Origin of the sequence: Methylovorus sp. MM2 (assembly GCF_001648895.1) — a bacterium.
In the GTDB taxonomy this organism is placed as follows: domain Bacteria; phylum Pseudomonadota; class Gammaproteobacteria; order Burkholderiales; family Methylophilaceae; genus MM1.
On record NZ_LXUF01000001.1, the window covers coordinates 749,729 to 865,071 of the forward strand.

Annotated in this window: 119 protein-coding genes (2 of these 119 running past the window's edge); 72 read left to right on the top strand and 47 right to left on the bottom strand. The window is 47.5% G+C overall.

Annotation, left to right across the window (positions count from 1 at the left end; translation table 11 throughout):
- A protein-coding gene (locus tag A7981_RS03435) for an SDR family NAD(P)-dependent oxidoreductase (RefSeq protein WP_067264036.1) crosses the window boundary here: on the bottom strand, window positions 1–315 show its 5' portion. The gene continues 435 nt to the left of window position 1, outside the view; only the first 315 of its 750 coding nucleotides appear in the window; the start codon lies at window positions 313–315; its stop codon lies beyond the left edge, outside the window.
- A 330-nt stretch (window positions 316–645) separates the two neighbouring features.
- Between A7981_RS03435 and A7981_RS03440 the strand changes: the two genes are divergently transcribed.
- Both A7981_RS03440 and A7981_RS12190 read left to right on the top strand, forming a co-directional pair.
- On the top strand, window positions 646–1,395 hold the full coding sequence (locus A7981_RS03440; protein WP_217234050.1) for an AraC family transcriptional regulator: 750 nt from the start codon (window positions 646–648) through the stop codon (window positions 1,393–1,395).
- Complete coding sequence (locus A7981_RS12190; protein WP_217234052.1) at window positions 1,310–1,570, top strand: AraC family transcriptional regulator; 261 nt, start codon at window positions 1,310–1,312, stop codon at window positions 1,568–1,570. Before A7981_RS03440 ends, A7981_RS12190 begins: the two co-directional genes overlap by 86 nt.
- A 31-nt stretch (window positions 1,571–1,601) precedes the next feature.
- Here the strand turns inward: A7981_RS12190 and A7981_RS03445 are convergent, their stop codons facing one another.
- On the bottom strand, window positions 1,602–2,108 hold the full coding sequence (locus A7981_RS03445; protein ID WP_067264039.1) for a DUF1993 family protein: 507 nt from the start codon (window positions 2,106–2,108) through the stop codon (window positions 1,602–1,604).
- Between the two features lie 158 nt (window positions 2,109–2,266).
- Here A7981_RS03445 and A7981_RS03450 point away from each other — a divergent pair, with 158 nt between their 5' ends.
- Window positions 2,267–2,854, top strand: a complete 588-nt coding sequence (locus A7981_RS03450) for a TetR/AcrR family transcriptional regulator (RefSeq protein WP_067264041.1) — start codon at window positions 2,267–2,269, stop codon at window positions 2,852–2,854.
- Between the two features lie 168 nt (window positions 2,855–3,022).
- On the opposite strand, the gene pstB is transcribed toward A7981_RS03450, so the two are convergent.
- The 4 genes from pstB to pstS all read right to left on the bottom strand — a co-directional run bounded on the left by pstB (window position 3,023) and on the right by pstS (window position 6,807).
- A complete protein-coding gene (gene pstB, locus A7981_RS03455) occupies window positions 3,023–3,793 on the bottom strand; it encodes a phosphate ABC transporter ATP-binding protein PstB (RefSeq protein ID WP_067264044.1) in 771 nt (256 codons plus the stop codon).
- A 17-nt stretch (window positions 3,794–3,810) separates the two neighbouring features.
- Window positions 3,811–4,668 carry a phosphate ABC transporter permease PstA gene (gene pstA, locus A7981_RS03460; protein ID WP_067264046.1) on the bottom strand — a complete coding sequence of 286 codons (858 nt, stop codon included), beginning with the start codon at window positions 4,666–4,668 and terminating at the stop codon, window positions 3,811–3,813.
- A complete protein-coding gene (gene pstC / locus A7981_RS03465) occupies window positions 4,665–5,624 on the bottom strand; it encodes a phosphate ABC transporter permease subunit PstC (protein ID WP_067266461.1) in 960 nt (319 codons plus the stop codon). The genes pstA and pstC overlap by 4 nt, the downstream gene beginning before the upstream one ends.
- A 118-nt stretch (window positions 5,625–5,742) precedes the next feature.
- Window positions 5,743–6,807: a phosphate ABC transporter substrate-binding protein PstS gene (gene pstS / locus A7981_RS03470; protein WP_082889197.1), complete on the bottom strand. Its 1,065-nt coding sequence runs from the start codon at window positions 6,805–6,807 to the stop codon at window positions 5,743–5,745.
- Window positions 6,808–7,012: 205 nt separating this feature from the next.
- Here pstS and prfB point away from each other — a divergent pair.
- From prfB to A7981_RS03495, 5 genes are all read left to right on the top strand, one after another.
- Window positions 7,013–8,117, top strand: a protein-coding gene (gene prfB, locus A7981_RS03475; RefSeq protein WP_131800927.1) for a peptide chain release factor 2 whose coding sequence is annotated in 2 segments (ribosomal slippage) — window positions 7,013–7,093 and window positions 7,095–8,117 — 1,104 coding nt in all. Because the reading frame shifts where the segments join, the coding sequence is not laid out codon by codon here.
- Window positions 8,118–8,119: 2 nt separating this feature from the next.
- Entirely contained in the window at window positions 8,120–9,634 is a 1,515-nt protein-coding gene (lysS, locus tag A7981_RS03480; protein WP_067264069.1) for a lysine--tRNA ligase, read from the top strand.
- A gap of 251 nt (window positions 9,635–9,885) precedes the next feature.
- Window positions 9,886–10,503 carry a polymer-forming cytoskeletal protein gene (locus A7981_RS03485; RefSeq protein WP_067264072.1) on the top strand — a complete coding sequence of 206 codons (618 nt, stop codon included), beginning with the start codon at window positions 9,886–9,888 and terminating at the stop codon, window positions 10,501–10,503.
- A gap of 233 nt (window positions 10,504–10,736) precedes the next feature.
- Window positions 10,737–12,191: an OprO/OprP family phosphate-selective porin gene (locus tag A7981_RS03490; RefSeq protein ID WP_067264075.1), complete on the top strand. Its 1,455-nt coding sequence runs from the start codon at window positions 10,737–10,739 to the stop codon at window positions 12,189–12,191.
- Window positions 12,192–12,358: 167 nt separating this feature from the next.
- Complete coding sequence (locus A7981_RS03495) at window positions 12,359–15,718, top strand: EAL domain-containing protein (protein WP_254258489.1); 3,360 nt, start codon at window positions 12,359–12,361, stop codon at window positions 15,716–15,718.
- Between the two features lie 87 nt (window positions 15,719–15,805).
- Here A7981_RS03495 and A7981_RS03500 read toward each other — a convergent pair whose 3' ends face one another.
- The 15 genes from A7981_RS03500 to A7981_RS03570 form a co-directional block, all read right to left on the bottom strand.
- Window positions 15,806–17,197, bottom strand: a complete 1,392-nt coding sequence (locus A7981_RS03500) for an MATE family efflux transporter (protein ID WP_067264083.1) — start codon at window positions 17,195–17,197, stop codon at window positions 15,806–15,808.
- The gene (locus A7981_RS03505) at window positions 17,198–18,556 is read right to left on the bottom strand and encodes an efflux transporter outer membrane subunit (protein ID WP_067264085.1); all 1,359 of its coding nucleotides are present in this window, start codon (window positions 18,554–18,556) and stop codon (window positions 17,198–17,200) included. It lies immediately after the preceding gene.
- Entirely contained in the window at window positions 18,549–21,656 is a 3,108-nt protein-coding gene (locus A7981_RS03510; protein WP_067264088.1) for an efflux RND transporter permease subunit, read from the bottom strand. The genes A7981_RS03505 and A7981_RS03510 overlap by 8 nt, the downstream gene beginning before the upstream one ends.
- Window positions 21,653–22,786 (bottom strand): efflux RND transporter periplasmic adaptor subunit, encoded by a 1,134-nt coding sequence (locus tag A7981_RS03515; protein ID WP_082889200.1) that lies wholly within the window; start codon window positions 22,784–22,786, stop codon window positions 21,653–21,655. Before A7981_RS03515 ends, A7981_RS03510 begins: the two co-directional genes overlap by 4 nt.
- Window positions 22,787–22,929: 143 nt before the next feature.
- Window positions 22,930–23,436 carry a helix-turn-helix domain-containing protein gene (locus A7981_RS03520; protein WP_067264092.1) on the bottom strand — a complete coding sequence of 169 codons (507 nt, stop codon included), beginning with the start codon at window positions 23,434–23,436 and terminating at the stop codon, window positions 22,930–22,932.
- Window positions 23,437–23,598: 162 nt separating this feature from the next.
- Window positions 23,599–23,934, bottom strand: coding sequence for an ISC system 2Fe-2S type ferredoxin (gene fdx, locus A7981_RS03525; RefSeq protein WP_067264094.1), 336 nt, complete (start codon window positions 23,932–23,934; stop codon window positions 23,599–23,601).
- A 15-nt stretch (window positions 23,935–23,949) separates the two neighbouring features.
- Entirely contained in the window at window positions 23,950–25,818 is a 1,869-nt protein-coding gene (hscA, locus tag A7981_RS03530; protein WP_067264096.1) for a Fe-S protein assembly chaperone HscA, read from the bottom strand.
- Between the two features lie 48 nt (window positions 25,819–25,866).
- Window positions 25,867–26,391, bottom strand: a complete 525-nt coding sequence (gene hscB, locus A7981_RS03535) for a Fe-S protein assembly co-chaperone HscB (protein WP_067264098.1) — start codon at window positions 26,389–26,391, stop codon at window positions 25,867–25,869.
- 111 nt (window positions 26,392–26,502) lie between these two features.
- Complete coding sequence (gene iscA / locus A7981_RS03540; RefSeq protein ID WP_067264101.1) at window positions 26,503–26,826, bottom strand: iron-sulfur cluster assembly protein IscA; 324 nt, start codon at window positions 26,824–26,826, stop codon at window positions 26,503–26,505.
- Window positions 26,827–26,834: 8 nt separating this feature from the next.
- Window positions 26,835–27,233 (bottom strand): Fe-S cluster assembly scaffold IscU, encoded by a 399-nt coding sequence (iscU, locus tag A7981_RS03545; RefSeq protein WP_067264103.1) that lies wholly within the window; start codon window positions 27,231–27,233, stop codon window positions 26,835–26,837.
- A gap of 88 nt (window positions 27,234–27,321) precedes the next feature.
- Complete coding sequence (locus tag A7981_RS03550) at window positions 27,322–28,536, bottom strand: IscS subfamily cysteine desulfurase (protein ID WP_067264106.1); 1,215 nt, start codon at window positions 28,534–28,536, stop codon at window positions 27,322–27,324.
- A 10-nt stretch (window positions 28,537–28,546) separates the two neighbouring features.
- Window positions 28,547–29,713: a cysteine desulfurase family protein gene (locus A7981_RS03555; RefSeq protein WP_067264108.1), complete on the bottom strand. Its 1,167-nt coding sequence runs from the start codon at window positions 29,711–29,713 to the stop codon at window positions 28,547–28,549.
- 13 nt (window positions 29,714–29,726) lie between these two features.
- Complete coding sequence (gene iscR, locus A7981_RS03560; RefSeq protein WP_067264110.1) at window positions 29,727–30,209, bottom strand: Fe-S cluster assembly transcriptional regulator IscR; 483 nt, start codon at window positions 30,207–30,209, stop codon at window positions 29,727–29,729.
- A 155-nt stretch (window positions 30,210–30,364) separates the two neighbouring features.
- On the bottom strand, window positions 30,365–31,114 hold the full coding sequence (cysE, locus tag A7981_RS03565; RefSeq protein ID WP_067266468.1) for a serine O-acetyltransferase: 750 nt from the start codon (window positions 31,112–31,114) through the stop codon (window positions 30,365–30,367).
- A 57-nt stretch (window positions 31,115–31,171) separates the two neighbouring features.
- Window positions 31,172–31,921, bottom strand: a complete 750-nt coding sequence (locus A7981_RS03570; protein ID WP_067264112.1) for an RNA methyltransferase — start codon at window positions 31,919–31,921, stop codon at window positions 31,172–31,174.
- An 83-nt stretch (window positions 31,922–32,004) separates the two neighbouring features.
- Here A7981_RS03570 and A7981_RS03575 point away from each other — a divergent pair, with 83 nt between their 5' ends.
- Both A7981_RS03575 and mutS read left to right on the top strand, forming a co-directional pair.
- Entirely contained in the window at window positions 32,005–32,817 is an 813-nt protein-coding gene (locus tag A7981_RS03575) for an inositol monophosphatase family protein (RefSeq protein WP_067264114.1), read from the top strand.
- A gap of 28 nt (window positions 32,818–32,845) precedes the next feature.
- Window positions 32,846–35,401, top strand: coding sequence for a DNA mismatch repair protein MutS (gene mutS / locus A7981_RS03580; RefSeq protein WP_067264116.1), 2,556 nt, complete (start codon window positions 32,846–32,848; stop codon window positions 35,399–35,401).
- 34 nt (window positions 35,402–35,435) lie between these two features.
- On the opposite strand, the gene A7981_RS03585 is transcribed toward mutS, so the two are convergent.
- Window positions 35,436–36,224, bottom strand: coding sequence for an SDR family NAD(P)-dependent oxidoreductase (locus tag A7981_RS03585; RefSeq protein WP_067264119.1), 789 nt, complete (start codon window positions 36,222–36,224; stop codon window positions 35,436–35,438).
- 115 nt (window positions 36,225–36,339) lie between these two features.
- Between A7981_RS03585 and A7981_RS03590 the strand changes: the two genes are divergently transcribed.
- Window positions 36,340–37,227, top strand: a complete 888-nt coding sequence (locus A7981_RS03590) for a LysR family transcriptional regulator (protein WP_067264121.1) — start codon at window positions 36,340–36,342, stop codon at window positions 37,225–37,227.
- Window positions 37,228–37,291: 64 nt separating this feature from the next.
- On the opposite strand, the gene A7981_RS03595 is transcribed toward A7981_RS03590, so the two are convergent.
- On the bottom strand, window positions 37,292–37,771 hold the full coding sequence (locus A7981_RS03595; RefSeq protein ID WP_067264123.1) for a peptidylprolyl isomerase: 480 nt from the start codon (window positions 37,769–37,771) through the stop codon (window positions 37,292–37,294).
- A gap of 58 nt (window positions 37,772–37,829) precedes the next feature.
- A complete protein-coding gene (locus A7981_RS03600; RefSeq protein WP_067264126.1) occupies window positions 37,830–38,294 on the bottom strand; it encodes a peroxiredoxin in 465 nt (154 codons plus the stop codon).
- 78 nt (window positions 38,295–38,372) lie between these two features.
- Here A7981_RS03600 and A7981_RS03605 point away from each other — a divergent pair, with 78 nt between their 5' ends.
- The 4 genes from A7981_RS03605 to A7981_RS03620 all read left to right on the top strand — a co-directional run bounded on the left by A7981_RS03605 (window position 38,373) and on the right by A7981_RS03620 (window position 41,301).
- Window positions 38,373–39,545: a cupin domain-containing protein gene (locus A7981_RS03605; RefSeq protein ID WP_067266471.1), complete on the top strand. Its 1,173-nt coding sequence runs from the start codon at window positions 38,373–38,375 to the stop codon at window positions 39,543–39,545.
- A 28-nt stretch (window positions 39,546–39,573) separates the two neighbouring features.
- Window positions 39,574–40,074 carry a hypothetical protein gene (locus A7981_RS03610; protein WP_067264130.1) on the top strand — a complete coding sequence of 167 codons (501 nt, stop codon included), beginning with the start codon at window positions 39,574–39,576 and terminating at the stop codon, window positions 40,072–40,074.
- Between the two features lie 8 nt (window positions 40,075–40,082).
- Window positions 40,083–40,901, top strand: coding sequence for a secretin N-terminal domain-containing protein (locus A7981_RS03615; protein ID WP_067266474.1), 819 nt, complete (start codon window positions 40,083–40,085; stop codon window positions 40,899–40,901).
- Window positions 40,902–41,082: 181 nt separating this feature from the next.
- Window positions 41,083–41,301 carry a hypothetical protein gene (locus A7981_RS03620; protein WP_067264133.1) on the top strand — a complete coding sequence of 73 codons (219 nt, stop codon included), beginning with the start codon at window positions 41,083–41,085 and terminating at the stop codon, window positions 41,299–41,301.
- 105 nt (window positions 41,302–41,406) lie between these two features.
- Here the strand turns inward: A7981_RS03620 and A7981_RS03625 are convergent, their stop codons facing one another.
- The 3 genes from A7981_RS03625 to dapA are packed head-to-tail and all read right to left on the bottom strand — an operon-like array spanning window position 41,407 to window position 44,420.
- Entirely contained in the window at window positions 41,407–42,180 is a 774-nt protein-coding gene (locus A7981_RS03625; protein ID WP_067266476.1) for an MBL fold metallo-hydrolase, read from the bottom strand.
- A gap of 43 nt (window positions 42,181–42,223) precedes the next feature.
- Window positions 42,224–43,501 (bottom strand): outer membrane protein assembly factor BamC, encoded by a 1,278-nt coding sequence (gene bamC, locus A7981_RS03630; RefSeq protein ID WP_254258490.1) that lies wholly within the window; start codon window positions 43,499–43,501, stop codon window positions 42,224–42,226.
- A gap of 46 nt (window positions 43,502–43,547) precedes the next feature.
- On the bottom strand, window positions 43,548–44,420 hold the full coding sequence (gene dapA / locus A7981_RS03635; protein ID WP_067264139.1) for a 4-hydroxy-tetrahydrodipicolinate synthase: 873 nt from the start codon (window positions 44,418–44,420) through the stop codon (window positions 43,548–43,550).
- Window positions 44,421–44,697: 277 nt separating this feature from the next.
- Between dapA and rsxB the strand changes: the two genes are divergently transcribed.
- From rsxB to A7981_RS03680, 9 genes are all read left to right on the top strand, one after another.
- On the top strand, window positions 44,698–45,417 hold the full coding sequence (gene rsxB / locus A7981_RS03640) for an electron transport complex subunit RsxB (protein WP_082889201.1): 720 nt from the start codon (window positions 44,698–44,700) through the stop codon (window positions 45,415–45,417).
- Complete coding sequence (gene nth / locus A7981_RS03645; RefSeq protein ID WP_067264142.1) at window positions 45,417–46,049, top strand: endonuclease III; 633 nt, start codon at window positions 45,417–45,419, stop codon at window positions 46,047–46,049. The genes rsxB and nth overlap by 1 nt, the downstream gene beginning before the upstream one ends.
- Window positions 46,049–47,125: an FIST C-terminal domain-containing protein gene (locus A7981_RS03650; RefSeq protein WP_067264144.1), complete on the top strand. Its 1,077-nt coding sequence runs from the start codon at window positions 46,049–46,051 to the stop codon at window positions 47,123–47,125. Before nth ends, A7981_RS03650 begins: the two co-directional genes overlap by 1 nt.
- 72 nt (window positions 47,126–47,197) lie before the next feature.
- Window positions 47,198–47,635, top strand: a complete 438-nt coding sequence (locus tag A7981_RS03655; RefSeq protein ID WP_067264148.1) for a DUF1841 family protein — start codon at window positions 47,198–47,200, stop codon at window positions 47,633–47,635.
- Window positions 47,628–48,191: a sigma-70 family RNA polymerase sigma factor gene (locus tag A7981_RS03660; protein ID WP_067264151.1), complete on the top strand. Its 564-nt coding sequence runs from the start codon at window positions 47,628–47,630 to the stop codon at window positions 48,189–48,191. The genes A7981_RS03655 and A7981_RS03660 overlap by 8 nt, the downstream gene beginning before the upstream one ends.
- Window positions 48,192–48,443, top strand: coding sequence for a zf-HC2 domain-containing protein (locus A7981_RS03665; RefSeq protein WP_067264154.1), 252 nt, complete (start codon window positions 48,192–48,194; stop codon window positions 48,441–48,443). It abuts the gene before it with no gap.
- 74 nt (window positions 48,444–48,517) lie between these two features.
- Complete coding sequence (locus A7981_RS03670; protein ID WP_067264158.1) at window positions 48,518–48,832, top strand: hypothetical protein; 315 nt, start codon at window positions 48,518–48,520, stop codon at window positions 48,830–48,832.
- A 47-nt stretch (window positions 48,833–48,879) separates the two neighbouring features.
- Window positions 48,880–49,773 carry a DUF692 domain-containing protein gene (locus A7981_RS03675; RefSeq protein WP_067264161.1) on the top strand — a complete coding sequence of 298 codons (894 nt, stop codon included), beginning with the start codon at window positions 48,880–48,882 and terminating at the stop codon, window positions 49,771–49,773.
- Complete coding sequence (locus A7981_RS03680; RefSeq protein WP_067264164.1) at window positions 49,773–50,534, top strand: DUF2063 domain-containing protein; 762 nt, start codon at window positions 49,773–49,775, stop codon at window positions 50,532–50,534. Before A7981_RS03675 ends, A7981_RS03680 begins: the two co-directional genes overlap by 1 nt.
- A gap of 1 nt (window position 50,535) precedes the next feature.
- Here A7981_RS03680 and A7981_RS03685 read toward each other — a convergent pair whose 3' ends face one another.
- Together A7981_RS03685 and nadB are read right to left on the bottom strand one after the other, a co-directional pair.
- Window positions 50,536–50,877 (bottom strand): hypothetical protein, encoded by a 342-nt coding sequence (locus A7981_RS03685; protein WP_254258491.1) that lies wholly within the window; start codon window positions 50,875–50,877, stop codon window positions 50,536–50,538.
- A gap of 11 nt (window positions 50,878–50,888) precedes the next feature.
- Window positions 50,889–52,502 (bottom strand): L-aspartate oxidase, encoded by a 1,614-nt coding sequence (gene nadB / locus A7981_RS03690; protein WP_067264168.1) that lies wholly within the window; start codon window positions 52,500–52,502, stop codon window positions 50,889–50,891.
- Window positions 52,503–52,671: 169 nt separating this feature from the next.
- On the opposite strand from nadB, the gene rpoE reads away from it, so the two are divergent.
- The 14 genes from rpoE to A7981_RS03760 all read left to right on the top strand — a co-directional run bounded on the left by rpoE (window position 52,672) and on the right by A7981_RS03760 (window position 64,678).
- Window positions 52,672–53,313, top strand: coding sequence for an RNA polymerase sigma factor RpoE (gene rpoE, locus A7981_RS03695; RefSeq protein ID WP_305791265.1), 642 nt, complete (start codon window positions 52,672–52,674; stop codon window positions 53,311–53,313).
- A gap of 33 nt (window positions 53,314–53,346) precedes the next feature.
- Window positions 53,347–53,802 carry a sigma-E factor negative regulatory protein gene (locus tag A7981_RS03700; protein ID WP_067264171.1) on the top strand — a complete coding sequence of 152 codons (456 nt, stop codon included), beginning with the start codon at window positions 53,347–53,349 and terminating at the stop codon, window positions 53,800–53,802.
- Window positions 53,802–54,779, top strand: a complete 978-nt coding sequence (locus A7981_RS03705; protein ID WP_067264174.1) for a MucB/RseB C-terminal domain-containing protein — start codon at window positions 53,802–53,804, stop codon at window positions 54,777–54,779. Before A7981_RS03700 ends, A7981_RS03705 begins: the two co-directional genes overlap by 1 nt.
- A gap of 156 nt (window positions 54,780–54,935) precedes the next feature.
- Window positions 54,936–56,369: a DegQ family serine endoprotease gene (locus tag A7981_RS03710; protein ID WP_067264176.1), complete on the top strand. Its 1,434-nt coding sequence runs from the start codon at window positions 54,936–54,938 to the stop codon at window positions 56,367–56,369.
- Window positions 56,370–56,489: 120 nt separating this feature from the next.
- Window positions 56,490–58,283, top strand: coding sequence for a translation elongation factor 4 (gene lepA / locus A7981_RS03715; protein ID WP_067264178.1), 1,794 nt, complete (start codon window positions 56,490–56,492; stop codon window positions 58,281–58,283).
- Window positions 58,280–59,026 carry a signal peptidase I gene (gene lepB, locus A7981_RS03720; RefSeq protein ID WP_067264179.1) on the top strand — a complete coding sequence of 249 codons (747 nt, stop codon included), beginning with the start codon at window positions 58,280–58,282 and terminating at the stop codon, window positions 59,024–59,026. Before lepA ends, lepB begins: the two co-directional genes overlap by 4 nt.
- 9 nt (window positions 59,027–59,035) lie before the next feature.
- On the top strand, window positions 59,036–59,413 hold the full coding sequence (locus A7981_RS03725) for a DUF4845 domain-containing protein (protein WP_067264181.1): 378 nt from the start codon (window positions 59,036–59,038) through the stop codon (window positions 59,411–59,413).
- A 5-nt stretch (window positions 59,414–59,418) separates the two neighbouring features.
- Window positions 59,419–60,099 (top strand): ribonuclease III, encoded by a 681-nt coding sequence (gene rnc / locus A7981_RS03730; protein WP_067264184.1) that lies wholly within the window; start codon window positions 59,419–59,421, stop codon window positions 60,097–60,099.
- Complete coding sequence (gene era / locus A7981_RS03735; RefSeq protein ID WP_067264186.1) at window positions 60,096–60,986, top strand: GTPase Era; 891 nt, start codon at window positions 60,096–60,098, stop codon at window positions 60,984–60,986. Before rnc ends, era begins: the two co-directional genes overlap by 4 nt.
- Before the next feature lie 109 nt (window positions 60,987–61,095).
- Window positions 61,096–61,815, top strand: coding sequence for a DNA repair protein RecO (gene recO / locus A7981_RS03740; protein WP_082889202.1), 720 nt, complete (start codon window positions 61,096–61,098; stop codon window positions 61,813–61,815).
- Window positions 61,816–61,872: 57 nt separating this feature from the next.
- Window positions 61,873–62,598, top strand: a complete 726-nt coding sequence (pdxJ, locus tag A7981_RS03745) for a pyridoxine 5'-phosphate synthase (RefSeq protein ID WP_067264189.1) — start codon at window positions 61,873–61,875, stop codon at window positions 62,596–62,598.
- A complete protein-coding gene (acpS, locus tag A7981_RS03750; RefSeq protein WP_067264191.1) occupies window positions 62,595–62,978 on the top strand; it encodes a holo-ACP synthase in 384 nt (127 codons plus the stop codon). The genes pdxJ and acpS overlap by 4 nt, the downstream gene beginning before the upstream one ends.
- Window positions 62,979–62,985: 7 nt before the next feature.
- Window positions 62,986–63,927 (top strand): surface-adhesin E family protein, encoded by a 942-nt coding sequence (locus A7981_RS03755; protein ID WP_067264193.1) that lies wholly within the window; start codon window positions 62,986–62,988, stop codon window positions 63,925–63,927.
- Window positions 63,893–64,678, top strand: a complete 786-nt coding sequence (locus A7981_RS03760; protein ID WP_254258492.1) for a ThiF family adenylyltransferase — start codon at window positions 63,893–63,895, stop codon at window positions 64,676–64,678. The genes A7981_RS03755 and A7981_RS03760 overlap by 35 nt, the downstream gene beginning before the upstream one ends.
- Window position 64,679: 1 nt before the next feature.
- Here the strand turns inward: A7981_RS03760 and A7981_RS03765 are convergent, their stop codons facing one another.
- Window positions 64,680–64,952 carry a hypothetical protein gene (locus A7981_RS03765; protein ID WP_067264195.1) on the bottom strand — a complete coding sequence of 91 codons (273 nt, stop codon included), beginning with the start codon at window positions 64,950–64,952 and terminating at the stop codon, window positions 64,680–64,682.
- Between the two features lie 119 nt (window positions 64,953–65,071).
- On the opposite strand from A7981_RS03765, the gene htpG reads away from it, so the two are divergent.
- The 8 genes from htpG (at window position 65,072) to A7981_RS03805 (ending at window position 73,971) form a co-directional block, all read left to right on the top strand.
- Entirely contained in the window at window positions 65,072–66,958 is a 1,887-nt protein-coding gene (htpG, locus tag A7981_RS03770) for a molecular chaperone HtpG (RefSeq protein WP_088178022.1), read from the top strand.
- A gap of 311 nt (window positions 66,959–67,269) precedes the next feature.
- The gene (gene rpsD / locus A7981_RS03775; RefSeq protein WP_067264201.1) at window positions 67,270–67,887 is read left to right on the top strand and encodes a 30S ribosomal protein S4; all 618 of its coding nucleotides are present in this window, start codon (window positions 67,270–67,272) and stop codon (window positions 67,885–67,887) included.
- Window positions 67,888–68,188: 301 nt separating this feature from the next.
- Complete coding sequence (locus A7981_RS03780) at window positions 68,189–68,428, top strand: hypothetical protein (RefSeq protein WP_067264205.1); 240 nt, start codon at window positions 68,189–68,191, stop codon at window positions 68,426–68,428.
- A complete protein-coding gene (locus A7981_RS03785) occupies window positions 68,418–69,218 on the top strand; it encodes a TonB family protein (protein ID WP_067264208.1) in 801 nt (266 codons plus the stop codon). The genes A7981_RS03780 and A7981_RS03785 overlap by 11 nt, the downstream gene beginning before the upstream one ends.
- Window positions 69,219–69,275: 57 nt before the next feature.
- Complete coding sequence (locus A7981_RS03790; RefSeq protein ID WP_067264211.1) at window positions 69,276–70,013, top strand: MotA/TolQ/ExbB proton channel family protein; 738 nt, start codon at window positions 69,276–69,278, stop codon at window positions 70,011–70,013.
- A complete protein-coding gene (locus A7981_RS03795) occupies window positions 70,010–70,432 on the top strand; it encodes a biopolymer transporter ExbD (RefSeq protein WP_067264213.1) in 423 nt (140 codons plus the stop codon). Before A7981_RS03790 ends, A7981_RS03795 begins: the two co-directional genes overlap by 4 nt.
- Before the next feature lie 339 nt (window positions 70,433–70,771).
- On the top strand, window positions 70,772–73,261 hold the full coding sequence (locus A7981_RS03800) for a glycogen/starch/alpha-glucan phosphorylase (protein WP_067264216.1): 2,490 nt from the start codon (window positions 70,772–70,774) through the stop codon (window positions 73,259–73,261).
- A gap of 26 nt (window positions 73,262–73,287) precedes the next feature.
- The gene (locus tag A7981_RS03805; protein ID WP_067264220.1) at window positions 73,288–73,971 is read left to right on the top strand and encodes a DUF4197 domain-containing protein; all 684 of its coding nucleotides are present in this window, start codon (window positions 73,288–73,290) and stop codon (window positions 73,969–73,971) included.
- A 6-nt stretch (window positions 73,972–73,977) separates the two neighbouring features.
- On the opposite strand, the gene A7981_RS03810 is transcribed toward A7981_RS03805, so the two are convergent.
- A complete protein-coding gene (locus A7981_RS03810; RefSeq protein WP_067264223.1) occupies window positions 73,978–75,168 on the bottom strand; it encodes a GGDEF domain-containing protein in 1,191 nt (396 codons plus the stop codon).
- Window positions 75,169–75,317: 149 nt separating this feature from the next.
- Between A7981_RS03810 and purL the strand changes: the two genes are divergently transcribed.
- Genes purL through A7981_RS03850 form a run of 8 tightly spaced genes read left to right on the top strand, consistent with a single transcriptional unit; the run spans window position 75,318 to window position 85,034 of the window.
- Complete coding sequence (purL, locus tag A7981_RS03815) at window positions 75,318–79,232, top strand: phosphoribosylformylglycinamidine synthase (protein ID WP_067264226.1); 3,915 nt, start codon at window positions 75,318–75,320, stop codon at window positions 79,230–79,232.
- A gap of 45 nt (window positions 79,233–79,277) precedes the next feature.
- Complete coding sequence (locus tag A7981_RS03820; RefSeq protein ID WP_254258493.1) at window positions 79,278–79,769, top strand: ankyrin repeat domain-containing protein; 492 nt, start codon at window positions 79,278–79,280, stop codon at window positions 79,767–79,769.
- A 50-nt stretch (window positions 79,770–79,819) separates the two neighbouring features.
- Window positions 79,820–80,206 carry a c-type cytochrome gene (locus tag A7981_RS03825; protein ID WP_254258494.1) on the top strand — a complete coding sequence of 129 codons (387 nt, stop codon included), beginning with the start codon at window positions 79,820–79,822 and terminating at the stop codon, window positions 80,204–80,206.
- Window positions 80,196–81,464, top strand: coding sequence for an FAD/NAD(P)-binding oxidoreductase (locus tag A7981_RS03830; protein WP_067264237.1), 1,269 nt, complete (start codon window positions 80,196–80,198; stop codon window positions 81,462–81,464). Before A7981_RS03825 ends, A7981_RS03830 begins: the two co-directional genes overlap by 11 nt.
- Before the next feature lie 17 nt (window positions 81,465–81,481).
- Window positions 81,482–82,699, top strand: a complete 1,218-nt coding sequence (locus tag A7981_RS03835; protein WP_067264240.1) for a sorbosone dehydrogenase family protein — start codon at window positions 81,482–81,484, stop codon at window positions 82,697–82,699.
- Between the two features lie 31 nt (window positions 82,700–82,730).
- Complete coding sequence (locus A7981_RS03840; RefSeq protein ID WP_067264243.1) at window positions 82,731–83,312, top strand: hypothetical protein; 582 nt, start codon at window positions 82,731–82,733, stop codon at window positions 83,310–83,312.
- 44 nt (window positions 83,313–83,356) lie between these two features.
- Window positions 83,357–84,208: an SMP-30/gluconolactonase/LRE family protein gene (locus A7981_RS03845; protein WP_067264245.1), complete on the top strand. Its 852-nt coding sequence runs from the start codon at window positions 83,357–83,359 to the stop codon at window positions 84,206–84,208.
- A 4-nt stretch (window positions 84,209–84,212) separates the two neighbouring features.
- On the top strand, window positions 84,213–85,034 hold the full coding sequence (locus A7981_RS03850) for a ferritin-like domain-containing protein (protein WP_082889203.1): 822 nt from the start codon (window positions 84,213–84,215) through the stop codon (window positions 85,032–85,034).
- A 1-nt stretch (window position 85,035) separates the two neighbouring features.
- Here A7981_RS03850 and A7981_RS03855 read toward each other — a convergent pair whose 3' ends face one another.
- Entirely contained in the window at window positions 85,036–85,620 is a 585-nt protein-coding gene (locus tag A7981_RS03855; RefSeq protein ID WP_082889204.1) for a peptidylprolyl isomerase, read from the bottom strand.
- A 10-nt stretch (window positions 85,621–85,630) separates the two neighbouring features.
- Window positions 85,631–86,599 carry a phosphoserine phosphatase SerB gene (gene serB / locus A7981_RS03860; protein ID WP_371440338.1) on the bottom strand — a complete coding sequence of 323 codons (969 nt, stop codon included), beginning with the start codon at window positions 86,597–86,599 and terminating at the stop codon, window positions 85,631–85,633.
- Between the two features lie 4 nt (window positions 86,600–86,603).
- Between serB and sucC the strand changes: the two genes are divergently transcribed.
- The 7 genes from sucC (at window position 86,604) to A7981_RS03895 (ending at window position 92,499) form a co-directional block, all read left to right on the top strand.
- Window positions 86,604–87,782, top strand: coding sequence for an ADP-forming succinate--CoA ligase subunit beta (gene sucC / locus A7981_RS03865; RefSeq protein WP_067264248.1), 1,179 nt, complete (start codon window positions 86,604–86,606; stop codon window positions 87,780–87,782).
- Between the two features lies 1 nt (window position 87,783).
- The gene (gene sucD, locus A7981_RS03870) at window positions 87,784–88,662 is read left to right on the top strand and encodes a succinate--CoA ligase subunit alpha (protein ID WP_067264250.1); all 879 of its coding nucleotides are present in this window, start codon (window positions 87,784–87,786) and stop codon (window positions 88,660–88,662) included.
- Window positions 88,663–88,676: 14 nt separating this feature from the next.
- On the top strand, window positions 88,677–89,636 hold the full coding sequence (locus A7981_RS03875; RefSeq protein WP_067264253.1) for an ankyrin repeat domain-containing protein: 960 nt from the start codon (window positions 88,677–88,679) through the stop codon (window positions 89,634–89,636).
- Window positions 89,637–89,735: 99 nt separating this feature from the next.
- The gene (locus A7981_RS03880) at window positions 89,736–91,361 is read left to right on the top strand and encodes an NAD+ synthase (RefSeq protein WP_067264257.1); all 1,626 of its coding nucleotides are present in this window, start codon (window positions 89,736–89,738) and stop codon (window positions 91,359–91,361) included.
- A gap of 32 nt (window positions 91,362–91,393) precedes the next feature.
- On the top strand, window positions 91,394–91,732 hold the full coding sequence (locus A7981_RS03885; protein WP_067264260.1) for a P-II family nitrogen regulator: 339 nt from the start codon (window positions 91,394–91,396) through the stop codon (window positions 91,730–91,732).
- 23 nt (window positions 91,733–91,755) lie between these two features.
- A complete protein-coding gene (locus A7981_RS03890) occupies window positions 91,756–92,103 on the top strand; it encodes a DMT family protein (RefSeq protein WP_067264263.1) in 348 nt (115 codons plus the stop codon).
- Between the two features lie 6 nt (window positions 92,104–92,109).
- Window positions 92,110–92,499 (top strand): VOC family protein, encoded by a 390-nt coding sequence (locus A7981_RS03895; RefSeq protein WP_067264266.1) that lies wholly within the window; start codon window positions 92,110–92,112, stop codon window positions 92,497–92,499.
- 29 nt (window positions 92,500–92,528) lie between these two features.
- Here A7981_RS03895 and A7981_RS03900 read toward each other — a convergent pair whose 3' ends face one another.
- Together A7981_RS03900 and A7981_RS03905 are read right to left on the bottom strand one after the other, a co-directional pair.
- Complete coding sequence (locus A7981_RS03900; protein WP_254258495.1) at window positions 92,529–94,382, bottom strand: cytochrome c/FTR1 family iron permease; 1,854 nt, start codon at window positions 94,380–94,382, stop codon at window positions 92,529–92,531.
- 231 nt (window positions 94,383–94,613) lie between these two features.
- Window positions 94,614–96,371, bottom strand: coding sequence for a M61 family metallopeptidase (locus A7981_RS03905; RefSeq protein ID WP_067264272.1), 1,758 nt, complete (start codon window positions 96,369–96,371; stop codon window positions 94,614–94,616).
- A gap of 29 nt (window positions 96,372–96,400) precedes the next feature.
- Between A7981_RS03905 and A7981_RS03910 the strand changes: the two genes are divergently transcribed.
- Complete coding sequence (locus A7981_RS03910) at window positions 96,401–97,567, top strand: aminotransferase class V-fold PLP-dependent enzyme (RefSeq protein WP_067264275.1); 1,167 nt, start codon at window positions 96,401–96,403, stop codon at window positions 97,565–97,567.
- A gap of 60 nt (window positions 97,568–97,627) precedes the next feature.
- Here the strand turns inward: A7981_RS03910 and A7981_RS03915 are convergent, their stop codons facing one another.
- From A7981_RS03915 to A7981_RS03930, 4 genes are read right to left on the bottom strand one after another with little or no spacing between them, the layout of a single operon-like run.
- Window positions 97,628–98,452 (bottom strand): peptidylprolyl isomerase, encoded by an 825-nt coding sequence (locus A7981_RS03915; protein ID WP_067264278.1) that lies wholly within the window; start codon window positions 98,450–98,452, stop codon window positions 97,628–97,630.
- Window positions 98,453–98,491: 39 nt separating this feature from the next.
- A complete protein-coding gene (locus A7981_RS03920; RefSeq protein ID WP_067264280.1) occupies window positions 98,492–98,761 on the bottom strand; it encodes a BolA family transcriptional regulator in 270 nt (89 codons plus the stop codon).
- A gap of 5 nt (window positions 98,762–98,766) precedes the next feature.
- Entirely contained in the window at window positions 98,767–99,069 is a 303-nt protein-coding gene (locus tag A7981_RS03925) for a YciI family protein (protein WP_067264282.1), read from the bottom strand.
- Window positions 99,069–99,677, bottom strand: a complete 609-nt coding sequence (locus tag A7981_RS03930; RefSeq protein ID WP_067264285.1) for a septation protein A — start codon at window positions 99,675–99,677, stop codon at window positions 99,069–99,071. The genes A7981_RS03925 and A7981_RS03930 overlap by 1 nt, the downstream gene beginning before the upstream one ends.
- Before the next feature lie 158 nt (window positions 99,678–99,835).
- Between A7981_RS03930 and A7981_RS03935 the strand changes: the two genes are divergently transcribed.
- The 8 genes from A7981_RS03935 to A7981_RS03970 all read left to right on the top strand — a co-directional run bounded on the left by A7981_RS03935 (window position 99,836) and on the right by A7981_RS03970 (window position 105,889).
- Window positions 99,836–100,693, top strand: coding sequence for a 3',5'-nucleoside bisphosphate phosphatase (locus tag A7981_RS03935; protein ID WP_067264287.1), 858 nt, complete (start codon window positions 99,836–99,838; stop codon window positions 100,691–100,693).
- A 4-nt stretch (window positions 100,694–100,697) separates the two neighbouring features.
- On the top strand, window positions 100,698–101,330 hold the full coding sequence (locus A7981_RS03940; protein ID WP_067264292.1) for an L-threonylcarbamoyladenylate synthase: 633 nt from the start codon (window positions 100,698–100,700) through the stop codon (window positions 101,328–101,330).
- Window positions 101,331–101,335: 5 nt separating this feature from the next.
- Window positions 101,336–101,974, top strand: coding sequence for a site-2 protease family protein (locus A7981_RS03945; protein WP_067266499.1), 639 nt, complete (start codon window positions 101,336–101,338; stop codon window positions 101,972–101,974).
- Window positions 101,975–101,987: 13 nt separating this feature from the next.
- The gene (locus A7981_RS03950) at window positions 101,988–102,323 is read left to right on the top strand and encodes a multidrug efflux SMR transporter (RefSeq protein ID WP_067266502.1); all 336 of its coding nucleotides are present in this window, start codon (window positions 101,988–101,990) and stop codon (window positions 102,321–102,323) included.
- Between the two features lies 1 nt (window position 102,324).
- Window positions 102,325–103,110, top strand: coding sequence for a ScpA family protein (locus A7981_RS03955; RefSeq protein WP_067264295.1), 786 nt, complete (start codon window positions 102,325–102,327; stop codon window positions 103,108–103,110).
- Window positions 103,100–103,654 carry an SMC-Scp complex subunit ScpB gene (gene scpB, locus A7981_RS03960; protein ID WP_067264298.1) on the top strand — a complete coding sequence of 185 codons (555 nt, stop codon included), beginning with the start codon at window positions 103,100–103,102 and terminating at the stop codon, window positions 103,652–103,654. Before A7981_RS03955 ends, scpB begins: the two co-directional genes overlap by 11 nt.
- Window positions 103,655–103,733: 79 nt before the next feature.
- Window positions 103,734–104,825 carry a 23S rRNA pseudouridine(2605) synthase RluB gene (gene rluB, locus A7981_RS03965; RefSeq protein WP_067264301.1) on the top strand — a complete coding sequence of 364 codons (1,092 nt, stop codon included), beginning with the start codon at window positions 103,734–103,736 and terminating at the stop codon, window positions 104,823–104,825.
- Window positions 104,826–104,905: 80 nt separating this feature from the next.
- The gene (locus A7981_RS03970; protein WP_067264304.1) at window positions 104,906–105,889 is read left to right on the top strand and encodes a tetratricopeptide repeat protein; all 984 of its coding nucleotides are present in this window, start codon (window positions 104,906–104,908) and stop codon (window positions 105,887–105,889) included.
- Window positions 105,890–105,901: 12 nt separating this feature from the next.
- Here the strand turns inward: A7981_RS03970 and prmB are convergent, their stop codons facing one another.
- From prmB to xseA, 8 genes are all read right to left on the bottom strand, one after another.
- Window positions 105,902–106,807 carry a 50S ribosomal protein L3 N(5)-glutamine methyltransferase gene (prmB, locus tag A7981_RS03975; RefSeq protein ID WP_067264307.1) on the bottom strand — a complete coding sequence of 302 codons (906 nt, stop codon included), beginning with the start codon at window positions 106,805–106,807 and terminating at the stop codon, window positions 105,902–105,904.
- Window positions 106,804–107,934 (bottom strand): succinyl-diaminopimelate desuccinylase, encoded by a 1,131-nt coding sequence (gene dapE, locus A7981_RS03980; RefSeq protein ID WP_067264310.1) that lies wholly within the window; start codon window positions 107,932–107,934, stop codon window positions 106,804–106,806. Before dapE ends, prmB begins: the two co-directional genes overlap by 4 nt.
- Window positions 107,931–108,278, bottom strand: coding sequence for an ArsC family reductase (locus A7981_RS03985; RefSeq protein ID WP_067264314.1), 348 nt, complete (start codon window positions 108,276–108,278; stop codon window positions 107,931–107,933). The genes dapE and A7981_RS03985 overlap by 4 nt, the downstream gene beginning before the upstream one ends.
- A gap of 107 nt (window positions 108,279–108,385) precedes the next feature.
- Window positions 108,386–109,213 carry a 2,3,4,5-tetrahydropyridine-2,6-dicarboxylate N-succinyltransferase gene (dapD, locus tag A7981_RS03990; protein WP_067264317.1) on the bottom strand — a complete coding sequence of 276 codons (828 nt, stop codon included), beginning with the start codon at window positions 109,211–109,213 and terminating at the stop codon, window positions 108,386–108,388.
- Between the two features lie 95 nt (window positions 109,214–109,308).
- Window positions 109,309–110,151, bottom strand: a complete 843-nt coding sequence (locus A7981_RS03995) for a M48 family metalloprotease (protein ID WP_067264320.1) — start codon at window positions 110,149–110,151, stop codon at window positions 109,309–109,311.
- A gap of 104 nt (window positions 110,152–110,255) precedes the next feature.
- A complete protein-coding gene (locus A7981_RS04000) occupies window positions 110,256–112,139 on the bottom strand; it encodes a potassium transporter Kup (RefSeq protein WP_067264323.1) in 1,884 nt (627 codons plus the stop codon).
- A 124-nt stretch (window positions 112,140–112,263) separates the two neighbouring features.
- Entirely contained in the window at window positions 112,264–113,292 is a 1,029-nt protein-coding gene (locus A7981_RS04005; RefSeq protein ID WP_067264326.1) for an alpha/beta hydrolase, read from the bottom strand.
- A 117-nt stretch (window positions 113,293–113,409) separates the two neighbouring features.
- Window positions 113,410–114,618, bottom strand: a complete 1,209-nt coding sequence (gene xseA, locus A7981_RS04010; protein WP_067264329.1) for an exodeoxyribonuclease VII large subunit — start codon at window positions 114,616–114,618, stop codon at window positions 113,410–113,412.
- Window positions 114,619–114,673: 55 nt separating this feature from the next.
- Between xseA and A7981_RS04015 the strand changes: the two genes are divergently transcribed.
- Window positions 114,674–115,171 (top strand): disulfide bond formation protein B, encoded by a 498-nt coding sequence (locus tag A7981_RS04015; RefSeq protein WP_067266505.1) that lies wholly within the window; start codon window positions 114,674–114,676, stop codon window positions 115,169–115,171.
- A 16-nt stretch (window positions 115,172–115,187) separates the two neighbouring features.
- Window positions 115,188–115,343, top strand: partial view of a cysteine synthase CysM gene (gene cysM, locus A7981_RS04020; protein ID WP_067264332.1) — the start only. Its footprint extends 732 nt past the window's final position; the window shows 156 of its 888 coding nt (coding positions 1–156); it begins with the start codon at window positions 115,188–115,190; its stop codon lies off the right edge, out of view.

Sequence of the window (115,343 nt, forward strand, 5' to 3'; positions counted from 1 at the left end):
TGCAGGATCGCCTAGTGCGCCTGTCACGAATACACCAGCGTTATTCACCAGAATATCCAAACGACCAAAATGATCGTGTACCGCTTTTACAAGACCTTCAACCTGAACTGGATCAGCCTGGTCAGCTTTGAATGAAGCTGCATTGACCCCATAAGCTAATAGGTCACGTACGACTGCTTCGGCTTTGTCGGCTGAAGCGGAGTAGCTGATCGCCACATTAGCGCCATCTTCTGCCAAGGCACGAGCCGTTGCCGCGCCAATGCCACGTGAACCACCTGTTACCAATGCAACTTTACCTGTCAGTTTTTTAGCCATGATATTGCCCCTATGATTTAATTATGTACTGATTGGTAAATATATAGATGCATATATTGGCTGTCAACTAATTTCTTATCGATTGGTAAAGAAATAATATTTGTAGGGTTATTACCGCGCTTAACGTCCACATCGAGTCATCTCATGCTCGCATATCTTGAACATATATTCGCTTTGTTAACGATTCTATAATGGAGTTTAAGGCAATCATGACGGTAGCCCGATCGTTTGCATTTATTGCCTAATCCTACAAATGTGAGAATCTTGCAAAGATTTAAGGCATCATTGCTTATATCGAAAAGTATCGCAATTTTAAAGTGAGCGTCAAAATTGAATAACGCATATCATATTGAAATATATAAAGAATTATCGACCAATGTTCAGCGGCATATCGATGGTGACGGGATTCACCAAACCACCATCAGTTCGCTGAGCATTATCAAATCCTCAACGCTCACAGTGCCGACCCATGTGTTGTACCAGCCAGCTTTCTGTATCATTCTACAAGGGCGCAAAGAAGCTGTTCTTGCAGATCAGGTCTTATATTACGGTGTTGGAGACTATCTTGTCGCTTCAGTTGATCTACCAGTCAAAGGGCAGGTGATTGAGGCGACAGAGAGTGAACCTTATCTTTGCCTGCGACTGGATATCGACCCCTATGTTCTTTACGAGGTATTGACCGCAAGTGGCCTGTCGCTCACCAATCGCAACAGAATACCAAGAGGTTTATTCGTCGAAAAGATGGATGACGGCCTCATAGATTCCGTTACTCGCCTTATTAAACTTTTAGATAAACCCAATGACATATCGGTACTGGCTGATCTACTCATCCGTGAGATTTATTACCGTTTGCTCAGTGGTCCGCAAGGGCATGCTGTGAGTAATGCTGCGTTGATAGGAACCAAGATGCAACGTATTTCACAAGCTATTCAGCACATCAAGCAGGAAGTTCAACAAACCTGTACGTATCATGACCTTGTGCGAGATCGCCGGAATGAGTGCAGCCTCTTTTCACCAGCATTTCAAAGATGTCACGGCGATGAGTCCCTTGCAGTACCAAAAGAACCTGAAACTGCTTGAAGCCAGAAGGTTAATGGTCATTAATCGAATCGATGCTGCCAATGCTGCTTTTCAGGTTGGTTACGAAAGCCCTTCGCAGTTCAGTCGGGAATATTCTCGCATGTTTGGAGCGCCGCCGATGAGTGATGTAAAGCGTCTGTGGAATGACACAGCAGATGTGAACAGCTACTCCTAACGCTTCGATTGCTCAATAAGCACCCAATACCTTACGGATTACCTAGGTAGTCAGCTTTGCCGAGGTCGACACCATTGTGTCGCAAGATATCGTAGGTCGTCGTGATATGAAAATAGAAGTTCGGTATCGATATATGTAATAGATATGCCTGTCCCGTCAGCGCCAGTTCGTTGCCACGCAACTTAACATTCACTATGCGATCCTCACTGCCTTCGAGCTTTGCCGGATCGATACTCTTTAAGAAATCAATCGTCTTTGTAATCCGTGCCTGTAAATCTGCAAAGGTCGTCTCAGTATCGCTAAAACTTGGTACTTCAAGACCAGCTAATCTGGCGCCTGCACCTTTGGCAGCATCGCTGGCGATCTGTACCTGTCTTGTTAGCGGAAACATATCTGGTGCTAAACGATCATTAAGGAATACGGATGGATCGATCTTCTTCGAAGCAGCGTAAATTTCTGCTTTGTTTAATATCGCACCTAGATGGCCAAGTTGGCGAATAAAGACAGGGATAGAAGCCTGATAGATAGAAAAAGCCATAAATTGAGTCCAATAAAATAATCGGTTAAATGAGGTCTAAAAGGGCAGAAAATCTAGTTAGAACGTATTTGTGTACCAATCGGTCAATATGACATGTATGGACATTCTTCGTCAACAGGTTTATTGTATCGAAAGGTATAGAATTAAGGAGATCAATCATGGTAGCAGGCAGGCCGCGCGCATTTGATATGGAGCAGGCGCTGGATCGCGCATTGCAGGTGTTCTGGCGCAAGGGGTATGAGGGCACATCGCTCCCAGACCTGACGGATGCCATGGGTATTAATCGCCCGAGTTTATATGCTGCTTTTGGTAATAAAGAATCCCTGTTTCGCAAGGCGCTAGATCGCTATTCTGAAAGAAATGCTATTTTCGTTGATGAGGCACTGAGTGCTCCCACTGCGCGTGAAGTGGTAGAGAAGCTATTGCATAGCGTTGCTTATGCGCGTTGTTGTCCAGAAAATCCACCAGGTTGCCTTGCAGTGCAAGCCGCGCTGGTGTGTGGTGATGATGCAGAGTCTATCCGCAAAGAGCTTGTCATGCGACGCGCAGCCAGCGAAAGCCGGATCCGAGAGCGTATGGAGCGGGCAAAAGAAGAGGGCGATTTGCCTACCAACGCTGATCCCACCGTGCTTGCGCGGTATGTCTCCACGGTAATTCAGGGGATGGCGGTGCAAAGTGCCAGTGGTGCTTCACACACAGAACTTGAAACTGTAGTTGAAATGGCTTTGCTGGCTTGGCCGACCTGAGCGGTATCAAGCGCTCAACCTCTAAGAGGGGGAATGTAGATCAGCCAACTCCTCGTCATCTTGCTACGGCATTAGGCTCTTTTTCCAAGGAAGTATCTTGATTGCTGAAATCAACAAAAAAGCCGGGTTTCCCCGGCTTTTTTGTTCGTGCTTAATTACTAAAGAGGCTTAACCGAACTTGCCTGTGATGTAATCTTCTGTTTCCTTGCGGGTCGGGTTGGTGAATATCTTATCTGTATCACCATACTCGATCAGCTCGCCCAGATACATATACGCTGTGTAGTCAGAAACACGCGCAGCTTGCTGCATGTTGTGCGTCACGATCACGATCGTATAGTCAGACTTCAGCTCATTGATCAGTTCTTCAATGCGTGCCGTTGAGATCGGGTCAAGCGCAGAACATGGCTCATCCAACAACAACACGTCTGGTTTTACCGCAATACCGCGGGCAATACATAGACGCTGTTGCTGACCACCAGAAAGACTTGCGCCATTCTGGTTGAGCTTGTCTTTCACTTCATTCCACAAGGCGGCTTTTTTGAGTGCCCATTCGACACGCTGATCCATCTCGAATTTTGGCAGACGCTCGTACAGCTTGATGCCATATGCTACGTTGTCGTAGATTGACATCGGGAATGGTGTTGGTTTTTGGAACACCATGCCGATACGAGCGCGTAGCAAGTTCAAGTCTTGGCTTGGATCAAGGATATTCTGACCATCAAGATGAATCTCACCTTCAGCACGTAGCTTTGGGTAAAGCTCATACATACGGTTGAATGTACGTAACAGCGTAGATTTACCACAGCCGGAAGGGCCGATGAAAGCAGTTACCTTGCCACTTGGAATGGACAAGCTGATGTTTTTCAGTGCATGGAACTTACCGTAGTAAAAGTTCAAGTCATGCGTTGAAAGCTTTGGAGTAAGAGTTTGTGTAGACATGTAAATTTAATCCTGGGTTAGTTTGAAGCCGGGCCGGGACGGAACACGAAACGTGCCAGAATATTCAAACCAAGCACAAATAGAGTAATCAATAGAGCGCCAGCCCATGCAAGGTGCTGCCAATCTTCATAAGGGCTCATCGCGAACTGGAATATGACTACAGCAAGACTTGCCATAGGCCCATTCAGGTCAGCACTGAAGAACTGGTTGTTCAATGCTGTGAATAGTAACGGTGCAGTTTCACCACTGATCCGCGCAACTGCCAGCAGCAGACCTGTCAACATACCTGCACGCGCTGCCCGGTAGACCACCATTGTGACGACTTTCCACTGTGGTGAACCAAGTGCCGATGCCGCTTCACGTAAATTACTTGGCACTAATTGCAGCATGTTTTCAGTCGTACGAACTACCACTGGTAATACGATCAATGAAAGTGCGATTGCGCCAGCCCAGCCTGAAAAGTGACCGATGCGGTGCACCGCGACTTCGTAAACGAATAAACCGATGACGATAGAAGGTGCCGATAACAAAATGTCATTGATGAAGCGGGTTGCAGGTGCCAGCCAGCCATCTTTGCCAAATTCAGCAAGGTAGGTACCAGCCATGATGCCAATCGGTGTGCCAATCAGCGTCGCCACAGTCACCATGTACAGGCTACCCGTGATGGCATTCAGCAGGCCGCCGGAGTTTCCTGGTGGAGGGGTATTCTTTGTGAATACATCCATACTGAGATAGCTAAGGCCGTTACTAAACAATGTCCATAATATCCAGACCAGAAAGGTCAGGGCAAACACAACGGTAACGACAGATAAACCAATAGTAAAGGCATTGGTCAATCGGCGCCCCATGTAACGGCGGTTATTAAAATTACTCATGATTGTTTACCTTCACGTGCAGACAGGCGAATCAGTAGGAGTTTAGCAAACGCCAGCACGATGAACGTGATAACGAACAGCGTCATACCCAGTGTGATCAGGGATGACGTATAAACATCGCCAACAGCTTCTGTGAATTCATTCGCAAGTGCAGAAGAAATTGTGTTGCCTGGCATCAACAGTGATGCCGAGAGCTCGTGTGCATTGCCGATCACGAATGTGACCGCCATCGTTTCACCAAGCGCGCGGCCAAGGCCTAGCATGATGCCACCGACGACACCGATCTTGGTATAGGGCAATACGATGTTGCGTAAAACCTCCCAAGTTGTTGCACCTAAGCCGTATGCAGACTCTTTTAGCATTGGCGGTACCACTTCAAACACATCACGCATCACTGAGGATGTGAATGGGATGACCATGATCGCTAAAATAATCCCTGCCGTCAGCATGCCGATACCCATGGCTGGACCTTCGAATATCACGCCAATGAATGGCAGGCTGCCTAAGTGGTCGTTGATCCAAGGTTGACCGTGGTCTGCAAAAAATGGTGCAAACACGAATAAACCCCACATGCCGTAGATGATGCTTGGAATACCTGCCAGTAATTCAATCGCGATACCTAAAGGGCGTTTGAGCCATGTCGGTGATAATTCAGTGATGAACATCGCGATACCGAAACTGACAGGAATACCGATCAACATGGCGATCGCTGCGGTGACTAATGTACCGAAGATCGGAACAAGTCCACCAAACTGAACGGTGACCGGGTTCCATGCATCACTAAGGAAAAAAGAAGAGCCAAATACTTTGAGTGCAGGCAAGCTGGCGATGAACAGCGTTGCCATAATGGCAAACATGGTACTAAAGACAAGAAATGCGAATAGCATGGTGCTATTCCTGAATATCTTATCTAGAAACGCACCCAGATTAACTTTTCGCTTGTTTGCCATCGACATCGCATGTGACTCTTTAGTGTTTGATTGCAATGAAAAACCCGCGGGGGCTATTACTGCTTCACCCGCCGCGAACTTTTTCTCTAGGTTGTCATTATAGGAGGACATGCTTTAATTTGCATCACTCTGACCAGATTGCAGAACCATCTTTGGCTTTTAGATTGCTTTTCCAAGATGCTTCGATCAACTGGATAACGTTAGCTGGCATTGGTACATAATCTAAACCTTTAGCCATTGTGCCGCCGTTCTTGTAAGCCCAATCAAAGAACTTCAGAACTTCAGTACCGATTTGTGGCTTGTCTTGTGACTTTTGCAGCAGAATGAATGTTGCACCAGCGATAGGCCAAGTAGCTTTACCTGGTTCGTTAGTCAGAATCTCGTAGAAGCCAGGTGCTTTATCCCATGCAGCGTATTGAGCAGCTGATTGGAAGCTTTCGATACTTGGCTTAACGAATTCACCTTCACGGTTTTGCATTGTTACGTATGGCAGGCCATTTTGTTTAGCATAAGCATACTCAACATAACCGATCGAGAACTTAACGCGCTGTGCATAAGAAGCAACACCTTCGTTACCCTTGCCGCCAATACCAGTAGGCCATGCAACTGACGTATCTGCACCTACTTTGTCATTCCACTCTTTGCTTACTTTTGATAAGTAGTTAGCAAAAACGAATGTTGTACCTGAACCGTCAGAGCGATGCACTACAGTGATGTTAGCATCAGGCAATGCAAGGCTAGGGTTAAGTGCCTTAATGGAAGGATCGCTCCATTTAGTGACTTTTTTCAGGAAAATGTTAGCCAATACTTCGCCGCTTAGACGCAGGTCACCATTTTCTACACCAGGAATATTTACAACAGGCACTACACCACCAACAACGGTAGGGAACTGGACCAGATTGCTTGCTTCAAGTTCTGCTACAGTCAAAGGCTTGTCAGAAGCACCGAAATCCACTGTCTTATTCTGGATCTGTTTGATACCACCACCAGAACCGATAGATTGATAGTTAAGTTTAACGCCAGTTTTACCATTGTATGCGTCAGCCCATTTGGCATAAATCGGATACGGGAAAGTGGCGCCAGCGCCAGTGATGTCCACTGCGAATGCGCTTGTTGCCAATACACCTGTTGCCATAGTGAAGCTGATGGTAGCAAGCATGCACTTTAGCGTGCGATTCAAAATTTGCATTTATTTCTCCTGATTATTTCAGCATGAATTGGTCGAGGTTTTTTGCTCAACATGAATTACCTCGAGCATCATAAAATTAAATTATGACAGTATTGTGACGAATATTGCATTAACTATTACCAAACAGATTGAGTAAGTGAGGGTGCGTGCGGGATTAGGCTTTAATGTATAATCGCAGGTCTTGTAATCAGGCTATATTAGTGTAATGGAAGCTGAACAACTTAACCTCATCGCCAACCGTCTTACAGACTTGGCAGAGCGTAACCAAGCCCTTCGGGGGTATCTTTGACTTCGAAACCAAACAACAGCGTTTGGAGGAAGTCTCTCAGCTATTAGAAGACCCAACTATTTGGAACGACAACGAACGTTCACAAAAGCTGGGTAAAGAGCGTCGCGAGCTCGAGCTTGTAGTCAAAGCGTTAAGCGAAGTCGAAAATGGCTTGCGCGATAGCCGCGAATTATTCGATATGGCGCGCGAAGAGAATGACGACGAAACCTTGCTCGGTGTACAAGCCGATGGCGAAGCGATTGAAAAACGTGTAGCTGAGATGGAATTTCGCCGCATGTTTTCCAATCCTATGGACCCGAATAACTGTTTTATCGAGTTTCAATCAGGTAGCGGTGGTACTGAAGCGCAAGACTGGGCGGGTATGTTATTCCGCATGTATCTACGGTACTGTGAGCGCAAAGGCTTCAAGGTCGAAGTGCTGGAAGAGTCTGAGGGTGATATCGCGGGTATCAAGGGCGCTTCTATTAAAGTATCCGGCGATTATGCCTATGGCACATTACGCACAGAGAGTGGTGTGCATCGCCTAGTACGCAAATCACCGTTCGACTCGAATGCCAAGCGCCATACGTCATTTGCCAGCGTCCAGATTTTCCCCGAAGTTGATGATTCGATCGAAATCGAGATCAATCCGGCGGATCTGCGTATCGATACTTATCGTGCCAGTGGTGCTGGTGGTCAGCACATCAATAAGACAGATTCTGCGGTGCGTATCACTCATATCCCGACGAATACAGTAGTGCAGTGTCAGAATGACCGTTCTCAACACCGTAACAGAGCTGAGGCGATGAATATGTTGAAAGCGCAGTTGTATGCACTTGAGTTACGTAAGCGTAACGAAGAGAAGCAGGCGTTGGAAGATTCCAAGACCGATATCGGCTGGGGGCATCAGATCCGCAGTTATGTACTCGATCAGTCGCGCATCAAGGATCTTCGTACCAATGTCGAGATCGGTAATACACAAGGTGTGCTGGATGGTGACCTTGATCCATTTATATCTGAGAGTTTGAAGCAGGGAGTGTAGCAGTGAGCGAACAGCAAAACCCGATTGAAGTGGTTGCACAGGATGAAAACCATGTGATCGCAGAGCGCCGTGAGAAATTAAAGGTGCTGCGTTCGCAAGGCGTTGCCTTCCCGAATGATTTCAAGCCAACCCATCAGGCTAAGCCATTACATGCAGCTTATGGCGAGCAGGATAACGAATCTTTAGACCCACAAGCCATTGAAGTGCGCGTAGCGGGCCGCATGATGCTCAAACGCGTGATGGGTAAAGCGAGCTTTGCAACGATTCAAGATACTTCCGGCAGGATTCAGCTCTTTATCTCCAAAGAGAATATCGGTGAAGATATTTACGAATCTTTCAAAAAATGGGATATGGGCGACATCGTCGCTGCAGTTGGCTTTCTATTCAAGACTAAAACAGGTGAGTTGTCAGTCAAGGTGAATGAATTAAGACTGTTAACCAAGTCTCTACGTCCATTGCCCGAGAAATTCCACGGCTTGAGCGATCAGGAGACCAAGTATCGTCAGCGTTATGTTGATTTGATTGTTTCAGACGATACTCGCCAAACGTTTATCGACCGTAGCAAGATCGTGTCGGCTATTCGTGGATTTATGTTGCAGAACGAGTTTCTTGAGGTAGAGACGCCGATGTTGCATCCGATTCCTGGCGGTGCGTCAGCCAAGCCTTTCAAGACGCACCATAATGCGCTTGATATGGAAATGACTTTGCGCATCGCGCCTGAGCTTTACCTCAAACGTCTGATCGTCGGCGGCTTTGAGCGTGTGTTCGAGATTAATCGTAATTTCCGTAATGAAGGCTTGAGCGTTCGCCATAATCCAGAATTCACGATGATGGAATTCTATGCGGCTTACACAGACTACCAATGGCTGATGGATTTTACAGAAAACTGTATACGTACTGCTGCGATTGCTGCGCGGGGTACTGCGGTACTTACCTATCAAGGGCGTGAACTCGATCTGAGTAAACCATTCCAGCGTCTGACTATCGTAGGTGCGATTCAAAAATATGCGCCTCAATATACTTTGGCGCAATTGAGCGATGCTGCTTACTTGCGTACCGAGCTGTTGAAATTCGGTGTTAAGGCTTTTGAGCATGCAGGTTTGGGCGCGTTGCAATTGGCATTGTTTGAAGAGACCGCTGAAAGCCAGCTTTGGGAGCCGACTTATATCATCGACTACCCTGTGGAAGTGTCGCCCCTTGCCCGTGCTTCAGACAGTAACTCTGAGATCACTGAGCGTTTTGAATTATTTGTGACAGGCCGCGAGATTGCGAATGGTTTCTCAGAGTTGAATGATGCGGAAGATCAGGCCGCGCGGTTCCAAGCGCAAGTTGCCGCGAAAGAGGCGGGTGATGATGAGGCAATGTATTACGACGCTGACTTCATTCGTGCATTGGAGTACGGTATGCCACCGACTGGCGGCTGCGGTATTGGTATCGATCGATTAGTGATGATGTTAACGGATAGCCCGAGCATCCGCGATGTAATCCTCTTCCCGCATATGCGTCCCGAGGCTTGATCGAAGGGCTGATCGCTCTAACTTGTTGGGATAAGGTGACAATAGATTGCCTATGAAATCAAAAGGCTATGCCTAACGCTACAATAAATGTCGTGCGATTGAGACGTTTATTGGTCGTGAAAATAATTGTATTTTTGTAGTTAATTGATTTTATTAACTAATTTCCGTGGGCATGGCGCTTGCTGGTAGGGTTTAGGTGACTGCGTAAGTTTTTACGTAATCTTCATTCACTATCATCATTGAGGTCTCTCATGTTAAACAAACAAGGTCTTTTCAGTCGCGGTCAAGCTGATAACTCATCAGCTGCTGCCCGCCCACCAGTCCACTCATCTCTTTCTTCACTTAATGCGCAAACGACAAATGGCACGCAAAGTAAATCTGCATCTGCACTGATGCCCGGTCATCAGGCTGCGCTTGAGTCTGCGACTTCTGTTTCATCCCCTTCAATAGCGGAGTTCAAGGCCACGACCGATGTCAAAGCGATTACCGGTAGCCGGTTGATCGTAGGGCCGGACGTTAAGTTGAAAGGCGCTGAGATTCAAGATTGCGATACCTTAGTGGTAGAAGGTCGCGTAGAGGCGACCATGGATAGTCGCGTGATCCAGATCGCAGAGCATGGTGCGTTCTCAGGTAAAGTCGGCATCGATGTTGCAGAAATTTTCGGTAACTTTGAGGGCGAGTTGACTGCTCGTAGTCAGTTGATCATCCATGCTAGCGGGCGTGTCAGTGGCAAAATTCGTTATGGCAAAATATTCATAGAAGAAGGTGGGCAACTTTCAGGTGATATTGCTGCGATTACAGCTGAAAGCGGATCTAAAAAAGTCGGTAGTGTGATTGCCAGCACTTCCAGTACCCAAATCAATCATTAACATGTCTTAAATCTTTGATAGGCTTTTTATTCGACTAAAAAGCCTATTAGGTTCACTTTTTAGTCCAATCTATATTAGGTGTTCAAGCATTTAGCTAGCACCTAATCTCTTGTTGTTTTTTTGCAACACAAGATGGCAAAGTTTTTAATCGTCATCAATCTGTCATATTCAATCCTCAGAATCACTCCCGTGTTGAAGTTCAACCAAACGATTTCTTAACTGGGAGTTATTTAATGAAAAGTATCAAATTACGTGGCATCTGTGCTGCGGTAACTGGGGCGTTGTTAATGAGCTTTGGCGTGAATGCCATGGCAGATAGTACAGATGATCTATTGCAAACACTGATCTCAAAAGGTGTGTTGACAGAAGAAGAGGGCGCGCAACTATTGCGTGGCCGTGATACAGAAAAAGCGAAAAAGAAAGACGAAATCAAAGCAACGTTCAAGGACGGCATTGGTTTTGAATCTGGAGATAAGCAACATGCTATCTCTGTAAATGGTCGCGTTCAGTTGGATTATCGTAATTTTGGTGAACAAGATGCCCAAACTGCCGATACGTTTGATGTACGCCGCGCATTTATGACTGTAAAAGGTAAGTTCTATAACGATTACGATTTCAATATCACGGCTGACTTTGGGTCAACTACTAATAATAGTCAATTGGACGAAGCTTATTTCGGTATTAATTGGTGGGATCAAGCACGTTTCCGCTTTGGTCAATTCAAGATGCCATTTGGTCTTGAACAAAATACAAGTGATATTTTCACTGACTTCCAAGAGCGTAGCTTGGTAGATAGCTTAACTCCTGGTAAAGAGCGCGGTGCGATGGTATTTGGTGTTCCAACCAAAGGTGTTTACTATGGTTTAGCAGCATCAACAGGCCGTGGCAAGAACGTGAATAATATTGATACTCAAGTTGAAGGTTTGGATGTCATAGGCCGTGCAACAGTCAACTTCGCTGAGATTATGGGTATTGGTGATACGGTTTACCATGTCGGCGGTGGTATTTCACGCGGTGATATTTCCCCAAGACAACAAACTAATGGCGCAGCTCTTGCCAACTTTGCTGCATCATCTGGCAGAACTGAATCACGCGGCTTAACATTCTTCACACCAACTGCATTTACTAGTTTGGCTGATGATGAGTTGACTCGCACACGCTATGGTATTGAAGGTGCTGTTGCAATGGGCCCTGTGAAATTCCAAACAGAATGGATCAAGCACAATTACGATGGCAAAACTGCTGGTAACGTATCTTTTGATAAAGATATCAAAGCTTGGTATGCATCTTTAAACTGGATGGTAACGGGTGAAAGCTTTGCCTCAACTTATAAAGATGGTAACTGGGGTCGTATCAAACCTAAGAGTGATTTCATTCACCCAAGTGCTGGTTATGGGATAGGTGCTGTTGAGTTAAGTTTGCGTTACTCAGACTTTGATGGCGGTGACTTTGCAACGGGCTCTTCTCCTGCAGGTACTGGTAACGTTGCTGCAAATAATCCAACAGGTGCTCATGCTTGGACTGCTGGTGCACAATGGATACTTAATCCTAATACACGTCTTGTCTTGAACTATGTCACAACTAAGTTTGAAGATGGCAGTATTGCTTACGCCAATAACCAAGGTGCTGCTCTTGGCCGTACTGATGAAGAAAAAGCGATCACAATGCGTGCTCAGTTTGACTTCTAAAAAATTAAATCTAGTGCCATTTTTGGTCTAGTTTAAATGCAACAATTAAAAAGCCTACTTCGAGTAGGCTTTTTTTATGTTTTAATTAGGGACGTGTTTAGCAACTGTTTAATACTTAAATCGGTCCCATGTACATAGCATCCAGTTTCAGCAGTCAATCCCGCATATTGTCGTTTCGAAACATCGTCCGCATTATCTTGTTGGCCGTTGTCTATTGGGTGACGGGTAATATTGATCAGTTTTTCTCCTTACCCAATCTTTGGGCTAATTTTTTCTATCCACCCACAGGTATCGCACTTGCTGCATTATTGATTTACGGATACCGCATATGGCCTGGCATATTGTTAGGTTCGAGTATCGCCTGTTGGACTGCTGGTGCCTCGATATTAGCTGTGATCGGTATATCGTTTGGTAATACAGTCGAGGCTTTGTTTGCGTATTACCTGCTTAAACAGTTTGCCAAGTTTGACCCATCCCTATCGCGTTTACGCGATCTATTCGCGCTTACTTTTTTTGCTGTGGCCGTTAGCCCTTTAGTTGGTAATCTGATCAGTGAGAGCATGCTGGATATCGCGAGAGTGGCGGGCAATGCCGAGATTTCAAACATGCTCGGTAATTCATGGATGAGCGATGCCTTAAGTTATCTCTTGTTAACGCCAGCGGTCCTTGCCATTTACTATCACCAGCCCATCAAGTGGAATAAATACAAGGTGGTCGAAGCACTCGTCTTGTCGGCGCTTATCATCATGATGAGTATGCTTGCCATGCTACATGTTTGGAGGTTGCCTGCAGATTTTCTAGTCAAGCCTAAAACCTTTATGTTTTTTACCTTAGTTGTATGGGCAGCGTTGAGTTTTCACCAACGTGGTGTTGCATTGGCAACCATGACCATCATATTGACGGGCTTATGGGGCGGCACGAATGCAGCCGGATATTTCGCTGCCGATTTTGCAAAAGGCAATTTGGTTAACTATTGGTTATTCTCTTTGGTGCTTTCAATTACAGGTTTCACGATCTCTGGCTTGACAGCGGGACGTATCAAATCTGAAGCGCGCCTGAAAGAGCAGCTTTCTCTATATGACGCATTGAGCCGCGCGCAGTCAGATGTCAGTGAGGGGGTGCTGATTTTGCAGGATGGCAAGATCGTTTATGGCAATGATGCCGTATGGCGTGTGGCTGGTTATGCCCCCGGTGATTTCGCTGTGGGTGCCGATTTTTTCGGGTTGATTCATCCATCCGATAGACAGCGTGTTGCCGAGATGCATCGTAAACGTATTCAAGGCTTGCCAGTACCGAATCGTTATGAAGCAGTTGGCTTGACCAAAAATGGCCAGCCTGTCCCGATTGAGATTGCTGCTGCAATGATGCCTGATGGTAGTGGCCGCGTGGTCGTCTTGATTATTGATATTTCGGAGCGCCAGAAATCGGTCGCCGCTTTGACGCAAAGTCGGGAGGATTATCGCGAACTGGTTGAATCTATTCAGGCTATTGTTTGGCGTGCCACGCCCGGCGGGAGTTTTACTTTTGTCAGTAAAGAAGCTGAGACCTTAATGGGGTACCCGCTTTCAGACTGGACAGAGATACCTACTTTCTGGGCAGATAAAATACATCCGGATGACAGGGAATGGGTAGTTGATTACTGCATACAAGAATCCATCAAGTTGAATAGTCATGTATTCGATTACCGTATGATCGCGGCAGATGGACGTATTGTTTGGATGCAGGATATTGTGCGGGTTATCCCGAACCGGCACGGTAAACCTCAGGAGCTTGTTGGGGTTATGTTGGATATTACCGCCCGCAAAAAGGCCGAAGCCAGCTTGCACCTATCACATCAGGTATTTGAACATACCGCAGAAGGCATCGTGATTACCGATGCAGATTTTAATGTGCTTGAGGTGAATCAGGCTTACGAGCAGATCACAGGATATACCCGTGATGAGATCACCGGTAAGCCGCCTATGGTCTTAAGTACGGGATTGCATGACCAAGCCTATTACGATGCAGTATGGCAAACGATTCAGGATGAGGGGCAATGGGTAGGCGAGATATGGAATCGACGTAAAGATGGCGAGAGCTACCCTGAGTGGCTTTCGATCAGTAAGGTGCTGGATTCAAAAGGTCTGGTACAGAACTATGTCGCTGTATTCACGGACATTACGCAACGAAAACTCTCTGAAGAGCGCTTACAGTTCATCGCGAATCATGATGCCTTAACCTTGTTGCCTAATCGTGCATTGTTACAGCAGCGTATTGAGCAAGCATTGGTACGTGCACAGCGGCACAATGAAAAAATCGCTGTTCTTTTCATTGATCTTGACCGGTTCAAAATCATTAATGACACATTAGGGCACCATGCGGGAGACCTTTTGCTGCAAGAGGCGGCCAAGCGATTAACAGACTGCCTGCGGGAGTCCGATACTGTAGCAAGGCAAGGTGGTGATGAGTTTGTCGTGTTGATAGAGGATTTCACAGATACGCAATATTTGACCACCATTGCGCGCAAAATCATGAGCGTCTTGGCGCAGCCGTTTATCCTGCTGAATCAGGAGTTGCATATTAGCGCCAGTATCGGCATCACGATTTATCCAGAGGATGGGGCCGATGTGTTCTCCTTACTCAAGAATGCAGATGTAGCTATGTATCGGGCTAAAGAGAGTGGCAAGAATACATTTCATTTTTATGCTGCCGAAAGTAATTTGCATAGCGTGGAATTGCTGGAGCTTGAGAATGGATTGCGCCGTGCATTGGAGCGTAACGAATTCGTATTGCATTATCAGGCCAAAATTGATTTGAAAACGCAGCAGGTGATCGGGGCGGAGGCTTTATTACGCTGGCAGCATCCTGAGCTTGGCCTACTTTCGCCTATCCACTTTATCTCGTTGGCAGAAGAGACGGGTTTGATTATTGATATCGGCACTTGGGTGTTGCGTGATGCTTGTAAACAAGCGGTGACCTGGCAGGATTTTATGCCCGATGATCATCCTATCCGAGTTGCGGTCAATCTTTCTGCACGTCAATTCCGCGAAGAAACATTAAAGGCAACGATTGAAGATGCACTTGCGGAGAGTGGTTTGCCTGCGCCATGCCTTGAGTTGGAAATCACTGAAAGCATGATCATGCAGAATGCCGAGCGGGCCAGCAGTGTGCTGCAGTATTTCCGCGATTTAGGCACCCATGTACTGATCGATGATTTTGGTACGGGATATTCTTCTTTAAGTTACCTGAAGCAATTCCCAATTGATGCTCTTAAAATCGATCGATCATTCGTTAGGGATATCCCGAAGGATAGTGATGACATGGCGATCACAAAAGCGATTATCGCCATGGCACATAGCCTGAATATGCTAGTGGTTGCAGAAGGTGTTGAAACCGGCGAGCAATTGAAGTTTCTGCAAACGCAACATTGCGACCAGATTCAGGGGTATATATTCAGTGAGCCTGTACCGGCAGAGAGCTTTGTTGATTTGCTGCGCGGGGTCAATGTTGCAAAGCGGCTGCATACCAAGATGGTACAAGACGCCTAGTTCCGCTTGTTCAGTGCATTTTCAGGTGGTCAGTAAATAAAGATTAAGTTCTAACGCTGCCTAAGTCCTGATGAGTTTTTAAGTCTATCACTTCGGGGAATACCTGCCCCATGGAGTGATCTTGAACCCATATAGGCTGACTATCGCGGCTATAAATATACCTGAAGCTACGATAGCAAAAGTCACATGCATTGAAGTACTGAATCTCAGCGCAAACCAGGTTGCCATGCTTGCAAAGCACAATCTGATCGCACCGGCGGATAAGGGCCAACCTATTTTGGCCGCGCCCTGACCTGCAAAATACAATTCAGTCGTGATTGCCATAAAAGCGTACATTGGGCCAATCAAGGCTAAGTATTGTCCACCGACCTCCAGAACTTCAGGATTAGCTGAGAAGAGGCTGATCCATCTTTCAGGAAAGATGGCGACAAAGAGACCGATCATCTCGACGAGCAAAGCAACGAATATTGCATTCAGTAATGCAGCATGTCTGGCACGCTTTACATAGCCAGCGCCAAGGTTGGTTCCGATAACAGTGATTGCTGCTGTACCGAAACCGAACATGATTGGAATAAGTAATAATTCAAGACGGGAAGCGATACCGAATCCCGCAATAGCAGCAACACCAAATACCCCTGCGGCGGCTGTCAGTAATGTCAAAGAGAGACTTGTCATGACTGCATTGATGGAAGATAAAAGCCCGATACCTAATATCTCTTTGAAATGTGCTTTATTTAGTGGATGTGGTCTTAGTTTGATTGTGGAATCTTTAGACCGCATGTAGCGAATAAGCAGAAATAAAGCAAGATAGCTACATAAGATCTGAGCTACTCCCGCACCTGCGATGCCAAGTTTGGGGACACCTAACCAACCTATGATCAACATCGGTGATATCAACAAACCTACGATCACACTTGTGAAAATGATGATGGCAGGTAGCTTTACGTTACCAGCACCGCGTAACACAGATTGAAGAAGGGCTACCATCCAGAAAGAGATAGCGCCACTAAACAAGATATCTGAATATATCAAAGCGAGATCAAGTGTTTCCCCGGAACCACCGAGAAATTGATAGACAGAAGGTCCAGCGATGACTGCGATGATTGAGAACAGGAGACCAAACCCAGCTCCGATCAGCGCTGCGTGCCATGCCAGACTTTCTGCTTTAACATAATTCTTTGCGCCTATAGCTCTCGCCACCGCTGATGACACTCCACCTCCCACTCCTCCATTAGAGACCATGGTCATGAACATCATCACTGGAACAACGAGTGATGCCGCCGCAATCGCATGTACGCCAAGCGAACTGACAAAGTAAGTCTCAGCGATGCTCAGCAAGGTCGTCATGAACAATACAAGCACCGTGGGCAAAGCCAGCTTGATCAGGGTCTTAAGCAGATTACCTGTCAGCAGAGGATTCAATGGTTCGGTTACCAACGTAGTCGCCGAACCATTGGTGGTTGAGGTGGAAGTGTCCATTTACAGACCGCTCGCCTTATTAAGTGCTGCTAAAGCAGTCACTTCATCCGCCGTTGCAGTTAGATAGGAGCTCTTTACCGCGTAGACCTTATTCTGCGCATCCAGAACGTCGATCAACGGCGTCATGCCTTTTTCATAACGTAATTGAGCTGCATTCAGCGCTCGCTGATTGCTATCTACGGCAGCTTTAAGCGCTATGGTGTGTTCCCGATTTTTCGCGTAATCAGAAAGCTTTGTCTCTACATCAGCAACTGCCGCAATGACTGTTTGCTTGTATGTATGGAACGCTTGGGTCTGACGCGAATCAGCAGCATTGATGTTGCCTTGTATACGGCCAAAGTTAAGTAAGGGCATCGCGATACCACCAGCTATTGACCAGATCTCTGTTGCGGGCAAGATAGTAGAATTCTGCCAGCCATATAAAGAACCAAGGCTTAGTTTAGGGTACATCTCGCTGATTGCGACCCCTGTCAAAGCAGTGTTAGCGGCAAGATTACGCTCTGCTACTGCGATATCAGGGCGACGGCTTAATATGGTCGCTGGTGCTTCAATCACTTGCGCATTAACGACTGCTGGTATTCCAGCTGGCTGTTTGAGCAAAGTTACGATCTCGTCATTCTCACTACCTGTCAGTACCGAGATGCGATAGATTGTCGCGGTGATCGCTTTCGCTATCACCGGAATATTGGCAACCGTGGTTCTGTATAGCGCTTCAGCTTGATCAGCTTCCATGCCACTTAATGCACCATGCTGATATTTAAGCAAAGTAAAGGCATTCAACTGACGCTGTGTCTCTGCGATATTCAAAGTCAGGTCGTAGCGTTGTTGCAGTTCTCTCAAGCGAGCATATTCAGTGACGACTTCTGCCACTAAAGTGATGCTGACTTCCTGATAACTAGCCTCACGACTTTTGATGGTTGCATCAGAAGCTTGTACCCGACGACGATTACCCCCGAACAGATCGATCTCCCAGCTTGCATCAAAACTTGCCTGATATAGGTTGATCGTATTGTTCTGCGTCATAAGGCCCGGGTTGCTTCTCGAAGCATTACCAGCTGTCGTGATCTGGGGGTAAAGGCTAGACTCAGCGCTCATCCTCAAACCACGGGCTTCAAATATCCTGGCTTGCGCGATCTTGCGATCATGGTTATCCGATAGCGCACGCTCTATGAGTGTGTTCAATGTTGGGTCTTTAAAATCCGCCCACCATTCAGCATTAACCTCTTTAGTCGAGGCGACGGTATCAACTGCAACCCGCTCTTTCCATTGAGCAGGTGTCACCGTTTCTGGTTTCACGTAATCTGGTCCGACCATGCAAGCAGTCAATAATAGTGGGATGAGAATCCAAAGTTTACGCATTGGTTTGCTCCTGTAATGATTCATGATGACCGTTATTTAAAGATGTATCCGTGTGGTTCACGGGTTTGATACGGAACCAGAGCGCATAGAGTGCTGGCAGAAAGAGTAGGGTCAGTAATGTACCGACACCAACACCACCAATCAGCACGAACGCTAATGAACCCCAGAAACTTGAATACGTCAGCGGGATAAAAGCCAACATCGCTGTCGCTGCTGTCAAGATCACAGGACGTGAGCGGCGGACTGTTGATTCAACGATCGCGTCATAATCAGATAGACCAGAAGCTCTGTCGATACGGATCTGGTCAACCAGAATCAGCGTATTGCGCATCAAGATACCTGATAGTGCGATTAGACCCAGAATGGCGTTGAAACCAAATGGAGAGTTGAAAATCAGCATGGTCGGTACCGCGCCTACCAGACCTAATGGCGCTGTCAGGAACACCATGAACATGGTCGAGAATGAACGAACCTGAAACATGATGAAAGCCAACTGCAGCAGAATCATGACTGGGAAAAGCACTGCCAGCGCATCATTGGCCTTGATCGAGTCTTCAATAGAACCACCCATATCGATCCTATAGCCTTCGGGCAATTTAGCAATGATAGGCTTCAACTGTTCCATGACTGCCATACTTGCGACTGGAGGCTGCAATCCTTCTGCTACATCTGCCTGAACCGAGATGTATTGCTCATGGTCGTAACGCTTGATCATGGCGTTTTCCATCCGTGTCTCGAAATGCGCTATTTGCGAGAGCGGCACTGACTTACCATCGATGGTGGTGAGTGTCAGGTTGGCCAGATCATCGATATTCAAGCGCTCAGCCTGAGGGTTACGTAGCATTACACCGACTGTGCGAATACCATCCCTCACTTGCGTTGCTGGGATACCATTCAACATAGCCCCTAACTGCACACCGACATCATTAGGTGTCAGGCCTATCAGGCGTAGACGATCCTGATCGAATACAAGGAATTGGATCGGTGTCTTCTCAGTCCAGTCAAGGAAAGTATCTTTTACTGTCGGACTCTTATCCATCACTTCTTTGACTTGGTCTGCGATGTCACGCAAGACGTTTTCATCAGGACCAATTACCCGGAATAAGACTGGGTAATTCGTTGGCGGGCCGAAGACGAATTGACGCACACGTACCCGAGCTTCAGGGAATGCGCCATCCTCAATCAGTTTATGCATCTTTTCCTTGAGGGCATTACGTTCCTTTGGCCCATCTGTCATGACGATGATCTGTGCATAGGCTGGGTTCGGCAACATCGGGTCTGATGTCAATACGAAACGAGGCATACCCTGACCGATATAACTGGTCACGATCTTCGCTTCCGATTGCGCCATCACCTTTTGTTCGATACGTTGAACAGCAGCTTCGGTAGTCGAGAATGCAGAACCTGGCGGCAGATTCACATCCAACAACATCTCTGGACGATCTGAGTCAGGGAAGAATTGCTGTTGTACGAACCCCATTCCAAATACTGAAAGGAAGAATAGGAATAATACGGTGATACCTACGGCCCATTTGTGGCGAATGACGCCACGGACGACATTACGGAAGCGTTCGTAAGTAGGGGTCTTGTAGATGGCGTCATGGCCGCCTTTGACTTTCTTGATCTCGGGTAAGAGCTTTACACCTATATAAGGCGTTAATGTGACAGCTACGACCCATGAAGTAATCAGTGAGAAAGCGACTACCCAGAAAATATTGCCTGCATATTCACCTGCACCTGATTTTGCGAATCCCACAGGTAGAAAACCCGCTATGGTGATTAGTGTTCCGAAAAGCATTGGTGCTGCCGTACTAGTCCAAGAGTAGGTAGCTGCTTTAACGCGATCCCAACCTTCTTCCATCTTCACAACCATCATTTCGATAGAGATGATGGCATCGTCTACTAATAGGCCTAAAGAAAGGATCAAAGCACCTAATGTAATCCTATCGAACTCTCGGTCAGTCAGTAACATAACAACCAGCACAGCTGCCAGTGTAAGCGGTACAGCAAGCGCTACAACGATACCGACTCGGAACCCAAGTGTGATCAGGCTGACGATCATCACCACTGCAAGCGCTGCTACGAACTTGATCATGAACTCATCAACGGCTTCTTCGATCACGGTTGATTGATAAGCAACCTTGGAAAGTTCTATGCCTAAAGGCAGGTTTGCCTGAACTGCATCCATTTCTTTACCGAGCGTCTCGCCCAATGTCAGGCCATTGAAGTTCTTGCTCATGACGATACCGAGCATTAGTGAAGGCTCGCCATCATGATGGATAGTGAATACTGCGGGATCTACATATCCCCGTTTGACATCTGCTATCTCACCGATACGAAGTATCTTGCCGTTAGCATTGATCGGGATGTTCTTTACAACTTCTACATCATCAAAAGCTCCATCTAAGCGTATGTATACACGCGGGCCTTTGGTGTCGACAAAGCCAGATTGCGTTACGTCATTTTGCAGCCTTAATGCTTGTAAGATATCCGCCGCTTTAACCCCCAATGTCGCTAGACGTTGATACGAGATATCGACATAGATGCGTTGCTCTTGCTCGCCAAGGATATTCACCTTCTCGATGCCGTCAACGCGTAACAATCGTTGTCTGATACTTTCAGCTTCCAGAACAAGTTTGCGTTCTGGCATGCCCTTGGCCTTAAGCGCATATAGCGAGAAATAAACATCTGAGTATTCATCATTAATGATCGGGCCAACCACACCGTTAGGCAGATTAACTGCTTCATCGCCCAGTTTCTTGCGGGCCTGATAGAACTGCTCGGCCAGATGTGGTCCAGTGTATTCTTGGAAAAATACTTTCATCACAAGTTTACCGGGGGTAGCCTGAGTCTCTACGCGGTCGTAATATTCCAGCTCTTGTAATCGCTTCTCGAATTTATCCCCGACCTGATCTACCATCTCCTTAGCGGTAGCTCCCGGCCATACGGCACCTACAGTCATGACTTTAACGACGAACTTAGGATCTTCAGCGCGACCAAGATGCAGGAACGCAAACGTACCTGAGACCATAATTGCGAGGATGAAAAACAGCGTGAGTGCGCGTTCACGTACTGCTAATGCCGAGAGGTTGAAATTCATTTCGCCTGCTCCCCTACAGTGGCATCAGCCAGACGGATTTTTTGCGCTGGTTTAAGAAGATGTGCTCCCAATGCAACGATCTTTTCGCCTGCTTTCAAGTCGCCTGTCACCCCCGCCATTTCTTCACCAATTTGCAGAAGGGTTACAGGACGTAGAGCGACAGTATTATCTGTTTCGTTGATTACCCAGACATTCGTTTCATGTCCTACGTTGTAAAGAGATCCAAGAGGTACCTGAAAACTCTCTTCCCCCTTGCTGCTCACTTTCTTGAATACCACAGTCACTGTAGCGCCCAGAGGTGCCTCTTTACCACTATCAAGCAAGGTATATCGTGCTTGATAAGTGCGAATGGTCTTATCAGCCATCGCTGAAAGCTCACGTAGTTTTACCGGAAATCTCACGTCAGGCAGCGTGTATAGGTAGGCATCCGTGGCATTTTTCGCTTTATTCAATGCTTGTTCAGGGAGATTGATTACCGCTTCGCGTGTGCCATCACGCGCGAGCCTGACGACTACCTGTCCGACTGTCACAACCTGACCTGCATCGGCAGGTACATCTGTCACGACACCATCAGCATCTGCTTTCAAAATAGCGTAATCGTATTCATTCGCTGCACGACGCGCATCTGCTTCTGCTGCTTGTAATCTTGCGGTTGCGGAATCTGCCAATGCCTGGGCACGCTCATATTCCTGTTGCGATGCAGCGTGTAGCTCCCATAACTCTTTGGTACGTTTTAGATCAGGGATAGCGCGATCACGTTCTGCTTTTGCCGCATCTACTGCCTGTTGGCTTGCATTGCTGGCTAAGCTTAGATCGATTGGATCAAGACGCATCAAAGGCTGGCCTTTAGAAACATGCTGGCCTTCGTCTACTAATTTCTCAATGATCTTCCCGCTGACACGGAACCCTAGATCACTTTCTACACGTGCATGGACAGTACCTGTGTAACTTGGTGCATTAGTGTATTCGCTACCTATCGTAAAACTCTTGATCACAGGAGGCAGGGGCGCCGGTTTTGGGTCTGCGCGCTTGCCTCCAAAAATAAATACGCTTGCAACTATCACTGCGCCGACGATCAAATAAGCCCGGAATGGTCGAAGGCGATTAGCGAAATTCTGACTAGCACTCATGGAAAGCTCCCTAAAAGTAATGTAACTTCCATAATGATAGTTACATTGTTTATGTAATGCAAATTATATTATTTGATTATTTTTAAAAAGATAAAAAAACCCGCATAAGTGCGGGTTGTAGAGGAAAGCGCTTAGCGCTGTTGTTAGGAGCGAATAGGTATATGGGGTAAACCTAGTGACGCGTAATGGTTGATCTTTCCTGAGGAGGAAGCTGGTCCTGCGCAGAAAAGAATCTCATCTGCATTTAACTCACGTCCCGTATGCTTATCAATTAGTACTGGAGTGATCTGATGTTTGGTTTTTGCATCGACAAGCAACGTATCAATGCCATGAGGGGAGTAATGTTTATTACCCCATGCCATTAATGTAGCCAAGATCGGAAAGAACTCCCGCCCTTTATCACTAAGGATGTATTCATCCCGTGGAGGGTGCTCGCTATAACGTTGTTTGGTGAGTAACCCGGCTTCTACAAGACCATTTAATCTTCTTGTCAGTGTATTCGGGGTAATCCCCAAGCTTTTGATGAAGCCATCAAAACGTTTGATGCCGTGCATCGCGTCACGAATGATCAGGATATTCCACCATTCACCTACATGCTCAAGACTCCTTGCTACGCTGCATGACATTTGGTCGAAGCTTTTGGTTTCCATTATTTACCCCAGTTACTCCTATGATGATAGTAATATGGGGTATATGGTTTATCAAATCAAGTTTTTATTGCCGTGGAATGAATCGTGATTTGAATCTAGAAGCAGGGCAAGCCATGCTAGATTTGTCCTATAGCTTTAGTTTTCCTGACGCAACTTTTGGCATCAGCCTTCTTTTGCCAAGTTGATCGAGTAGCGTGGAATCTCCACAACAACATCTTCATCGTTTACGATTGCCTGACAAGATAGTCTTGAAGTTGGTTTTAAACCCCATGCCTGATCGAGTAAATCTTCTTCGTTCTCTTCGATTGGGTTCAGCGATTTAAAGCCTTCATGAATAATCACATGGCAAGTCGTGCAAGCGCAAACACGATCACAGGCATGTTCGATCTCCACGTGATTTTTCAGTAGTATCTCGCAAATAGACCTGCCAGGCGTTGCTTCGATAGTAGCGCCTTCTGGGCATAGTTCTGGGTGAGGTAATACTTTGATTTTAGGCATATCGGTATTTTGGTATTAAATCTCTAGATTATTCAGGTCTTTTCCTGCGAATGCCTGCTTGATCGAGGCATCCATCCGTTTTGCAGCAAAGTCTTCAGTCGCATGGTTCAATGCTTCGACTGCTTTTACGATTTCATCGGCATTTTCGCCAGTGGCTGTTTCTTTTAGCGCCTCAACTTTTTGAACGATAGTGGCCTGCTCGCTTTTGCTCAATAGTGCGCTGCTGTCTTTTTCCAATGCTGACTCAATCGCTTCAATTAATCGCTTCGCATCGACTTGGGCTTCGCGCAATGCGCGTGCTTGTTTATCCGCTTCCGCGGCCGAGAAGCTACTGCGAAGCATGGTCATGATCTCATCCTCACCTAAACCATAAGACGGTTTGACGACGATATTCGATTCCACACCACTGCCTTGCTCACGTGCAGTAACAGAAAGCAGGCCATCGGCATCAACCTGAAAGGTGACGCGGATACGGGCAGCCCCTGCAGCCATGGGCGGAATGCCACGCAGCTCGAATCTTGCCAGTGAACGACAGTCGGTGACCAGTTCACGTTCACCTTGTAGGACATGAATGCTCATGGCGGTCTGACCATCTTTAAAGGTGGTGAAATCCTGTGCGCGGGCAACTGGTAATGTGGAATTTCGCGGTATGACTTTCTCTACCAAGCCACCCATGGTTTCCAGCCCAAGCGATAGTGGGATAACGTCAAGGAGGAGTAGATCTTCATCACTACGATTACCAACTAAGGCATTTGCTTGTATTGCGGCCCCCAGTGCCACCACTTTATCTGGATCAAGATTAGTTAATGGTGTTTGCTTAAAGTAGTCAGCTACGGCTTGTTGAATTTGTGGCATGCGCGTCGCGCCGCCTACCATGACGACACCATTGACATCTTCTATCGTCAACTCCGCATCGCGTAATGCTTTACGTGTTGGGGTAAGGGTTTTAGTAACCAGCGATTGAGATGCTTCAATGAATTCAGCGGCTGAGAGTGTCAGGTCAATCGCTTGGGTGTTGCTTAAGGTGGTCTCAATCCTGACACTGTTTGCGGATGTCAGCTTTTCTTTCGCTTCACGCGCTTTGGTTAACAGTAGTCGTGTATCTTCTGCGCTTAAAGTGTTGTTGGGTGACTGGTCTAACATCCAATTGAAGATGACTCGGTCAAAATCATCCCCACCTAATGCTGAATCGCCATTGGTGGCTAACACTTCAAATACGCCTTTTGACAGTCGCAATATTGAGATATCGAATGTGCCGCCACCCAAGTCATAGATCACGTACACGCCTTCTGAGGCGTTATCTAGCCCATAGGCAACAGCTGCTGCCGTTGGCTCATTGAGCAGGCGTAGCACATTGAGCCCGGCGACGCGTGCAGCATCTTTAGTGGCTTGGCGTTGTGCGTCATCAAAGTAGGCAGGCACTGTAATGACGGCACCCAGTAATTCGCCACCCAGTGATACTTCTGCGCGCACTTTAAGTGCTTTCAATATCTCGGCAGATATTTCTACAGGGTTTTTGATGCCAGCACGTGTTTCAATCTGAAGCATGCCCGGTGTATCAACAAAGCTGTAGGGTAGTTGGGAAGTATCAGTGACATCTTCAATTCCCCGTCCCATAAAGCGTTTGACAGATACGATGGTGTTTTGGGCATCAGAGGACTGTTGCGCTTGTGCCGCATAACCAACCTCTATATTACTTTCACTTGCATAGCGCACTACAGACGGCAGCAGTGAGCGCCCTTCGGCATCTGGCAACACAGTGCTGAGTCCACTACGTACCGTAGCAACCAATGAATTGGTCGTGCCCAAATCAATGCCCACTGCAAGCTTATGCTCATGTGGTGCGGCACTCATGCCTGGTTCAGCGATCTGTAATAGTGCCATCTAGTTATCCAGCTTCGTTTTTCTCAAGATCATTCAATTTTAATGATCTTAATTGTCTTCAAGTTTTTCTATTGATCGGGCGATATCTTCACGCACCTTATCAATAAAATTAAGTTTTCGTACGGCCTCGGCAGCGATCGCAAAGTTCTTATCTTCATCTAGTGCAACGCTAAGCGTTTGTTGAAGCAAAGAAGCTTCTTGCTTCATGTCACCTAATAAACTATCTAGCGCTGTAATGTCGCCTGCTGATCTGGCATCATCTATCGCTTCGCGCCATTCCATCTGCAACATAAGGAACTCTGTCGGCATGGACGTATTACTTTCTTCTTCAGTGTCGATGCCTTCTAATTGCAGTAGATAACGGCCGCGTGACGTTGGATTTTTTAGTGTCTGGTAAGCTTCATTCGCTGATGTCGCTAATTGCATCGACTGCAAACGCTCTGCTGGTGGAGCTGAGACAAAACGGTCAGGATGTACTTCACTTTGTATCTTGCGAAAATTCTTTTCCAGTAAGGCAGCATCTATTGCGAATTTTGCTGGAAGATTCAGCAGCTCAAAGTGATTTTTTTGCATAGCTTGCAGTTATATTCAGGTCAGAGTGTCGTACAGGATGAGGCGTAGCGATGAGCCTAAATGCGCTAAATAGACATCTGCTTAGCGACCAATGACCACTAAACGTGTTGTTTAGACAGTAAAGCTCTCACCGCAACCGCACTCATCTTTCACGTTCGGGTTATTGAACTTGAAACCTTCGTTCAAACCCTCTTTTGTGAAGTCCAGTTCGGTACCATCGATGTAGGCCAAGCTCTTGGGGTCAACGATCACTTTTACCCCAAAGCTATCGAATGCCATATCTTCAGGGTGCATCTCATCCACGAACTCTAGCGTATATGCCATGCCTGAACAGCCTGTGGTTTTAACGCCCAAGCGAAGGCCTATGCCTTTGCCACGGTTGGCTAGGAATTTCTCTACACGATGAGCAGCAGTTTGGGTCAGAGTGATCGCCACGTTCTACCTCATGCAACTTCGCTGGCAACAGTCTGCTTGGACTTTAAATCGGCTACAGCAGCACGAATCGCATCTTCTGCTAACACAGAGCAATGGATTTTCACTGGAGGCAATGCAAGTTCCTGCGCGATGTCAGAATTCTTGATCTCCATGACTTGATCAAGCGTCTTGCCCTTGATCCATTCAGTCACTAAAGAGCTAGACGCAATCGCAGAACCACAACCATAGGTTTTAAATTTTGCATCTTCGATAATGCCGTCATCATTCACCTTGATTTGCAACTTCATCACATCGCCGCAGGCTGGGGCACCGACCATGCCAGTACCTACCTGAGGGTCATTCTTGTCCAGCGCGCCCACGTTACGTGGGTTTTCATAGTGGTCTAATACTTTATCTGAATAAGCCATTTTTTATTCTCCTAAATCCTAATCGCATTCATCACGAATGCCTTGCAGTCTATATTGGCAAAATAGCCTGATAGACTAATGAACAGCGTTAATGGGCTGCCCATTCAACTTTGCTGATATCTACGCCATCCAAGTGCATTTCCCATAATGGAGAAAGCTCGCGTAGCTTACCGATCTTGCTCTTCATCAATTCGATGGTGTAATCGACATCTTCCTCGGTCGTAAAACGGCCAATAGAGAAGCGAATCGAACTATGCGCCAACTCATCTGAACGGCCAATCGCGCGTAATACGTATGAAGGTTCCAAACTAGCTGAAGTACAAGCTGAACCGCTTGATACGGCGATATCCTTGACCGCCATGATCAATGATTCACCTTCAACATAATTAAAGCTAATGTTGAGGTTATGCGGTACGCGATTTTTCAGGTCGCCATTCACATAGGTCTCATCGATCTCTTGTAAACCGGCGAGCAATCTATCACGCAAACGACGGATGCGGGCATTTTCCAGATCCATTTCTTCACGTGCGATACGGAATGCTTCACCCATACCCACGATTTGATGCGTCGCTAGTGTACCAGAGCGCAAGCCACGTTCGTGACCACCACCATGCATCTGTGCTTCCAAACGCACGCGTGGTTTGCGGCGTACATATAAAGCACCAACGCCTTTAGGGCCGTATGTTTTATGGGCTGAGAAGCTCATCAAATCGACCGGAAGCTTTTCCAAGTCGATATGTACTTTACCTGTTGCCTGTGCGGCATCTACATGGAAGATCACGCCATTCTCACGACAGATATTGCCGATAGTTTCTATATCCTGAATCACGCCGATCTCGTTGTTCACTAGCATCACGGATGCCAGCACTGTATCCGGGCGAATGGCTGCGCGGAACTTATCTAAGCTCAACAAGCCATCAGCCTCTGGCGCTAGGTAGGTCGCTTCAAAGCCTTGGCGTTCCAACTCACGGAATGCATCGATGACGGCTTTATGCTCTGTTTGCATGGTGATGATGTGTTTGCCCTTATCTTGGTAAAAATGGGCAGCACCTTTGATCGCCAAGTTGTTTGATTCAGTCGCACCAGATGTCCAGACGATTTCGCGCGGGTCTGCATGCACTAGTTTTGCGACTTCATCGCGCGCGTTTTCGACGGCTTTTTCCGCAGTCCAGCCGTAAGGGTGGCTACGTGAAGCAGCATTGCCGAAATCTTCGGTCAAGAAAGGGATCATCTTTGCCGCTACACGTTTATCAACCGGTGTAGTTGCAGAGTAATCCAAGTAAATTGGCATACGTGCTGTCATCTTAACTTCCTTAAACTGCAATCGCAGTTAATCTTCTTAATCGTGATAACTCGCCTTCAAGAACGAGTAAAAATGCTTCTATCTGTGCTGCGGTGTTCACGTTCGATAAACTGACCCGTATCGCACCGCGCGCTAAATCTTCATCAACCCCCATTGCCATCAATACGTGGCTGGGTTCTGTGCTATCGCTTGAGCATGCTGAGCCACTTGCCACAGCAAATCCTTTGCGATCCAGTGCCATGACCAATGTCTCACCCTCAATACCTTCAAAGGCAAAGAAGCTGGTGTTCGCCAAACGGTCAGCACCATGACCGAAAATCACGGCGCCTAGTTTTACCAGCCCTTTTTCTAGCTGGTCTCGCAGTTGTCTTACGCTACCGATGCGTTGAATCAGCTCGCGGCTGATTAACTCACATGCTGCGCCAAAACCGACAATCGCGGCGACATTCTCGCTACCACTGCGTAAACCTCTTTCTTGCCCACCGCCCAAAAGCAATGGCTGTATATCAACGCGCTTATCAAGAATTAAGGCGCCAGCACCTTGTGGGCCACTGATCTTGTGCGACGAAAGACTCATGGCATGTACATTTAATTCTGCAAAATCCACTTTCATCTTACCTAGTGCTTGTACTGCATCTGTGTGCACGAAAGCATGCTGTTTTCGTGCTATCTCTGCGATAGAGGCAAGGTCTTGAATCGCACCTGTTTCGTTATTTGCCAGCATGACTGAGATCAGCCCAATGCTTTTATCGTCATTACCTGAACTCAATAAATCCTGCAGTGCATCAATAGTAATCTTGCCTTGCGTATCAGCAGCAATCGATTCGATGACCACGCCATGCGCTTTCATCGATTGCGCCGCGCGGGTAATTGCAGGGTGTTCGATTGCGCTTACTGCTATCTTCTCAAACCCGTTTTTTGCCGTGATGCCACAAATCGCAAGATTATCTGCTTCAGTGCCACTACCCGTGAAAATTACTTGAGAAGGGTGGGCGCCTGTTGCATCTGCTACTTGTTCGCGAGCACGCTCAATAGCTTGTCTGGATGATCTGCCAAAAATATGGCGGCTTGTTGCATTGCCAGACTGAGCAGACAAATATGGCAACATGGTTTCAAGCACACGCTGATCGAGTGCTGTTGTACCATTGTTATCAAAGTATATTGCCTGCGTATCCATAAACCGTGGGCTCTTATGCAGTAAGTGCTACCGGCTGAATCTGTATGTCGCGGCTGTCTTTGCGTGAGGTTGGCAGCTTAATTTTGGTGCCTTCGATTTGAGAGGCAACCAAATCTGATAGTGATACGCCGGATAAATATTCCAGAATTCTTACATTCAAGCTAGACCATAGATCATGTGTCATGCATGCATGGCCGTCATGGCAGTTCTCGCGACCGCCACATTGCGTCGCATCAATTAACTCATCCACTGCGCTGATAATCTCAGATACAGAAATCTCGGTGTGCTTCTTTGCGATACGATAGCCGCCACCTGGGCCGCGAACGCTCTTTACCAATCCACCGCGACGTAAGCGGCTGAATAGTTGTTCAAGGTAAGAGAGGGAGATAGCTTGGCGGTCGCTAATGTCAGCTAGGGTTACAGGTTTACCTGCCTCGTTTAATGCGAGGTCAAGCATTGCAGTGACAGCAAACCGGCCTTTTGTAGTTAATCGCATTTATATGTTCCTAAAGTTATCTAGGGGTAAGTCTTGTGCAAATATATGATTTTTATATTTTTCTTGATTCGAGAAAATCACCATATTTTTACTAGATCTTGAGGCTCAAATTTTATAATACCCTAACACTTTAGTCAACTATTATGCGGGAAGGTTCAGTCTATATTCTTGAGCGAATTAACGTCGAACGCTTTGCCTACTTCTGCATCTGTTTCAACATCCGCACCAAGCTTCTCAAGCTGTTGCATGACTTCTTGCAATTGCTGGTCCTGCTTGGCTGCATGGTCGAGTAATGCATGAATAGCCTTGGTCATCGGGTCATTCATGTTGTCGCTCACTGCGTAAGCAGAAAAGCCTATCTTTTCAGCCATCTCTTCATGTCGTGGTGGCTTCTCTTGGTCCAGAATGCGGGCAGGAATACCGACTGCCGTCGCATTGGCGGGAACATCTTTTACCACTACAGCATTCGAGCCGATTTTGGCTTGACTACCTATGGTGATTGGGCCCAATACTTTTGCGCCAGCGCCGATGACAACACCCGCTTCTAATGTCGGATGGCGTTTGCCTTTATTCCATGACGTACCACCAAGCGTGACCCCATGGTAAAGCGTGCAATCATCACCGATAACTGCTGTTTCGCCGATGACGACACCCATGCCGTGGTCGATGAATACACGCCTGCCGATGGTCGCTCCCGGATGTATCTCAATGCCTGTCAGCCAGCGCGCAATATGCGAGCTGAATCTTGCTAACCAGTAAAAACGTTGTTTCCATATCCAGTGAGAAACACGGTGCATGAGCAGGGCATGTACGCCAGGGTAGGTCGTAATTATTTCCCAGCGTGTGCGTGCTGCCGGGTCACGTTCGAAGACGACCGAGATGTCTTCTTTAATCTGCTTGAACATAATCAAATCCATTCTATTGGGTGAATCGCGTTGTCGCGTCTTCAAATGCCATTTTTATTACTTATTTTCTGGTGGGCGTGGGTGCTGCGTTAGTGTAAGGATTCCACGTAAAATATTCACTTCTTCTTTTTCAAGCTTGGTGCGTGCATACATACGACGAATGCGCTGCATCAATCTTTTTGGTTCTGCCGGGTTAAGAAAGCCGATCTTCACCAAGGTTTCTTCAAGATGTCGATAAAGGCCTTCTGTGTCATCGCTTGTTGCTAATGGCATTGGTGCTGCAGCGATGGTAGATGCTGCATCTTGTAACGATGCCATTCTTAATTCATAGCAAACGACTTGTACTGCGGCGGCAAGGTTGAGCGAGCTGAAATCAGGGTTGGTCGGGATCATCGCTAGCAATTGGCATAGATCCAGCTCCGCGTTGGAAAGCCCACTCATCTCTGTGCCGAATACCAGCGCTACTTTTTGGTCTTGTGCGATATTCCATGCACGGTTTGCCGCTTCATGTATCTGCACCAGTTCGTGTGAAAGCTGCCTTTTACGTGCGCTTAAACCAATCACTAAAGTACAGCCTGTCAAAGCTTCTTCAAGTGAGTTGAATATCTGGGCGTTTTCCAATAAATCAACTGCGCCGCACGCGAGGGCGTTGGCTTCATCATGCGGAAATTTCTCAGGCGCTACCAAGCATAGCTGTGAGATGCCCATGGTTTTCATGGCACGTGCCGCTGAGCCAATATTCCCAGGGTGGCTGGGTTGGCATAGCACGATGCGGATATTATTAAGTGATTCTGATTTGGAAGTCATGGCATAAAGCTTTAAAATAGCATTTTAACAGTTCTTTAAAAGTGCTTCCTGTTTAATCGGACAGGAGCCGACACGGAAAATCTATGCATCCTATTCTCACCAATGCAGTAAAAGCCGCGCGCCGCGCCGGTAGCATTATCAACCGCGCATCGCAGGATGTGGGCGCGTTGAAGATTCAAACCAAGACTTATAACGACTTTGTGACTGAAGTCGATCAGGCTGCTGAACGTGCGATCATCGAAGTATTGCGCGATGCGTATCCTGACCATGGCTTTTTAGGTGAAGAGAGTGGGCATGACCGTACCGATGCAGAGAATGTCTGGATCATTGATCCTCTGGATGGTACGACCAACTTCCTGCATGGCTTCCCTCAATATTCTATCTCTATTGCATTGATGCAAAAGGGCGTGTTGACGCAAGCGGTTGTTTACGACCCTAATCGTAATGATCTGTTCACGGCAACCCGTGGCCGCGGTGCTTTCCTCAATGACAAACGTATTCGCGTGAGTAATCGTTCAAAACTGCAAGATTCGATGATCGGCACAGGTTTCCCATTTCGTGACTTCTCGCATCTTGATACTTACTTGGCGATGTTCAAGGATATGGTGAAGAAGTCCTCAGGTATCCGTCGCCCAGGTTCTGCGGCACTTGATCTTGCTTACGTGGCTGCTGGCTGGTTCGATGGTTTCTGGGAGATTGGTCTCTCAAAATGGGATATCGCGGCAGGAGCGCTTTTGATTCAAGAGGCTGGCGGTATCGTAGGTGATTTTGAGGGCAACGAAGAGTGGATCAACAGCGGTAATATCGTTGCGGGTAACCCCAAAGTATTTGCCCAGATGCTACAGACTTTGGCGCCGCATTTGACAGATACCCTTAAGACCAAGCCTGCTGTTTAAAATTATCAGACTGCATCTCTAAGCCCTCATGGATTCAGAAAACCTGCAGCAGCATACGCCCATGATGCGCCAGTATCTTGGACTTAAGGCACAGCATCCGGATATGTTGCTGTTCTATCGCATGGGGGATTTTTACGAACTCTTCCATGAAGACGCAGAGAAGGTCTCACGACTTTTAGGCATCACGCTGACAAAACGTGGCGCATCGAATGGTGAACCTATCAAAATGGCAGGTGTGCCATACCACGCTGTTGAGCAATATCTGGCTAAGCTCGCCAAGCTGGGTGAGGCAGTCGCTATTTGTGAACAGATAGGCGACCCTAAAACCAGCAAAGGACCGGTCGAGCGTCAGGTAACCCGTATCCTGACACCGGGAACGCTAACTGATAGTGCTTTGCTGGATGATAGACGCGATAACCTGCTTTTAGCGATATATCCCGGGGAGGGCTTGCTTGGATTGGCGCGTATCAATCTCGCTTCCGGACAGTTTGTACTCAGTGAGATCGCTCCCGGCTTGTTGATGCAGGAGCTTGAGCGTATCTCGCCTGCCGAGTTGCTCATTCCTGATGATTTTTCTCATGCAGCGCTTGATCTTATCAAGTGCTCAAAAAAACGCCTTGCGCCTTGGCAGTTCGATATCGACTCAGCGACGCAAAGTCTTACTAAGCAATTCAATACTTATGATCTTGATGGATATGGTTGCGCTGACCTTGCGCCTGCAATAAGCGCCGCTGGCGCCTTGCTCGATTACATCAAACATACCCAGCGCACTACGTTACCGCATATCAATGGCCTGACTGTAGAGCAGGCTAGCCACTACATTCAGTTAGACGCAGCAACACGCCGTAATCTTGAAATAGATCAGACCTTGCGTGGTGAACCATCGCCCACGCTATATTCATTGCTCGATAGCACGCAGACCGCGATGGGTGCACGTCTATTGCGACAATGGTTGCACCACCCATTACGTGACCATGCGCACATCACAGCACGTCACCATGTTGTCAGCACATTGCTTGAAAAATCTGCATATGCTGGTTTAAGGCAGGTCTTAAATCCAGTAGGCGATATTGAACGTATCACTGCTCGCATTGCATTAAAAACAGCACGGCCACGCGATCTTTCCGGCTTGCGCGAAAGTCTCAAGCAATTACCGCTGTTACATGCTGCGCTTGCGCAAACCACATCTCCGCTGCTTGCCTCCTTGTTGGCTGATTCACAGGTTCCTGAGGCAGTGATTGGTCTGTTACAAAGCGCGATTCAGCTGGAGCCATCCTCTGTACTGCGTGAGGGCGGGGTAATCGCTGATGGTTTTGATGCTGAACTGGATGAATTACGTGGCATACAGACCAATTGCGGTGATTTCCTGCTGAAATTCGAGGCTGAAGAAAAGGCGCGTACTGGCATCGCCAATCTAAAGGTCGAATATAACAGTGTGCATGGTTTTTATATCGAGATAAGCCGCGCGCAGGCTGAGAATGCGCCAGCTGAATATCGACGTCGCCAAACACTTAAAAACGCTGAGCGATTCATTACGCCTGAGCTAAAGACGTTTGAGGATAAGGTCCTGTCGGCAAATGATCGGGCGTTGGCGCGTGAGAAATATCTCTATGAAATTCTGCTGAATCAGCTGGCACCGCATATTCAGACATTGCAGGCTAATGCAATGGCGGTCGCCACGCTTGATGTGTTGGGCGCTTTTGCAGAGCGCGCTGAAGCACTCAATTACGTTGCGCCAGAGTTCGTCAGTGAAGCAGGTATTACGATCAAAGGCGGCCGTCACCCTGTTGTCGAGCAGATCGCCCAGCCGTTTATCCCTAACGATGTCATCTTGTCTCCTTATCGACAGTTGCTGCTGATCACCGGTCCGAATATGGGCGGTAAATCTACTTATATGCGTCAAACAGCCTTGATCGTATTGCTGGCGCATTGTGGCTGTTTCGTCCCTGCTACCGTCGCAAAGATCGGCAAGATAGACCGCATATTCACGCGCATTGGGGCATCAGATGACTTGGCTGGTGGACGTTCTACTTTTATGGTGGAAATGACGGAGACTGCCAATATTCTGCACAATGCAACCGAACATAGCCTTGTGCTGTTGGATGAGATTGGTCGCGGTACATCGACGTTTGATGGTCTTGCGCTGGCTTGGGCAGTAGCCAAGCAGTTATTGGAAAAGAACCGTAGCTATACCTTGTTTGCTACGCATTATTTCGAGTTGACGCGTATCGTCGAGGAATTCAAGCAAGCAGTGAACGTTCACCTCGATGCGGTTGAACATGGTAATGGCATCGTATTCCTGCACAGTGTGCAGGATGGCCCGGCTAGCCGGAGTTATGGCCTGCAAGTCGCGCAACTCGCAGGGGTGCCAAAATCAGTGGTGGCTGCTGCTAAACGTAAACTTACTCAATTAGAGCAACAAAATCTAACAGCTGGCCCACAGGGTGATATGTTCGTTGCCGCTGAAAGTACACCAGAGCCGACAGGTCACCCGGTAGTCAATGAACTTGAAACCATCGAGCCCGATGAGCTCACCCCTAAACAGGCGCTGGAAGCCCTCTATCGCTTGAAAGGGTTGCTCTAGGCTCAAAACTATTTTGGCTTGGCTTCGTTCTAGCTTAGGTAATGGTTCTAACTAAGCCACCTTCCGCACGAATCGTCGAACCATTGATGATAGATGCGCGATCACTGGTTACGAATGCCACGATGTCACCGATCTCTTTTGGGTCGATCAAACGTTGAATCAACGAGCTTGGGCGATTCTCGGCGATGAACTTCTTCTCAGCCTCTTTCAATGGCACATCAGGGAATATGCCTTGAATAAACTTCTCAACGCCTTCTGTTCTGGTCGGGCCGGGCAGTACGGAATTCACTGTCACTTGTGTGCCTTTGGTCAGTTCAGACAATGCACGCGAGATGCCTAATTGCATCGTCTTTGTCGCGCTGTAATGTGCCATCTCAGGCGCAGGCGTGATGCCAGATTCACTTGAGATGAAAATCACACGGCCAGTTCCTTTTTGAATCATTTTTTCAAGATAATGGCGGGTTAGGCGCACGCCACTCATGATGTTCACTTCAAACAGATTCTGCCAGGCTTCATCAGTTTCATCGAAAAAGCCAACGGCTTCATAGATACCCAAATTGTTCACCAGAATATCTACCTCATTGATCTGGCTAATCGTCTCTGTGCAACCTGCTGCTGTACCATTATCGGCTGCAAGTGGAATAAGATTGGCATCTGGATTCGTTCTTAATATGTCAGCAATCGCTGTTTGCACGTTGGACATGCTGCGACCATTGATGATCACTTTTGCGCCTTCAGCTGCTAAAGAGCGCGCGATTTCCAAGCCTATGCCGCCAGATGATGCAGTGACTAATGCCGTTTTATTCTCTAGACCAAATTTCATGATGTCGGGCTTTCTTTTAAGTTAAAAATAGGCGAATTAATAGCGACATTATGCAGATGTTATTTTTGCGTTTATAGTGGTAAATATACAAAATAATATTGAATATTAATCAATAATGAAAATCACCACGGATGAATTACAAGCCTTTGTCGCGATTGCGGATGTCGGTTCGATTACAAGGGCCGCCGATTATCTGGATCAAACCACATCCGGCGTGAGTCGAGCGCTCTCTCGGCTCGAAGAAAAACTCGGTGTCACCTTGCTGCATCGCACGACAAGGCGACTTAATTTAACGGAAGAGGGCAGGGTATTCCTTGTTCAGGCACGCGAGATTATTCAATCTATCGATAGCGCTGAAGAGTCGATGATGCTCCGCTGGCAACGACCTGCCGGCGTATTGCGCGTCAATACAGCGACACCATTTATGGTGCACTGCGTGATCCCTCATATGCGCGATTTTCGCGATTTATATCCTGATATCCAGCTTGAGCTGGATACCGATGATCTTGTAATTGATCTGCTTGAGCGTCGCACCGATATCGCGATACGCATAGGCCCGCTGGAAGATTCGACATTGCATGCACGCTCACTTGGTAAGAGTAAGTTGCGCTTGCTTGCCAGCCCCAATTATCTAGCAAGATATGGTATTCCTGCCACGATCGATGATTTTTCACGACACACACTGCTTGGGTTCACTGAACCTGCATCATTGAATAATTGGCCGTTGATTGGCGCATCAGGCAATCAGCATAAGATCGTGCCGAATATCGCGGCCTCTAGTGGGGAAAGTCTAAGAGAGCTTGCCTTATGCGATCTTGGCATCGTTTGCCTGTCTAACTTCATGACGCATCAGGATGTGGCTGGTGGCCGATTAGTCCCAATACTTGAGGCGCATACCGCCGAACATTTTCAGCCTGTGCATGCCGTTTATTACCAGAATACGCGGTTATCTGCGCGTATCAGCTGTTTTTTGAATTTTCTACAAAGCGTTATTCAGCTATAGATGACAGGAGTAAAAAAGCACCAGATAAAACTGGTGCTTTTAAAGAGGCCAATATTTTTAAGGCCTAGTGGTGATGACCACCGGCGCCATGTACGTGACCGTGTGATATCTCTTCCTGACCGGCCGTGCGTACGTCTGTAATGGTCGCCTTGAACAATACACGCTCACCCGCCCAAGGATGGTTGCCATCCACGATCACCTTGCCATCTTCGATGTTGGTGATTGTATAAAGAATCACCTCACCGCTGTCGTCTTCACCTTCGAACTGCATGCCGACTTTTAAATCTTTGCTTGGGAATGCTGAAGCTGGTTCCATTTGTACCAGATCCTCATCATAATCACCAAATGCATCCGCAGGCTCTAATGTGATCTCAATGCTGTCACCGGCAGATTTGCCGTGCAACTCTTCTTCCACTTTTGGGAAGATATTGTCATAGCCGCCATGTAAATAATTGACCGGCTCGGCACTTGATTCTAAGACGTTACCTTCCGAGTCACGGAGTTCATAAGTCATGGTAACAACAGTGTTCATGGCGATTTGCATGTTTTTTTCCTAACTTTTAAAAATTACTACAACTAATCCATTGGTTCTAAATGATGATTTAACTAAGGTCTTTTACTAACCCCAGCACTTCATGTGCGTGACCTTTGGCCACGACACCATATTGCATACTGCGTAACACCCCTTCGCTATCGATGAGGAAAGTCGAGCGTACGATTCCCATCTTCTTGATGCCGTCTTTTTCTTTTTCCTGCCAGACTTTATATTTTTCGCATATCTTGCCATCCACATCAGCTAGTAGGATGACGGCCAGACCATGTTTATCCCGAAAGGCTGCATGGCTGATGCAGTCATCTTTACTGACGCCTACAACTACCGTGTTTTGCTTGATGAATTCATCTTCAAGATCACTGAATTCAATCGCTTCAACCGTACAGCCTGGGGTGTCGTCTTTCGGATAGAAATACAGAACTATTTTCTTGCCGCGGAGTTTGGAAAGTTTAAACATCTCCATATCTGCGTCAGGTAGGGAAAAATCCGGTGCAGGAGAATCAAGCTGCAACATAGCGCGGGAGCCGTTACTTAAGATGAATTCATTCTACCTCATTTATCCATGCATAAAGCAATGCGCTATCATGCCGATATGAAAAAAAATCTTGCCCATGTAGATAAAAAACAACAATTAGCCAGCCTGCTTGGTGGTATCTCGCCCGAGCACTTCTTAGCTGATTACTGGCAGAAGAAACCACTGCTTATTCGTGCAGCCATTCCAAGTTTTCAAGGCCTTTTAGACCCTAATGAATTAGCCGGATTGGCATGTGAGGATGAGGTGCAATCGCGTTTGGTGATACAGCAACGAGGCAAGTGGAAACTGGAAAGCGGCCCATTTGAGGAAAACCGCTTTGCCAAATTACCGGAAACGAACTGGACATTGCTTGTGCAAAGTGTGAACCATCATTTGCAGGAAGCGACTGATCTTTTGCAACACTTTGATTTCATCCCCCATGCAAGGTTGGATGATCTCATGGTGAGCTATGCGCCAGATGGCGGTGGTGTCGGCCCGCATTTCGATTCATACGATGTATTCTTGCTGCAAGGTCAAGGTAAACGGCTATGGCGTGTTAGTGAGCAGGATGACCTTTCACTGGTAGATGGTGCGCCGCTACGTATTCTTGAGAATTTTCAGGTAGAGCAAGAGTATCTACTGGAGGCTGGAGATATGCTTTATTTGCCCCCCCACGTTGCGCATTGGGGCATTGCCGTTGGCGATTGTATGACGTATTCGATCGGGTTCCGAGCACCTGCTGCAAAAGAGCTCACGCAGGAATTTCTCAGTTTTTTGCATGATGATATCGCCAGCATGCAAAGTGGTGCAGGCAACATGTATTCTGATCCCGACTTGGAATTACAAAACCAGCCTGCCGAAATCAGCGCGCAGATGGTAAACAAGGTTCACAACATACTTAGCAATATCCGCTGGGATAAACATGATGTCGCCAGATTTTTGGGTAAATACCTTTCTGAGCCCAAGCCAGATGTTTTTTTTGATACGCCAAAGCCTATCACCATGAAAATATTTACTGAGCGGCTTAAAAAAAATGGCATTCAGCTAAGTCTGAAAAGTCAGATGCTCTTCCATGAAGAGTATTGCTTTATTAATGGAGAACTGGTCGAGCAAGCTTCAGCGGATATTGAGGCTATTCGCATGCTGGCTAATCAACGCAAGATACCGCCACAGGATTTTTATACGAATGCGCTGGTCACACAATTACATGCGTGGTATTTATCCGGGTACTTGGTTTTCTCCAAACAATAAGTCTTTCCATAATATTAGGAGTGCATAGATGGCAGAAGAAAAACCTGAGTTGGTTCCCGATGAAATCATCCTCGGCGAGGCCAATTATAGAGAAGCCTTAAATCTGGTGATAGCCAGCGCTGAAAGCGAGCTGTTGATATTCGATGAAGATTTGTCAAAAGGGGATTACGCAAGTCTGAAGCGTTTTGAGTTGATTCGCGATTTTCTCTCTAAAGGCTCAACCACTAAACTGATTATTATCCTGCACGATACCGCCTACTTTACCTCTCGTTGCCCGCGGCTGTTCGCGCTTTTGCAGACTTACGGGCACTTGATGTCGGTTTATCAGACGACCGAACAGGCGAAAGTTGCTAAGGATATATTTATCATTGCCGACCAAAAACACTATCTGCGACGCTTTCATGTCGATCAGGCACGTTTTAAGTATGCATTCGACGATGAAAAAACAGCCAATATGCTCAATATGCGCTTTGATGAGCTAAGGGAGTGGACAGGTGAAGCGGTTTCTCCTACCACCTTGGGGTTATGATGCATACGATGAAAAAACTATTTCTGGCTTGTGTTTTATTTATGCTGAGCGCTGTGGCAAATGCGCAGGTCGAGTTCAGGATGATCACCCTGCAACATCGTTTTGCCAATGATGTCCTACCTACCGTACAACAGATGGTTGGGCCTGAGGGCAGTGCTGGCGCTATCGATAACCAACTATGGGTGCGAGCCACACCTGAACGTTTGGCAATGATAGAAGAGATCGTTGCTTCATTAGATACTGCACGTAAGAATATGCGTATCACGATTAGCCACGATGATGTCCGACAATCGGATAGCCTTGGTGGAGGTGTCAGTGGTAGTGGCCGGATTGGCGATGTCCGTGTCGGCGTTGGAGGTGTTCAAAGTTATGAGCGACGCGATGGTGTACGCATCGACCTCAATCAAAGGCAAAGCAATACATCATCAAGCGGAAGCGAGTTCGTCTCTGTGGTAGATGGTGAACGTGCTTTTATTCGTGTAGGTCAATCTGTGCCTTTTACCCAGCAATGGGTGATGTTTTCGCAAAGATATTTAAGCACTTACCAGACAACTGATTTCAGGGATATCACCACAGGCTTCGCTGTACGACCAAGGCATATCGGTGGTTTGGTCGAGCTCGAGATCACACCGCGTATTGCCAAGCTTAACAATATGGGCTTTATTGATTTTGAGGAGCTTTCGACTGTAGTTAGAGTCAAGCCGGGCGAGTGGTTTGACCTCGGTGGTAATATGCAATCACGAGATGATGTGAGTCGAGCGATATTAAGTCAGCAGCAGGGCAGTGAAAGCCGTAGCAGTAAGCTGATGATAAAAGTGGATGATTAGCTTTACCTCATCATGCTAGATTTAAATTTAAGTAAAAAATAGACATTATTTGATAAATATATCCAGAGATTAGACAAAAAAGCTGTTTTTTTTTCTCGGAGCTGGTAGAATTTTTGTACTCGGTAACGCCAGCTATGGTTGCCGTAACTGGTTAATTTATGATTATTTTAAGGGAAACAAAATGACACGTTCCGCTCTGTTAGCTGCTTTACTTGCACTTGCTCTTACCGCTTGCGGTCAAAAAGAAGAAGAAGCTCCAGTTGAAGCTCCTGCTGTTGAAGCACCAGCTGCTGAAGTACCAGCTCCTGCTGCTGAAACTCCAGCTCCAGAAGCTCCTGCTGCTGAAACTCCAGCTGAAGCACCAGCTGCTGAAACTCCAGCTCCAGCTGAAGCTAAGTAATAGCTAGCGTTATTTAATAACGCAAACTAAGCAAAAAGCCGACTTAAAGTCGGCTTTTTGCTTTATTAGTGTCGCTAAAGATGTACTGTCTGGAGGTAGCTAAATCTAGCTAATTTGCCGCCATTCAAAGCCTGTGTCCTGATTGGCGATACCTATCCAATCTTCTGCACAGTTCAATGCAGCACTCATCACTTTTCTTACAATCGCTTCACTATTGTTTTTAGCGCTGAGATGGGCGGCCAGAATATGTTGTAGCTTGCTCGTGTCGATTCTTTGTAAAATCGCTGCGGATGATGCATTATCCAAATGCCCAAGTCGGCCACTGACGCGTTGCTTGAGTGACCATGTATAAGGCCCATTCATCAGCATATCGAGATCGTGGTTGCACTCTATAAGCAAGGCATCACACGCCGTCAGCATGCTCTCGATGTGCGGAGTGGATGTGCCTGTATCTGTCAACACACCGAATCTCTTCGCACCATCAGTAAAAACAAACTGTACTGGCTCACGTGCATCGTGTGGAACAGGAAATGGGTGAACCAACATATCGCCAATGCTAAAAGGTTGGTGGCTGTCTATGACATGGATGTCGAAATCGCAGTTTTTAGGCAAGAAGCGTTCTGTCATCTGTAACGTGCCGTATGTCAGCCAGACCGGAATGCGATATTTATTGGCTAGTTTGAATACACCACCTGCATGATCGTCATGCTCATGTGTGACCAGAATGCCGGATAGAGTCTCTGGTGTGAGCGCTAGACGTTCTATGCGAGCCACTGCATCGCGTATGCCAAACCCGCAATCCAGCAGCAGTCTGGTGGTGTTTTTTTCTACCACTAGGCCATTGCCAGCACTGCCGCTACCTAATGAGGCGAATCGCATCATGCGGTAGCGGCGAGTTTTTGGGGCATGGTTGCTATATTGATTATTTCAGCTGTTCGTAAAGCAGATTGGTGATACGGCCCGCTGTAGCAGAGCGATTCTGATTGCCATCTTTATCTACCACGGTGACTTTTGTATCATTGGCATTGCTGTCTTCTACTCTGATGCGATATTGTTTTTCAGGAGTGGATTTTTCTTTCTCATCACTTCCCCAGAACGAGCCTTTGTCTGCTTTTTTCGTAGCGCTATCATCGGCTTTGTCAGCGTCTTTGTCTTCATCCCCCCAGAATTTTAGGGAGCTAAGCACGCCTTTCTTTTTATTCGGTGCGTCAGTCGCATCAAGATCAGTATAGCGCACGAAGAATAATCCATTTGAGCGGTCACGATCCTCAACCAAGAACCCTACACGGTCGAGTGCTAAGCCTACACGACGCCATGCCCGGTCAAATGGATCATTGACGACGAGGTTCAATGTGCCATCACTGTCTTTAGTTAGTTTTGCGCGTTGCTGGTTGCTGGCCGTACTGATGACTGCACGTGATTTCTGCTCAGAAACACCTAGACGCACCATTAAACGGCGGAGTAGTTCTGCATCGATGTCCTCCGCTGTTGCGCGGGCTTCATCTGCTTTACTGACTTTAGCATTACTTGGTGCGTAACCTTGCTCAATTTCTCCGGCGATTGTGCGGATGCGAACCTTGCCATCGTCCTGAGCGCTGGCAACTGAGCGGTGGCTTAAGTAGATTTCAGTCGTATCTGTAGTGACACCGCGGTCGATACGGGTACGGAATTTTTGGCGAGTCTGCAGGGTATTGAGTTTATCCAGCCAGCCTTGGAATTTCTCTAGGTAATTGCCTTTGTCATCTTTTGTCAGGTTTGATGGGTCAACCCATTCAGTTTCCATCACGCCTGTTTGCGGATTTTCTACGCGAACAGCAAAACCAAGCTCGGACCAGAAATCACGAATGGCGGGCCATATTTTTTCTGGTGAGCCTTGTACCACTAACCAGCGTTGCGAGCCTGCACGTTCGAGGCGAACGTTGTCAGGGTTTTCCAGTATCTTTTCCTCTGCTGGGCCTTGTGCATCCTGACCTTGGCTGTAGCTAGAGTATGTGGTGGAGCCGCCAGGTACAGAGTATGTGTCACTAGTCGAGATGGAAGTCAGGTCAGGCGGCACTTCTAATGGGCGTGAGCGACCAGCGGCCTTGTAGTCGGAAGAGTTATCGACAAAGGGAATAGAGTCGCAACTACTTAGCAATACTGTTAATACCGTAGCGAGTGCTAATTTACTGATAGCTGTCTGGTTCATGCGGTTTCTCATAGCTTAAAATGTTGTTTCCCTGAATGCTTGCGATCATGATTGACGATCAAAGTGAGGCTTTTTTCATGGCGCTGCGTAGCGTATCGTGATATTGCGAAGATAGTGTGACAAGCGGCAAGCGAATGCCTGAGCCTATAAGCCCCATCTCTTCTAACACCCATTTAACCGGAATCGGGTTTGCTTCTACAAATAATTTTTGGTGTAAGGCGAATAATTTGCCGTTGATCTCGCGTGCCGATTGAATGTCACCTTGTGCCGCGGCAACGCACATCTCATGCATTAATCTTGGCGCAACGTTCGCCGTGACTGAAATGACACCCTGCGCGCCCAGTAGCATCAATGCAAGTCCTGTTGCATCGTCACCACTGACTATCGCGAAATCGCTAGGCGCCCGCAATATCAGATCTGTACCGCGCTCGATACTGCCTGTTGCATCTTTGATGCCGATGATATTCTTGATGCTGGCGAGCCTTAGCGCTGTGTCATTGCTGATGTCGCAACCTGTTCTGCCCGGTACGTTATAAAGTATCTGCGGGATATCTACGGCCTCAGCGATTGTGCGGTAGTGTTGGTACAGACCTTCTTGTGTCGGTTTGTTGTAATAAGGTGCAACCAGTAGGCAGGCATCTGCGCCAAGCTCTTTAGCTTTCTGTGTCAGCTGGATGGCTTCTTGCGTTGAATTAGCGCCGGTACCTGCAATCACTGGTACACGGCCTGCGACTTGCTCGATAGTCGTGCTGATCAATAAGCAATGTTCATCAAAATCAACGGTAGGCGATTCGCCAGTCGTACCGACGATGACAATCCCATCGGTACCTTCCTGAATGTGGAAGTCGATGAGTGCGCGTAATGCTTTAAGATCGAGGCCGCCATCGGCAAGCATGGGGGTAACGATGGCAACAAAACTGCCTTGCAGCATGATGAACCTAGAATGAATTAAATCGGGATATTCTAACCGAAACTGGCTTTAGCTGAAACTGAGTATGTAGATATGTTTTTGTACAGATTCATTATTTTACATGTGTAAGTGCTATAAATCGCTGTGATTTTGAATGGTAAACTACTGGGTATGCATCAGAATCGATATCGCCTTAGATTGACTGCTATCAAGTGGTGATTTTTTATTCAATAATAACAATTGGTTATGTGTTTGATGACTTGCACATCTTTTAATTTCGCCTGTATAGCAAAACATCATGCTCACTGACTTTTCCGTAGCTGTGCAATCGCGTACCCCCCATCAGGGGCGTGATGCTGCTGTTTTGGTTCAGCGCATAGATGCAATATTGCCGCAAACACAATGCACGCAATGTGGATATTCAGGATGCAAGCCTTATGCAGAGGCGATTGCGCAAGGTGATGCGGATATTAATCAATGTCCACCGGGTGGCGATGCAGGCATTCATGCGCTGGCAAAACTACTTAAACGTGAATATAAGCCTTTGAATCTTGAGCATGGGATATATAAGCCCAAGGCATTGGCAGTGATTGATGAGAGTGTGTGTATCGGTTGCACATTATGCATTCAGGCTTGCCCTGTCGATGCGATTCTCGGTGCGGCTAAATATATGCATACGGTGATAGCCGAAGAGTGTACCGGATGCGAGCTTTGTATCGCCCCTTGTCCAGTGGACTGTATTACCATGGCACCCTTTGAAAACCCTGAAAGAGCGGGTTGGTTTTTTGAAGCAATACTCAATATTGGCGCGAAGAAACCGGCAGATATAGCGCGTGAACGTTATGAATCCAGACTGCAACGGCTAAAACTCGAAGAGTCTGAACGTTTGCAAAGAAATGCCAATCTACCCGCATCGGCAGCGCAAGATCCTAAGAAAGCAGCGATTATGGCGGCGATGGCACGCGCTAATATGCCGAAAGACAACAAGCGCCCTGAAGAAAATAAAGCGAATAGTTAATGAATGCCGTAACCCGCCATGAGATATTTCGCCGCTTGAGTATTGCGATCCCTGAGCCTGCTACCGAGCTGGTGCATAGCAGCGTGTTTGAGCTATTGATTGCAGTGATATTATCTGCGCAGGCGACAGATAAAGGCGTCAATATTGCAACCGCTAAATTATATCCGGTAGCTAATACGCCCCAAGCGATATTTGATTTAGGTATTGAGGGTTTGGAACGCTATATCAGGACGATTGGTCTTTATCACGGCAAGGCCAAGAACATCATCGAGACGTGCCGTCTTCTGGTCGAACGATACGATGGGCAGGTGCCTAATACGCGTGAAGCGTTGGAAAGCCTACCCGGTGTTGGGCGCAAGACAGCGAATGTTATCCTGAATACGGCTTTTGGCCAGCCGACAATCGCGGTAGATACCCATATATTTCGCCTTGGGAATCGTATCGGATTGGCCCCGGGAAAGACGCCGCTGGATGTCGAAATGAGGCTGATGAAAGCAGTCCCTAAGGAGTACTTGCATGATGCGCATCACCTGCTTATCCTGCATGGTCGTTATACCTGTATTGCCCGTAAACCCAAGTGTGGAGAGTGTGTGATTTTCGATCTGTGTGAGTTCAAAGGTAAAGAGATTTGATGCAAGCCGCAACGGGTTTGGCGATAGGTCGTCGAGTCGATCCACAACTGGCTGCAACTGCGGTAGAGCAGGCGATGCAGCAGTTAGATATCACGACAGCTAGCAGTGTCTTGCTGTTTCTTACATCCGAATTTGCCAATGACCCTTTGCCTGCCATACGTGCCGCGGCCAAAGCAGCAAGCTGTACGCAAGTGATCGGTTGCTCAGCCCCGGGAATATTCACAGAGCAGGATTGGGTATTGGATGCGCCTGCTGCGGCCGTCATGGTGTTCGGTAATGGTGTCAGTATCCACCATGTGAGTGAAAGGCCTGAGCAGGAGATCGTATTGGCACTTGCCGCGCCCAACGCGATCAATTCCAACCGTATCATCGCCTCAGGCATACGTTTTGGCGGTGTATCGGGCGATGCGACAGGGCAGGGGCCTTTCTCTGTCTGGCAGAATGCAAAGGGCATCGTCAGCGGATATTGCGAAGCAGCTTTTTCCGGCCTGAATGCGGCGGTATCTGCTGCGCATGATGTCAAGTTGTTAGGTAAGCCCCAATTGATTACAAGGGTTGATGGGCATGATGTGCAAAGCTTAGGCGATACCACTGCCTTGCAATCGCTGCATGCGGCTTGTCGTGGGCATGAGTCTTTACCTTTACATCTTTTGATGGCGGTTTTTGCTGACTATCCAGAGGTGATTACGCGCGGCGATTACCAGCTAGCAACGTTGATCAGCGTAAATGACGATGAGGGCTCGGTGACAATTGCCAAGCCTTTGCAAGAAGGGCAGTATTTATCATGGGCGATCCGTGATACGCAAGCAGCGCAAGATAATCTGGAAAACGTGGTGAATAAATTAGTCGCCGATCTTGAGACAATGCCTGATTTTGGATTGATGTTTTCCTGTTTGGGTCGCGGGCCTTATTTTTACGATGGTGTAGATCGGGATCTCATGTTGTTAAAAGAAAAATTCCCCGATATGCCCTTTATCGGGTTTTATGGCAATGGCGAGATCGCACCGATCAATGGCGTGAATGAGTTGTTGCAATACTCTGCGGTGCTTGGCCTATTCGCGCGTAGTGAAATATGAAGTCAGTCTGTTTCTTGATCTTCACATTGTTGCAATCCGAGACGCTGCTGCCTAAGCGTTTAGGGATTTAATATGGCTTTATTCAACCCAAGCCGAGATCAAGTTCGCCAGTTCTTTTTTGATACTTGGGCAAAATTTCAGCAACAAGCGGCGTTAACGGATATCGAGAAGCTCGCCATCGAAATCATTCAGATGCACCCCGAGTACCATGCAGTGTTAAATGCACCAGAAAGATATCTGGATCAGGCGTATTTTCCTGAGATGGGCGAGACCAATCCATTTCTGCATATGAGTTTGCATCTCTCCATCCTTGAACAAATCGCCATTAATCAGCCACCGGGGATCTCGGCGGCATATCAGTCACTTCTTGCTAAGTATGATGATGTCTTGATGGCGCAACATGACTTGATGGATTGCCTGGCCGAGACCATCTGGCAGTCACAACGTAGCGGATTGCCGCCAGATGCTGAAGCATACATCGCGTGCATGCAGGCTAAAGTCAATGGCTAATCAAGAGCACGTCTGGTTGGTAGAGCATGGCGATTATCTCTATCGCTTTGCGCTTGCGCGATTACGTGATCCGCATCAGGCCGAAGATGTTGTGCAGGAGACCTTGCTGGCTGCTATTCAAAACCAAACCTATGAAGGTAAGTCAGCGCCACGTACTTGGTTAACAGGCATTCTGAAACATAAGATCATCGATCTTATCCGCAAACAGGTGCGCGAGCAGCCACTGGAAAATCCTGAAGAAGCTTTACCAGATGAGCCGGGAATGGAGGAATACTTTTCCATCGATAAACGCCATTGGGATGATAAACCCCAGCAATGGGATGCGCCTGAAGACGCGCTGGAGCAAAAGCAGTTTCTCGGCATCATGCAAGACTGCATGGATAGATTACCTAAAAAATTGGCCAGTCTTTTTATGTTGCGAGAAGTGCTGGAAGAAGATAACGAAAAAATTTGTAAGGAACTGGAGATTACCGCGACGAATGCATGGGTGATGTTATATCGCGCCCGAATGGGGTTAAGGAAATGTCTGGAATTACATTGGATGGGCAAAGATTAAATGCTTAGTTGTAAACAAGCCAGCCAGCTGATTTCGCAGTCACTTGATCGGCGATTAAATATGCGAGAACGTATCAATTTGCGTATGCATTTGATGATATGTGATGTTTGCCGGAGATTCACTCGGCAGCTACATGAGATACGTGCGCGCATAAAAGCAGGGATTCGCCAAATTGAGCATGATGAAGACTTAAGATTAGCCCCACAAGCGAAAGAGCGTATTTCAGTCGCCATTGAAAAAGGCGTGCACTAGGCTGAAAGCGCTAAATTTTATCAAACATCAACTTTATCAAGCAAAAGAACGCTTAAATCGTTAAGGAGAATCACATGAAAGCATCTCAAAAAACTTTGGCTACAGTTATCGGTGGCGCATTCGTTATGTCAGTAGCAGCAACTGCAGTACACGCAGCAGAAAATCCTTTTGTCATGAAGACATTGTCTGCCGGCTATATGGTGGCAGAGGCTGATATGCCAGCTGAAAAGGCAAAAGACGGAAAATGTAGTACCGGTAAATGCAGCGCTACCAAAAAGCATGAAATGGAAGAAAAAGCCAAGGCCTCCGGTGATAAAGACAAAGCAAAAGATGGCTCTTGCAGCGCTGATAAAGCAAAAGAAGCCTCATGCAAGGCAGATAAGAAGTAGTCTTGTAGTTGCCCAAGTTAAAGTTGACTAAGTAAAGTTGCCTGAGCATGTCATCGGTGCAAGCGATTCATGGCGCTGGTCTGGGGCTTAAGCGAGAGCTGATTCCCCAGATACAGGCTACCTTTGAAGAAAAGTCAGGTAGAGATATGCTCTCTGCTATCGACTTTGTTGAGATCGCACCGGAGAATTGGATGGGTGTCGGTGGCCGTGCTGCTAAGCAATTAGCATGGGTCGCCGAGCACTTGCCTATTGCATGTCATGGGTTATCATTATCCTTAGGTGGACCGGATGCGCTAAATGAACGATTCCTGCATCAGGTAAAAGATTTTTTAGACCAATATCAAATCACTACTTATACCGAACACCTTAGCTACTGTACGGATGGTGGATATCTTTATGATCTTCTGCCTATCCCATTCACTGAAGAGGCTGTTTATCACACGGCAAAACGTATTCGTCGCACACAGGAAATACTGGAACGTCGTATTGCTGTTGAGAATGCCTCGTTCTATGTAGCGGCTCCCATTTCTGAAATGGACGAGCTGACTTTTATCCGTGCAGTGCTGCAAGAGGCGGATTGCGACCTACATCTAGACCTTAATAATATCTATGTGAATAGCGTTAATTTTGGGTTCGATGCGCATGATTTTCTTGAAGGTATCCCGGGTGATCGTATCGTGTATGCGCATGTTGCAGGGCACTATCAGGAAGCGCCCGACCTCATTATCGACACCCACTCACAAGATGTGATCGACCCCGTTTGGGATCTGTTAAAAGAGGCTTACCGTTTGTATGGCGTTTTCCCGACTTTGCTTGAGCGGGATAATAATATTCCGCCGTTAGCTGACTTAATGCATGAGGTCGATTACATCGCAGAATTGCAGGCACCTTATATCTCAAGTCAGAATATTTCGCGCCAAAAATTAGCAGGTAGACATTGATGAGTGATGTCGGGTTATCGGACCTTACCGCTTATCAATTAGCATTCACTGCGCATATACGTGATCCGAAAAATAACGTGCGCCCAAAAAATGTGCTCGCAAAGCGCATGCGTGTCTATACCGAGATCGTTTTTAATAATATCGAGTCGTCTGTGGCGGCGTGTTTTCCAGTCACACAAAAAGTACTGGGTAAACGGGCATGGTTAAAACTGGTACGTGGTTTCTTTGCCAATCATTCAGCACAAAGCCCGATGTTTAGAGATATTCCTAAGTCATTTCTAGATTATCTTGAAACATGTGATGGTCTGCCACCTTACTTAACAAGCCTTGCGCATTATGAGTGGGTAGAGCTGGCAGTTGCTGTGGCAGATGTGAGTGTCGATATAGAAGCTATTGATATAGCTGGTGATTATCTGGCGAAAGCACCAGTACTCTCAGCATCTTTGGCTGTGCATCAATATGATTATCCCGTGCAACAAATATCACCACTGCTCAAGCCGTTTGAGCCATTAGCTGAGCCGGTATATCTACTGGTATTCAGAGATATTGAAGATACAGTGCGTTTTATTGAGCTAAATAGCGTGACTGCAAGATTGGTCGGTATTCTGCAAGAAGAGCAATTGACTGGTCAGCAAGCTTTAGAAAAGCTCGCAAATGAGATGCCACATATCGAACCGCAGTTAATTTACACGTTTGGTGCTGAGCTAATGCAAGATTTAAAGCTGCAAGATGTTATCTTGGGGAGTAAAAGAAGTCAGTAACTCAAGGTTGAATAGTTGAGCTGAATATCGTCCAGTGCTGTTTGCCGCTATTCGTCATAGAGCAGCCAAGCGGTGTTGGCATCTTGTTTGGTTCTAGAATTTGTTTAGTATGGTCTGCGGTCTGTTTGTCCATGAACCAACGGTCGATCCAGACCACTATCGTCTCTTTCGGATTCAGATTCTGTATCGCGATGAGTTTGCCATCTTTCACAGCGCAATCTGCATCATCGATTTCAATGAGCCTGATATCTTCACCAGTCGTGTTTGAGTCTTCTGCCATTGCATATGAAGCATTCATGCAAAGCATCAAGATGAGATAAATCGCAGGTCGTAAAGTGGTCATATTGTTTATTATCAATGGTGATGCCCATGATGGCTATCTAAAAGACTGTAATAATTTGATGGCTCGATCACTGTAGGCACAGCTTCTGGCAGCATTTCAGGGTAATCTTTACTGTAATGCAAACCGCGACTTTCTTTTCGGTCGATGGCACTTTTGACGATCAATTCAGCTACCTGCAACAGATTGCGCAATTCGATCAAGTTATTGCTGATGCGGAAATTACTATAGAACTCATGCACTTCATCGCGCAGAAGATGAATACGGTGCAACGCCCGTGTTAGTCGCTTGTTTGTCCGCACGATGCCGACATAGTTCCACATCGTGCGACGTAGCTCGCTCCAGTTGTGGGTGATGATGACTTCCTCGTCGGCATCGGTCACACGGCTTTCATCCCAATAGGGCAGCGTCACAAATGGTTTTGCTTCTTGCATGAGGATATCCTGCGCTGCGGCTTGGCCGAAAACCATGCATTCCAGCAATGAGTTGCTTGCCAGGCGATTTGCGCCATGCAGTCCTGTACAGGCCGTTTCGCCAATCGCATACAGTCGTGGAATATCTGTATGCCCTTGATGATCTGTCATCACGCCACCGCAACTGAAATGCACAGCAGGTACCACTGGCATAGGCTCTTTTGTGATGTCGATGCCTAACTCCATGCAGCGACGGTATATCGTTGGAAAGTGCGCGATAATAAAGTCTGCTGGCTTGTGAGAGATATCAAGATAGACATAGTCGATACCGCGCTTCTTCATCTCAAAGTCTATCGCGCGTGCCACGACATCACGCGGGGCAAGTTCAGCGCGTGGGTCATGGTTTTGCATAAAGGGAGAGCCATCTGGCAGCTTTAAAATTCCACCCTCACCACGTAGAGCCTCGGTGATCAGAAAAGATTTGGCTTTCTGATGATACAAGCAGGTGGGGTGGAATTGGATGAATTCCATATTCGCCACCCGACACCCTGCGCGCCATGCCATGGCAACCCCATCGCCAGTGCTTACATCAGGATTTGTCGTGTATTGGTATACCTTGCCAGCACCGCCAGTTGCCAGCACGGTTTGCTGTGCAGCGATAGTGAGTACCTTGCCTGATGCGTTATCAAGTACATAAGCCCCTAAGCATTCACGCCCATCCATGCCGACTTTTTCTGCCGTAATCAAATCCACGGCGATATGGTCTTCCATGAGCGTGATATTGGCATGCTCACGGACTTTTTCTGCGAGTGTTTTTTGTACGGCGTGGCCTGTTGCATCGGCTGCATGAATGATACGTCGATGGCTGTGGCCGCCTTCTCTGGTCAAGTGGTAACCGCTATCATCATCTTCGCGGGTAAACGGTACGCCTTGCTCGATCAGCCACTCGACCGTTTCACGTCCATGCTCCGCAACGAGTCTCGTTACGGCTGCATCACACAGGCCTGCGCCTGCGATCAATGTGTCTTGTATATGCGCTTCAATAGAGTCATCATCATTGAGCACTGCGGCGATCCCACCTTGGGCCCAACTGCTTGCGCTGTCATTGATGGTGCGTTTACTGACGAGGCAAACCTGTTTTTGTGCAGCTACTTTTAAAGCAACAGTTAGTCCTGCAAGACCGCTGCCGATAATCAAAACATCAAATTGCTGCATACATATCCATTACGGTGAACTTTTGTGAGTGTATAGCTGTCTCATCAACTAAGCTAGTCAAGACAAAGCTGGGAGAATAACAGTGATTAATACTAAGAATATCCAAGAATTTTCGCGCTTGAGTTTCGTTGATACAACGATGCAAGGGTATACTCCGAAAATTAATAATATGCAGACAGGGAGCACGGTCGCTATGGGTGTGAACCCGACAGCAGGCAATCGTGAGATAGACCAAGAGCTGGTTGAGAGGGCGCAAAGTGGTGATAAGCGCGCTTTTGGCATGTTGGTTGAAAAATACCAGCGCAAACTTGGTCGCTTATTGTCACGCTTGATTCGCGATCCTTCTGAAGTTGAAGATGTGGTGCAAGAGTCTTTTATCAAGGCGTACCGCGCACTTCCGAACTTTCGTGGTGATAGCGCGTTCTATACGTGGCTATATAGAATTGGCATAAATACTGCTAAGAACTATCTGGTCGCAATGGGTCGTAGACCGATGGTATCTAACGATATCGAGATCGAAGATGCTGAAAACTTCGAGGATGGTGATGAGTTGCGCACCATGGATACCCCTGAAACAGAGTTAATGACCAAGGAAATCGCAAAAACCGTCAATGACACAGTGGCGTCATTGCCTGAGGAATTGCGTACTGCGATTACCTTGCGTGAAATTGAAGGCCTCAGCTATGAGGAAATTGCTACCCTGATGAACTGCCCGATCGGTACTGTCCGGTCACGCATTTTCAGGGCTCGTGAAACAATCGCGCAAAAACTGCGCCCGTTGCTTGATACGCCACAAGATAAGCGTTGGTAGTATTTAAGTGATGATAGGAAATTGGAGATACGAATGAAAGACCAAGTCTCGGCGCTGATAGACGGTGAACTATCCTTGGAAAATGCGGAACACCTGTTCATTGCGATTAATGGGCAAGGTGAAGCTGCTGAAAGCTGGACGACGTATCACCTGATTGGGGATGTGATGCGCGGCAACCCCATATTCAAATCTGATTTCAGTGAACGCCTCATGCAGAGGCTGGATGTTGAGCCTACTGTGCTCGCGCCACGTGCTAAAAAGCCTGCTGTGAAGACTTCCATGTTCTGGTCAGTGGCTGCCTCTGTGACTGCCGTGATGTTCGTGGGTTGGGTCGCGTTGCAGCAACAAGCTAACCATGGCGGCGATGCCCCGTCTGTTGAGATCGCACAGAATGTAGCATCGGAATATGTCCTTGCACATCAATCTTTTTCCCCAAGTGGTGGTGCCTATTACATCCAACCGGCTTCATATTCTGAAAATGGTGATTAATGAAGCGTTGTGTGCTTGGGTTGCTTCTGCTAACCCAGACTTTTCTTATTCCACAGATATCATTTGCTGCACCGGATGCCACAGATGATGCGTGGGCAGTGCTCCAAAAAGCAGCACAAGCCGCACGCGAATTAAGCTATCAAGGCGTTTTCGTTTACCAGTCCGGCGCCAATTCCCGATCAGTTCAGATCACCCATATGAATTATGGGCAAGGTGAGTATGCGCGCGCTATTGTGCTCGATGGTTCACCGCGTGAAATGCTTAGCCAAGGCAAAGACGTCGTCATCTTTACCCCGCGTAATGAAAAAGTCATCATAGAAAAACGCCGTGGTCAGAATCTCTTCCCCGCATTATTGCCTGCTAATATTGATGCCATCAAAACCAGTTATCAAGTCCGCCTTGGTGGCGTCGAGCGTATTGGCGGCCGTGATGGTAGGGTAATTACCTTAGAGCCAAAAGATAAATATCGTTATACCTATAAGTTTTGGGCAGATAGTGAATACGGCATATTGCTCAAAGTGATGACGACCAATGATCACCATGAAATGATGGAGCAAATCGCGTTCAACCAATTGACCTTACTCAATACGCAAAATATGGATTGGTTTCAGCCTAATATCAATTATGGCAAAGAGTATGTGATGGAGCCTGTTTCTCCTCGCACCACTTCTAAAGATGCGGATACGTGGAGTGTGACTCAACTCCCTGCCGGATACCGCAAGATCGAGCAGGTGACACGTATGGTGCCAGGCAAGCCTGCGCCCGTGACTCAGATTATCTATTCTGATGGTTTGGCTTCTGTGTCCTTATTCGTTGAACCATTGGCCAAAGGCGTTATCCAAAAAGTGGGACATACCGCGATGGGCGCGACGAATTTCTATGCCAACGTAAATAATGGGCATCAGGTCGTGGTGGTAGGCGAAGTCCCTGAGGCGACGGTGTCTCAAATTGCTGGTGCAGTGACTTTTAAGAAGTAAAGGTAGTTGATATGTGTGATGAGTTGTCTCTAGCGCATCCTGTTGTATGAAATCCCTTGGTATTAATTAAAATTATTTGATGAGATTCTCTGGATCAACATCTTGTGTGAATCATGATTAACTTGGATGAAGTAAAGTATGAATAAGGTGAATGGAATGGTCAGGAAATTCATTGCGGCTACCGCATTTTTTATCACTTTCTCAGGCAATGCATTCTCGAAAGACTTGCCTGATTTTACAGAGCTGGCCGAGAAACAAGGCCCTGCCGTTGTGAATATTAGCATTACCCAAGTAGTGCATGCTGGCGGACCAAATGTGGGTTTACCATTCCCCGGGGGTATCCCTGATGATGAAGCGTTAGGCGAGCTTTTCCGTCGTTTCGGCATTCCAGGGATGCCTGGTGCTCCTGATGGACAAGGCGCTCCGCCACAGCAGGATTACAAATCACAATCACTAGGCTCCGGTTTTATCCTCAGCAGTGATGGTTACGTTCTGACAAATGCACATGTGGTGCGAGATGCCGATGAGGTTATCGTCAAGCTTTCTGATAAACGCGAATTCAAAGCCAAGATCATTGGTGCTGATCGTCGTACCGATATCGCCTTGTTGAAGATAGAGGCTACAGGATTGCCTAAAATCACGCCTGGCGACCCGACGACATTGAAAGTTGGCGAATGGGTTGCCGCGATTGGCTCGCCTTTCGGGCTTGAAAATACCATTACTGCGGGTATTGTCAGTGCCAAAGGCCGCGCCTTGCCGCAAGAGAACTTTGTGCCCTTCATCCAGACGGATGTGGCGATCAATCCCGGTAACTCCGGTGGCCCATTATTTAATCTGCGGGGCGAAGTTGTCGGTATTAACTCTCAGATATATAGTCGTACAGGTGGTTATATGGGCCTGTCTTTCGCTATCCCGATTGATGTGGCGATTGAAGTCTCCAATCAATTGAAAGCGAGCGGTAAAGTCAGTCGCGGTTGGTTAGGCATCGGTATTCAGGAAGTCAACAAGGATATCGCTGAAGCGTTAGGGCTTAAGAATACCAGTGGTGCATTGGTCGCTGCGATCGAGAAAGGTAGTCCTGCTGAAAAAGGTGGGTTGGAATCGGGTGACGTGATTACTAAATTCGATGGTAAACCCGTCGAGTCTTCTTCTGATCTTCCTCGTTTGGTAGGCGCCACCCGTGCGGGTAAAACTGTCCCCGTAGATATCCTGCGCAAAGGGGTTGTCCGCACACTCAGTATTTCAATTGGTGAGATGCCGCAAGATAAAGATGAAATCGCTGCAACGCCTAAAGGACAAGCTAAACCAGAAGTGAATCGTATTGGTTTGATTCTTCGCGAGCTTACGCCTCAGCAAAAGAAAAAACTGAATAGTAAAGATGGCTTGCTGGTTGTTGATGCACAAGGGCCAGCAGCACAAGCCGGTATTCGTCGCGGTGATGTGATTCTTGGTTTGAATAATAATGAGATTCAGGGACTTGAGCAGTTTAATAAACAGCTTGCCGCTGTCGAGTCTGGGCGTACCGTTGCATTATTGGTACAGCGTGGCGATAACACACTCTATGTTCCTGTGAAGCTCGCTAGCAAGTAAGCCCTAATAACTTAAGATGCGAACACTGCGTCTTTGCTGTAAAATCATTGTTAATTAATGTGTTGCAAGAGGGCGCTTCGGCGCCCTTCTTGTTGTGTTGCAAAATCGCAGACTGTATTCATGAAAAATATTCGTAACTTTTCCATTATCGCCCATATCGATCACGGTAAATCCACGCTTGCTGACCGTATTATTCAGTTATGTGGTGGTTTATCTGATCGTGAAATGGAATCGCAAGTGCTTGACTCTATGGATCTCGAGCGTGAGCGCGGTATTACCATTAAAGCGCAGACAGCAGCGCTGGAGTACAAAGCGCTAGATGGGCAGATTTACCAACTTAATCTGATCGATACCCCGGGGCATGTGGATTTCTCTTATGAAGTCAGCCGATCACTTTCCGCATGTGAGGGTGCCCTGCTGGTTGTTGATGCTAGCCAAGGTGTGGAAGCGCAAAGCGTTGCCAACTGTTATACCGCCATTGACCTAGGAGTTGAGGTCACAGCAGTGCTGAATAAGATCGATCTTCCCTCAGCAGACCCTGATCGTGTCATTCAGGAGATTGAAGATGTCATCGGCGTTGATGCCAGCGATGCGGTGCGTTGCTCCGCTAAAACGGGCGAAGGCGTGCGGGATGTGCTTGAGGCCGTGGTGGCGAGAGTGCCAGCACCTAAAGGTGATCCGACCGCGCCATTCAAAGCGCTCATCATTGACTCATGGTTCGATAATTATGTCGGGGTCGTGATGCTTGTGCGTGTGGTAGATGGTGCATTAAAACCTAAAGAGAAGATTCGCATGATGGCGACCAAGGCCGTGCACCTATGCGAACAGGTCGGGGTGTTTACCCCAAAATCACGACAGCGAGATGCGATATCTGCGGGTGAGGTAGGATTTATCATTGCCGGTATTAAAGAGCTTACGAGCGCCAAAGTCGGCGATACCGTGACGCTTGCCGATAAACAGGCGGCTGAGCCTTTGCCAGGGTTTAAAGAAGTGAAGCCCCAGGTGTTTGCAGGGCTTTATCCTGTCGAATCCAACCAGTTTGAAGCGTTGCGTGATGCGTTGGATAAACTTCAGCTTAACGATGCGTCTTTACAATTTGAGCCGGAAAACTCTACAGCGCTTGGTTTTGGCTTCCGATGTGGCTTCCTCGGTTTGTTGCACATGGAAATCGTACAAGAGCGCCTGGAGCGCGAGTACGACATGGATCTCATCACCACAGCACCAACAGTCGTTTATGAGTTGCTGCTTAAGGGGGGTGAAGTTGTTCAAATCGAAAACCCCTCCAGATTGCCCGAGCCTTCGCGCATTGACGAGATTCGTGAGCCCATCATTACGGTTAATTTGCTGATGCCGCAGGATTATGTCGGCCCTGTCATGACGTTGTGTAATGGCAAGCGTGGCGTGCAGCGCAATATGCAGTATATGGGGCGCCAGGTCATGTTGACCTATGAAATGCCTTTGAATGAAGTGGTATTGGACTTTTTCGATAAGTTAAAGTCTGTATCGCGTGGGTATGCGTCGATGGATTACGAATTCCTGGAATTCCGCGCGGCGGATTTGGTCAAGCTTGATATCATGGTAAATGGTGAGCGCGTCGATGCGCTGTCGCTGATTGTTCACCGTGGCAATAGTATCTATCGAGGCAGGCAGTTATGTTCCAAGATGCGCGAACTGATTCCACGACAGATGTTCGATGTTGCAGTGCAGGCATCCATCGGTGCCAATATCATCGCGCGCGAAACGGTAAAGGCGATGCGCAAAAACGTCTTGGCCAAGTGTTATGGTGGCGATATCTCGCGTAAGAAAAAACTGCTTGAGAAGCAAAAAGAAGGTAAAAAACGCATGAAACAGGTAGGCAATGTGGAAATTCCCCAGGAAGCGTTCCTGGCCATTTTAAGGGTTGAAGACAAATGATGTTTGCATTGTTTATGTTGGTTGTGCTGGTGATTTCCGGCGGAATCTGGTTGCTGGATATTCTGGTGCTACGTAAGCGTCGTCCAGCGGGCAAGGCTGATCCAATCTTAGTTGAGTATTCCAAGAGTTTCTTTCCAGTGATTCTTGTAGTATTCCTGATCCGTTCTTTTGTGGTCGAGCCGTTTAAGATTCCATCAGGATCTATGATGCCAACATTGCTGGCTGGTGATTTTATTCTGGTGAATAAATTCACTTATGGTTTACGTGTGCCTATTCTGAACCATACGTTTTTCGAGGTGAATCACCCTAAGCGTGGCGATGTTTTCGTGTTCCATTTCCCGCCTGATCCCTCTATCGACTACATCAAACGTGTGGTTGGTGTGCCAGGAGATAAGATATCTTATAAAGACAAACAACTTTATATCAATGGGCAAAAACTGGATGTGAGTTTTGTTGATGATTATCAATATCCTGCAGCCGGTTTGAATATGGTGTATGCAAAGCGTTATCAGGAGCAACTTGGCGACGTAAAGCATGATATTCTCATCGATGAAGAAGCAATTACCACGGATGGTGAAACTGAGGTGCCACCTGGTCATTATTTCGCGATGGGCGATAACCGTGATAACAGCAAAGATAGCCGTTTCTGGGGGTTCGTGCCTGAAGATAATCTAGTGGGTAAGGCCTTCTTTATTTGGTGGAATTTCGATAACTTCAGCCGCATCGGCAGTATCGGTCATTAGGAGAATAAAATGCAAAAACAACGTGGAATGACATTTATTGGTCTGGTATTGATCATTGCATGCGTAGTGTTTGTCGCTGTGATCGGAATGAAGTTGGTGCCAGCTTATCTTGAGTATTTTGCAGTTAAAAAAGCTATTCTAAAAATTGGCAATGAGCCCAACTTTAAGGATATGACTCAAAAGGAAATTGCGGAATCTTTTACTAAGTCTGCAATTATTGACAACATTCGAGAAGTTGCAGGCAGCGATCTTGTTGTCTCCCAAGATGACTCTGGGAAACCTGTGGTTTCTGTAGATTATCAACAAGTGGTTCCTCTGATAGGGAATGTCAGTGCATTGTTAGACTTTAGCGTAACAACAGCCCCAGCTAAATTATCACTAAAATAATAAGCATGTCGCAAACCGGATTAGCCAGACTGATTGGCTATGATTTTATCCAACCATCATTATTTGTACAGGCGCTAACGCATCGCAGCCATAGTGGACTGAACAATGAACGCCTTGAATTTCTTGGCGATGGTATGCTTAACTTTATCATTGCAAACCAGTTGTATCTACGCTATCCCAAGCTTTCTGAAGGTGATTTAAGCAGGCTGCGTGCGCAGTTGGTAAAAGAAGCTACATTGAGCAGTATCGCAAAAGGGCTTAATCTTGGAGATGCGCTATTGTTAGGTGAGGGTGAGCTTAAAAGTGCGGGTTGGCGTCGCCCCTCGGTATTGGCTGATGCGCTGGAGGCGATCATCGGCGCAGTATTTCTTGATGGTGGGTTTGCTGCGGCAGAAGCTTTAGTGATTCGGCTTTATGCATCATTATTTGAGCAGATCGACCCTAAATCTATCGGCAAAGACCCTAAATCTCTCTTGCAAGAGTATTTGCAAGGCCGTAAATTGGAATTGCCTGAATACAATGTGCTTGAGATTACAGGCGAGGCGCATGATCAAGCTTTTCGCGTGGCTTGTGTGATTCCTAAATTAAACATCCAAACCTTCGGTGAAGGTACGAGTCGTCGTATAGCTGAGCAGGCGTCAGCTGAGAAAGCGTATGAAATTGCAGTGAAAGGAAGTATTAAATGAGTACGCAATCCGGTTTTCGTTGTGGCACTGTCGCTATCGTGGGTCGCCCGAATGTGGGTAAATCTACGCTTCTTAACCATATTCTTGGTTTAAAACTGAGCATCACTTCACGTAAGGCGCAGACTACGCGTCATCGTCTGCTTGGCATCCATACGACTGAAGATACGCAGTTCTTGTTTGTTGATACTCCGGGTTTTCAGCAAAAACATGTGAATGCACTTAATCGTGGCTTGAATAAGACGGTAACGCAGGTGCTTACGGAGGTCGATGTCGTATTATTTGTGATCGAGCCTATGCATCTCGGCGACGCTGATCGCAAAGTACTTGCGTTGTTGCCCAAAGAAAAACCAGTATTACTTGTCGTGAATAAATCTGATCTGATGGGGGATAAAGGTAATCTATTACCGTTGATTCAGGATTTCGATCTTGAATTCCCTTTTGCTGAGATTATTCCAGTTAGCGCTAAAAAGAGTTTGAATCTGGATGAGCTACTTGCGTCAGTGCGTACCTATTTGCCTGAGCAAGATGCGATCTATGGTGAAGATGAATTGACTGATCGTAATGAGCGTTTTCTTGCGGCTGAATTGCTACGTGAAAAGATATTCCGCTTATTAGGGGATGAGATTCCTTACTCAGTGGCGGTAGAGATTGAGAAGTTTGAACAAGAGGGTAATCTGCGAAGAATTCATGCGGCGATTATCGTCGACAAAGAAAGCCAGAAGCCCATGCTGATCGGCAAGGGTGGTGAGAAACTTAAACGTATCTCATCTGAAGCCCGGCAGGATATGGAAAAGCTTTTTGATGGCAAAGTCTGGTTAGAGACTTGGGTCAAGGTAAAAGGTGGTTGGGCGGATGATGAGCGCGCGCTTAAGAGCCTTGGGTACTAGCATGGGTGCTAAGATATCTAACCAGCCTACCTAAGCTAGCTTGTTATTTTTAGTGATTAGCCGAACTTACTCTCAACCGCGATAACCTCATTCACTGCTCACATAAAACATGGCTGTTTCTACTATCAATCGCCAAGACAATCAGCCTGTTTATGTCCTGCATACCTATCCATTTAAAGAAACCAGCCTAGTTGTCGAGTTGCTGACGCGCGATTTTGGTCGTGTGGCTGCTGTTGCCAAAGGTGCTCGCCGTCCGCGCTCGGCAATGCGGGGCATGCTTCAATCTTTCCAGCCTTTATTAGGGACGTGGTCAGGCAAAGCCGAACTCAAGAGTCTGCATAGCCTAGAATGGGGTAGTGGACTGTTGCTATTAAAGGGTGAGGCATTGATGTGCGGTTTTTACCTGAATGAGCTGATGTTGCGGCTACTGCCTCGAGAGGATGCGCATGAGGGCCTATTCGATTATTATGCACAGACACTTAAGACCTTGTCAGCTAATGCACATTACGCGACTACCTTGCGAAGATTTGAGCTCAAGATGTTGCAGGAGATGGGGTATGCAGTTCCCCTGACTGAAGATGAAGCCGCCGTTGAAGTTGTCGCAGCACAGTCTTATGTCTATGTCGCTGAGCGAGGTGCTTGCGCTGAATCTACCAAGGATGGTGTGTCTTTGATAGGCAAGACCTTGCTAGACATGGCGCGTGATGATTACACTGATCCGAAAACCCAGTTGCAAAGCAAGCAGCTTATGCGCGTATTGCTGGCACATTATCTGGGTGATAAACCTTTGCATACGAGGCAATTGCTTGTCGATTTGCAGGGCCTATAAAGGTTAGAAGGTAACGTAAGATTTTGATAATGATAAGAAATTATTAATAGGCGCAGAATGCTCAAACTCGGTGTCAATATAGACCATATAGCCACATTGCGGAATGCACGCGGTACGCAGTACCCCAGCGTTGTGCAGGCAGCTTTACGTGCTGAAGAGGCGGGGGCTGATAGCATCACGATCCACTTACGCGAAGATAGGCGCCATATCATGGATGCCGATGTATATGCCTTACGCCCATTGCTGCAAACCAAGATGAATCTGGAAATGGCCGTGACAGATGAGATGGTTGCGATTGCTTTGCAAGTCAAACCGCAAGATGTTTGTTTAGTACCAGAGCGCCGCGAAGAGAGAACGACAGAAGGCGGTCTTGATGTCATCGGCAATAGCGATAGGATTGCCGATGTGTGTGATCAGCTTGCGGATGCAGGTATCAGGGTATCGTTATTTATTGCGCCAGACATTGCGCAGATTGACGCTGCAAAAGCAGCGGGCGCGCCCGTGATTGAATTGCATACCGGCAAGTTCGCAGACACGGAAGGTACCGTACAACGCCACGAGCTCGAGCGTATCGTTAAGGCCGCCGCTTATGCGCAAGGGTTAGGGTTGGTCGTGAATGCAGGGCACGGTCTTAATATTCATAATGTGCATGAGATCGCTGCTATTCCTGGCATTGAAGAGTTGAATATCGGCCACGCAATAGTTGCTCACTCTGTATTCGTGGGCTGGGAATACGCTATCCGCGAGATGAAAGCGCTTATGGTCGAGGCGAGTAAAACATGATTTACGGCATTGGTACGGATATCGTGGAAGTGTCCCGAATCGAAGATTCGCTCGCGCGTTTTGGCGATGCTTTTGCCCAGCGGATACTTAATGAACAGGAGTGGCTGGAATATGGGCAATCCAACACCAAGGCACGTTTTCTTGCTAAACGGTTCGCCGCTAAAGAGGCTTTTGCAAAAGCGTTAGGTACTGGCATTCGCTCACCTGCCACCTTTGAGAATATCGGGGTCGGGCATGATGATTTAGGCAAACCAGTGCTTGATCTGGCTGCCGAGCTTCAGGCCTTTATCGATAAAAAAGGCATTAGCTTCCAACATATCTCGATTAGTGATGAGAAAGCCCTTGCCGCTGCTTTCGTCGTACTCGAAAAGGTGGGCTAAGTACGATATGCGTTTATTACTTTTGGCGTTCTCGTTTTTGATTTCCGGCTACGTGCAAGCTGAGGAATGGGTATTGCTTGGCGCCAGTAGCGTGGGCAAACATTATGTGGATACTAGCTCTTTGCAGCGAGATGCCAACAATACTATTTTCAGTGTCGTAACCCGTGTGGTGCAAAACGATAATGCCGAATGGGTGACCAGCATGATCGTTGACTGTAAAGTGAATACCTTTGCTTATGCGAGTGGTATTAAGCTCCAGAATGGCCAAATAACGTCGCGTTTCGATGCGCCCAAACCTGCCGAGCCTATTGTTCAGGATTCCATGCCTGATCAGTTGAAAAAAGAATATTGTGTCGCCGCACCTCCGCAATGGGAGTCTTTAGGCAAGAGCAGTATCGCAGACGTCTATTTCGATAGAAACTCTGTAGAGCAAAGCAGCGATGGTAGCCGTTTTAAGGCCGACACCATGGTCATGCCTTTTAATGGACAAGAGGAAACACGCAGCACAGTCGCCTTTAACTGCAGTAATAATACTTTCAATATTGTCAAACTAACCAAAGTGAAAGATGGCAAGCTTGAGAGTGTGTTTGAAACGCCGCAGAAGCCTGCACAGACTAGCAAAGTGGCAACGTTAGATACATTGGCACGTAAGTTCTGTGGCAAACCGCCTGCCGTAATGGCTACAGATACCTCTGAAAAAGAGCAAAAGCCCGAGGTAACGGTTCCCAGAACCAAAGCTGAAGCACAGTGCGATAAAGTGCTGGCTTCGTTGAAGAGCCTTGAGTTGACCATCCAAAAAGACTTTGATGATGATGGCCTGCAATGTAAGCAACAGAAAAGTTACCTGAAGCAGATTCAAGTGATTAGTCAGAATGTCAAAAAATACGAATGTGCGATTGGCGACCTGACAGCTTATGCAAAAGACATCCAAGATGCTGGCTGCCGTTGATGCTGGTCGACGTTTTGGCGGCGTACAGCGCCTTTATGGGGCTGTAGCCCTTGGTCGATTCCAGGCCGCGCGCGTCTGTGTTATCGGTATAGGTGGCGTAGGGTCATGGGCGGTAGAGGCGTTGGCCCGCAATGCCATTGGGCATTTAACGCTCATAGACCTTGATAACATCGCCGAATCGAATGTCAATCGTCAGTTGCATGCGGTAGAAGGCGAATTCGGTAAGGCCAAAGTCACGGCGATGGCGGAGCGCGCGAGGGCAATCAATCCGCATGTCGATGTGAGCGAGGTAGAGGATTTCGTCACCGTAGATAATGTGGATGCGATGCTCGGTCAAGGCTACGATGTGGTGCTGGATGCTATCGATGATGCCCGCGCCAAAGTGGCGATTGCCGCATGGTGTCATCAGCATAAAATGCCATTGGTGATCGTTGGCGGCGCTGGCGGCAGGCTTGATGCAACTAAAATAAAGACGGCCGATCTGGTTAAGGTCACAGGGGATCGCTTGTTAGCTAAAGTTCGCAATTCCTTGCGGCGCGATCATGGTTTTTCGCGTGACCCTAAAGTTAAAGCCGGCATCCAATGTGTCTATTCTGATGAGCAAGTACAGAAACCTGATGCGAGTTGTGAAGTCGATGCTGAAGCCGCCATTACCGGCCTGAATTGTGCAGGCTATGGTTCCTCGGTCTGCGTGACGGCACCATTTGGCATGGTGGCAGCTGGCTTAGTGTTGAGCCTGCTTAAAGGTTGATTTATTGGGCAGCTTTGCCAATCACCTGCTCATATTCCGGAAAGTAGCGAGCGATCACCGAAAGGTCAAAGCTACGCAATATGCTGGTATTCGATTCGCGCGCCAGTAAAAACTCAAAAGAGTGACGTAGCAATTCTTCTGTCGCTAGTTTCCCTCCTACTAGTTTGGTGGCGTAATCAGCTTTTACCGTGACAACATGTGTAGAGGGTTTTGCTGCGGATATCACAACCTCAAAGGTAACGTCATCCAGTTTCTTGATGCTGATGGTTGCCATGATCTTTACCTCATGTGGTTAGAATCTTGTTCCAGTTTAACAAAAATCCCCCTTGAATTTATTTTTACTATCCCCACGTTCTATATATCGTTTTGTTCGCAACAATGGGAGCTTCAACAATGTCCACAGAGACTATCCAAAAAGAAACACTAGGTTTTCAAACCGAGGTAAAGCAACTGCTGCACCTCATGATCCATTCGCTCTACAGCAATAAAGAGATCGTGCTGCGTGAGCTGATCTCGAATGCGAGTGACGCCGCCGATAAATTGCGCTTTGAAGCGCTGGCAAACAATAGCTTGTATGGCAATGACAGCGAGCTAAAGATCCGCGTCGCTTTCGATAAAGAGGCGCGCACGCTGACAATCTCTGACAATGGTATTGGCATGAGCCGTGATGAAGTCATCACCAACATTGGTACCATCGCAAAATCTGGTACTAAAGAATTCTTTCAGGCATTAACCGGCGATCAAGCTAAAGATGCCAACCTCATCGGCCAATTTGGTGTTGGTTTTTACTCTGCATTTATCCTAGCTGACAAAGTTACATTGATTACCCGCCGCGCTGGTGGCACAGATGCTATCAAGTGGGAATCCGCAGGTGAAGGTGAATACACGCTTGAGTCTGCTGATAAAACCACACGTGGTACAGATATCATCCTGCATTTGCGTGAAGGCGAAGATGAATTCCTGAATGACTGGAAGCTCAAAACCATCATCCGCAAGTATTCTGACCACATCACATTACCTATCGTGATGAAAAAATCAGAATGGAAAGATGGCGAGCAGGTACCAACCGATGAAGATGAATCAGTCAATACGGCTTCCGCATTATGGGCACGTTCAAAGAGCGATATCACCGATGAAGAATACAAGGAATTCTATAAGCATGTCTCCCATGATTTTCAGGATCCACTGACATGGAGCCATAACCGCGTAGAGGGTAAGCAGGAATATATCTCGCTACTTTATCTACCGAGCAAAGCGCCATTCGACTTATATGATCGCGAACGCAAACATGGCATCAAGCTCTATGTGAAACGTGTATTCATCATGGATGATGCAGACCAGCTGATGCCGCAATACCTGCGTTTTGTACGCGGTGTGATCGATAGTGCCGACCTGCCGTTAAATGTTTCGCGTGAGATTTTGCAGCATAGCAAAGATATTGATGCTATCAAGGCAGGTTCTGTGAAGAAAGTGCTCGGTCTATTGGAAGACCTTGCAGAGAATAAACCGGAAGAGTACAGCAGTTTCTGGAATGAGTTTGGCCGTGTATTGAAAGAAGGCCCGGGCGAAGACTTTACCAATAAAGAAAAAATCGCTGGCTTGCTGCGCTTTGCATCGACCCATGCTGATAATGATCAGCAGGTCGTCTCGTTCAAAGACTATATCAGCCGCATGAAAGAAGAACAGGAAGCTATCTATTACATTACTGCAGATAGCTTTGCTGCGGCGCAGCATAGTCCACATCTTGAGATATTCCGCAAAAAAGGTATCGAGGTGCTGTTGCTATCTGATCGTGTAGATGAGTGGCTGCTTTCAAGCCTGACTGAATTCGATGGTAAGAAACTGCAGTCTGTTGCCAAGGGCGATCTTGATCTTGGTAAATTGGAAGATGAAGCCGAGAAAGAGCAGCAGAAAAAAGTCGAAGATGAGTACAAATCATTGATCGAGAAAATTCAAAGCACACTGGGCGATAGCGTTAAAGAAGTGCGTGTGACGCATCGCCTAACGGATTCGCCTGCCTGTTTGGTCAGTGGAGCGCATGACATGTCAGGTAATCTAGAGCGTATTTTGAAGGCGGCTGGGCAAAACACACCAGCGAATAAGCCTACACTGGAGATCAACCCAGAGCATAAACTGGTGCAGCGCTTGAAGCAGGAGTCTGACGATGCGCGTTTTGCTGATTGGTCGCACATCCTGTTCGATCAGGCTTTGCTTGCCGAAGGCGGACAGTTGCAAGATCCCGCAGCTTTTGTGCGTCGAGTGAATAGCCTGCTAGCTTAATACGCTATCTATTGATGCTTGTTGGTATTGCCCTTGTTGCCGCTCATGTTATGGGCATAGGCAACAAGGGCTTTTTATTATATAATGCGCGGCTTCGCTAAAAGAGCGCTGTGCTTTTATGTTTTGAAAGCAGTAAAGCGTGTCTTGAAACTATGAAGAAGTTTGTAGGTATGCCATGCAATGCATGGTGATGGCGCTAAAGCCGTCCATCCTGATGATTCAATGATTTGATCCAATTGTTTGAATCAGGATGCAGTGAAAATTATAGTCAGGTCAGCCTGATCAATTAACCATTATTAAGGAGTTTTTGTATGTCTAGATTCACCGGCCCACGTCTCAAAAAAATGCGCGCACTTGGTATTGATCTGCCTGGCTTGTCACGTAAGACAATCGAGTCACGCCCAACTCCACCAGGTCAGCATGGCGCGAAAAATACACGTCGCAAGAAATCAGATTTCGGCGTTAAGTTGATGGAAAAGCAAAAGCTGCGTTTCAACTATGGTTTATCAGAAAAGCAGATGCGTCGTTTGGTTGTTGACGCGCGTAAAGGTAAAGAGCCTACTGGCGAAACATTGTTGCAACTGCTTGAGCGTCGTTTGGATAACGCAGTATTCCGTGCAGGTTTCGCACCGACTATCGCTGCAGCGCGCCAATTGGTTTCACACCGCCATATTCAATTGAATGGCAAACTGGTTAACATCCCATCTATCCGCCTTCGTGCAGGTGATGAGATCAGCCTTAAGGCTGTCAGTGCAAAACTGCCTATCGTGGTTGAGACATTGGCTGATATGCCTTTGATTCGTCCAGAGTGGTTGTCTTGGAATGAGCAAGGCCAAGTGGCTAAAGTAGCACATATGCCAGCACCGGAAGATGTTCCATTCCCGATTGATGTGCAGCAGGTTGTTGAGTACTACGCAAACCGTCTGTAAAAATACAAGTTTTAAAGTTCTCCTCTTTTAGCCACATTTTATGTGGCTATTTTTTTGCCTGAATATCCATCCTGGATTCTGACTTTGCCCGCAATCATTAGTCTTGACGAGATAATTGAGAATGGTTATCATTTGTCGAAGTCAATAAAATATCTTTTATCTCGCTGACATGTTTATCGCATATGTACTCCATGCGTTGTGTTCGACTCTAATGTGTCGGGATATCAAATAGCTGCAATTGCGTGAGATTTGCAGGGAGTTAAGTGATTACAGATTGGTTAAAAGCGTGATGGAGTCTTACATGAAACCTGCTAATGCCTGTAAGCGAGTTGTGCTCGCTGGTAACGATGGATGCAGAATCCTCTTTTGCGAAGAGTGCAATGTTGCGGAAGTCGAAGTTGGCGCATTAAGCTTACGTCTGGATGTTCAGGCATTCAATACGCTGAGTGAGCTGCTGCAAGAGGCCGCATCTAAAGTCGCGATATTCAATGCGGCAAAAGCACAGAATGAAGTGATTTCCGGAGTGCGGAATGTCCACTGATTTACGTTTGGCATCCTGGAATGACATGCCGAAGGCTACTCACGACACTGCACATCATAACTTCAAGATCAGGGCTTTGATGCCTGCGCGGCAAAACCCGCAATCAGCTAAACCCCAGACCTCTAGTTTTGCAACCAAGACACTCATCTTCGTACTTGCATTGCATGTGCTGGCATTATTTTTAGTGCTGATGCTTAAACCAGAAGCGATGTTGGTGACTGAAGATACTTCTCCGCCAATGCTGGTGAGCTTGGTTGAAAGCCCGGTAATCAATCAAGAGTTCGTTGAACCTAAGCCTGTTGAGCCTAAACCTGAGCCTGTGATCAAAAAACCAACACCCAAACCACAAGAAAAACCTACACCACAGGTGCAGGATGCGCCGTCACCCATTCCGCAAGCAGCACCCCAAGAAGTTGCACCGCCTCCTACCAGTGCTTCAGCCCCTGTGGTAACGAAACCCGCTGAGATTATTGAAAAACAGCAGCAACCTATTGAAGAGCCGAAACCGGAGATCGTCACCAGTGTTTCCTACTTAAAAAAGCCTGAGTTGGTCTTCCCTGCACAATCCCGTCGTCTTGGCGAAGAGGGGACCGTGGTCATTCGCGTACTGGTTGCAGTGAATGGCGAACCTGAGTCTATGGAAATCAGGAAGAGTAGTGGTTATACACGTCTTGATCAGGCAGGTTTGGATGCGGTGAAAAAAGCGCGCTTTGTTCCACCCAAGAAGAACAATAAGCCATTAAGTGTATTGGTTGATCTGCCATTGAGCTTTACACTGACAGACGAATAGATTTTTTCGATAGTATCCTTAAGAACCAATAGTTTAGATTAAAGAAAGAAGTGCAATATGGATGGTTATGAATTTAACAGCTTGGCTTTCATCACGGATGGCGGGTTTGTCTCGATAAGCGTTGCTGTGTTGCTGCTTGTCATGTCAATTGCAAGCTGGTATTTGATTGTGATGAAGACTTTACAGGCGGTTCGCGTGCGTCGTGCATCAAGTGAATATAGTCAGGCATTCTGGAATGCGCCTACGCTTGATTTGGCTATTCGTGATGATGGTACATCGACACCAGTTTCAAGATTAGCGACACAAGCTGTTGAGGCCGCTGAGCATCATCAGCGCCATGCGACCAAGCGTTTAGCCGATGCGTGCAATCAGGATGAATTTATTGCACGGGCGATGCGCCGTTCTATCGGTGATGAAAGTGCCCGCGCTGAATACGGTCTGACGGTACTGGCTTCTGTCGGCAGTGTTTCACCATTCGTTGGTTTGTTTGGTACGGTGTGGGGTATCTACCACGCGTTAGCCAGTATCAGCTTAAGTGGTCAGGCAACGCTGGATAAAGTCGCTGGTCCGGTAGGTGAAGCGCTGATCATGACAGCCATGGGTTTGGCCGTGGCGATTCCTGCCGTACTTGCCTATAACGCATTGGTGCGTAGTAACCGTGTATTGTTGAGCCAATTGGAAAGCTTTGCCAATGACCTGCATGTGTTGCTGACAACGGGTGCACCACTAGTCGTCGCTAGCTCTCAACCTGACGGCGCAAAACCGGCAACCCGTCTTAAAGAGGTCCATGTATGATCGGTTCAGGTAACGGGTTTAGCTCCGGTAGCCATTCTGCCCCGATGGCAGAGATAAATACTACGCCGCTAGTGGATGTGATGCTGGTTCTGCTGGTGATTTTTATCATTACTGCACCGTTGCTGACCCATGCAGTCAAGATCGATTTGCCGCAGGCGAGTAGCCAGCCTTTGCCTGAAAAGCCGGAAGTCGTTTCAGTGTCGATCGACGGCGCAGGTAAAGTATATTGGAACGATGTGGCACTCGTGGCTGATGAATTGCCGTTCAAGTTGCAGCAAGCCGCTAAAACCGAGCCTCAGCCGGAGATACATATTCGGGCGGATAAAGAAACCCGTTATCAGGTGTTGGCTGAAGTCATGGCTGATGCGCAGAATGCGGGTATCAAGAAAATGGGTTTTATTAGCGAGCCTAAACCTTAGCGAACTCCAGCCTTGAGTTAAGTCTAGGCTTTGAGTTACACCCCATCTTCAGTTAAAAATTATTTTGATAGCCTGTCTGTCATTAACAGGGCTAAAAAAGCACCCGGATTTAATGGGTGCTTTTTTTATGGGTTTTCTTGTAGTATTTACATGACGTTCTTCTATCAGGCCTCGTTTTTGCTAGACTATACATGTGCCAACCGAATTTATTTGATCGATTTAGATCATTACCAAGTCAGAATCAACGCTGATTTATGTTGTCAGTGTGAATGTCCCGAGTTATTTAGTTGCAAGAGTGTTTGCATGCCTTCTGTTAATTGATCGCGAAAGAGCCAGCTTATGACTACCCCAAAAGCCAAGTCTGTTTCAAAGAAAACTGCCGGAATCAAGCCCACCATAACAACCGAGCAAACGCCGATTGCTCAAGCCTTGCAAAACCATCTGATATTCTCGTCTGGAAAAACCAGTGCTTCGGCTACCAAGCGCGATTGGTATGCCTCGACTGCCTATACTGTACGTGACCACGTGATCGAGCGATGGGTAAAAACGGTAGAAGGCTACCGTGAGCATGACCCCAAACGCGTGTACTACCTCTCTTTGGAGTTCCTGATCGGGCGCATGTTGTCGAATGCTGCACTAAATCTTGGCATTAACGATGAGGTGCGAGACGGCCTGAGTGATTTAGGCTACCAGTTGGAAAATGTCGTGGAGATGGAAAGTGACGCCGCGCTTGGTAATGGGGGCTTGGGTCGGCTTGCTGCTTGTTTTCTCGACTCTATGGCGACATTGGATATCCCGGGTACTGGCTACGGTATTCGCTATGAGTATGGGATGTTCCGTCAGACGATTGAGAAAGGCCAGCAGGTCGAGAATCCCGATAATTGGCTGCGCTATGTGAATATTTGGGAATTCCAGCGGCCAGAGCACACCTATATGGTGCAATTTTTTGGCAAAGTTGTTGAGTACCCGACCAAAAATGGTGTTGGATACCACTGGGTAGAGAGTGAGTCTGTGGTTGCGATGGCCTACGATATTCCCATCCCCGGGTACGACACTCATACGGTGAATAACTTGCGCCTATGGTCTGCAAAAGCAACACGAGAGTTTGATCTGCGACAATTCAACGATGGCAATTACGAAAAAGCGGTAGAAGGTCGTAACGCGACAGAGAATATCTCCAAAGTGCTTTATCCAAATGATGCATCTGCATCAGGGCGAGAGTTGCGTCTTAAACAGCAGTACTTCTTTGTTTCTGCATCCATTCAGGATATCTTGCGCCGCTTTTTATTAAAGCGTCGTGAATGGAATGAGTTGCCTGATAAGATTGCGATCCAACTAAATGACACGCATCCTGCCATCGCCGTTGCAGAGTTGATGTATCAACTGGTGGATGTTCACCGCCTTGAGTGGGCACATGCATGGAAGCTGGTAGTTAAGATATTTGGGTATACCAACCATACCTTGATGCCTGAAGCGCTCGAGACATGGTCTGTAGAGCTATTTGGTCGTTTGCTGCCTCGACATCTGGGCATCATCTATCAAATCAATCATGAATTCCTGCAAATGGTGAATCATAAATTCCCCGGGGATACTGATCTATTGACACGTGTGTCGATTATTGATGAGAGTAATGGTCGCCGTGTGCGTATGGCGCATTTGGCGGTGGTGGGTAGCCATACAGTGAATGGCGTTGCAGCATTGCACAGCCAATTATTAAAGACGACCTTGTTTGCTGATTTCAACCGTATTTATCCGGGCAAGTTCGTGAATATTACGAATGGCATCACGCCACGCCGTTGGCTGAATCAATGCAACCCGCAATTGACCAGTTTGCTGGAAAAAGTCATCGGTGCAGGCTTCCAGAAAGACTTGAGCGATCTAAGCGATATCGTGCCATTGGCCGAAGATAAAGCATTCCGTAAGGTATTTCGCGAGATTAAGCGTGCAAATAAGCTACGCCTAGCCCAGAGACTTGAAAAAGTAACAGGGGTCACAGTCAACCCTGATAGTCTTTTTGACGTGCAGATTAAGCGGATACATGAATATAAGCGCCAGTTGCTAAACCTACTGCATGTGATCACCCTATATAACCGTATTCGTTCCGGCAACGCTGACAGCATCACGCCACGAACCGTAATCTTTGGTGGTAAGGCAGCCCCAGGTTATTGGATGGCGAAATTGATCATCCGCTTGATCAACGATGTGGCGGCCATCGTCAATGAAGACCCGGCGGTTGGCGATAAGCTGAAAGTGGTGTTCTACCCGAATTATGAGGTCTCTGCCGCTGAGCTTCTATTCCCCGGCAGTGATCTTTCAGAGCAGATATCTACAGCGGGTACGGAGGCCTCAGGTACCGGTAATATGAAGATGGCGCTGAATGGCGCGCTAACGATTGGTACCTTGGATGGTGCGAATGTTGAGATTAAAGAAGAGGTCGGCGATGAAAATATCTTTATCTTCGGTTTGACCACAGATGAAGTCGCAGAGAAAAAAGCCAGCGGATACAATCCTTGGGATTATTATCATGCCAATGCTGAATTAAAGCAGGTGCTGGATATGATTGCGACCGGGTTCTTCTGTGTGGATGAACCTGACCGATATAAAGCGATTTTCGATAACCTGTTACAAAAGGGGGATCATTACTTGTTGCTGGCCGATTATGAAAGCTATATCGCTACGCAAGATGCGGTGTCTGCTTTGTATAAGGATCAGGAGGAGTGGTCCCGTCGTGCGATATTGAATGTGGCGCGGGTGGGGAAATTCTCAAGTGATCGTACTATTGGCGAATACGCTAGCAAAATATGGAAAATACAAGCGCTGAAACGTTAAGCGTCAATTTAGTGGGAGGAGAAAATATGCGTCGCTTGATGACATCATTAATATTTGCAAGTTTTGCTACGTATGCCAGTGCGGCTGGTTTAAGCGATCTAAGTAACGCTGAGGCAAGTAGTGGGCTGAAAGAGGCTTTGATACAAGGCGCCAGTAAAGCGGTCGGCAAGCTTGGTTCAGCAGATGGCTTCTTGAATAATCCCAAAGTGAAGATCCCGCTCCCCGATTCTATGAAAAAAGCTGAAAAAGCCATGCGCATGTTTGGCATGGGCAAGCAGGCGGATGAATTGGTGTTAAAAATGAATCGTGCTGCTGAGGCCGCCGTGCCAGAAGCAAAAGCCTTGCTCACAGACTCCGTGAAGAAAATGAGCGTGCAGGATGCCAAGGATATATTGTCTGGCGGCGATGATGCTGCAACGAAATATTTCAAGAAAACCACCTCTGGTCCAATGGCAGAAAAATTTCTGCCTATCGTTAAAAAGGCGACAGAGAATGTCCAGCTAGCCCAGCAATATAATAAATTTGCTGAAATGGGCAGCAGTTATGGATTAGTGAGTAAAGACCAGGCTAATCTTGAGCAATACGTGACGCAGAAAACGCTTGATGGCGTTTATTTGATGATGGCGGAAGAAGAAAAAGCGATCCGTAAAGATCCGATGGGACAAGCGAGCGGATTGCTGAAAAAAGTATTTGGGTCTATCAACAAATAGTTGGGTTTAAGGCTTTGTAAGGTTGAGTGCTATCGAGGTCACTTTATTACGACCTGCCTGCTTGGACTCATATAAGGCATTATCTGCTTGCGCCATCAAGGTTTCCAGTGAGCCATCAAGTGTTTCGCCAATCGCGATGCCAATGCTGAGCGTGGGGCATAAGCCATTCATCGGTAATAGTGATATCGCCTGCTTGAATGTGCGCTGAAGTCGGCCTGCAACTTCAAGCGCAATCTTTTCTTCTGTTCCTGGCAGAACGATCACGAATTCATCACCCCCCTGACGTGCAAATAAGTCGGAGGCGCGTAAATGACTGCGGGCGATATCGGCAAATGTTGTGAGTACTTGGTCGCCAAGTGCATGCCCTAGGGTGTCATTCACTATTTTAAAGTGATCTATATCGATCACCAATAATGCTGTTGATCTTGCCGGGACTGAATCGCTGCGGCGATTTTCAATAGATTTTTTCACTGCTGCGATAAGCCCTGCGCGATTCAATGCCGATGTCAGCGGATCTCTTAATGCGCGGCCTATCCAAGCTTGATTCGTATGCTCTACAGCTGTCAGCAAGATACACATGTTCCACAATACGATCGTAATAACAGAGACTAGTGCAAAGCCTATATGTGATGGGTTCTGCGTGAATATGGATGTGCCTTCAAGCTGGTGAAAAGTAGCCACAAGTGAGCGAATGATATTCATGACGCTAGATGCACCGAACAGCGTGGCTAACACATAAGCTGTACGGATATTTTCTCTACGTGCCATCTTAAAAGCACTACGGCTGATCGTCATGCTGAATATGGCTGCACAGGCCGAACTAAGTGCGACACGTTCAGAGAAATGAGAGCTAGCGTCGATCAGAAAGCAATGAACAAGAATGGCTAATAAAAGCAATGCAAGATGGTAATGCCATGCAAAAGTTCTCTTACAAAACTGACTAAGCGCTACTGAAAGGATGAAATAACCTATTAATACTAGAGTGTTGGCAACAAAGACTGTGAGAAAATCAGGCGCAAAATCACGCCACGTGAGAAGCAGAATGCCGCAGCCTGCGATCAAATTGCTGCTTCCCCACAAGAATACCCATTGATCGAATCGTCGTGTAGTTGATGCGGCAATTAATCCTATTCCCATTACAAAAGGAATGAGGCCTATGACTACATAGATCGTTCTAACATCAAGCTGCGTCAGCATAAATCTCAGGTTTAAAGAGGTCGTTAAAATGGGACATGGATTATAACCATAAACGATGTATATAAATTCAGATTTGTGTGCGGCTTTATGTAAGGGATATTTACACTTTCTGGTAAAATCTGGTTTTCGCTAACACTCTGAATTCCTTCATGTCTAGCCCTCAAATGATCAGCATCCGCGGTAGTTCTGCTTTATCCCCTTTCCGTCTTGATAAGATTTTAAATTCGTTGAGGTCAAGCGCGCCTAATGTTGGGCATCTGTATGCGGAGTTTTGGCATTTCGCGTGGAGTGACCAAGGACTTGATTCCGTAAAGCAGGAAACACTAAAACAGATTCTGACGTATGGCCCCAAGATGCAGACTGAAGTGCCTGCTGGTGAGTTATTTCTGGTGGTGCCTCGCCCAGGAACGATTTCCCCTTGGGCATCGCGTGCGACTGATATCGCACGTCATTGTGGGCTGGAGTCGATACAACGGCTGGAGCGTGGTGTGGCTTATTATGTAGCCACCAAGAATGGCGTGCCGCTTACAGATACTGAAAAGCAGGTTTTGATATCGCTGATTCATGACCGCATGACAGAGGCCGTATTTGCCAGCCTTGCCGATGCTGAAAAGCTCTACCATATTGCTACCCCCGTCCCATTAACAACCGTGGACATCCTCACCGGAGGCAAAGCTGCGCTTGATACCGCTAATGCTGATATGGGCTTGGCTTTATCTCCTGATGAAGTGGATTACCTGTTGCAGAACTTTACGCGTATCGGGCGTAACCCGACCGATGTTGAGTTGATGATGTTCGCACAGGCTAACTCCGAACACTGTCGCCATAAGATATTCAATGCGGATTGGGTGATTGACGGTATCAAACAGGATAAATCGCTATTTGCGATGATTCGTAATACGCATCAACTCAACCCTGGTAAAACCGTAGTTGCCTACTCAGATAACGCTTCTATCGTTGAAGGTGGTTTGACAAGGCGCTTTTACCCGCAAGCTGATGGCAGTTACAGTTTTGTAGAAGAAGACATGCATTTCCTCATGAAAGTGGAAACGCATAATCACCCAACGGCTATCTCTCCATTTGCTGGTGCAGCGACCGGTGCTGGCGGTGAGATTCGCGATGAAGGCGCTACAGGTTCTGGCTCTAAGCCAAAAGCAGGATTGTCAGGTTTTTCGGTCTCTAATCTCAATATCCCGGGTTTCAAACAGCCTTGGGAGATGGATTCTGGCGACACTGGATATGGCAAGCCTTCACGTATTGCATCGCCATTACAGATCATGATTGATGGCCCACTAGGTGGCGCTGCGTATAACAATGAATTCGGTCGCCCGAATATCGCAGGTTATTTCCGTACGCTTGAGATCGAGGCTGCTGGTGAAGTGCGCGGCTATCACAAGCCGATTATGCTGGCAGGCGGTGTTGGCAATATCTCTGCCAAACACTCGAAAAAGAATCCGATCCCTGATGGCGCATGCCTTATTCAGCTAGGTGGTCCAGCCATGTTAATCGGTCTTGGTGGTGGTGCTGCATCGAGTATGGATACCGGTGCAAATACAGAAAACCTGGATTTTGATTCAGTACAACGTGGCAACCCGGAGCTTGAGCGTCGTGCGCAAGAGGTGATCGACCGCTGCTGGCAGTTGGGTGACGAAAACCCTATTCTAAGTATTCATGACGTAGGTGCTGGCGGTATCTCAAATGCTTTCCCTGAGCTAGTAAATGATGCCGGAGTTGGTGCGTTATTTGAATTGCGTAATGTGCATAACGAAGAGCCAGGGATGTCGCCGCGCGAGCTGTGGAGTAATGAGGCGCAGGAGCGTTATGTGATGGCTGTTGCCAGAAAAGACCTCACACGTTTTGCCGAGATATGTGAACGCGAACGTTGCCCCTTTGCTGTCGTCGGGCACGCGACTGCTGAAAAACATCTGACCGTCGCAGATAGTCATTTCAGCAATCATCCTGTGGATATGGATTTATCGGTGTTGCTTGGCAAACCGCCAAAGATGACCCGCGATGTGATGCATACGATACGTGAACTCAGTGCGTTCGATACGAATAAGATCAATCTGAAAGATGCGGCTGAACGTGTCTTAAGACTACCCGGTGTCGCGGATAAGACATTCCTGATCACCATTGGTGACCGTACAGTAACAGGCTTAATTGCACGCGATCAAATGGTTGGCCCGTGGCAGGTGCCGGTAGCCGATGTGGCAGTGACATTGGCCGGTTACGAGACATACCGTGGCGAGGCGTTCGCAATTGGTGAAAAAGCACCTTTAGCACTGATCGATGCCCCAGCTTCAGGACGTATGGCGATTGGCGAAGCCATCACGAATATTGCAGCGAGCCTGATCGATGACATTAGTGACCTCAAGCTCTCTGCCAACTGGATGGCGCCAGCAGGTCATCCCGGTGAAGATGCAGCATTGTTCGATACAGTAGAAGCGGTTGGTATGGAGCTATGTCCGAAGCTTGGGATTAGCATTCCTGTCGGCAAAGACTCGATGAGCATGAAAACGGTGTGGGAAGACAAGGGAGGTAAGAAGGCTGTCACTGCGCCGATATCTCTCGTAGTTACCGCATTCGCACCGACTTCGGATGCACGCCAGACATTGACGCCGCAACTCAAGACAGACCAAGGCGAGACAAAACTCATCCTGATTGATTTAGGTGCAGGCAAGAACCGCATGGGAGGCTCTGCGTTAGCGCAGGTGTATGGCGCTACTGATAATGTATCACCTGATATGGATAGCCCGGAGCGCTTCAAGGCCTTTTTTGAAGCTATACAGATATTGAACCGTGAAGATAAGCTACTTGCCTATCATGATCGCTCCGACGGTGGTTTGTTCGTCACCTTGGCTGAAATGGCGTTTGCGGGTCGTTGTGGTATCGATATAGATATCAGCGCACTACTTGGTGATGTAGCCAGCGTGCTTTACAACGAAGAGCTAGGTGCTGTGCTGCAAGTGCGCGCAACTGAGGCCGCCCATATTTGTGCTGAATTGAATCAAACACTGGATGGCTGTGCCCATATCATCGGCGCACCGGTATTGAATAATCATGGTTTTATCATTCGCCAGCATGGTGAAGTGGTGTTTGCCGAACTGCGCACGACATTACATCGCTTATGGTCCGAGACCACTTACCAGATGCAAAAGCTGCGCGATAACCCTGTATGCGCGCAACAGGAATATGATCGTATCTTGGATGTGAATGACCCCGGCTTGCATCAATATATGACTTTTGATCTGGCGAACCATATTGAAGCTCCGTATGTGGCGACGGGGGTGCGCCCCAAGATGGCGGTATTGCGTGAACAAGGTGTGAATGGGCAGGTCGAGATGGCAGCCGCATTCGACCGCGCAGGCTTCCAGTCATATGATGTCCACATGAGCGATATCATCAGCGGGCGTGTGAGCCTCAAGGATTTTGCAGGTTTTGTAGCGTGCGGTGGTTTCTCCTATGGCGATGTATTAGGTGCTGGTGAAGGTTGGGCAAAATCCATCCTGTTCAACTCACGTGCTCGCGATGAGTTTTCTGCCTTCTTCCAGCGGGAGGACAGCTTCTCACTAGGCGTATGTAATGGCTGTCAGATGATGAGTAATTTAAGCAGTATCATCCCAGGTGCTGAGCAATGGCCGCATTTCGTGCGTAACAAATCTGAACAGTTCGAGGCACGCTTTGCCATGGTAGAGATCATGGAATCGCCATCATTGTTCTTTAATATGATGGCTGGTAGCCGTATGCCTGTTGCCGTTGCACATGGTGAAGGTTTTGCGGAATTTTCTTCAGCGAGCGCTGTCCAAAATGCGCTCGATGATAAGTTGGTCAGTGTACGTTTCGTTGATAATAGCGGTCAGCCTACTGAGGTTTATCCGTTCAACCCAAATGGTTCGCCACAGGGTATTACCGGATTAACGACAAAAGATGGCCGTTTTAGTATTATGATGCCGCATCCAGAGCGCGTTTTTAGAGCCGTGCAACACTCATGGCACCCTGAAGGTTGGGGCGAAGATTCACCTTGGATACGCATGTTCCGTAATGCAAGAAAGTATATTGGCTAAAAACCCATGTAGTTTAAATATTATAAGAAGGCGGGAAAAATGGAGATGATAAAAGCAGTAATCGTTGCAGTGACACTCAGTATTTCGATGTTGATAGTGCCATTCTCAGCCTATGCGTTGAGTGGTGATGAGCAGGTCGAGTTTACTGATGCCCTAGGTACAGGCAACATGAAGATCGTTAAGAAATACTTCAAAAACGGCGTTAACGTCAATGATTTATATTTTGCATGGTCTCCATTACAGATCGCAGCGAATAAAGGCCAACTGAAAGTCGTTCAATATCTGGTTGAGAAAGGTGCTGATGTTAACTACAAACATCCGATCACTAAAATGACAGCCATGCATTTGGCCGCAGTCGATGGGTATGAGGATGTCACTAAATACCTGTTGGCACACGGTGCCGATCTTGAGATGAAATTGCGAGGTAATGTTTCTATCTTGCGCGCAGTGACTGATACCGGTAACACCAAGATGGTCGATCTTTTAGTCGCGGCTGGTGCCACCGATGATGGTTGCCAAGCTGAAAAGTGTAACTAGTTAGTCTTGTACTAGGTATCCATACCTCACATCATTAATTTGGTATTGATATGCCAGAACTAATGAGATCGCAGTTATCAGGCATTCGCTTTTGCATCGGCATGATTACTTTGCTTGCAAGCGCGAATGTCTGGTCTGCACCAGAATTTACTCCCCATATTAAAACCCTCGCGGCCTCATGCGCTGCTTGTCATGGAACTAATGGTAATAGCGTAGGCGGCACGCCGGTACTGGCGGGTTTAGATCAAACGCATTTTATCTCGCAGATGCAGGCTTTTCGTTCAGGTGAACGGACATCGACTGTGATGCATCATCATGCAAAAGGGCTGACGGTCGACGAGATCGAACAGTTAGCTGTTTATTTTTCTGCGCAAAAACGCGCCATCGCGGTGATGCCCCCGCATCAAAAACTCGATACTGCACACCATGTCGATTGATCGTCGTGATTTTATTAAGCTTGCCGCAGGCACTGGCCTAATCAGTGTCATACCTGCTTTTGCCGCAAATAGTAAGAAAAAAACGATAGGTCGTGTGGTCATCATCGGCGGTGGTTTTGCCGGGGCGACTGCGGCCAAATACCTTAGCATGTGGGGTCAGGGTCGCGTTGAAGTAGTTGTTATCGAGCAGAATGCGCAATTTGTCTCATGCCCTGTGAGTAATCTTATTCTTGGCGGTAGCAAGCAATTAGACGATATTACTTTTGGCTACGGCATGCTCAAAAGTCACTATGATATTCGCTGGGTAAATGATCAAGTGACGGGCATAGATCCACAAGCCAAGAAGATTAATATGGTGCGTGGTGTGATGACCTACGATAAGCTTATCATCGCGCCCGGAGTCGATTTTATCTATGCGCAATTGCCCATGCTGCAATCCTCGGATGCGCAGGTACAAGTGCCGCATGCGTGGAAAGCCGGTGAGCAGACTGTCAATCTGCGCAAGCAGCTTGAGGCTATGGCAGATGGCGGTGTCTTTGTCATTAGCATCCCCAAGGTGCCTTTCCGCTGCCCACCAGGCCCTTATGAGCGTGTTTGCCAAGTGGCGTTCTACCTCCAGCAACATAAACCAAAATCAAAGATCATCGTGCTCGATGCCAACCCTGAGATCGTTTCTAAAAAAGGGCTGTTCACCAAAGTCTGGGCGGAGATGTATGCGGGTATGGTGGATTATCGCCCCAATAGCACTGTTGTGGATGTCGATGTCGCAACAAGAACAGTACAGACAGAGTTTGAAACAGTAAAAGCCGATGTGCTGAATATTATTCCGCCACAGCGTGCGGGTAAGCCTGCACAAATGGTGGGCGCTGCCAATATTGATAAACGCTGGTGCGAGGTTGATTTTCTCACTTATGAATCTAAAGTAATTCCCGATGTCCATATTATTGGTGACTCGGTCTCTGCGGCGCTGCCTAAGTCGGCGCATATGGCGACATCGCAGGCGCGGATATGTGCAAACGCGATTATCTACTTGATGAACAATGAGATGCCTGATGCTACTCCCGTGTTTGCCAATACCTGCTATAGCTATGTGAATGACACCATGGCGATGCATGTCGCGAACGTATACCGCTATGACGCTGAAAAGAAAATCATGGTGTCAGCCGAGAGTGGTGGCGTCTCAGATAAACCTTCTGAAGAAGAAGGTAACTACGCAAGATATTGGGCACAGAATATATGGTCTGATGCCCTGACTTAACTTCAAGGGCCTGAAGCATGATGGCAAGATATTTTAGATATATATGGTTTGTTTGCCTGTTCCCGCTGTTTGCCTATGCCGATATGGCAAGCATCGCTGAAGTGCCTAAAGACCCTGCTGTCGCACTTAAATTACCTATAGGTTTCAAGGCGCAGGTTTTTGCCAAAATCACTAATATGGGTGGAAGCACGGCTAGAGGCTACTTTCGTGGTGCAAGGATGATGGCGTTCGATGCAGAAGGTAATCTCTATCTGTCGCTAGGGTTGGATAACAAAGTCGTCATGCTCCCGGATCGTAACCATGATGGCTACGCAGATGAGGTCGTGATAGTCGCCGAGAATCTGAATGCGCCAAATGGTCTGACTTTTGTCGACGGCAAGCTGTTTGTAGCAAATCAGGATGGCGTCGTCAGGCTGGAGCGTAAAGATGGAAAGTGGCCTGCGAGCAGTGTAACGCCGATTATCAGTGGTCTTGCGACAGGTGGACACACACTCAAAACCATCAAACTCGGGCCTGATGGCTATCTGTATATCAATGTAGGCTCAAGCTGTAATGTATGTGTCGAGAGTGATCCTTTCAGGGCCACCATATTGCGTTATACCGTAGAGGGCAAACCCGCTGGTGCGGTGGAAACCGTAGGCTGGCACAAGCCCAATCCGGTTTGGGCGACAGGTCTGCGCAATTCGCAAGGGTTTGCATGGCATCCGCAGACTGGTGCAATGTTCGCTACTAATAATGGCGCAGACCTTCGCTCTGATACTAAAGGCGGTAAGGGGAATGATGACCTGCCGCCAGAGCACCTGAACCGAATTCAACCCGGTAAGAACTATGGCTGGCCACATTGTTGGGGTAATCGGTTCGCTGATCCTAATTTCGCAGGCCCGCCTGAGTTCTGCGCTAATATGGAGGTACCGGAGATTACATTTACTGCGCACTCAACGCCTATTGGCATTACCTTTTTGGATAAAGCGAATTTCCCAGCAGAATATAAGACGGATGCTGTTGTTGCCTTGCACGGTTCATGGAATCGCGGTGAGTTGTCAGGCTACAAGCTGGTACGTGTGAAATTTAATCAGGATAAACCGATCATGGTCGAAGATTTTGTCACGGGCTGGCTGGATGAGCATAGCGCATGGGGTCGTCCGGTCGATGTGCTGGTTGGCCCTGACGGTGCTTTATATGTTTCGGATGACAGGGCGGGGATGGTGTACCGTATTACCTATGGCAAAAAATGAGCCGCATGAATAAAGAGAAAGTAGGATAAATATGTACAAATCGATCTATAGGATGATGTTTGCTGTCGGCATGGTGATCGCTGTCAATGCGCATGCCAAGGATGCTGAACCATCGGCAGCACCTGCAAATATGCTGTTCTACATGAACCCTAGCGAATATGCACATCCCATCAAGTTATGGCATTTTTATCATGATTACTGGTATGAGCAGGGGCCAGCAGTTGAGCCGGTCGCAAAAGAGGTGTTTGGCTCGGCCTTCGGCAATGCGGATATGTGTACGAGTAATCGTATCGGCAATGCGCTGGTGCTACTCAAGCCTGATATGGTCTATAACCCGCATATGAGTATCTTCTACGGCAAGATTACCGCCTATGTATTCTCCGGCAGTGGCAAACCGATGGGCATCTATGAAGGTAACTCTGAAAGGGTTGGCTACATCGATGTGGTACCCGCCTATCAGGTAGCGACAGCTTATAAACTGGCGCTTGAAGACGCAGTTAAAAAGATGAAGACAGATGCATCGCTGCAAAACGTCATCGCGAACGGTATTCCTGCCAGCGAGACAAGTACCCCTTGTGCTATGGTGAGTGTGTTATCCCCTATAAAAAAATAAGCATATTTATGCATTAAGTTGTTCCACTGAGGAGAAGTAACATCATGAATAAGAAAACGATATTACGTAGCACGCTATTGGCCGCTTTGCTTGTATCAGCAAGCATGGCAACAGCACATGAAATCAAAAATATCACCGGTTTTAAGACACCAGAATCTGTCATTACCGGTAAAGATGGTCGAGTCTATGTTTCAGAGATCGGCGAATTCAATAAAGATGGCGATGGACAGATCAGCGTGATCGATGCTGATGCTAAGGTCAGTGTCTTTGCAAGCGGTATGGATGACCCCAAAGGGCTTGCGTTCATCGGCAAGGATTTATATGTGGCCGACAAGGTGCGTATTCTCAAGATCACACCTGATGGTAAGTGGACAGTATTGGCCGCCAAAGAGGCTTTTCCTGAAACGCCCCAGTTCTTGAATGATTTGGTTGCCGATAAAAAAGGTAATCTGTATGTCAGCGATAGTGGCGATATGACCACTGGCGGCGCTATCTACAAAGTAGATTCAGCAGGTAAAGTGAAACTGATTACTAGCACCAAGCAGGATGATCGTATTCAGGCACCAAATGGTTTGCTCCTTGAGGGAAAAGATCATCTGCTGGAAGTTGATTTTGCAACTGGTGAACTCTATCGCGTGAATATCGCTTCAGGTGCGCTGACCAAGATCGCTGAAGGTTTTGGCGGAGGTGATGGTCTTGTACGCGCTAAAGATGGACAGTTATACATCAGTGATTTCAAGGGTGGCAAGGTATACAAAGCTGATTTTCAGGGTCATGTGGAGCTGATCAAAGAAGGTTACCAGCAATCTGCTGATATCGTCTTATCTGCTGACGGCAAATCATTGATTGTTCCTGAGATGAAAACCGGCACTGTTATTTGGCTACATCTGCATTAATCTCGTGAGTATCGCCAGCCCTACCTCTCAACCTACAGAGTTGCGGCAAGCCGCATTATTCTGGCTCGCTCAAACCGATTCAACGGCCAAAGCAATAGGTACTCGCGCGCTCGAGTCTGTGTGGTTGAGTGGGGCGCTTGGTCTTGATGCAAATCTTGAGATATCTACTCAGATCGCCCTCCCTGGTCAACCATCAAAGCCTGAGTTAGTGCCGCCGCTTGCTGTGAAGCGTCGGTCGATGACTACGCCAGAGGGTCGTGCCGTACTCATACATGCGCTGACGCATATCGAATTCAATGCCATCAATCTCGCGTTGGATGCTATTTGGCGCTTTCCTGATATGCCGTCAGCTTATTACACCGATTGGTTAAAAGTCGCACAGGAAGAAGCCTATCACTTCACATTGCTGAACGCGCATTTGCAAAATCTGGGCTATATCTATGGCGATTTTCCCGCACATAACAGTCTATGGGAGATGGTCGCCAGAACGCAGGGCGATGTACTTGCGCGTATGGCGTTGGTGCCACGCACAATGGAAGCGCGGGGATTGGATGCCTCACCGCTTTTACGCGCAAAACTTGCCCAGGCAGGGGATATGGCCGCGGCGGAGATACTTGATATCGTGTTACGTGATGAAATAGGCCATGTTGCCATTGGCAACCATTGGTATGGCTGGCTATGTGAGCAGCGCGGGCTGGACCCCATCACTACCTATGCGCAGCTCACCGTTCAATATGCCGCCCCCAAGATGCGTGGCCCTTTCAATTTGCCCGCTAGGCGCGCTGCGGGTTTTACTGAGCCCGAGTTGGCTGCGCTGGAATCTTAGCTTATTGCGCAGCAGGTTTAGAGGCTGGGGCGTCAATGATTTTGACTGACTCAATCACCACAGTCTGCATCGGTACATCGCCTGAGTCGGTTGGCATGCGCGCGATTCTTTGTACCACATCCATGCCTTGCACGACCCTGCCGAATACCGTGTAACCCCAGCCCCGTTCGGATGGATCTGTGTAGTTCAACGACGTATTGTTTGCAACATTGATGTAGAACTGGGCCGTTGCAGAATGCGGGTCGCCTGTCCGTGCCATTGCGATCGAACCTAGTGAGTTGGTTAAACCGTTATCGGCTTCATTACGGATAGGCGCGCGCGTAGGTTTTTCATCCATGCTGGGTGTCATGCCGCCGCCCTGAATCATAAAACCGGAGATAACACGGTGGAATATCGTACCGGAATATTGACCATCTTTTACGTATTGTAAAAAGTTGGCGACTGTTTTTGGTGCCCTTTGGCTATTCAACTCAACAATGATAGCGCCTTGACTTGTTTTGATCTCAACAAGCGGTAGTGCAGCAGCCGTCAATGAATTGAACAGCACCAATGTAGCGAGGCTGAGAAATATACGTTTGATCGACATGTTAAATTCCTTATTGATTAAAACTGAATAAATGAGTGATGCCATCAAGGCCTGAATGGTTCAATGCATAGCTTGCCTGGCTCTGTACGATGGGTTTTGCATGATAGGCTACGCCACAAGCGGCTACTGCCATCATTTTAAGATCATTCGCCCCATCACCTATCGCAACGGTTTGTGACGCTGCAAGGCCAAGCTCATCACGTAAACTGATGAGAAAATCTGCTTTGGCTTGTGCATCTACAATATTGCCCAAGATGCGGCCTGTTAACTTCCCATCAATTATCTCAAGCGAGTTGGCCTGCGCATAATCAAGACCTAACAAGGCTTGAACGCGCTCTGCAAAAAAGTCGAAACCGCCAGAGACCAGCATGGTCTTGATACCATTCTTTTTGCAGGCGGTTATCCAGTCATGTGCGCCCGGGTTAAGTTGTAGGCGCTCATCGACTACACGATGCAATGCCGACTCATCCAACCCTTTAAGCAGAGCTACTCGTTGACGTAAGCTCTCTGCAAATTCGATCTCACCCCGCATTGCGCTTTCAGTAATAGCAGCGACTTGTGGTTTCAGGTTGTACATATCAGCGATCTCATCGATACATTCGATATTGATCAGTGTCGAATCCATGTCCATTACAGCTAATCCAAAGTGCTGCAATGTATGCGCATCTTTTACTAAGGTGCAGTCGAGATTCTGTTGTTGGGCATAGCTTGCAACTTCAACTGGTAATGTTTGCTGGGCAGGCAAATAAAATGCCTGTGGGGTGATTGGGATGAATGGCTTGGGGTTGCCGCATAACGCTCTGATTTTTTCCAGATGATCTGCTTGCAGGGATGACCCTTGTACGACAAGACGCATGATGGCTAGGCAAGTATCAAAAAAACCGATTATACACGCTGGTGGATGACTAACGTGACGCTGATGCTGGCGTAATAAGACGATTTGCGCGAAAATAGGCGATTGCGATAAATATTGAAACATATCCATGAATTTGCACGAGTTTCAGGCCAAACAATTACTCCAACGCTATGGTCTGGCGATTCCAAAAGGTCAGGTTGCTGACTCGGCTGATGCTGTTGTCGCGGCTACGCAGCATGTCGGCGGTAATGCTTGGGTAGTTAAAGCCCAAATACACGCGGGTGGTCGCGGTAAAGCAGGTGGCGTCAAGCTAGTCAAGTCGGTTGCTGAGGCGCAAGCCGTTACTGCAAGCCTATTGGGTAAATCGCTTACTACCTACCAGAATGCACCGGATGGGCAGCCCGTTACGCAAGTGTTGATAGAAGAAACGCTGCCGATCGCGCGTGAGCTTTATCTTTCCTTGCTTGTCGATCGTTCATTGGAGCGCGTGGTCTTTATTGCATCTGCCGCGGGCGGTATAGATATCGAAGAGATCGCCCAAACCAGCCCTGAAAAGATATTACAGGAAGTTTGTGACCCGTTGAACGGTTTGGTCGATTTCCAGGCACGGAATATCGCGTTTGCCCTAGGACTGGCTGGTGAACAGATCGGCGCATTCACCAAGCTCGCAAAAGGGCTATATAAATTATTCAAGGAGAATGATCTCGCCTTGCTGGAGATCAACCCGCTGATCGTGACGACAGAGGGCGCATTGATTTCACTTGATTGTAAAATGAGTGTGGACGATAACGCACTCTATCGTCAAAAGGCACTGGCTGAGCAACGTGATTGGAGTCAGGACGATGCCAAAGAGGCCGTAGCCCATAGCGCAGGTCTGAACTACATCGCGCTCAACGGTAATATCGGCTGTATGGTCAATGGCGCAGGTTTGGCGATGGCGACGATGGATCTGATCAAGCTGCATGGCGGCATGCCGGCCAACTTCTTGGATGTAGGTGGTGGCGCTACAGCAGAGACTGTTGCTAAAGCATTCAAGATCATCCTTGCCGATGATAATGTTAAAGCTATCCTCGTGAATATTTTCGGCGGCATCATGCGTTGCGACATCATTGCAGAGGGCATTATTACTGCCGTGAAAGAGGTTGGCATACAGATTCCCGTGATCGTGCGCCTTGAAGGTACGAATGTAGAACTTGGCCGTAAGATGCTGAGTGAAAGTGGATTATCGATCATCTCCGCATCTGGCTTGACCGATGCGGCAAAGCAGGCAGTAAATTCAGTCAAGAGTTTGGCCTCGAAAGCATAGTATGAGTATATTGGTTAATAAGAATACAAAAGTCATCTGTCAGGGGTTTACCGGTAAACAGGGTACGTTCCACTCTGAGCAGGCGATTGCTTACGGCACAAAGATGGTGGGTGGTGTAACGCCGGGCAAAGGCGGGCAGCAACATCTTAATATGCCAGTTTTTAATACGGTGCGGGATGCAGTTGCCGCTACTGCCGCTAATGCATCCGTTATCTACGTGCCGCCGCCTTTCGCGGCTGACTCTATTTTGGAAGCCTGTGATGCGGGTATCGAACTGATCGTATGTATCACTGAAGGTATACCTGTGCTGGATATGCTCAATGTAAAAGCGGCTTTAAAGGCGAATGGCGTAAATCTTATCGGACCCAATTGCCCGGGTATCATCACGCCAGATGAATGCAAGATCGGTATCATGCCCGGCAGTATCCATTTGCGTGGAAAAATCGGTATCGTTTCACGCTCCGGAACGCTGACTTATGAAGCGGTGCATCAAACGACTGCACTAGGGTTAGGCCAATCTACTTGTGTAGGCATTGGCGGTGATCCGATCAAAGGCCTGAATTTTATCGAATGCCTGCAAATGTTCGAGGCAGATACCGAGACTGAGGCTATCATTATGGTAGGTGAGATCGGCGGTAGCGATGAAGAGGCTGCTGCGGAATACATAAAAAGTCATGTGACTAAACCTGTGGCAGGTTATATTGCCGGGCAGACCGCCCCTAAAGGCAAGCGTATGGGCCATGCTGGCGCTATTATCTCAGGTGGTAGCGGTAAGGCCGAAGATAAGATCCGTGCCCTAGAGCTTGCTGGTGTAGTGGTCGCGAGTTCGCCAGCAGGGTTGGGTGAGGCAGTTCAAGCAGCAATCAATGCGAAATCTTAAAGACTGGAAATAACATGTTCCGCAATTTTTATCTGTTGGTCATTTTGACGGTTGCCAGCACTTTATCTGTAGGCATCTCGATTGCAAGTGCCGCGCCTGAGATCCCATATCTGTTAACGGTGGCTTCAAAGGGTGATATCTCAACCGTGCGTGCGATACTAGCCAGTGGTGCGAGCCCTAATACAAAAGATAGCGATGGCATCACTGCGCTGATGTATGCCGCACGTAAAGACAAAGCAGATGTGGCACGCGTGCTGCTGGAAAAAGGCGCAAATGTGAATGCCACAGATAGTGAAGGCTGGACTGCATTGATGTTTGCCGCCAAGAAGAATTATATCGCTACGGTAAAAGTGCTACTGGAAAAAGGCGCTGACCCTAAAGCACGCGACTCTTCTGGCTGGAGCGCATTAGGCTTGGCGGCGACATCCGGCTATAGCGAGATCGTTGATCTGCTGGTTAAGAATGGTATCGATGCCAGCAGCAAAAGCGATGATGGTAAAAGTGTCTTGATGTATGCTGCCAAGAATGGTGATTTGCCAACCATACAAACCCTGATTGACAATGGTGCTGATACCTCCGCACGTGACCGTTACGGGATGACAGCCCTCATGTATGCCGCTCGCCAAGATAATGCCGATGCAGTCGACTTATTGCTGAGCAAAGGCGCTAAACTAAATGAAAAAGATCAGTTCAAATGGACAGCACTGACATGGGCGGTGAAGAAATCCGGCCTCAATGCAGCCAAGAAACTGGTTGAAAAAGGTGCTGATGTAAATGCCAAGGATTCAGAAGGTACGCCAGTGCTGCAAGTTGCCGTGAGTAATGGTGATGCCGAGATGGTGAAATTCCTGCTGGATAATGGTGCCAATGTAAAGACCAAGGATCAGTATGGCCTGACCGCACTGGTGTATGCACTGAAAGCCGGTAAACCGGACATCGTGCAGATGATTAAAGATGCAGGTGGTAGTTACTGATAAAGTGGGCCTGACCATGCTTAGATACCTGTCTTAAACATTGGACATGACCATTTCTAAATACCCTCTCAATATTGATTAGATATCAAATCCCAATCAATGAAAATCGCGATTGCACAAATCAATACGACGGTCGGCGACTTAGCTGGCAATAGTGCAAAAATCATCGAATACGCTCAACGCGCGATGCAATCTGGCGCGACGCTATTACTAACGCCAGAGTTGGTTTTATGTGGATATCCGCCAGAAGACCTTCTACTGCGTAATGACTTTATGGCAGCCTGCGACGATGCCTTGGAGCGAATCGCTACAGCGGTACCCGGGATTACGGTAATCGTCGGCCATCCTGTCAAAAGTGATGGCTGTGCTTACAACGCAGCCTCTGTGCTGCAAGGCGGCAAGGTCGTTGCAACCTATCATAAACATATTCTGCCCAACGATAGCGTATTCGACGATGTTCGCTATTTCTCCCCGGGACGTGAGCCTCTGGTGTTCCAACATCAGGGTTTGCGTTGTGGCGTGATGATCTGTGCCGATGTATGGGAGCCGCCTTCTGCCAGACTAGCAAAACTGGCTGGTGCCGAGATATTACTTGTCTTGAATGCCTCGCCCTATCACATGGATAAACAATCTTCGCGGCATGAAGTCGCGCGAAAACGGGTTGATGAGACAGGTTTACCTATTGTCTATGCCAATCTGGTCGGCGGGCAGGATGAGCTGGTATTCGATGGCGGCTCCTTCGTGCTTGATCGCGATGGCGTGTTGGTGCAGCAATTGCCTGAGTTTGAAGAGTCGCTGGGTTTCGTCACCCTCGATACCAATGGTATCAATCGTGCAAATCCTGAGCAGGCTGCTGTGATTGCAAGCCTGCCGATAGAGGCCGCAGTCTACCAAGCATTATCTCTAGGCTTACAGGATTACATTAATAAGAATGGTTTCCCCAGCGTTGTGCTTGGGCTATCAGGTGGTATCGATTCTGCGCTGACATTGGCGATTGCCGTGGATGCACTTGGTGCAGATAAAGTGCGAGTTGTCATGATGCCTTCGGAATTTACTGCCGATATGAGTGTCAATGATGCAGAGGGAATGGCAAAGATCGTCGGTGTTCGTTATAGCGAATTGCCGATCAAGTCATTGTTCGAGAATTTCCAAGAAGCGCTCTCCGAAGAGTTTGACGGTTTGCCATTTGATACGGCCGAGGAAAATCTGCAAGCGCGTATTCGCGGCATGCTATTGATGGCGCTCTCTAACAAATTCGGTAGTATTGTGTTGACGACAGGTAACAAGAGTGAGATGGCAGTCGGATATTCCACACTGTATGGCGATATGGCAGGGGGATTCTCTCTATTGAAAGATGTCCCCAAAACTTTGGTGTACAAGCTTGCGCGTTACCGTAATGCGATCTCACCGGTGATCCCTGAACGGATTATCTTGCGGGCGCCCTCTGCAGAACTTCGCCCAGGGCAGACCGATCAGGACAGCCTGCCGCCATATGACGTGCTGGATGCTATTATGGAAGCTTATGTGGAGCATGATGCCAGCCGTTCAGACATCATTGGGATGGGTTATCGTGAGCAGGATGTCACTCGTGTCGCAAACTTGATAGATCGTAATGAATATAAGCGTCGTCAGGCGCCAATCGGAGTTAGAATCACACAAAGAGGTTTTGGTAAGGATAGGCGTTATCCCATAACGTCTAAATTTGTTGTAACAAGTACAAAATAACTAAGTAATAAACCTGAGGAAGGAGTACTACCATGAAAAAAATCGAAGCAGTGATTAAACCATTTAAACTGGATGAGGTACGTGAGGCGCTATCTGAGATCGGTGTAAACGGCCTTACCGTTACCGAAGTAAAAGGTTTTGGCCGCCAAAAAGGTCATACCGAGTTATATCGTGGTGCCGAATATGAAGTCGATTTTTTGCCTAAGGTGAAGATCGAGCTGGTCGTGCCTGATAGCCTGCTTGAAACAGCGATGGATGCAGTGATTCGCTCTGCACGCACCGGCAAGATCGGTGACGGTAAGATTTTTGTAACAAGTATTCAGCAAGTCGTCCGTATTCGTACTGGCGAGACTGGCGAAGCTGCTATCTAGTTAGACTTGAGTTTTTATACCTAATGCCAGTAGTCCTAAAAACCATAGTGCTACTGGCGTTATCAAATGTTTTCATGACATTTGCTTGGTATGCGCACCTCAAGAATCTTAACGACAAACCTTGGTATATCGCGGCCCTTTTAAGTTGGGCAATCGCGCTGGCAGAGTATATGTTGCAGGTTCCAGCTAATCGCATAGGCTATACGGCATTGTCGTTGGGGCAACTCAAGATACTGCAAGAAGTGATTTCCTTGTCAGTGTTTGTGCCGTTTGCAGTTTTTTATATGCACCAACCCTTAAAGCTGGACTTTCTCTGGGCTGGCCTATGTTTGCTCGGGGCAGTCTATTTTATGTTCAGATCGCCAATATAATCCATCATGATTAAACTCAATCGACTCATGCACGCAGGGCTTATCGTATCTGATCTGGAACGTTCACGTGCATTCTACGAAGGTGTCTTGGGTTTAAAGGTCAACCCTTACCGTCCAAATCTGAGTTTTGAAGGTATCTGGTATGAGACGGGTGATGACACACAGATACACTTGATGGTCGTGCCTAATCCATATGCAGAGGTAGAGCGGCCAGCGCATGGCGGGCGCGATTATCACTTGGCACTGTCTGTGGATGATGTTGCGCCGATAAGGGAGCAGCTGGATGCCGCAGGCGTGGCTTACACACTTAGTATGTCGGGCCGCGCTGCTTTATTCTGTCGTGACCCCGATGGCAATGCGCTGGAGTTCTCTGCGGTTAAGCAAGTCAGCGCATAGCGCTTTTAGTGCATAATCCTTTCGTGAGCTTATTCTTTATCGCGCGTTAGCCAAAGGCCGATCACAATCAAGACCAGCATGGCTAATTGCGCACTCAGGCCTTGCAGAGTGGGGTAAACCCCTAACAATGGCACAGAGATGAAATTCACTGCTTGCGAATTTAATACGCCCGCTTCCTGTAGCGCCGCGACACCATTTCCTATAAACACCACCGCTAGCACGATCAATAGCCATGCCGTGGCAGAGAAAAATTTGCCTATTGGCAGGCGAACGCTATAACGCAAGATGATCCATGTCATCAATGCAAGCAGTACTGCGGCGACTGCGATACCACTTAGCACAGCGGATTGCCCTTCAGGTCCTGCTTGTGCCCAGAGCGCTTCGTAGAACAGAATCGTCTCGAATAATTCACGATATACAGCAAGGAATGAAACGCCTGCCATTGCCCAAAGTGTGCGTTTATCAAGTGCTGTGCTGACCTGTGAGCACAAGAAATGCTGCCATGCTTTTGCGTTGGATTTTGTGTGTAGCCAGTAACCGATGTATAGCAGCATAGCAGCTGCGATCATCGCGGTGATGCCTTCTGTCATCTCGCGTCCAGCACCTGAGATGGTCAGCAGGTAATTGGCTGCCAGCCATGTCAGCGCGCCTAATACTAAGGCGATTATCCAGCCAAGGTGGAAGTAGGGCAGCGCATCACGTCGGCCTGTCTTTGCAATGAATGCGCTGATTGCGGCAAGTACTAGCACTGCCTCAAGGCCCTCCCGCAGAAGTATCAGCAATGAGCTGACGAATGCAGTGGTAGGTGAAAGGTTGCCTGAGGAAAGCTCAGTTTCAGCGCTTTCTAACAAGCCGTCGATCAGTTTGATTTGCTTATCAATGGCCTCAGTTGGCTGGTTTTGCGCGATAGATGCGCGCAGGCTCATCATCTCTTTCTCCACTTCCAGTCGGAGCGGTTTATCTACGTTGCTTAGACTGTTCTCAATAAGTTCGAACCCTTCAAGGTAAGCGCTGATCGCTAGCTGACGTGCTGATTCTTTATCGCCTGACTGATAGGCTTGTAAGCTTTCTACCAACTTGCTGCGCGTCAGTGCGATAGGGCTAGGGGCGATACTTTTGATCGCATCTGGATGCGCGGTGAGGAACGCCCCTACATGGGCTATATCATGACCAAACTTGCCTTCAATTTCGGCAGGTGCCAAGGTGACTAATTTCTTTAAATCACTGAATTCGGTTTTACCTTTCCCTTGCTTCCATAGTGCTGAGCCTTGTGCCAGTTGCTCCGGTGTTAACCTAAGCGAACTGACATAAAAGGCTAGCGCCCATCTTTCATTCTCAGGCAGGTCAGTGAATGCACGCATAGGTGTGCCGCCAACACCTAAGGTAATGGTGTTATAAAGGCCGTAGATGCTGCGCAATCGCATGCGGGCTTCATCATGAAAGTTACTGGGCTTAGGGTCGAGATTCGCTGCTAATTGCCCGTCACCATGGCCAGTTGCCCCATGACAAACCATACAGTTGGCAGCGAAAAGTTGTGCCGCACGGTTGAGGTCTGGCGTATCTTTCGGCGCTACAGTGAGTTGGTAGGCCTGTATGACAGATAAACGCAGGCCATTTGCTGATGCAGAGACTTTTACGCCATCTGCTTTTGCAACTATTAGCTCGCGTAATTTTGCAGCGTCATCTAGCAGCGTTACTTGTTGCGGGTTGCTAGGTAATTCTTTGAGTAATGCACCAGCCTGCGTGGTGAACTCAAGTTGCTCTTCATATTCTGACGGATTCAGCGCCACACCATCCTGTACGAACTTGGGATAATCCACACTGACGTAATCCAGCATGTGCACGACCGTTTGCGCTTTTTCCTCATCACCTGCGTATGCCACGGTTTGCGATGCTGTGAAGCCAAACCAGACGATTATAAGAAAAGAGACTGATCGAATGCTGGATAGCATATGATTAGAGATAGAGTTGCGCTGATATATCATGAAGTGTACTAACAGATGTTGAAGGCGCGCTGCGACGCAGAATACATATTGTATGCGAGGGGCATGCCCACGTAAATAATAATGATTCTTGATTCCGTTAGTTTAAAGGTGACCAACCCTCCATCGGCATTATGAGCCTTTAAACCATGCCTCACGTAATGCAATCGTCTCGGGTTTAGCATCAGCTTTGATTTTCAGATCGCATGATTCGAGTGCTTTGGTTTCCTTAACCAGCTCACAGGTGATGAGCTCGTCGCGCCTGAAGAAATGAATTAGGAACTTACTGCCTTCCATTTTCTTTTTTACGATATCTTTTAGGCTTTTAGCGGTTAACTTCAGGTTATCCAGTGCAAGTAAGACATCTCCTGCGGCCAATCCTGATCTTTCAGCAGCACCACCGCTAAAGACATTGGATATTCTTGTCTCTGATTCGTTAGCTAGCAGCAGCCCAAGGCTTTCGCGCAACACATTGATATCTGCTTTATCTGGCTCAAATGTGATACCAAATTTAGAGAATAAGTTTTTTAAGGGCGGGTCTTCAGTGCCATGAACGCACTGCTTAAAGAGCTTGCTGAGGTTTTGACCTGTCACTTGCTGGATGAGCGACTGTATCTCGTGCTCCTCGACTAGTTGCTTATCTTGGCTATATCGCTTCCATAAGCTATGCATGATCTCATCAAGCGCGCGCCCTTTGAGTCTTAATGTCAGGTCGATTGCCAATGCAACCAGTGAGCCTTTCAGGTAATAGCTGATCTGGGCATTGGGTGTGTTCTCATCTGGCTTATAGAGTTTTATCCAGGTATCAAAGCTAGATTCATTCAGTGCCTGTATCTTACGGCCTGGTGTGCGCAAGAATCGGGTGATGTCTTTGCTCAATGATTTTAAGTACTCTTCTTGCGACATCAGCCCGGAACGTACCAGCGCCAACGTATCGTAATAGGCAGTGAAGCCTTCAAATACCCATAAAAGGCGTGTGTACGCCTCACGACCCAGGTCAGGGTCGGCAAAGACCTGTGGGCGTATACGTTTTACATGCCATGCGTGAAAATACTCATGGCTACATAAGCCGAGAAAATCCTGATAACAGCTTTCATCCACGGTTTCATTTTTAACCGGTAGCCAGCTACGCGGACATATTAGGCTAGTCGAGTTGCTGTGCTCCAAGCCACCATATTGATTATCGGCGGCTGCATACAGCAAAAAATCGTAACGTTTGAATGGTGCTTTGCCAAAAAAACGAATGTGGTAATCGCATAGGGTTTTCAGGTCACTTGTGATGCGCTTGATATCCGCCTGATGCTTGCCCGAGATCACGATACGGTGAGGTACACCGCCTGCTTTGAACTCACCGATGGTAAGCTCGCCGATCTCTACTGGGAAGTCAATCAGCTCGGCATAGTTTGCCGCACGGTATGATCCATAGCCTGATTTATTTACTTTGATTGCTGGCATAGTGGTCGCAACCTGCCAGTGTTTAAAAGATTTGGCTGGTGCCTCAATGCTGACTTCGCAAGCGAGATGGTCTTGATCTGCTATCCTCATGAATAGACTAGTGCCATTGAAGTAAGCGCGCTGATGGTCAAGGTAAGCTGTGCGAACCGAAAGGTCATAGGCATACACTTGGTAACTGAGAATAAGCGCTCCGCTACATGGGGCAGATTGCCATGTGTTCTTATCCAGCTTGGTTAATGCAATCACTTTTCCCGAAGCTGTGGCGCTGATGCTGACGATATGTCGTGCGAAATCGCGTACCAAATAGCTACCGGGAATCCATGCGGGTAATGAGAATACCTGACCATTTGGAGCCGGATGCGTTATGGTGCACTGTATTTCGAAAAGATGCGTTTGCGGGGCGTGTAAACTGACCTGATATTTGATCGACGACATGTAGTTAGAACCTAAGCAGGATTTTAAATATGATGCACAACAAGTTTAATGCTGACTCAGAAATACGCAAGCACTGGCTGCTAAGAGAAGGCATTCATTTTCTTAATCATGGCTCGTTTGGTGCTACACCTAGAGCAGTTTTGGAAGTACAGCAGGCTTGGCAGCAACGTATGGAGATGCAGCCGGTTAGTTTTTTTGTTCGTGATTTGCCGGAGTTGATTAGGAACGCTGCTGCAAAACTTGCCGATTTTTTAGGTGCAGAGGCAGATCATCTTGCCTTTGTTGAGAATGCGACTGCAGCCATTAATGCCATCTTACGTGCTTATCCTTGGCAGGCAGGTGATGAGATATTGCTTTCCGAGCATGCTTATCCCGCAGTGAAGAATGCAGCGTATTTCGTGGCTAAGCAATTCAAATTGAGCGTCAAAGAATATGCGGTGCCTTTCCCCTTACAAAACCCGGCAGAAATCACTGCATCTTTTGAGCGTGCAATCGCCACCAAGACAAAGCTTGCGATCATTGATCATATATCGTCACCACTCGCTATCATCTACCCTTTAGACGATATGTTGCAGCTTTGTCGCCAGCATCGTATTCACTCTTTGGTCGATGGCGCACACGCGCCGGGAATGTTGCCACTTCAGTTATCAGATATAGATGCTGATTATTATGTAGGTAATTGCCATAAATGGTTGTTTGCCCCCAAGGGCTGCGCATTTTTATGGGCATCGCCAGCTGTGAGTGAAAATTTGCAGCCATTGGTTGTTTCTTTGCGCATGGATGAAGGGTTCCCTCGGTGTTTTGATTGGACTGGTACGCGTGATGTCAGTGCATGGCTTACGATTTCTGCGGCGATCGATTTTTATCAGCAGATGGGCGGTCAGAATATTCCCCAGCAATTACATCATTTTGCTATTGAGATGGCGACCATGCTTACAGATGCATGGAATGTGGAGATTCCCGCAGGGGTTGAACAATTTGGTGCTATGTTCACGTTGCCTGTGCCATGGGCCAAGACTATTACGCAAATAGAAGCCAATGATTGGCGCGATAGACTATGGAAAAGCGAGCAGATCGAAGTGCCATTCTTGGCAATCAATGAGAGACTGTGGGTGCGAATCTCAGCGCAGTTATATAACACTAAGCACGATTATGAGCGATTAGCGGAGGCCGTTTTAAAATTAACAGACCAGTAAATGAATATCCGGTAATAAAAAAGCCTGCAGATGCAGGCTTTTTTATTACGTTAAAACTGATTACTTCTTAGGAGGTGTAGAGCCAGCTGTTGCTGTGCTATCCACGATCTTCGCTTTGCCACGTAGCTCAGTCAACAATTTCTCAAGTTGACGTTGTTGCAGTTGCTTTTGCAGGTCAGCTTTTACTTTGTCATACGGAGGCACTTGTGTGTCACGTACATCTTGCAGTTGGATAACATGCCAGCCGAACTGCGTTTGTACTGGCGTCTGTGTTACGCCACCTTTTTGCAGCTTGGAAACAGCATCACTGAATGGTTGCACCATGCCACCTAGTGGGAACCAGCCAAGATCGCCGCCTTTTTCTTGTGAACCAGGGTCTTTTGACTTCTCTTTAGCGATCTTTGCAAAATCGCCGCCTTTACCAAGTTGAGCGATCACGTCTTTCGCTTCAGCTTCTGTGGCTACCAAGATGTGGCGAGCGTTGTACTCTTTGTCGCCCACTTCTTTTTTGTATTGGTCGTAAGCCGCTTTGGTATCTGCTTCGCTTACCGGGTTCTTCTTCAGGTATTCACCCAAGAATGTGTTTACGAGCAACTCACGGCGAGTGAGCTCTTCTTTGATCAGGTAATCAGGTTGTTTATCAAGACCAGTGCGCTGTGCTTCTTGCGCAACCAGTTCACTGCTGACCAGTTTATTCAAGACCACATCACGTACGTTGTTATCGATCTTCTGACCACGTGCAGCGATATCTTTAGCGATAAAGTCATAAGTCGATTGTTTGATCGGCTTGCCATTGACGGTGATAAGCGCAGGATCAGCCGCCTGTGCCAATGATGTGAGGCTTAATGCGACAACGGCAATAAGCGAACGAGCTGTTAATTTCATTTAAGTTTTCCTCTGTGTTTTATTTAGATGTGGATTTATTTAGTTTGGTTTTGATTCGTCTGGTGTCATCGCACGAATACTGAGTGCGTGTATTTTTTGCGGTATGAGGTCTGCAAGTGCCTGATAAATGGAACGATGACGGATTATGTGTGATTTTCCGTAAAAATGCGAGCTTACGATAGTGACGGTAAAATGACCGCCACCACCGTTACCTGCATGGCCTGCGTGTAGCGCGCTGTCATCCTGTATCTCAATACTGTTTGGCTCAAGCTCACCGAGTCGTGAGCGGATGTCATCAATTAATGTCATTAACTTTAAGCGGGCAATGTTTTTCTGAATGGTTTAACGGTAACTTTTGCATAGACACCTGCATGAACAAAAGGATCTGCATTTGCCCAACTTTCGGCTTCAGTCAGTGAGTTGAATTCAGCGACGATCAAACTACCGGAGAATCCAGCCGGGCCGGGATCTATACTATCGATAGCAGGGAATGGACCTGCCAGTAACAATCTGCCAGCATCTTGCATCGCCTGTAGCCTTGCCAAGTGTTCAGGGCGTGCTGCTAAGCGCTTTGCTAAGCTATCAGGTGTGTCTTCAGCGACGATGGCGTACCACATTATTTTGAATCTTCTGTTGTGGTCATATATTTACTAAGAAAAAGCATTTGACCCACTATAAAAACGAACATAATTCCAGTAAAACCATAAACTTTGAAATTAACCCAACCGTCACAGCTAAGTATTTTCGCAGCAATTATATTTATTACTCCGAGTGCGATAAAGAAACATATCCATGCGTAATTGAGCGAATTCCATACTTTGTCAGGAAAAGATAATTGGCTTCCCATTACATTTCTAATTAAGTTCTTTTTAAATACTAATGCACTGAATGCTAATGAAAATGCAAAAACCCAATAAAGTATCGTAGGTTTTAATTGTATAAAAGAAGGATTGTGAAAATATATTGTAGCGCCACCAAATACGACAATGATGATTAGACTTATCCAAAGCATAGTGTCTACTTTTTTACGCCTAAATACTAACCAACCAACTTGAAGAAATGTAGCCGCTATTGCAACGGCAGTTGCAAGAAGAATGGGTTGGTGAAGGATGGATATATCGCTATTAGCTGAAATGATACAAGCATTATTTCCACCAGGTTGTGCAGTAAGTTTGTATGTAATAAAAAATGCAATGACCGGAAATAGGTCAAAAAGAAACTTCATTGTGTACCTTTATGTCTAGTATTAGCGCTCTGCTGAGGTAGTATGATATCTATCTGCTGAATAATTAAGCTTAAGTGTCTATTTTGCTATGATTCGTTCTACGTAACAAGTTCCATTCTCAATGATTGCAATATCCCAATCGATTATGCCGGATCACCATGTCATCTCTGATTGATCTTCACAGCCACTCAACAGTATCAGATGGATTGTACACACCCACTGAGCTGGTTGCCCATGCCGCGCAACATGGCGTGCGTGTCATGGCTTTGACTGATCACGATGATGTCGCGGGCTTGCCAGAGGCAAAACTTGCCGCAAAAGAGCACGGCATCGAGCTATTGGCTGGTGTCGAGATATCCGTCACTTGGCGTAAACGCACACTACACATCGTCGGTTTGAAAGTTGACCCTGAATACCCGCCATTGGTTCAAGGGTTGGCTGCAATTAGAGCGGGCCGACATCTAAGGGCGCAGGGAATGTCTGCCAGTCTCGATGCCGTTGGCATACATGGTAGCCTGGAAGGTGCATATCAATATGCGCATGGCATCATCAGTCGTACACATTTCGCACGTTTTCTTGTGGATAAAGGTTACGCCAAAGATACGAAAAAAGTATTTAAGAAATATCTCGTGAAAGGTAAGCCGGGATATTTCGAGCATCAATGGGCTGATCTGGCTGAGGCGATCGGTTGGATCGTGGGTAGTGGCGGCATCGCTGTGATCGCCCATCCTGGCAGATATGATCTCGGGCGCACGAATATGCTGCTATTACTTGAAGAGTTCAGGGCGCTTGGCGGCAAAGCCATCGAGGTAGTAACAGGTAGTCACACGGCAGCGCAATATCAGGAATTCGCTAAATTTGCCAAGATGTTTGGTTTTGCTGCATCGCAAGGCTCGGATTATCACGGCCCCGGGCATGGCTATATGGAAATGGGACGATTGCCCGAATTGCCAAGCGGATGCGTTCCTGTCTGGCAGGGTTGGCCTGAAGTGGCTAACGCAGGATTATTAAGCTAAAGATATGGCTCAGTATTTTGTGATTCATCCAGAGAACCCCCAGCCACGCTTGATTAGCCAAGCGGTTGAGATATTGCGCAATGGCGGGGTGATCGCTTATCCCACTGACTCCAGTTATGCCTTGGGGTGCGTGCTAGGTAACAAAGATGCACAAGACCGCATCCGTGCGATTAGGCGAGTAGATGATGACCACTTGTTTACGCTTGTATGCCGCAACCTGAGCGAGCTGGCTGTATATGCGCAAGTCGATAATAGTCAGTTTCGATTGCTTAAAGCGAATACACCGGGCCAATATACTTTTATTCTGAAAGCGACTCGCGAGGTGCCTCGCAGGTTACAACACCCTAAACGCAGTACCTTGGGTCTGCGGGTGCCAGACCACGCCGTCACGCTAGCGATACTTGAGATTCTGGATCAGCCGATATTGAGCATGACCTTGCTTCTTGATGGGGATGATGAACCGCTCAATGAAGCATGGAGTATCCGCGACAGGCTAGAGCATCAGGTGGACTTGGTGATTGATGCCGGAGCATGTAACGCTACACCTACTACCGTGATTGATTTAACTGGAAGCGACCCCCATCTTATCCGTGCAGGTGCTGGTGATCTTGCCCCTTTTGGATTAACTGAAGAATAAATATGATGGAATTAACGCTGATACAGAAAATCGCGATCTATGCATTGCCAGTGATCTTTGCGATCACAGTGCATGAAGCGGCACACGGCTACGTCGCGAAGTATTTTGGCGATCTGACGGCAGATCAGCAAGGTCGTATCACGCTTAACCCTATCAAGCACATTGACCCGGTTGGCACATTGCTCGTACCAGCATTAACCTTGCTTTTGGGTGGCATTCTGTTTGGCTGGGCAAAGCCAGTGCCTGTGGATTTCTCGAAACTGCGTCATCCCAAACGCGATATGCTTTGGGTCGCAGCAGCGGGGCCTGCATCCAATCTTGTAATGGCGATATTTTGGGTATTGATCTACAAGTTCTCCGGTAGTTTTACCCCCTATCTCGCAACACCCATGAGTTTAATGGCGCAAGCAGGCATCATGATCAATATTGTGTTGATGGTACTTAACCTGTTGCCGCTACCACCGCTGGATGGTGGCCGTATTGCTGTGAGTTTGCTCCCCAATCACTTGGCTTATCGTTTTGCCAGCCTCGAGAAATATGGTTTTATTATCCTGATCATCTTATTGGTATCAGGGTTGCTGTCGCAGATCATGCAGCCTTTTATTCGCGCTGCAATCAGTTTGCTTTTATGGGTATTTGCTTGAAAAGTTTAATCAAATGAATCATTGGTGGGCTATCTCTATTGCAATTAGAGCCGAGGTGATCGCAACTACATCACTCAAAGCCTCTAATGAGTTCACACGCCTTTGGCCATCTGTGGTGGTGATTTTAGGGTATGCGGTTGCTTTCTATTTCATGACCATCAGCCTGCGCGTGCTACCTGTGGGCATCATGTACGCAGTCTGGTCAGGCGTGGGGATTGTGTTAGTATCTTTGCTGGGTTGGCTGGTCTATCGACAGTCGCTTGATATACCTGCCATCATGGGGATCACCCTGATTATTACTGGAGTCGTCGTGATCAATGTCTTCTCAAAATCGGTAACGCATTCTTAAGATGCAAACGCAACTCTCCATCGATGCTCGTATTTACGGCGAGCAGCTAGATACCATTCCACGCGACCTTTATATCCCGCCGGATGCACTGGAAGTCTATCTGGATGCATTCGAGGGGCCGCTTGATCTCTTGCTTTATCTTATCCGCAAGAACAACCTGAATATCCTTGATATCCCCATGGCCGAACTGACGCGCCAGTACATGAATTATGTAGAAAAGATGCGCGCACAGAAGCTGGAGCTGGCAGCGGACTACTTGCTCATGTCAGCCATGTTGATCGAGATCAAATCGCGCATGCTATTACCCAAACCCGCAGATATCGAGCAGGAGGAAGACCCGCGTGCAGAATTGGTTCGCAGGTTAATGGAGTATGAGGCGATCAAGCTTGCGGCACAAAATCTAGATGCCATGCCCCAAGTTGGGCAAGAGATTCTTGTTGCGCAGGCTTACTATCATGAGATTGTCGCCGTACAGCCGCCGAGCGTCTCTCTGGAGGACTTAATGGCGGCATGGCAATCTGTGCTAAAACGCGCTAGCCATTTTGCGCATCACAAAGTTAGCCGCGCTGAGCTTTCGGTACGAGAGCATATGAGCCAGATATTAAGGCAACTTAAACAAAATAATATGATGGAGTTCTCAGCCCTTTTTGCTATTGAGACTGATGGTTTGCCCAAGCTGGTTGTCTGTTTTCTCGCTATACTTGAGCTGGCGCGCGAAGGCTTGGTCAAGATCACACAACAAGCGCCGTTTTCACCTATCTACCTACAGATCAGCCATGCAGATTGAACAGAATAACATCCAGCATATGAAATCCGTGCTTGAGGCAGCATTACTCACAGCAGGGGAGCCACTGTCCCTTGATGATTTATTGCGCCTTTTTACTGATCGTATGGAGCGTGCAACCTTAAGGATGTTGCTGGATGAATTAAAGACCGATTGGCAGTCGCGCACGATGGAGTTAGTGCAGGTTGCAAGCGGTTGGCGATTTCAAGCGCGCGAAGAATATGCACTTTATCTGGCACGCTTGAATCCCGAGCGCCCACAGCGCTACTCGCGCGCCGCGATGGAGACATTGGCGATCATTGCTTATCGTCAACCGGTCACACGAGGTGATATCGAAGAAATTCGCGGCGTAGCGGTCAACCCTAATATCATGCGCCAACTTCAAGAACGTAACTGGGTTGATGTCGTCGGCCAGCGCGATGTGCCCGGCAGGCCGTCTTTATACGCAACGACCCGAACGTTTTTGGATGATCTGAACTTGAGATCACTGGCAGAATTGCCACCAATGGAAAATTTCACAAGAGCAGAGATACAGCTCGACTTATAATAGCGGTTATAGGTAATGTCGTTTATATGGCCGTATAGTTACGGCTGAACCCCACTTTTGAATCGATTGAAGAACACACATGGCACGTCCATTTAAACAACAGCGTGACCCCGGCGCTGTAAAAGCCAAACCAGTGGTCGTTGACCCTGATGCCATCCCGCAGAGGTTACATAAGTTACTTGCTTTGGCTGGTATCGGCTCCCGTCGTGATATGGAAGCGCTCATCGCCAGCGGTAAGGTGACGATCAATGGCAAGGTTGCACAGGTCGGCGCAGGTGTTGTGCCTAGTGATATCGTGCGCGTTGATAGCCGCCCAGTCCACCTGCCTTTTGAGGCAGAAATGCCAAAGGTGCTGATCTACCATAAGCCTGAAGGTGAGATCGTCAGTCAGGATGACCCCGAGAAACGTGCGAGCGTGTTCGATAAACTGCCTCATATCCGTGGCGCAAAATGGATCGCCATCGGTCGATTGGATATCAATACCTCAGGTTTGCTGATCTTTACGACTTCCGGTGAGTTGGCTAATCGTTTTATGCATCCACGTTACGAAGTCGAGCGTGAATATGCGGTGCGTATCTTTGGCGAGCTGACAGAAGGGCAGATGTTGCAACTGACTCAGGGTATCGAACTTGAAGATGGCCCCGCGAATTTTGACAGTATCTCTCCACAAGGTGGTGAAGGTTCAAACCACTGGTATCAGGTGATATTGCGTGAGGGCCGTAATCGTGAAGTGCGTCGACTTTTTGAAGCATTCCAACTGCCAGTCAGTCGCTTGATGCGCGTACGTTTTGGCTCAGTTAACCTGCCGCCACGCCTTAAGCGCGGCATGATGCTAGAGCTGGATGTGAAAGAAGTGACTGGTTTGCTCGAATGGGCAGGATTAGAAGTGCCAAGAGTAGCACCGCGCCAGCGTACTGCTCGCGAGATCGAAAAATCCGGTAAGGCATTCACACCCAAAGCACGCAATAAAGATGCAGAACCGATAGAGGCTGGTATTAGTGGTCGCAACAACCCGCGTCGTGTGACTAAGACAAAAGAAGAAACGCTCAAAGAAGGCTTCAAAGGCATTCAGTCTAAAAAGCCTGCTACAGGTCGTCGTATAAGACAGAGTTCTGACATCGTGCCGCCAAAACCACAGAAGCGCAGTGACAGAAATCGCGGTAGGGGATAAAGCGACAAGCGTTGTTGTGTAATAAGACGAATTAGAACGAGATTTATAGCACCATTAAAAAGTTTGAATAAGGGGATGTGATGTTTCGTTATGCTTGGATGATTTTGCTCGCGCTGGTTCTTGCATCTTGTGGGTATAACGATAACCTTCATGTCCGCCATGGCATGCTAAAACTTCTGTGGCAGGAACATTACGCAGAGTTAGACGATGCATTAAACCAGCAATATCAATTGTATCGAGCGGGTAAGTTAAAAGGCAGAGATTTTTCTGATCAAATATGGACACTGCAAATGGCAGACCCTCTCTTTGCACCTAGATTCGAGAAGTATACGGAATCTAAGCCTGAGTCACGGTGGTCATACCTCATTCAAGGTTTTTTCTTGTTGCAGCAAGCGTCTAATGCCCGAGGTGATGATGTAGGAGCAAGAACCTCCGCTGATAAATTCAGCCGCATGACGGATTTGGCTATGAATGCAAGATATGCATTTAAGCAGGCAGAGAAAAATTCGGCCCCAGAAAGCTTTACTGCTGCGGGGCTGATCAAGATCAATATGTTACTTGGCGTACGCGCTGGGAATGCTGATCTTGTTAGCGATGGAATGATGGCTGATCCCACTATATGGCGGGCCGCAATTGCTTACTTCAATACGCTTTATCCACAATGGGGTGGCACCGAGGCTGAGATGCTGGCTTTTATCCAACGTGTTAAACCCGGTAATCCCAAGTTGGCCGAATATCTGGATGCGGATTTTTACTGGCGCAGAGGTTTAGATCTGGAGCTTGCTGGACGTACCGATGAAGCGATTGCTACTTATAATCAATCAATTAAGATATATCCACACGCGGATGCATTGAAAAATGTCGGCGGGATTTATTTGCGTCAAGGCCAATGTGAGCTTGCCGAAGAGGTCCTGAAAAAGAACCTCAAAGAAAATGATGAGTGGGACTTATGGACTTTGGAGACATTACATCAGGCACAGGTCTGCGCTGGTAGTTCCTGGCAGGCAAGAAGGACATTATCCAAACGAGACGAGCTGATATATAGATACCATGACGGTAACTAAATAGCTACTTGGCTATGCTGATAACAGTTGCTCTTTTGTCAGCAGGAATACGAATTCGTTGCCTGATTCCACATCTAGCCAAGTAAACGGCAAGTCAGGATAGGCATCTAGTAAGGCATCGCGGTTGTGGCCGATCTCTACAACGAGAATGCCACCATCGTTCAAATATGCAGCGGCTTGGCTGAGTAATGTGTGGGTATGGTCTAGGCCAGCAATGCCGCTACCAAGTGCCAATTGAGGTTCATTGCGATATTCCTGCGGCAATGTTTCCATCGATGGCGCATCTACATAAGGTGGATTGCTAATGATGACATCATATTTCTTGCCCTTTAGCGCACTGAACATATCTGATTCGATGGCGGTGATCTGATCTTGCAGGCCGTATTTCTCGATATTGATATTCGCGACATCTATCGCATCTGGCGATATATCGATCACGTCTATACTGGCATTCGGGAATGCATGGGCAAGCAATACACCTAAGCATCCACTACCAGTGCAGATATCTGCGACGCTTTCAATCATTTCTGGATATTCAACCCAGGGCAGCAGGCCATTCTCAAGCAATTCCGCGATGAACGAACGCGGGACGATCACACGCTCATCCACGTAGAATTTGAACCCTTTTAGCCACGCTTCACGCACTAAATAAGCAGTAGGTGTGCGATCTACGATACGGCGCTCAACCAGATGTGCAAGGTGCTTGCGTTCAAGCTCGGTAATACGTGCATCGAGAAAGTTATCCAGCGTATCGTGAGGTAGGTGCAATGCACTTAGAATCAACCATGCGGCTTCATCATAGGCATTGTCTGTACCGTGCCCATAAAATATCTCGGACTCTTCAAAACGGCTCACGGTAAAACGCAGCCAATCGCGGATCGTGAATAGTTGCTCGCTTAATTCATTGTATTGTTTCATTTAACGAGCAGTTTCTTCATGGTGAGTTTGTAGGTTTCTTTGAGAGGTTCGATGTCAGCGACAGCAACACACTCATTAAGCTTGTGGATGGTTGCGTTGAGTGGCCCGAATTCGATCACTTGCTTGCAGATGTCTGCGATAAAGCGTCCATCAGAAGTGCCGCCTGTTGTTGAAAGTTCAGGGGTGACGCCATAAGCTTCTTCGATAGCCGCAGTAATCGCTTCTACCAGATTGCCTTTAGGTGTCAGGTACGGCTTACCTGAGTATTCCCACTCTAGGTCATAACTTAATGCATGCTTATCCAATACCGCATGCACACGCTCTTTTAAGTTGTCGGCTGTGCTTGCTGTAGAGAATCTAAAATTGAACAGAATCTCGACTTCACCGGGTACGACGTTGGTCGCACCTGTGCCGCCGTTCATATTGGATATCTGCCAGGATGTTGGCGGAAAATATTCGTTACCGTTATCCCATGTGATCTCAACCAGATCTTTGATTGCGGGCGCAACCATATGGATGGGGTTCTTAATGAGATGCGGATAGGCAATATGACCTTGAATGCCTTTTACGGTCAATTTTCCAGAAAGCGATCCACGGCGACCATTCTTGATCATGTCGCCCACGACTTTATTTGAAGTCGGCTCACCTACGATGCAGTAATCGATCAGCTCGTTGCGCGCCTGCAATGCCTCCACGACTTTTACCGTGCCATCGACTGCGATACCTTCTTCATCAGATGTAATGAGTAGGCCGATAGAACCAGTGTGGTCTGGATGCTCAGCAATGAATTCTTCTATCGATGTGATGAATGCCGCTACCGATGTCTTCATATCCGCAGCGCCACGACCATACAGCATGCCATCTTTGATGGTTGGCTCAAAAGGTGGCGTGTGCCATTGATTGACAGGCCCTGTCGGTACCACATCTGTATGCCCAGCAAACACGATCAAAGGGCTGGATGTACCGCGTCGCGCATAGAAGTTGTCGACTTCACCAAAACGCATGCGCTCCACCTTGAACCCCAAAGGCGCTAAGCGTGAGATCAGTAACTCTTGGCATCCCGCATCTTCAGGCGTGTTTGACATGCGCGAGATAAGGTCTTTTGCAAGGTCTAATGTTTTGCTCATTTTAAAAGCTTTCCATAATTCGCTTCATCGAAACCTAAGCTTAATATCTTGTTGTCTTGGACTAGCACGGGGCGCTTAATCACAGAGGTTTTATTTTTCATCAGCGTGGTAGCAGACGCATTATCTGTAACGCCAGATTTCGTATTTTCATCCAGCCCCCGCCATGTCATGCCAGCACGGTTTACCAGTTTTTCCCATGGATATTGGCTCAACCAGTTGCTCAGTGTGGCATCGTTGATGCCTTGTTTCTTGAAGTCGTGGAATTCATAGGCGATACCATGTTCATCAAGCCAGGATCTAGCTTTTTTGACAGTATTGCAATTAGGGATGCCGTAGAGTTTCATCGTTTAAGCTAGTCAATATTTTATTTACGCTATTCTAACAGTTGGTACCATGCAAATGAAAACGCCCACGCAATGTGGGCGTTTTGAGTAGCAATTTTTATTAGTATTTAAATGCCACGCAATAACTCATTAATGCCAACTTTACCTAAAGTCTTTTCATCGACTTTCTTTACGATGACGGCGCAATACAAGCTGTAGCTACCATCTTTTGATGGCAGGTTGCCGGAAACGACGACGGAACCTGAAGGTACACGACCATAGGTGACACTGCCAGTTTCGCGGTCATATATCTTGGTAGATTGGCCGATATAGACACCCATCGAGATGACGCAGTTGTCTTCAACCACAACACCTTCAACGACTTCTGACCGTGCGCCGATGAAACAGTTATCGCCAATGATGGTTGGCCCTGCCTGCACTGGCTCTAATACGCCGCCGATACCCACGCCGCCTGAGAGGTGAACATTCTTACCGATCTGTGCGCATGAGCCTACCGTTGCCCATGTATCGACCATCGTGCCTTCACCGACATATGCGCCGATGTTGACGTAAGATGGCATCAAGACAGCGTTCTTGCCGATGAATGAACCGCGGCGAACGATTGCATTAGGCACTACGCGGAATCCACCTTCTTTGAAGTCTGCCTCAGTGAAATCAGCGAATTTTGGCGGTACTTTGTCGAAGTATTTAGTGACACCGTCATCCATCAACACATTTTCTTCAAGACGGAATGAAAGCAATACGGCTTTCTTGATCCATTGATGCGTTTCCCACTCTTGTGTGTCGCCCTTGCGTGAAGCTACGCGCAAGCGGCCAGCATTGAGGTCTTCAAGCACTGCAAATACAGCATCTTTGACGTTCTTGTCGACATTGGATGGATTGATGTTGGCGCGGTTTTCAAACGCCGCTTCGATCGTGGTTTGTAAGTCACTCATCTGGATTCAGTTTCCGCTAGATACAAAAAAGCGGTATTTTACCCGAAAGCGGCGGGCATATCTCGCTTGATGTGCGGATTAGAGATTACAAGGCGTTATTTCTTATCGTCTTTTGCCGCTTCATACAAAGGCATCACGGTTGGGATGAGCCGCTTGATATCTTCTATGCGTGATGCATCAGATGGGTGTGTGCTGAGGATTTCGGGTGGTTTTTCGCCGCCAGTCGATCCCATCTTCTCCCAGAGCGTGACGGCTGCGTTGGGGTTGTAACCTGCACGTGCAGCCAGCTCCAATCCCATTTCGTCGGCCTCATGTTCGGCGGTGCGGCTATTGGGTAGTGTTATACCCAGCGCCGCAATCGAGCCTCCTACCGCCAAAGCAGTACCCGCATTGTTAGCATTTTTAGTTGCGATACCAACGAAGGCAGCAAGTCCAAGTAGGCCGAACTGTTGAGTTTTGGCTCGTGCCATTTGTTCGCGGACATGTTCGCGCAAGGCGTGAGATATTTCATGCCCCATGACGGCGGCTAACTCGTCGTCTGTCGGTTTGATCTTGTCGAGCAGGCCGGTATAGACCATGATTTTGCCGCCAGCCATGCAGTAGGCGTTGATCTCCTTGCTTTCCTGAACGTTAACTTCCCAATCCCATTTAAGTGCGTCAGGTCTGAATGTACCCACCTGTGCTATTAGTCGCTGCGCAATGGCACGTACCCGTTGGGTTTCTTTACTATCTGTATTCAATAGTTTTTTTGATTCGGCAGTTTTGATGGTTTTCTGATAGGCCAGTGCTGATTGGTCGACGGCCTCTTTTTCACTTACACCAACCATATACTGCTTCCGATCAACGCCTACTGCACCAGATTGGGTGCTGCTGGTCGTCGCGCATCCTGTTAAATTGAGTGAAAGCAGGGCGGCAATAAGTAGAAAGATGCGTTTCATGTCGTATTCTTTAGTGAAACAAATATTAAGGGGGACAAATTAAGCTAGTGGCGCATTTTAAAGTTAACGATTTATATCGCAACCTTATTTTGCCAATTATAGCCCTAGAGAATCACTTGTGCACCGAGTTCAACTACGCGATTGGGCGGCAGGTTGAAATGATTGGTTACGCTATCTGAGTTACGGAACATCGCAATAAATAATTTCTTGCGCCAGAAGGCGATCTCGGTTTTTTTATCCGGAATCAATGTTTCTTTGCCGATAAAGAATGAGGTGTCCATCGTATCAAGTTCCAGTCCTTGCGATGCGCAGAGTGCCAAGTCTGCTGGTAGGTCAGGGTCGTCCTTGAATCCATAGTGGGCAGTGACGCGATAGAAATTGTGCGGCAGCTTTTCGACCTCAATACGGTCTTCTATAGCCACAAAAGGGATTTCCTCTATTCTGACAGTAAGTACTACGACCCGCTCATGCAGCACTTTGTTGTGTTTGAGGTTATGTAGCAGGGAATGAGGTACACCATAAGGGTCAGGGGTTAGGAACACCGCATTGCCGGGTATACGGGTGGGTGGATAGAGACCTAGGGACTCGATGAACGGGTCGAGTGCCATAGATTCTGCCTTCAAATGTTTGAGTAGCAGATCGCGTCCGGCTTTCCATGTAGTCATCAACGTAAATATGACGATTCCTACTAATAATGGGAACCAGCCGCCATCAGGTATCTTGAGTACGTTCGCACTGAAGAAGGCAACATCAACAACCAGAAACACCGAAATCAATAGCCCGATACGCAACCAGCTCCAATTCCAGAGACCGCGGAACACGATACCGGCGAGCAGTGTAGTGAAAAACATATTGCCAGTGACTGCGATACCATAAGCGGCAGCAAGATCGCCCGATGAGCCAAAGCCTATGACCAGTGCCATAACAGCGACCATTAGCCCCCAATTGACGCGCGGCATGTATATTTGGCCTTCGCGACTCTCAGATGTATGGTGCACTTGCATGCGAGGTAGATAGCCAAGTTGTAAAGCTTGTCGCGATATTGAGAATGCACCTGAGATAACCGCTTGTGATGCGATTACGGTGGCGAGCGTGGCTAAACCAATCAGCGGATAGAGCATCCAGTCTGGTGCCATCAGGTAAAAAGGATTCTGCACCGCGCTGTTGTCATGCAGAATCAATGCGCCTTGCCCAAAGTAATTGAGAATCAAAGCGGGTAAGACAAACCCGAACCATACGAGTTGAATAGGTTTTCTGCCGAAATGTCCCATGTCTGCATATAGCGCCTCGGTACCAGTGACTGCTAATACGACAGAGCCTAATGCAACAAACGCCAGCCAAGGATGAGCCGTGAAGAAATACAAACCATAGATAGGGTTGATCGCCTGCAATACAGATGGCTCATGCATGATGTTAAGGGCACCTAATACACCAAGTGTACCGAACCATACCAGCATGACAGGGCCGAACAGTGCGCCGACGACAGCAGTGCCACGGCTTTGTACGAAGAACAAGATGAATAGAACGATGATAGTAATAGGAAGTATCCAAGACTCAAGCCCGGGCGCTGCGATACCTAAACCTTCAACTGCTGAAAGTACCGAAATTGCGGGGGTAATCATGCCGTCGGCATAGAACATACAGGCGCCGAGTATGCCGATCAGCATCACGGTATGTTGTCTTCGTTTTTTACCCGCTAGCGTCCTGCTGGCTAACGCTAGAAGCGCCATGATGCCACCTTCGCCACGGTTATCAGCCCGCGTGATGAAGGCGATATATTTAACCGACACCACCATGATCAGCGCCCAAAGTATCAAAGACAATATACCGAATATATTGTCGTGAGTGATGGGTACGGGGTGGCGGCTAACTGCAAAGACCTCTTTCATCGTATACAGCGGGCTTGTGCCAATATCGCCATATACAACACCTAAAGCGGCAAGCGCTAATGCGGGCATTCGGGTACTGCGATTACTGGAAGAATCCATCCGGGACGAGCTCAGAAAAGCATTGGCGCGATTCTATCAGTTAATGATTGCCCGCTGTGATATATGGGAGATATTCCCGATTTAATGTGCTAATTTAGCAACGCTTTTTATCACAGCATCCATTTCACTCATTATCATGCAGTACTTTTTTCAGCTCGGATGCTGCCTGTAATATGCCAGAGATTGCGGCTGGCGTACCGGCCAGAGGGTTCAGCAGACCAAAGTCGTGGATCGTGCCCAGATAGCGTGTGGCCGTGACCTTAACGCCCGCTTCTGAGAGCTTGCGTGCGTAAGACTCACCTTCGTCACGGAGCACGTCGAACTCTGCTGTTTGCACTAGGGTTGGTGGTAAGCCTTTAAGTTGCGCTAAAGATGCCTGTAGCGGGGATGAGTAGATGTCTTTGCGTTTTTCTTTATTCGGGCTGTAATTATCCCAGAACCACTGCATCATCTTTTTGGTGAGAAAGTAACCTTCTTCAAACTGCTGGTAAGACTCGGTTTCAAAGTCGGCATCAGTCACCGGCCAGAATAATACCTGATAGCGGATATCAGGCCCGCCCAGTTCTTTTGCCTTCAGGCTGACAACCGTCGCCATATTGCCACCAGCGCTGTTGCCTGCGACGGCTAGGCGCTTACCATCCACATTAATCTCATCCCCATGTTCAGCGACCCATTTGGTTGCTTTATAGGCTTGGTTGATCGCGTTAGGGTAACGTTCTTCAGGTGACGGCGTGTAATTGACAAATATAACTGCGGCATGGGTTTCAATCGCCAGATCCCTGACTAATCTTTTATGGGTGGGAAAATCCCCTAATACCCAACCACCACCGTGGAAAAATACCACTGCTGGCAATGCTTCACTAATACCTTGAGGGCGCACGATATCGAGCGAAATGGTTTCTCCATCAACATTGATGTCTTTGCTGGATATATCAACGCCTGAAACGTCGACATTTACGCTCGCTTGGGCTTGGATTAGCACTTTGCGCGCTTCGGCGGGCGATAAAGTCTCAATCGCAGGGTCATCAGACTTTGCCAGTGTTTTTAAGAATTTTAAGGTGGCGGGTTCGATCTTATCTGCGTTGGAGGCTAAATCTTGGGGAACGACAAAAAAGGAGAAATCAGGGAATAGCCAGTGTTTCAGGAATTTCATGCTCGAGCCTTATATTGAGATCAGTAAATCTAATCATAGAAGGCTTCTAGAGCTGGGTATGTCAGTCTTAGCTTAAAGGTTTGTAGGAATGAATGAATGAAGTACATTTTATAGGGGTTAAATCTCGGTGATCTCGGCTTCCGCTGTGCCATCTTTGAATCTCAGATTAACGGGCTGCCCTTTTGATAGCTGCTGCTTTGCTGTGATTAATTGGCCTGTACGATCCTGCACAAAAGCATAACCGCGTTCTAATACAGCTTGAGGATTTAAGTGCTGTAGATTTTGCAGAAGCCTATTCAGGCGTTGCTGTTGCTGTTGTATCTGCATGGTGTTGGCAGTTTTTAAGCGTAACTGTAGCTGCGATAGATGATTCTTTTTATGTGTAATTTGCTGTGCTGGTGATATGAGCCGTTTGGCTAAATAATCGAGATGCTGCATACGCCTATCAAGCAGATAGCCTATCTGCCGTGTTGTACGTTGTTTTAGCTGTTGTAGATGCGTGAACAAAGCTGTGCGATTCGGTGTTGCGAGCTCAGCCGCGGCTGTGGGTGTAGGCGCGCGTTGGTCAGCGACGAAATCTGCAATGGTGAAATCGGTTTCATGCCCTACGCCGCTAATCACGGGAATAGGGCATGCATGGATCGCCCTTGCTACGATCTCTTCATTGAACTGCCATAAATCTTCGATGCTGCCACCGCCTCGGCAGACGATCAATACATCGCACTCGGCTCTTGCGCTAGCTTGCTCTATTGCCGATGTGATCAAGTTGGCAGCGCCCTTACCCTGAACCGGGGTAGGGTAGATGATGACGGGAATACTCGGCATGCGGCGCTTAAGTGTGGTGAGTACATCACGTAATGCTGCGGCATCTGGTGAAGTGACAACGCCGATTTGGCGAGGATGCGGCGGTAAGGGTTTCTTTAAACTTTCATCGAATAGCCCTTCGTTTTGCAGCTTGATGCGCAATCGCTCATAAGCTTCGAACAAAGTACCTAAGCCTGCGCGCTGTAAGAATTCTATCGTGAGCTGAAAATCACCTCTTGCTTCATAAAGCGTTACCAATGCCCGTGCTTCGACTTTGTCGCCTTCTTTTGGTACCCAGTCGAGATAGCTATTGCGACCACGGAACATCACACAACGCACTTGCGCGCCAGCATCTTTCAGCGAGAAATACCAATGCCCGGAAGCCGCACGGGTCAGGTTGGAAATCTCACCGCTGACCCAGAACAATGGAAAGCTGCGTTCCAGCACATCGCGCGCCAAACGATTAAGCTCAGTCACGGTCAATACTTTTGCGTTCGGAGTGCTGCCTGTGTTTTCGGTCATGCCGTCGTTAATCCGTTACAATATCAACTTAAATTATAAGGCTTGGACGTTGCTTATGCTAAACAAACTATTCGGTAAAAGAACTGGTTATCTTCTGGGGTTCATTGTCAGTTTTGGTCTGGTGGGGATGGCCTTATACATCCAGCAAAAATATAATCTGGAGCCGTGTCCGCTTTGTATATCTCAGCGCATCGCTTTTATGGTGCTGGGTTTGTTGTTTCTGGGTGCTGCTATTCACGGCCCCAAAGGTTGGGGGCGCAATGTCTATGGGCTTTTGCATTTCACTGCCGCTGCAGCGGGTGCAGGCATCGCCTCAAGGCATATCTGGATACAGGCCAACCCAGAAAAGGTAATGGCTGAATGCGGCGCCGGTTTTGATTATATTTTCGAAACTTTCCCGATGAAGCGCGCAATGGAGCTTGTGTTTAGAGGCACAGGCGAATGCTCTGCGATCGATTGGACATTGTTTGGCATTACCATCCCTCAACTTTCACTTGTAGCGTTCGTCTTTTTGGCGGGCTATGCGATATTTTTGGCAACATTGAAAAAATAAGTTTAAAGAACACAGCATGTATAAAACCCTTGAAGATTATGTAGGTAATACCCCTTTAGTTAAACTGCAACGCTTACCCGGTAAGACTAGCAATACCATCTTGTTGAAGCTGGAAGGGAATAATCCGGCAGGGTCTGTCAAAGACCGGCCCGCGCTCTCCATGATCACCCGT

Coding starts and splice junctions, on each gene's coding strand:
- A7981_RS03940 (WP_067264292.1), top strand. CDS start 100,698: ATGGCTCAGTATTTTGTGATTCATCCAGAGAACCCCCAGCCACGCTTG.
- mutS (WP_067264116.1), top strand. CDS start 32,846: ATGGATTCAGAAAACCTGCAGCAGCATACGCCCATGATGCGCCAGTAT.
- hscA (WP_067264096.1), bottom strand. CDS start 25,818: ATGGCACTATTACAGATCGCTGAACCAGGCATGAGTGCCGCACCACAT.
- A7981_RS03795 (WP_067264213.1), top strand. CDS start 70,010: ATGATCGGTTCAGGTAACGGGTTTAGCTCCGGTAGCCATTCTGCCCCG.
- rnc (WP_067264184.1), top strand. CDS start 59,419: ATGTCGCAAACCGGATTAGCCAGACTGATTGGCTATGATTTTATCCAA.
- sucC (WP_067264248.1), top strand. CDS start 86,604: ATGAATTTGCACGAGTTTCAGGCCAAACAATTACTCCAACGCTATGGT.
- A7981_RS03985 (WP_067264314.1), bottom strand. CDS start 108,278: ATGAAACTCTACGGCATCCCTAATTGCAATACTGTCAAAAAAGCTAGA.
- A7981_RS03655 (WP_067264148.1), top strand. CDS start 47,198: ATGGCTTTATTCAACCCAAGCCGAGATCAAGTTCGCCAGTTCTTTTTT.
- A7981_RS03710 (WP_067264176.1), top strand. CDS start 54,936: ATGGTCAGGAAATTCATTGCGGCTACCGCATTTTTTATCACTTTCTCA.
- rluB (WP_067264301.1), top strand. CDS start 103,734: ATGGCACGTCCATTTAAACAACAGCGTGACCCCGGCGCTGTAAAAGCC.
- A7981_RS03585 (WP_067264119.1), bottom strand. CDS start 36,224: ATGAAATTTGGTCTAGAGAATAAAACGGCATTAGTCACTGCATCATCT.
- A7981_RS03820 (WP_254258493.1), top strand. CDS start 79,278: ATGATAAAAGCAGTAATCGTTGCAGTGACACTCAGTATTTCGATGTTG.
- dapE (WP_067264310.1), bottom strand. CDS start 107,934: ATGAGCAAAACATTAGACCTTGCAAAAGACCTTATCTCGCGCATGTCA.
- A7981_RS03685 (WP_254258491.1), bottom strand. CDS start 50,877: ATGACCACTTTACGACCTGCGATTTATCTCATCTTGATGCTTTGCATG.
- A7981_RS03610 (WP_067264130.1), top strand. CDS start 39,574: ATGGCAGAAGAAAAACCTGAGTTGGTTCCCGATGAAATCATCCTCGGC.
- A7981_RS03800 (WP_067264216.1), top strand. CDS start 70,772: ATGACTACCCCAAAAGCCAAGTCTGTTTCAAAGAAAACTGCCGGAATC.
- A7981_RS03920 (WP_067264280.1), bottom strand. CDS start 98,761: ATGACATTAATTGATGACATCCGCTCACGACTCGGTGAGCTTGAGCCA.
- A7981_RS03755 (WP_067264193.1), top strand. CDS start 62,986: ATGCGTTTATTACTTTTGGCGTTCTCGTTTTTGATTTCCGGCTACGTG.
- A7981_RS03875 (WP_067264253.1), top strand. CDS start 88,677: ATGTTCCGCAATTTTTATCTGTTGGTCATTTTGACGGTTGCCAGCACT.
- A7981_RS03665 (WP_067264154.1), top strand. CDS start 48,192: ATGCTTAGTTGTAAACAAGCCAGCCAGCTGATTTCGCAGTCACTTGAT.
- A7981_RS03500 (WP_067264083.1), bottom strand. CDS start 17,197: ATGGACACTTCCACCTCAACCACCAATGGTTCGGCGACTACGTTGGTA.
- scpB (WP_067264298.1), top strand. CDS start 103,100: ATGCAGATTGAACAGAATAACATCCAGCATATGAAATCCGTGCTTGAG.
- A7981_RS03910 (WP_067264275.1), top strand. CDS start 96,401: ATGATGCACAACAAGTTTAATGCTGACTCAGAAATACGCAAGCACTGG.
- A7981_RS12190 (WP_217234052.1), top strand. CDS start 1,310: ATGAGTGCAGCCTCTTTTCACCAGCATTTCAAAGATGTCACGGCGATG.
- A7981_RS03675 (WP_067264161.1), top strand. CDS start 48,880: ATGTCATCGGTGCAAGCGATTCATGGCGCTGGTCTGGGGCTTAAGCGA.
- A7981_RS03955 (WP_067264295.1), top strand. CDS start 102,325: ATGCAAACGCAACTCTCCATCGATGCTCGTATTTACGGCGAGCAGCTA.
- A7981_RS03555 (WP_067264108.1), bottom strand. CDS start 29,713: ATGGATACGCAGGCAATATACTTTGATAACAATGGTACAACAGCACTC.
- A7981_RS03785 (WP_067264208.1), top strand. CDS start 68,418: ATGTCCACTGATTTACGTTTGGCATCCTGGAATGACATGCCGAAGGCT.
- A7981_RS03825 (WP_254258494.1), top strand. CDS start 79,820: ATGCCAGAACTAATGAGATCGCAGTTATCAGGCATTCGCTTTTGCATC.
- serB (WP_371440338.1), bottom strand. CDS start 86,599: ATGTTTCAATATTTATCGCAATCGCCTATTTTCGCGCAAATCGTCTTA.
- A7981_RS03855 (WP_082889204.1), bottom strand. CDS start 85,620: ATGTCGATCAAACGTATATTTCTCAGCCTCGCTACATTGGTGCTGTTC.
- A7981_RS03725 (WP_067264181.1), top strand. CDS start 59,036: ATGCAAAAACAACGTGGAATGACATTTATTGGTCTGGTATTGATCATT.
- A7981_RS04000 (WP_067264323.1), bottom strand. CDS start 112,139: ATGGATTCTTCCAGTAATCGCAGTACCCGAATGCCCGCATTAGCGCTT.
- rsxB (WP_082889201.1), top strand. CDS start 44,698: ATGCTCACTGACTTTTCCGTAGCTGTGCAATCGCGTACCCCCCATCAG.
- sucD (WP_067264250.1), top strand. CDS start 87,784: ATGAGTATATTGGTTAATAAGAATACAAAAGTCATCTGTCAGGGGTTT.
- A7981_RS03450 (WP_067264041.1), top strand. CDS start 2,267: ATGGTAGCAGGCAGGCCGCGCGCATTTGATATGGAGCAGGCGCTGGAT.
- A7981_RS03890 (WP_067264263.1), top strand. CDS start 91,756: ATGCCAGTAGTCCTAAAAACCATAGTGCTACTGGCGTTATCAAATGTT.
- lepB (WP_067264179.1), top strand. CDS start 58,280: ATGATGTTTGCATTGTTTATGTTGGTTGTGCTGGTGATTTCCGGCGGA.
- A7981_RS03550 (WP_067264106.1), bottom strand. CDS start 28,536: ATGACAGCACGTATGCCAATTTACTTGGATTACTCTGCAACTACACCG.
- pstA (WP_067264046.1), bottom strand. CDS start 4,668: ATGAGTAATTTTAATAACCGCCGTTACATGGGGCGCCGATTGACCAAT.
- A7981_RS03660 (WP_067264151.1), top strand. CDS start 47,628: ATGGCTAATCAAGAGCACGTCTGGTTGGTAGAGCATGGCGATTATCTC.
- cysE (WP_067266468.1), bottom strand. CDS start 31,114: ATGTTCAAGCAGATTAAAGAAGACATCTCGGTCGTCTTCGAACGTGAC.
- A7981_RS03505 (WP_067264085.1), bottom strand. CDS start 18,556: ATGCGTAAACTTTGGATTCTCATCCCACTATTATTGACTGCTTGCATG.
- A7981_RS03520 (WP_067264092.1), bottom strand. CDS start 23,436: ATGGAAACCAAAAGCTTCGACCAAATGTCATGCAGCGTAGCAAGGAGT.
- A7981_RS03905 (WP_067264272.1), bottom strand. CDS start 96,371: ATGTCGTCGATCAAATATCAGGTCAGTTTACACGCCCCGCAAACGCAT.
- A7981_RS04015 (WP_067266505.1), top strand. CDS start 114,674: ATGCTAAACAAACTATTCGGTAAAAGAACTGGTTATCTTCTGGGGTTC.
- lepA (WP_067264178.1), top strand. CDS start 56,490: ATGAAAAATATTCGTAACTTTTCCATTATCGCCCATATCGATCACGGT.
- A7981_RS03790 (WP_067264211.1), top strand. CDS start 69,276: ATGGATGGTTATGAATTTAACAGCTTGGCTTTCATCACGGATGGCGGG.
- A7981_RS03625 (WP_067266476.1), bottom strand. CDS start 42,180: ATGCGATTCGCCTCATTAGGTAGCGGCAGTGCTGGCAATGGCCTAGTG.
- A7981_RS03880 (WP_067264257.1), top strand. CDS start 89,736: ATGAAAATCGCGATTGCACAAATCAATACGACGGTCGGCGACTTAGCT.
- A7981_RS03835 (WP_067264240.1), top strand. CDS start 81,482: ATGATGGCAAGATATTTTAGATATATATGGTTTGTTTGCCTGTTCCCG.
- A7981_RS03970 (WP_067264304.1), top strand. CDS start 104,906: ATGTTTCGTTATGCTTGGATGATTTTGCTCGCGCTGGTTCTTGCATCT.
- A7981_RS03765 (WP_067264195.1), bottom strand. CDS start 64,952: ATGGCAACCATCAGCATCAAGAAACTGGATGACGTTACCTTTGAGGTT.
- rpoE (WP_305791265.1), top strand. CDS start 52,672: ATGCAGACAGGGAGCACGGTCGCTATGGGTGTGAACCCGACAGCAGGC.
- dapD (WP_067264317.1), bottom strand. CDS start 109,213: ATGAGTGACTTACAAACCACGATCGAAGCGGCGTTTGAAAACCGCGCC.
- pstB (WP_067264044.1), bottom strand. CDS start 3,793: ATGTCTACACAAACTCTTACTCCAAAGCTTTCAACGCATGACTTGAAC.
- nth (WP_067264142.1), top strand. CDS start 45,417: ATGAATGCCGTAACCCGCCATGAGATATTTCGCCGCTTGAGTATTGCG.
- A7981_RS03830 (WP_067264237.1), top strand. CDS start 80,196: ATGTCGATTGATCGTCGTGATTTTATTAAGCTTGCCGCAGGCACTGGC.
- A7981_RS03705 (WP_067264174.1), top strand. CDS start 53,802: ATGAAGCGTTGTGTGCTTGGGTTGCTTCTGCTAACCCAGACTTTTCTT.
- dapA (WP_067264139.1), bottom strand. CDS start 44,420: ATGCTGCAAGGCAGTTTTGTTGCCATCGTTACCCCCATGCTTGCCGAT.
- A7981_RS03670 (WP_067264158.1), top strand. CDS start 48,518: ATGAAAGCATCTCAAAAAACTTTGGCTACAGTTATCGGTGGCGCATTC.
- A7981_RS03445 (WP_067264039.1), bottom strand. CDS start 2,108: ATGGCTTTTTCTATCTATCAGGCTTCTATCCCTGTCTTTATTCGCCAA.
- bamC (WP_254258490.1), bottom strand. CDS start 43,501: ATGAGAAACCGCATGAACCAGACAGCTATCAGTAAATTAGCACTCGCT.
- A7981_RS03620 (WP_067264133.1), top strand. CDS start 41,083: ATGACACGTTCCGCTCTGTTAGCTGCTTTACTTGCACTTGCTCTTACC.
- pdxJ (WP_067264189.1), top strand. CDS start 61,873: ATGCTCAAACTCGGTGTCAATATAGACCATATAGCCACATTGCGGAAT.
- A7981_RS03925 (WP_067264282.1), bottom strand. CDS start 99,069: ATGTGGTACGCCATCGTCGCTGAAGACACACCTGATAGCTTAGCAAAG.
- era (WP_067264186.1), top strand. CDS start 60,096: ATGAGTACGCAATCCGGTTTTCGTTGTGGCACTGTCGCTATCGTGGGT.
- acpS (WP_067264191.1), top strand. CDS start 62,595: ATGATTTACGGCATTGGTACGGATATCGTGGAAGTGTCCCGAATCGAA.
- recO (WP_082889202.1), top strand. CDS start 61,096: ATGGCTGTTTCTACTATCAATCGCCAAGACAATCAGCCTGTTTATGTC.
- A7981_RS03950 (WP_067266502.1), top strand. CDS start 101,988: ATGAATCATTGGTGGGCTATCTCTATTGCAATTAGAGCCGAGGTGATC.
- A7981_RS03485 (WP_067264072.1), top strand. CDS start 9,886: ATGTTAAACAAACAAGGTCTTTTCAGTCGCGGTCAAGCTGATAACTCA.
- htpG (WP_088178022.1), top strand. CDS start 65,072: ATGTCCACAGAGACTATCCAAAAAGAAACACTAGGTTTTCAAACCGAG.
- A7981_RS03935 (WP_067264287.1), top strand. CDS start 99,836: ATGTCATCTCTGATTGATCTTCACAGCCACTCAACAGTATCAGATGGA.
- A7981_RS03945 (WP_067266499.1), top strand. CDS start 101,336: ATGGAATTAACGCTGATACAGAAAATCGCGATCTATGCATTGCCAGTG.
- hscB (WP_067264098.1), bottom strand. CDS start 26,391: ATGCAAAAAAATCACTTTGAGCTGCTGAATCTTCCAGCAAAATTCGCA.
- A7981_RS03515 (WP_082889200.1), bottom strand. CDS start 22,786: ATGAGTGCTAGTCAGAATTTCGCTAATCGCCTTCGACCATTCCGGGCT.
- A7981_RS03930 (WP_067264285.1), bottom strand. CDS start 99,677: ATGAAGTTTCTTTTTGACCTATTTCCGGTCATTGCATTTTTTATTACA.
- A7981_RS03700 (WP_067264171.1), top strand. CDS start 53,347: ATGAAAGACCAAGTCTCGGCGCTGATAGACGGTGAACTATCCTTGGAA.
- A7981_RS03895 (WP_067264266.1), top strand. CDS start 92,110: ATGATTAAACTCAATCGACTCATGCACGCAGGGCTTATCGTATCTGAT.
- A7981_RS03575 (WP_067264114.1), top strand. CDS start 32,005: ATGCATCCTATTCTCACCAATGCAGTAAAAGCCGCGCGCCGCGCCGGT.
- A7981_RS03885 (WP_067264260.1), top strand. CDS start 91,394: ATGAAAAAAATCGAAGCAGTGATTAAACCATTTAAACTGGATGAGGTA.
- A7981_RS03760 (WP_254258492.1), top strand. CDS start 63,893: ATGCAAAAGACATCCAAGATGCTGGCTGCCGTTGATGCTGGTCGACGT.
- fdx (WP_067264094.1), bottom strand. CDS start 23,934: ATGCCTAAAATCAAAGTATTACCTCACCCAGAACTATGCCCAGAAGGC.
- A7981_RS03805 (WP_067264220.1), top strand. CDS start 73,288: ATGCGTCGCTTGATGACATCATTAATATTTGCAAGTTTTGCTACGTAT.
- A7981_RS03680 (WP_067264164.1), top strand. CDS start 49,773: ATGAGTGATGTCGGGTTATCGGACCTTACCGCTTATCAATTAGCATTC.
- A7981_RS03915 (WP_067264278.1), bottom strand. CDS start 98,452: ATGAAATTAACAGCTCGTTCGCTTATTGCCGTTGTCGCATTAAGCCTC.
- pstS (WP_082889197.1), bottom strand. CDS start 6,807: ATGCAAATTTTGAATCGCACGCTAAAGTGCATGCTTGCTACCATCAGC.
- A7981_RS03570 (WP_067264112.1), bottom strand. CDS start 31,921: ATGACTTCCAAATCAGAATCACTTAATAATATCCGCATCGTGCTATGC.
- iscU (WP_067264103.1), bottom strand. CDS start 27,233: ATGGCTTATTCAGATAAAGTATTAGACCACTATGAAAACCCACGTAAC.
- A7981_RS03780 (WP_067264205.1), top strand. CDS start 68,189: ATGAAACCTGCTAATGCCTGTAAGCGAGTTGTGCTCGCTGGTAACGAT.
- iscR (WP_067264110.1), bottom strand. CDS start 30,209: ATGCGATTAACTACAAAAGGCCGGTTTGCTGTCACTGCAATGCTTGAC.
- A7981_RS03845 (WP_067264245.1), top strand. CDS start 83,357: ATGAATAAGAAAACGATATTACGTAGCACGCTATTGGCCGCTTTGCTT.
- pstC (WP_067266461.1), bottom strand. CDS start 5,624: ATGTCGATGGCAAACAAGCGAAAAGTTAATCTGGGTGCGTTTCTAGAT.
- A7981_RS03995 (WP_067264320.1), bottom strand. CDS start 110,151: ATGAAACGCATCTTTCTACTTATTGCCGCCCTGCTTTCACTCAATTTA.
- purL (WP_067264226.1), top strand. CDS start 75,318: ATGTCTAGCCCTCAAATGATCAGCATCCGCGGTAGTTCTGCTTTATCC.
- A7981_RS03600 (WP_067264126.1), bottom strand. CDS start 38,294: ATGTTGCAGCTTGATTCTCCTGCACCGGATTTTTCCCTACCTGACGCA.
- A7981_RS03605 (WP_067266471.1), top strand. CDS start 38,373: ATGAAAAAAAATCTTGCCCATGTAGATAAAAAACAACAATTAGCCAGC.
- xseA (WP_067264329.1), bottom strand. CDS start 114,618: ATGACCGAAAACACAGGCAGCACTCCGAACGCAAAAGTATTGACCGTG.
- A7981_RS03840 (WP_067264243.1), top strand. CDS start 82,731: ATGTACAAATCGATCTATAGGATGATGTTTGCTGTCGGCATGGTGATC.
- A7981_RS03595 (WP_067264123.1), bottom strand. CDS start 37,771: ATGCAAATCGCCATGAACACTGTTGTTACCATGACTTATGAACTCCGT.
- A7981_RS03510 (WP_067264088.1), bottom strand. CDS start 21,656: ATGAATTTCAACCTCTCGGCATTAGCAGTACGTGAACGCGCACTCACG.
- nadB (WP_067264168.1), bottom strand. CDS start 52,502: ATGCAGCAATTTGATGTTTTGATTATCGGCAGCGGTCTTGCAGGACTA.
- prmB (WP_067264307.1), bottom strand. CDS start 106,807: ATGAAACAATACAATGAATTAAGCGAGCAACTATTCACGATCCGCGAT.
- A7981_RS03650 (WP_067264144.1), top strand. CDS start 46,049: ATGCAAGCCGCAACGGGTTTGGCGATAGGTCGTCGAGTCGATCCACAA.
- A7981_RS03810 (WP_067264223.1), bottom strand. CDS start 75,168: ATGCTGACGCAGCTTGATGTTAGAACGATCTATGTAGTCATAGGCCTC.
- A7981_RS03615 (WP_067266474.1), top strand. CDS start 40,083: ATGAAAAAACTATTTCTGGCTTGTGTTTTATTTATGCTGAGCGCTGTG.
- A7981_RS03490 (WP_067264075.1), top strand. CDS start 10,737: ATGAAAAGTATCAAATTACGTGGCATCTGTGCTGCGGTAACTGGGGCG.
- A7981_RS04005 (WP_067264326.1), bottom strand. CDS start 113,292: ATGAAATTCCTGAAACACTGGCTATTCCCTGATTTCTCCTTTTTTGTC.
- rpsD (WP_067264201.1), top strand. CDS start 67,270: ATGTCTAGATTCACCGGCCCACGTCTCAAAAAAATGCGCGCACTTGGT.
- A7981_RS03590 (WP_067264121.1), top strand. CDS start 36,340: ATGAAAATCACCACGGATGAATTACAAGCCTTTGTCGCGATTGCGGAT.